The sequence below is a fragment of the Ideonella benzenivorans genome (assembly GCF_020387415.1).
GTDB lineage: Bacteria > Pseudomonadota > Gammaproteobacteria > Burkholderiales > Burkholderiaceae_C > Ideonella > Ideonella benzenivorans.
The window spans coordinates 275,896-387,870 of record NZ_JAGWCB010000010.1 but is presented as its reverse complement, the minus strand read 5'-3'; the positions used below and the strand labels follow the sequence as shown (position 1 = coordinate 387,870).

Genomic DNA, 111,975 nt, shown 5'->3' with positions numbered 1-111,975 from the left:
GGTTGTTCGAGTGGTGGTTCTTCTTTGACGCCTACGCGCCCCGTGTTTTCGACATCGGCGGTGCGATTGCTGGCGGCAGCGGCCTTGTCGCCGTGCTGGTCGCCATCGGCATGTCGATCTGGCGTTCGCGCCAATCACGCCTCGTCACCACCTACGGCTCGGCACGCTGGGCCAACGCGGAGGACATTCGCAAAGCGGGCCTCACGCAGCCGGCCGGCGTGTTCCTCGGCCAGCACGACCGCCAGTACCTGCGCCACGAAGGCCCGGAACACGTTTTGACCTTCGCGCCCACGCGCTCGGGCAAGGGCGTTGGCCTCGTAGTACCGACGCTTCTTTCATGGCCTGCGTCAGCGGTCATCCATGACATCAAGGGCGAGAACTGGCAAATCACCGCAGGCTGGCGCTCGCGCTTCTCGCATTGCCTGCTGTTCAACCCGACGGATGCGAAGTCGGCGGCCTACAACCCGCTGCTGGAGGTGCGGCGCGGAGCGCATGAAGTGCGCGACGTACAGAACATCGCGGACATCCTGGTCGATCCCGAAGGCGCGCTGGAGCGACGCAACCACTGGGAGAAGACTTCGCACGCGCTGCTGGTCGGCGCCATCCTGCATGTGCTCTATGCGGGCGAGGACAAGACGCTGCGCGGCGTCGCCAACTTCCTCTCCGACCCTGCCTGCCCGTTCGAGCTGACCCTGCACCGGATGATGACCACGCCGCACCTCGTGAACGTGGAAGGTAGTGGCCCGCATCCGGTAGTCGCCTCGGCGGCGCGCGAAGTGCTCAACAAGTCGGACAACGAGCGTTCCGGCGTGTTGAGCACCGCCATGAGCTTCCTCGGCCTGTACCGCGATCCCACGGTGGCCGAAGTCACCTCGCGCTGCGACTGGCGCATAGCAGACCTCATTTCCGCCGAGCACCCCGTATCGCTGTACCTGGTGGTGCCGCCTTCGGACATTTCGCGCACCAAACCGCTCATCCGCCTGATCCTGAACCAGATCGGACGGCGGCTCACCGAATCGCTGGATGGAAGCGATGGCATCGAACGCCGCCACAAGCTGCTGCTGATGCTCGACGAGTTCCCGGCCCTAGGCCGGCTCGACTTCTTCGAGACGGCGCTGGCCTTCATGGCGGGCTACGGCATCCGCAGCTTCCTCATCGCGCAGTCGCTCAACCAGATCGACAAAGCCTACGGCCAGAACCATTCGATCCTCGACAACTGCCATGTGCGCGTGACGTTCGCCACGAACGACGAGCGCACGGCCAAGCGCATTTCCGAGACGCTGGGCACCGCCACCGAGCTGCGCGCGCAGCGTAACTATGCGGGCCACCGGCTCGCGCCGTGGCTGGGCCACCTCATGGTGTCGCGCCAGGAAACCGCGCGCCCGCTGCTGACGCCGGGCGAAGTCATGCAGCTTCCACCGGACGAGGCCGTGGTGATGGTGTCCAGCGTGGCACCGATCAAGGCCACGAAGCTGCGCTACTACGCCGACGCCAATTTCAAGCGGCGGGTGTTGCCGCCGCCTGTGCTGGCGGACGGCCAGTACGCCGACACACCGCCGCTGCGCCCCGACGATTGGAGCGGGCTGGCGATTCCTTCCGCGCCCGCCGCACCGGCCACGGCATCCACCGATGGCCTGGAACACCTGGGCACAACCGACGACGGCGGCCCACGCCGTCAGCCCGAACTCTCCGAAACCGTCGCCTACGACCCCGAACTGGCCGCGAGCACGGCCGACCTCGGCCTGCTCGATGACGACGACCTGCCGCTTCCCCTTCCTCGCCAGCTTGATCCGGCCATGCAGCGCACGGCTCGACTGGCTTCCCTCGACCCCAACGACGGAATCGAGCTATGAGCCACTACCGCCTGAACCTCTTTATCCAGCCCGAGCACGCCCAGCGGCTTGATGAACTGGCCGCCAAGAAAGGCGTGTCCAAGTCCTCCATCGTCGCGGCGGCGCTCGCATCGTGGCTGTCGCCCGATGCCGCTGACCAACGCGAGGCGGCCATCGCCAAGCGCCTTGATCGCCTGTCGCGCCAGGCCGAACGAATGGAACGCGACCAAAACATCCAGATCGAGACGCTGGCGCTGTTCATTCGCTACTACCTGACCGTCAGCACGCCGATTCCCGAGGCGCACCAAGAGGCGGCGCGCGCCCAGGGCAAGGCACGCTTCGAGCAGTTCACCGAGCAGCTTGGCCGCCACCTGCTGCGCGGGCGCAGCCTCGTGCGCGACGTGGTGGAGGAACTGCATCCCGACCCGATGCGGATGGAGGAAGCGGCGGCGGCAGCCCAGGCGCGGGAGCGTGCGTCATGAGCGCCATTCCCCAATCCATGAGCGCCACGTCGCTCGACCGGCGCATCCAGATGCTGCGCACGGCAATGGGGCCGCTGATCGCCACCGCGCTCGAAGACCCCGACGTGGTGGAAATCATGCTCAACCCGGATCGCACCCTTTGGGTGGATAGGTTGTCATCGGGCCGCGCGCCGATGGGCGTAGAGATGCCCGAAGCGGATGGCGAGCGAATCATCCGCTTGGTCGCGGCCCACGTTGGCGCGGAGGTGCATCGCGGCCAGCCGATGCTATCGGCCGAGCTGCCCGAAACCGGCGAACGCTTCGAGGGCATCTTGCCGCCCGCCGCGCCGGGGCCGGCCTTCGCGCTGCGCAAGCGCGCCATCGGCGTGATCCCGCTGGAGCGGTATGTCGTGGACGGAATGATGACCGCCGCCCAGGCGGGCTTTCTGGTGCGCGCTGTACGTGAGCGCCAGAACGTCCTGATCGCCGGGGCCACCAGCAGCGGCAAGACCACGCTCGCCAATGCCTTGCTCGCCGAAATCGCCGCCACCGGCGACCGCGTGCTGGTGCTCGAAGACACGGTGGAGCTGCAATGCGCGGCCCGCGACCACGTACCGCTGCGCACGCGCTCCGGCGTGGTGTCCATGACCGAGCTGGTGCGTTCGTCCATGCGCCTGCGGCCGGATCGCGTCGTCGTCGGCGAGGTGCGCGGGGCCGAGGCGCTGGATCTCATCAAGGTGTGGGGCACTGGCCACCCCGGCGGCATCGCCACGATCCACGCGGGTTCCGCGCTGGGCGCGCTGCTGCGCATGGAGCAACTGATTCTCGAAGTGGCGGTGAACCCGCCGCGTGCGCTGATCGCCGAGGCGGTCAACGTGGTGATCCACATCGCCGGACGCGGGCGCAAGCGCCGCATCGAGAGCATCGCCCGCGTCGTCGGCTTCGACGGCGTGGGCTACCGATTGGCGGATGCACTGGACGCGCCGTTTCCCGAGCTGCCATCGCAGTCCGCCCTTTCTTCCCCGTCCCTCAACCACCCTGGAGAACTGCCATGACGCAGATGATCGTTCCTGCTTTCCGTTTTTCTGCAAATCCGGCTTTGCGCCTTCCTGCGCGGTCACGGCTGCACAGCCTGGCCCGTCCTGCGGGGCAAGGACTGATGCTGGCCGCGCTGCTGCTGTTCCTGGCCGGAACCGCGCAGGCCGCCGGTTCCTCGATGCCCTGGGAAGGCCCCTTGCAGTCGATCTTGGAGTCGATCCAAGGGCCGGTGGCGCGCATCGTGGCCGTCATCATCATCATCGCCACGGGCCTCGCGCTGGCCTTCGGCGACACGTCGGGCGGCTTCCGAAAGCTGATTCAGATCGTGTTCGGCCTGTCCATCGCCTTCGCCGCATCCTCGTTCTTCCTGTCGTTCTTCAGCTTCTCCGGCGGGGCTGTCGTATGAGCGGCCCGGATAGCTTCGCGGCCGGGTTCGAGGTGCCTTTGCATCGCTCGCTCACCGAGCCGATCTTGCTGGGCGGCGCACCGCGCACCGTGGCGATTGCCAACGGCACGCTGGCTGCCGCCGTCGGGCTGGGCCTGCAACTGTGGATTCCGGGCGTCGTGCTTTGGATCGTCGGCCATTCGCTGGCGGTCTGGGGTGCGCGCGTCGATCCGCAGTTCATGGCCGTGTTCGCCCGGCACATCAAGCACCGCCCGCTGCTGGACGTGTGAGGGGATGCCGCCATGCTGAACCTCGCCGAATACCGTCAGCGCCCGGCCTTGCTCGCCGACTGGCTGCCCTGGGCCGGGCTGGTCGCGCCGGGTGTCGTCTTGAACAAGGACGGCAGTTTCCAGCGCACGGCCCGGTTTCGCGGGCCTGACCTCGACAGCGCCACGCAAGGCGAGCTGATCGCCACCAGCGCACGGCTGAACAACGCGCTGCGCCGAATGGGCTCGGGCTGGGCGCTGTTTATCGAGGCCGAGCGCCGCGCTGCCGCCGACTATCCGCACTCGGAGTTTCCCGAACCGCTGTCGTGGCTGGTGGACGAGGAACGGCGCGCGGCCTTCGAGGAATCGGGTAACCACTTTGAGAGCGGTTATCACCTGACGCTGGTGTACCTACCTCCCGAGGAATCCCGCGCCCGCGCGGCGGGCATGTTGTACGAGAACCGCCCTACCGAAGGCGTGGACTGGCGCGAGCGCCTGACTGCCTTCATCGCGGAATCGGATCGCGTCTTTGACTTGCTTGATGGCGTGATGCCGGAGATTGCCTGGCTGGACGACAGCCAGACGCTGACCTACCTGCACGCGGCCATCTCGACGCGACGCTATCGCGTGGGCGTGCCCGAGGTGCCATTCCACATCGACGCGCTGCTGACCGACTCCGCGCTGATCGGCGGCCTGGCGCCCATGCTGGGCGACCAGCACCTCCGGGTGGCGACGGTGCGGGGCTTCCCGACCTCGACCTGGCCGGGGATTCTGGACGACCTCAACCGCCTCGGATTTGCGTATCGCTGGAGTACGCGCTTTCTGTGCCTCGACAAATCCGAGGCGGAACGGGAGTTGGGGCGCTTGCGCCGCCAGTGGTTCGCCAAGCGCAAGAACGTCATCGCACTGCTACGCGAAACGATCTTTCAGCAGGAGTCGCCGCTGGTGGACACGGATGCCGCGAACAAGGCCACGGATGCCGATGCCGCCTTGCAGGAGCTGGGCTGCGATCAAGTCGCCTTCGGCTACCTCACCGCCACGGTGACGGTGCTCGATGCCGACCCGGCCGCGGCCGACGAGAAGCTGCGCATGGTGGAGCGCGCCATCCAGAGCCGGGGCTTCGTCACCATTCCCGAAACGCTCAACGCCGTGGATGCGTGGCTGTCCTCGCTCCCCGGCAACGCCTACGCCAATGTGCGCCAGCCCATCGTTTCGACGCTGAACCTGGCGCACCTGATGCCGGTGTCGGCGGTATGGGCCGGGCCAGAGAAGAACGACCACCTGGGCGGCCCGCCGCTGATCGTCACGCGGACGGACGGCGCCACGCCGTTCCGGCTGGTGACGCACATCGGGGACGTGGGCCACACGCTGGTGGCCGGGCCGACAGGCATGGGCAAGTCGGTGTTGCTTGCCGCTTTGGCGATGCAGTTCCGTCGCTATCGCGGCTCGCGCATCTTTGCCTTCGACATGGGCCGTTCGATGCGCGCCACCATCCTCGGGCTGGGCGGCGAGCACTACGACCTGGGCACGGATGGAGAAATCGCCTTCCAGCCCTTGGCCCGCATCGACCACGAAGGCTACCGCACCTGGGCGGCCGAATGGATCGAAGGTCGCTTGCGGCACGAGGGCGTGGCGGTCGGCCCGGACGAGAAGGCCGCCATCTGGTCGGCACTCGGCAGCCTCGCCGGTGTGCCCGTCGAGCAGCGCACGATGACCGGCCTGTCGGTGCTGCTGCAATCGAACGCGCTGCGCCAGGCGCTCGCGCCCTATGTGCTGGGCGGCGCCCACGGCAAGCTGTTGGACGCCGATCACGACCGGCTGGGCATGGCCGACGTGCAGTGCTTCGAGATGGAGGAGCTGATGCACAGCAAGGCCGCCGTCATGGCCGTGCTGCATTACCTCTTTGCGCGTTTCGATGAACGCTTTGACGGTGCGTCCACGCTGCTGATCCTCGATGAAGCGTGGCTGTTCTTGGATGACCCGGTGTTTGCCGCGCGCATACGGCAGTGGCTCAAGACGCTGCGCAAGAAGAACGTCAGCGTCATCTTCGCCACGCAGTCGCTGGCCGACATCAAGGATTCGAGCATCGCGCCGGCCATCATTGAAAGCTGCGCAAGCCGCATCTTCCTGCCGAACCCGCAGGCGACCGAGCCGCAGATTCGCACGATCTACGAAGGCTTCGGCCTGAACTCGCGGCAGATCGAGATCGTTGCCACCGCGCAGCCCAAGCGCGACTACTACTACCAATCCCGTCTCGGCAATCGCCTGTTTGACCTTGACCTGGGGCCGGCGGTGCTCGCCTTCGCGGGCGCTTCCACGCCGCAAGACCAGCGCGACATCGACGCGGTGCTCACCGCGGCTTCCACCGCTTCTTCCCCGTTCGCAGCCGCATGGCTGCGCCACCGCAGCCTCGATTGGGCGGCCGAGCTGCTGCGTGACTTCCCCGGCACGCCGCTCGTCCCCACCCATCCGCAGGAGAACCAACCATGAAACTGCATACCCCCAAGCTCGCCGCGTTAACCGCCACCTTCGTGCTCGCTTTCGGCATCGCGCAGCCCGCGCACGCGCTGTTCGGCGTCGGCGACATCGTGCTCGACCCGACCAATCTGGTGCAGAACACGCTCACCGCCGTTCGCACGCTGGAGCAGATCAACAACCAGATCCGCCAGCTCCAGAACGAAGCGCAGATGCTCATCAACCAGGCCCGCAACCTGGCCAGCCTGCCGTCCAGCGTGGTGGGCCAGTTGCGCGCGAACCTGGCGACCACCCAGCGCCTCATCGCGCAGGCCAAGGGCCTGGCCTACGACGTGACGAACATCGACCGCGAGTTCGCGCGCCTGTACCCCGAGCAGTACGCCGCCACCGTCAGCGGCAATCAGATGTACCGCGACACGCAGGAGCGTTGGAAGAACACGCTCAACGGCTTGCAGACCACCATGCAGATGCAGGCCCAGGCGTCGCAGAACCTGAGCGACGACGAAGGCGTGCTGGCCGACCTCGTGGGCAAGAGCCAGTCGGCAGAAGGCGCGTTGCAGGCGATGCAGGCCATGAACCAGTTGCTGGCCCTGCAGGCCAAGCAGTCGATCCAGACGCAGCGGCTGCAGATCACCCAGGATCGCGCGGCCTCGCTGGAGCTGGCGCGGCAGGCTGCCGCCGTAGAGCGCGGGCGCGAGGTGAACCGGCGGTTCCTGGGCTCGGGCACGCCGTACACGCCGCAGCCCGTTGACTTCTACAACCGCTGACAGGTGATGCCATGAACCGCGCGCCTGTCCTGTTCGCCTGTTTGCTGGTCGGTTGCGGCCAGCAGCAGGCGCCTTCGGTCGATGCACTTTCGGCCAATCCAGTGCGGCTGCACGCGCTGAAAGAGCGGTGCCGCGCGGGCGGGCGCGACGGCGCGTTTTGCGCGCAGGTGGCCCAGGCCGACCTGCGCCGCTTTCTCTCTGGCAAGGCCGGCCCCGGCGAGTACCAGACGTTCGCCGACCTGCCGCCGATTCCGCCCAGCTTCGATGAGCCCGCCGATGACAACGGGCCTGGGCAGGAGAACTCGCCATGAATGACGTAACCATCATCGACCGCTTCCTCGATACGTTCTCGCGCTACATCGACTCGGGCTTTGGCCTGCTGCATGGCGAGGTGGCATTTCTCACGGCCACGCTGATCGTCATCGACATGACGATCGCCGGGCTGTTCTGGGCGATGGGCCATGCCACCGGCCAGGGCGAGGACGTGATCGCCAAGCTGATCCGCAAGGTGCTCTATGTCGGCGCCTTCGCCTACATCATCGGCAACTTCAACTGGCTGGCCGGCATCGTGTTCCGTTCGTTCGCGGGCCTGGGCCTGACGGCAAGCGGCTCGACCTTGAGCATGGAGAACTTCCTGCAACCGGGCAGGCTGGCCAAGGTCGGCATCGACGCCGGGGCGCCGATCCTCAAACAGATCGGCGACATGGCGGGATTCCCCGAGGTGTTCGTGAACATCACGCCCATCGTCGTGATGTTCCTCGCCTGGCTGATCGTCCTGCTGTGCTTCTTCGTGCTGGCGATCCAGCTTTTCATCACGCTGATCGAGTTCAAGCTGACGACGCTTGCAGGCTTCGTGCTGGTGCCGTTCGCGTTGTGGAACAAGACCGCGTTCCTCGCTGAAAAGGTCTTGGGCAACGTGGTGTCGTCGGGCATCAAGGTGCTGGTGCTGGCCGTCATCGTGGGCATTGGCTCGGGCCTGTTCGCCGAGTTCCAGGTGCAGCCGGCCGAACCGTCCATCGACCATTCGGTCGTCGTCATGCTGGCCTCGCTGACCCTGCTGGCGCTGGGCATCTTCGGGCCGGGCATTGCGACCGGGCTGGTGTCTGGCGGCCCGCAACTCGGCGCGGGCGCGATGGCTGGTGCCACGCTGGGCGCGGCCGGCGCTGCGGTTGCTGTGGGCGCAGCAGCCACGGGCGTTGGTGGCGCAGTTGCAGCCGGTGCGCGCATGGCGCCCGGCGCTGCACGTATGGCGGCCAGTGGTGCACGTTCGATGGCATCGACCGCCAGCAGCGCGAAGTCGGCGTTCCAGGCCGGCTCCGCTTCTGCTGGCGGCGGCCTCAAGGGCGCTGCCGCCGGCGTGGGCAATGTCGCCAAGACCGGCGCGCAGGCGGCTGGACAGAAGGTGGCGCAAGGCGCGCGCTCTATCCGCGAACGCGCTGCCGCAGCGTTCAGTGCCGACGCGCCCGCATCTACACCTGCAACCAATGGCGATGCACCGCCGTCCGCACCGCAGGAGCAACCGGCCTGGGCCAAGCGCCTGCATCGCAGGCAGCAAATCACCCATGCCGCGACAACCGCCGCCCACACGCTGCGCGGTGGCGATGGCGGTAGCTCCAGCCAAGGGCCGAGCTTGCGCGATTCCGATTCCTGATCCTCAAGGAGAACACCCATGCGATTCAAACGCCCGCAGGTGCGCTATGCCGACACGCCGCAGCCTGCTACCCCTTACCAATCCGCCGCACAGGTGTGGGACGAGCGCATCGGCTCGTCCCGCGTGCAGGCGAAGAACTGGCGCTGGATGGCCTTCGGCTGCCTCGCGCTCGCGCTGCTGATGGCCGGGGGCCTGGTCTGGCGCTCGGCGCAGTCCATCGTCACGCCCTACGTGGTGGAGGTGGACAACACGGGCCAGGTGCGCGCGGTCGGCGAAGCCGCCACGCCGTACCGGCCCAACGATGCCCAGGTGGCCTACCACCTGGGTCGTTTCATTGGGCTGGTGCGCTCGCTGTCCATCGACCCCATCGTGGTGCGGCAGAACTGGCTCGATGCCTACAACTACACCACCGACAAGGGCGCCGTGGTGCTCAACGACTACGCCCGCGTGAACGATCCGTTCGCGCGCATCGGCAAGGAGTCGGTGACGGTGCAGATCACCAGCGTGACCCGCGCCAGCGACACGTCTTTCAACGTGCGCTGGACGGAGACCCGCTACGTCAACGGTGCACTGGATCGCACCGAACGCTGGAACGCGGTGATTTCCATCGTGCAGCAGACCCCGCGCACCGAGCAGCGCCTGCGCAAGAACCCCTTGGGCATCTACGTCAACGGGCTGTCGTGGAGCCGCGAACTCGATTCATCCGAAGGAGCCAAGCCATGAATCCGTATTTCCGTAAATCCGTCTTGCCACTGATCCTGCTTGGGCTTGCGGGCTGCGCCACGCAGGGCAAGCCGCCGCCGGCCATCTCGCTTGACGAGCCCGTGCAGGCCCAGCCGCTGCCCGAGGCGCCGAAGCCGGTGGAGGTTGTGACCGTGCCCGAGGTGTTGCCGATGCCGGCGCAGATGAAGCCTGTACCAGATGGCAAGCCTCTGGCGGAGCCCGCTGACGAAACCGTGCGCGTGGCCCGCGCCAATGCCGAGGCGCGCATCGCGCCCACGCGCGAGGGCTACGTCAACGCGATCCAGGTCTGGCCTTTCACCGATGGCGCGCTGTACCAGGTTTATGCGGCGGTGGGCCGCGTGACCGTGATCGCGCTCCAACCGGGCGAGGAACTGGTGACGGTCGCCGCCGGCGACACGGTGCGTTGGATCGTGGGCGACACATCGAGCGGCGGCGGCGAGGCGCTGCGCGTCAACGTGATGGTGAAGCCCATCCGCTCAGGCCTGAAGACTAATTTGGTCATCACCACAAGCCGGCGCACGTACCTGCTGGAGCTGACCTCGACTGAGAAGACGTGGATGGCCTCGGTGTCCTGGGAGTACCCCAAGGACAAGATGCTGGCCTTGCAGCGCCAAGCGCAGGCGGCCAGCGCTGCCGCGCCGGTCGATGCGGGCCTGTCGCTGGAGAAGATCCGTTTCCGCTACGCGGTCAGCGGCAGCAATCCGCCGTGGAAGCCGCTGCGCGCCTTCGATGACGGCGAGAAGGTCTACATCCAGTTTCCGCCGGGCATTGCCCAGGGCGAGCTGCCGCCGCTGTTCGTCATCGGCGCGCAGGGTGACGGCCAGCTCGTCAACTACCGATTCCGCTCGCCGTACTACATCGTGGATCGGCTGTTCGGCGCGGCCGAACTGCGCCTCGGTAGTGACAAGGGCGACGTGGTGCGGATCGAGCGCACAGATGGCGTTTCCGGTGGCACGCGGAGGAACTGACCATGAGCCAGGATGAGATTTCCGACCATGCCGCGCCGCAGGCCGGCAAGGTGGCGCCCGAGGCGGTGGCGCTGCGCGCGCAGCCGCGCCCGGTCACGCGCCTGAACCGGCGCACGCTGGCCATCCTCACCGGCGGCCTGTCGGTCGCCGTACTCGGGGCCACGATCTGGTCGTTGCAGCCGCACCGGCGCAGCGCAGGCGAGCAGACCGAGCTTTACAACGTGGATCGCGTCTCGAAGTCCGAAGGGCTGGATGGCCTGCCTTCGGACTACTCCAAGCTGCCGGCGAAGGTGCCGGAGCTGGGGCCTCCGCTGCCGGGTGATCTTGGGCCAGCCATCGTGCAGTCGCAGCAGCCGGTGACGCCGACCTATGCGCCACCGGGCCACGACCCGGAGGATGCACGGCGCAAGGAAGCCGACGCAGCGGCGGCCTCGACGGTGTTCTTCCGCTCGGGCAATCCAGGCAAGGCCGGTGCGCCGACCGCAACACAAGTCGCCGCAGCAGGCCCGGCATCGGCCTTGGCGGGCTTCGATCCGCTCGCCGCCGGGCCAGCCTCGACGGCGGCCCAGCCTGCCGATCCCACCGCCGTGCAGAACCGGCAAGACCAGAAAGAGGCTTTCCTGAAAGGCGGTTCTACGGAAACACGCAATTCCGGCAATCTCCAAATGCCCGCCTCGCCGTACCAGGTCATGGCCGGAACGGTGATCGCTGGCGCGCTGGTGACGGGCATCAAGTCCGACCTGCCAGGCGACGTGATCGGCACGGTGACGGAGCCGGTCTATGACACGGCCACGGGCAAGTTCCTGCTGATCCCGCAAGGCTCGCGCATCCTGGGCAAGTACAACAGCCAGGTGAGCTACGGGCAGAGCCGCGTGCAGGTGGTGTGGAACCGAATCATCCTGCCGGACACGTCTTCACTGACGCTCGACAACCTGGCGGGCACCGACCCGGCCGGCTATTCCGGCCTCGAAGACGGCGTGGACTACCACTGGAGCCGCATCGTGGCCGGTGCGGCGTTGACGACATTGCTGGGTGTGGGTGCCGAGCTGGCCGCGCCGCAGAACCGGCAGAACGGCAACCGCATCGTGATCGCCGGGCAAGGCAGCCTGCAGGACAGCGTGAACCAGGTCGGTCAGGAGATGACCCGGCGCAACATGAACATCCAGCCGACGTTGACCGAACGGCCCGGCCTGCCGGTACGGATCATCGTCAACCGTGATTTGGTGCTGCGGCCATACCAGCCGCTGTTCTTCAACAGGGGGGCGATGCGATGAACACGACCAAGAAACTGCGGCTGGGGCCACTGCCCAAGACCGAGAGCGTCAAGCTGACCTTTGCTTGTCCGGCCAGCTTGAAGGCCGACCTCGACCGCTACGCCGCGCTGCACGCGCAGGCGTACGGCGAGGTTGTCGATGCCGAGAAGTTGATCCCGCACATGCTGGAGGCGTTCATGGCCGGCGATCGGGGATTCAGGAAGGGCGCAAACACTAAGACCATGCCGCTGAAGCAGTCCTGACCATATTGGCATCTTCACCATCGACCAGGAATGAAAGCGCAGCCCAAGGGCTGCGCTTTCGCATTTGGAGGTGGAGTGCGATGGCCTGGAGGCTAGGATGGCGATGCGACTCAGCCCGCCACGATGCCCCTGCGTTTCCCACCGCAAAGCGCCTATGTGGCACCTGGCTCAAAAAACGGCCGGGACACGCAACGACGAGAATTGGGCCTAACCTATTGCCCCGTAAGCCCTTTCGCACTGCTACTCGTCCGCATCAAAGACTTGACAGCGGACATTTTTCATGGGCCGTGCGCGGGCCAGGGTGTCGCTCAGGCAGGGGACACGGGCGGATGTGGGCGCTCTACACTCGCCGCATGAGGCCGATCTCCGTGCTCATCGTCGAGGACGACGAACGTGTGCGCAACGCGTTCACCGCCATCCTGCAGGGCGCGGCGGACATGTGTCTGCTGGGCTGGGCCGGGGATGTGGCCGATGGCCTGGCCCTGCTGGATGCCCGCCGGCCGGATGTGCTGCTGGTGGACCTGGGTCTGCCCAGCGGCAGCGGCATCCAGCTGATCCGCCATGCCCAGGCCCACCTGCCCGACACCGACGTGATGGTGGTCACCGTGTTCGGCGACGAGCCCCATGTGATGGCCTCGCTGGAGGCGGGGGCGACCGGCTACCTGCTCAAGGATGCGAATGCCGGTGACCTGATCGAGCAGATCCGGGCGTTGCGGGCCGGCGGCAGTCCCATCAGCCCGGTGATCGCCCGCCAGTTGTTGCTGCGCCTGGCGCCGCCCGGCCTGCCGAGCGCGGCCGACGAGGCCCTGCTGTCGCCGCAGGAACGCCAGGTGCTGACCTTCAGCGCCAAGGGCTTCAGTTTCGACGAGATCGCCGGCATGATGGGCCTGTCCCGCCACACGGTGATGACCTACGTGAAGCGCAGCTACCGCAAGTTGCAGGTGCACTCCAAGACCGAGGCCATCTATGAGGCCCGCAAGCTGGGCCTGGTGCGCGACTGAGGTCGGGCACGCCCCGCGGCGCGGCTGGCGAGGGTGGGCCGGGCGGGCCAGGGGGTTGGGGCTGGTGGGGTGTCTGGGCCTCGCGCTGGCCCAGTCGGCCCTGGCCGTGCAGATGGTGGCGCAGGCCGAACTGCATGTGCAGACGCTGGCGCCGGGGGGGCCCGAGGCCGATCTCCCGGCCTTGCTGGCCCGCCTGCCGGCCCCGGCCGATACCGCCGCGTGGTCCCCCGTCGCACTGCCGCAGACCCGACAGCCTGCGCCCCTGTCCGGAATCGGCTCGGACGGGGCGGCGATGCAGATCTGGTGGTACCGGGTGTGGGCCACGCCGAGCGTGGCGGCCGGCCCGGTCCGGCGCTGCGCGCTGTACCTGCCCCGGGTCTCGGGCGGCGTGGTGGTCGTGGCGGCCTGGAACGGTGGCGGGTGGAGGCTGTTGTCGGATGGCAGCGACCTCTGGCGCGAACAGTGGAACCGACCGGTCTGGGTCGAGCGCGCGGCCTGCGCGGGGCCACAGCCCACCGAGTGGGCGGTCGGGGTGATCCGGCGGGCGGACGGTCAGCACCGGATCAGCCAGGCCCAGATCGGGCCGGTGCCGGCGCTGCGGCCGGCCTACGACCTGCGGCTGCAGCTGCAGCTGGCGGGCCCGCAGGTGGGCAGCCTGGCCTTTCTCGCCCTCGGCGTGCTGGCGCTGGTGTACTGGGTCGGCCATCCACGGCAGACCGCCTTCTTGCTGTTCGCCCTGACCGCGGCGGCCTGGACGCTGCGCAACCTGCACTACTACGCCACCCTGCCGCGGGGGCCCGAGGCGCTGGCCTGGTTCTGGTGGATGACCAACGCCTCGCTGGCCTGGGTGATGGCCCTGATGTACCTGTTCGGCCTGCAGTTCGACGCGCGCCCCTCGCCGCGCTTCACCTGGGCCTTGGCGGCGTTCGTGCTGGGTGTGTCGCTGCTGTCCGTGCCGGTGGCGGGGGCGCCGTTGCATTCGCTGCTGGCGATCCATCTGGTGAACGCCGGGGTGGCCACGCTGGTGGGGGTGCTGCTGACCCTGCGGGCCTGGCGTTCGGGGGGCGAGGCGTTGAAGTTCATCACGCTGGCGTTCTGGCTCACCGAGGCCTTCGGCCTGCATGACCTGCTGCTGGTCACGGGGGGGATCGGGCCGGCGTCGATCTATTTGCTGCCCTATGCCAGCCTGGTCGTGCTGCTGGCCTTCCTCGGGGCGGCGCAGCGCCGCTACGTCCAGGCCACCGAGCAGGCCGTCCAGGCGAACAGCCAGCTGGAGGCCCAACTGGCCCGACGGGAGGAGGAACTGCGCCAGAACCACGAACGGCTGCGCCGGGTGGAGCGCGAGCAGGCCCTGCTGCTGGAGCGCCAGCGCCTGGTGCGCGAGATGCACGATGGGTTGGGCTCCAACCTGATGTCGGCGCTGGTGCTGGCCGAGCAGGGCCGCCTGTCACGGGATTCGGTGGCCGGCCTGCTGCGCGAGTGTCTGGACGACCTGCGGCTGGTGATTGATTCGCTGGAGCCCATCGGCAACGACCTGGTCACACTGCTGGCCATGTTGCGCCACCGCCTGGCCCGCCGGCTGGAGGCGGCCGGCCTCACGCTGGTGTGGGAGGTGGACGACCTGCCACCGCTGGACTGGCTGACCCCGCCCGAGGCGCTGCAGGTGCTGCGCATCGTGCAGGAGGTGCTCAACAACGTGCTGCGTCACGCGCATGCGCGCCGGGTGCGGATCGCGATCACCCAGCAGGCCCCGGTGGTGCGGGTGCTGATCGAGGATGATGGCGTGGGCTTTGACCTCAGCCAGGTGCCGGCCGGCCGCGGCCTGCGCCACCTGCGCGAGCGGGCGGCCCGCCTGGGCGGCACCCTGCGTGTGGACAGCCAGCCCGGGCAGGGCACCCGGGTCCAGCTCGATCTGGCCCTGCAGCGCGCAGCGTTGGCATGAAGGACAATCGCCGCTGTCGCGAAGACCGTCCCGAACCACCATGCTCCAGCAACGCACCCTCAAGTCCCTGACCCGTGCCGTCGGCGTGGGCCTGCACAGCGGCCAGAAGGTGGAGCTGACGCTGCGGCCGGCGGCGCCCGACACCGGCATCGTGTTCCGCCGGATCGACCTGCCGCAACCGGTGGACATCCCGGTGCGCTTCGATGCCGTCTGCGACACCCGCATGGCCTCCACCATCTCGCCGGGGGGCGATCCGGGTGCACCCAAGGTGCAGACCATCGAACACCTGATGTCGGCCTGCGCCGGCCTGGGCATCGACAACCTCTACGTGGACATCACCGCCGACGAGGTGCCCATCCTCGACGGCTCCTCGGCTTCGTTCGTGTTCCTGCTGCAGAGCGCGGGCATCACGCTGCAGAACGCGCCCAAGCGCTTCCTGCGGGTGAAGAAAGCGGTGGAGATCCGCGAGGGCGAGGGTCGGCGCCTGATCTGGGCCCGCCTGGAACCTTTCCACGGCTACAAGCTGACCTTCCAGATCGACTTCAACCACCCGGCCGTGGACGCCACGCCGCAGGAGGTGAGCTTCGACATGGGCTCGGGCCAGTACAAGCAGGAGATCGCCCGTGCCCGCACCTTCGGCTTCACGAAGGATGTCGAGGCCATGCGCTCGCGCGGGCTGACGCTGGGCGGCAGCATGGACAACGCGATCGTCATCGACGACTACCGGGTGCTCAACAGCGATGGCCTGCGCTACGACGACGAAATCGTCAAGCACAAGATCCTCGACGCGATCGGGGACCTCTACATCAGCGGCCACCCGCTGCTGGCGGCCTACACCTCGTACAAGGGCGGCCATGCGCTCAACAACAAGCTGCTGCGCAAGCTGCTGGCCGACGAGACGGCCTACGAGATCGTGACCTTCGAGGACGAGAAGAAGGCCCCGGCCGGCTTTGCCGAGCTGGCCCCGGCCTGGTGATGCGGCGGCCCGCCCGATGATGATCTTCCGTCTGGTCTTCGGTCTGCTGCTGGTGGCCGGGCTGCTGTGCTTCGCGGCCTACATCGGCACTGGCAATCCGCTCTGGCGCCGGCGCGGCGTGGTGCTGGTCAAGTGGACGGTGCTGGCCGGCCTGGGGGCCGTGGCGGTGCTGCTGCTGGAACGGCTACCGGCCTTTCTCTGACGCGCCGCCTCAGGCGGCCGGCCGGGGCAGGCCGCGCAAAAAGGTGTCCACCCCGGTCCGGGCCACGGCCATCAGGTCGAAGGCGCTGGGCATGCGGGTCCAGTTGTGCATCAGGCCATCCACCAGCGCGAACAGCGCGGTGGCCTGGGTGTGGTCGTCCATTTGGGGGCTGAGCAGACCTTGGCGCATCGCCTGCCGCAGCAGCCGAGCCATTTCGTCGACATAGCCGGCAATGCCCTCCTGGCAGCGGTGCTGCACTGCCGACATCTCGTCGGTGTACTCGGTGAAGTGCATCGCGATGGTGAACACGCGGCGCAGGCGGGCATCTCCGCTCAACTGCTCCAGCGGCGCCAGGGCCAGGGCCGCCACGGCGGACAAGGGGTCGGGGTGCTCGTCCTCGATGTGGTCGGCATCATCCACGGCCCATTCGCAGGGCAGCAGCACCCGGTCCATCATCGCGGAGAACAGCTCAGCCTTGTCCTTGAAATGCCAGTAGATGGCGCCCCGGGTCACCCCGGCAGTGGCCGCCACCTGCTGCAGCGAGGTCCGGGCCACGCCCTGGGCCTCGAACACCTGCTCAGCGGCATCCAGGATGCGGTGGCGTGTCACCTGGGCATCCTCTTTGGTGCGTCGCGCCATGGTTTCTCCGTGTGGCCCTGTCATCGAACATACATTCAAGATTGTATGTAAACTCTTCGCCTCAACCCCAACATGCCCACCTCCGGCCCGGTCGATCCTGTGACCGGAGGTCTGATGCGAGTCAGCAAAGGATGACCATGGCTTTCAAGCCCCCGATCGCGCTGGATCCGGCGCCCTTGTCCTCTTCGTCCACCTCCCGTGCGGTGGTGGCCTCTTCCGTGCGCCGGGCGTGGCCGCTGGCCGGTGTGGCGGCCGCCATGCTGGTGCTGGCGGGCTGCGGTCAGGGGGCGGGTGGGGCCGGCGGCGGACAGATGCCGCCTGCGCCGGTGGGGGTGATCACGGCCAAGACCGCTGCCGTGGACGTCACGACCGAGCTGCCCGGCCGCCTGGAGGCCATCCGCACGGCCCAGGTGCGCGCCCGTGTGACCGGTGTGGTCAAGCGCCGGCTGTTCACCGAAGGCAGCCTGGTCAAGGCCGGGCAGAGCCTGTTCGAGATCGACCCGGTGCCCTACCGCGCAGCGCTGGACAGCGCCCAGGCCAGCCAGGCCAAGGCCGAGGCCGTGCTGATGCAGGCCCAGGCCACGCTGGAGCGCAACCGCCCGCTGGCCCAGGCCAAGGCCATCAGTGACCAGGACTGGGTGAGCACCCAGGCCAGCTACAAGCAGGCCCAGGCCGATGTGGCCGCGGCCAAGGCGGCCGTGGTGCAGGCCAAGCTCAACGTGGACTATACCGCCGTGCTGTCGCCGATCAGCGGCCGCATCGGCCGGGCCGAGGTGACCGAGGGCGCGCTGGTCAGCGCGGGCGAGGCCACGCTGCTGGCCACGGTGCAGCAGATCGACAGCCTCTACGTCAACTTCACCCAGTCGGCCGCCGACGCGATGAAGCTCAAGCGGGCCGTCGAGGCCGGCAAGTTCCAGAAGGCCGGCTCGGCCGAGGTGCATGTGGTGCTGGACGACGGCACGGTGTACCCGCTGGCGGGCAAGCTGCTGTTCTCCGACATCACGGTGGACAGCACCTCCGGCCAGGTGACACTGCGCGCCGAACTGCCCAACCCCAAGGGCGAACTGCTGCCGGGCCTGTATGTGAAGGTGCGCATTGCCACGGCCAAGGCCACGGACGCCATCCTGGTGCCGCAGCAGGCCGTCTCCCGCGGCACCACCGGCGACACGGTGATGGTCGTCACGCCGGACAAGCAGGTCAGCGTGCGCCCGGTGCAGCTGGGCGGCACCCAGGGCAGCCAGTGGGTGGTGCTGGGTGGTCTGCAGCCGGGCGACCAGGTGGTGGTCGATGGCTTCCAGAAGATCCGTCCCAAGACCCCGGTGAACCCGGTGCCGTGGACGCCGGATGGCGTGGCCTCGGGCCCGGCGGCTGCGTCAGCCCCGGCCTCGGCGGCCAGCCACTGAGTCAGGAGCGCATCGCATGCGATCCCGTTTCTTCATCGACCGACCCATCTTCGCGTGGGTCATCGCGCTGTTCATCGTCGTACTCGGGGCGGCCGCCATCACACGGTTGCCGGTGGCCCAGTACCCGACGGTGGCACCGCCGTCCATCGTCATCACCACGGCCTACCCGGGCGCCTCTGCCCAGGTGCTGGAGGACAGCGTGCTGTCCGTCATCGAGCAGGAGCTCAATGGCGCACCGGGCCTGATTTACATGGAGTCCAGCGCCGACGCCAACGGCTCGGGCAACATCACCGTCACCTTCGAGCCGGGCACCGATGTCTCCATCGCCCAGATCGAGGTGCAGAACCGGTTGAGCCGCGCGACCCCGCGTCTGCCCAGCGCGGTGACGCAGCAGGGCGTGCGCATCGACAAGGCGCGCTCGAACTTCCTGCTGTTCGTGATGATGACGTCCAAGAACCCGGCCTACGACCCCGTGGCGCTGGGCGACTATGCGGCGCGCAACATCCAGCCGGAACTGCTGCGCATCCCGGGCGTGGGCCAGGCCCAGCTGTTCGGCACCGAGCGCTCGATGCGCATTTGGGTCGACCCGGCCAAGCTGGTGGGCTACGGCCTGTCCACGGCCGACGTCAACGCTGCCATCGCCGCGCAGAACCTGCAGGTCTCGGCCGGCAGCATCGGTGCGCTGCCCGCGGACAAGGGCCAGACGATCTACGCCACGATCAACGTCAACGGCCAGCTGCACACCGTCGAGGACTTCGGCAAGATCATCGTGCGGGCCAACACCGACGGCTCCACCGTGCGCCTGAAGGATGTGGCGCGCATTGAAGTCGGCGGCCAGGCCTACACCAGTTCTTCTCGTCTGAATGGCGTGACGGCTTCGGGCATCGGCATCCAGCAGTCGCCGGGTGGCAATGCGCTGGCGACAGCCGAGGCCATCAAGCAGCGCATGGCCGAGCTGCAGAAGTACATGCCCGAAGGCGTGAGCTACGACATCCCCTACGACAGCTCGAATTTCGTCAAGATCTCGATCGAGGAAGTCGTCAAGACGTTGGCCGAAGCCATTGCGCTGGTCTTCATCGTGATGCTGGTGTTCCTGCAGAACATCCGCTACACGCTGATCCCGACCATCGTGGTGCCGGTGGCGCTGACGGGCACCTTCGCGGTGATGCTGGCGCTGGGCTTCTCGATCAACGTGTTGACGTTGTTCGGCATGGTGCTGGCCATCGGCATCCTGGTGGACGATGCCATCGTGGTGGTGGAGAACGTCGAGCGCATCATGGCCGAGGAGGGCCTGTCGCCGCACGACGCGACCATCAAGGCGATGGGCCAGATCACCGGCGCCATCATCGGCATCACCGTGGTGCTGGTCTCGGTGTTCCTGCCCATGGCCTTCTTCAGCGGCTCGGTGGGCAACATCTACCGCCAGTTCTCGCTGTCGATGGCGGTGTCCATCCTGTTCTCGGCCTTCCTGGCCCTGACGCTGACCCCCGCGCTGTGTGCCACGCTGCTCAAGCCGGTGGCCGAGGATCACCATGAGAAGGGCGGCTTCTTCGGCTGGTTCAACCGCCGCTTCAAGCGTACCGCCAAGGGTTACGAAGGCCTGGTCGCCCGGGTGCTGCCGCGCGCCGGACGCTACCTGGTGATCTACGCCGCCATCGTCGGCGCGGTGGGTTTCCTCTACACCAAGCTGCCGACCTCCTTCTTGCCCAACGAGGACCAGGGCTACCTGATCGTCAACATCCAGCTGCCGCCAGGCGCCTCGCAGGCCCGCACCTCGGCCGTGGTGGGGCAGGTGGAGCAGTTCTTCCTGCACCAGCCTGAAGTGGACAAGGTGGTGGGCGTGCTGGGCTTCTCCTTCGCCGGCTCCGGTCAGAACGCGGCCCTGGCCTTCGTGCCACTCAAGCCCTGGGAAGAGCGCAAGGGGGCGCAGCATTCGGCGCAGGCCCTGGCGGGGCGGGCTTTCGGGGCGCTGATGGGCATCCGTGATGCCTTCATCTTCCCGCTCAGCCCGCCGCCCATCCCCGAGCTGGGCACGGCCACGGGCTTCAGCTTTCGCCTGCAGGACCGCTCCGGCCAGGGCCACACCGCCCTGCTGGCCGCGCGCAACCAGCTGCTGGGCATGGCCATGCAGAGCAAGGTGCTGACGGGCATCCGCCCCGACGGCCTGGAAGACGCGCCGCAGTTGCAGCTCGACATCGACCGTGAGCGGGCCGCCGCGCAAGGCGTGTCGTTCAGCACCATCGGTTCGGTGCTGTCCACCGCGCTGGGCTCCACCTATGTGAACGACTTCCCCAATGCGGGCCGTCTGCAGCGGGTGGTGGTGCAGGCCGAGGCCGCGGCCCGCATGACGCCGGAGGACATCCTCAAGCTCTATGTGCCCAACAGCAAGGGCCAGCAGGTGCCGCTGTCGGCCTTCGCCTCGACCCGCTGGGTCAACGGCCCGATCCAGACCATCCGCTACAACGGCTATCCGGCGATGAAGATCGCCGGTGACGCCGCGCCGGGCTACTCGACCGGTGACGCGATGGCCGAGATGGAGAAGCTGGCCAGCCAGCTGCCGCCGGGCTTCGGCTTTGAGTGGACGGGCCAGTCGCGTGAGGAGAAGCTCTCCGGCTCGCAGGCGATCTACCTGATGGCCTTCTCGATGCTGGCGGTGTTCCTGTGCCTGGCCGCGCTCTACGAGAGCTGGAGCATCCCGGTGGCGGTGCTGCTGGTGGTGCCGCTGGGGGTACTGGGCTCGCTGTGCGGCGTCTGGCTGCGCGGCATGCCCAATGACGTGTACTTCAAGGTGGGCCTGATCACCATCATCGGCCTGTCCGCGAAGAACGCCATCCTGATCATCGAGTTCGCCAAGGACCTGCAGGCCGAAGGCAAGAGCCTGCTCAAGGCCACGCTGGAGGCCTGCCACCTGCGTTTCCGCCCGATCATCATGACCTCGTTTGCCTTCATCCTGGGCGTGCTGCCGCTGGCGATTTCGTCAGGCGCCGGCTCGGCCAGCCAGCGGGCGATCGGCACGGGCGTGATGGGCGGCATGATCACCGCGACGGTGTTGGCCGTGTTCCTGGTGCCGGTGTTCTATGTCGTGATCCGCCGCCTGTTCAAGGGTGGCCACGTCAGTGGGCACAACACGATGATCTCCTCGGAGAAGACTGAAAGCGCCGTGGGCGGCATGCTCAACGGTGGGGAGGAGCACTGATGTTCCGGCGTCTCACGATGACCCTGACGCCGCTGGCCCTGAGCCTGGGCCTGGCGGGCTGTCTCAACCTGGCCCCCGACTATCAGCGTCCGGCGCTGCCGGTGCCGGCCCAGTTGCCGGCCACCGAGGTGGCCGGTCCGGCCGCCCTGCCGGGCTGGCATGAGCTGGTGCGCGACGAACGCCTGCGCCAGGTGATCCAGCGCGCACTGCGCCAGAACCGCGACCTGCGGGTGGCGGTGCTGGGGGTGGAGCGCAGCCGAGCCCAGCTGCGCATCACCGATGCCGACCGCTGGCCCTCGCTGGGCCTGGGCCTGGCCGGCGAGCGGGCGCCCAACAGCAGCGGCAAGGAGGTCAACACCTTCACCGCCGGGCTGCAGCTGTCGTCCTATGAGGTGGACCTGTTCGGCCGCCTGCGCAATGCCAGCGATGCGGCCGGCGCCACGCTGCTGGGCAATGTGGCGGCGGCCCGTTCGGCCCGGCTGTCGCTGGTCACCGGCACGGCCGCGGCCTGGCTGACGCTGGCCGCCGACGAGGAGCAGCTGGCGCTGGCGCAGCGCACCCTGGCCACGCGCGACGAGACGTTGCGCCTGACCCGGCTGCGGGCCGATGTCGGGGCGGCCTCCGAGCTGGATCTGCGCGGCGTGCAGACCCTGTCGGCCCAGGCCCGGGCGACCGTGGCCCAGCTGCAGCGCCAGCGCGATGCCGACCTGAACGCGCTCAACCTGCTGGTGGGTGAAAGCCTGCCGGCCGAGTTGCTGCCGGGCGCGATGGCCGCCGCCGACGCCCACTGGCTGGCGGATGTGCCCGCCCAGGCCCAGTCCGAGTTGCTGCTGGGGCGGCCCGACGTGATGCAGGCGGAACAAAGCCTGCTGGCCGCCAACGCCAACATTGGCGCGGCCCGTGCCGCGTTGTTCCCGGCCATCACGCTCAGCGGCAGCTACGGTGTGGCCAGTGACAGCCTCGCGGCCCTGATCCATGACGGCGTCAGTGCCTCGACCATCACCGGCTCGGTACTGCTCAGCATCTTCGACGCCGGTCGCCGGCAGGCCAACGTCGAGGTGGCCAAGGTCAACCGCGACATCGCCGTGGCCCAGTACGAGAAGGCGGTGCAGACGGCCTTCAGCGAGACGGCCACCGCCTTGCAGGGACAGGACCAGTGGCGTCAGCAGGTGCAGGCTCAGAGGGGGCTGCTGGAGGCCGAGCGCGAGCGCTACCGCCTGACCAAGCTGAAGTACGACGTCGGGGCGGCCAGCCAGCTGGACTACCTGGACGTGGAACGCTCGCTGGCCAGCGCGCAGCAGGGCCTGGTGCAGGTGCGCCTGGGTGAACTGCTCAACCGCCTGAGCCTGTACAAGGCGCTGGGCGGGGAAGAGCGGGGGGCTGCTCTCTCGGCCCAGACCCCGGCCAGCGCATCTGAGCCGTCCTGACCCGCGCTGCGCTCAGGACCGCCCGCCCGGCCACGGTATTCCGTCGCCGGGCTTTTTCGTGCCTGAGGGGCAGGGCTCGGCATAAATCGAAGATTTGCGAAACTACGAAAATGGACAAAGTCTTCAAAGCCCTGAGCGACCCGACACGGCGGCGCATCCTGCAGTTGCTGCGCGAGCGGGACATGACGGCCGGCGAGCTGGCCGACCATTTCACCCTCGGCAAGTCCACGCTGTCGGCCCACTTCCAGGCGCTGCGTGAGGCGGAGCTGGTCACTTCCACCAAGTCTGGCACCAGCATCACTTACCGGCTCAACCTGTCGGTGCTGGAGGAAGCCCTGCTGGGCTTTGCCGGCCTGTTCGGTCTGGGGGATCGGCGCGGCGTGACCGCGCAGCCGGGGGGCGCCGACGGGGCTGCTTCCCATGACTGAGCCGTTGGCCCGTCACGCCCAGCAGGGCCTGTTGCTGGCCAACCTGTGGCCGCTGGCCGGTCTGATCCCCGTGCTGCAGTCCTGGCGGCTGTGGCGGGCCCTGGGGCGCTCTCAGTAGCTTAGTAGGTCCGCCCGCCCTTGAACTGGGCGTGGGTGCGGCGGTGCAACGTGGTGACCTGGGCCATCGCGGCGAAGGAGCCGCCCGCGTGCACATGGGTGATGGCCAGGCCCAGCGCATCAGCCGCGTCCTTGCTGGGCAGGCCGGGCAGGTTCAGCAGGCGCTTGACCATCTCCTGGATCTGGTCCTTGCGCGCATGGCCATGGCCCACCACCGACTTCTTCATCTGCAGCGCCGTGTACTCCGCCACCGGCAGGCCGGAGGTGGCCAGGGCCGTGACGGCCGCGCCCCGGGCCTGACCCAGCAGCAGCGTGCTCTGCGGGTTCACGTTGACGAAGACGATTTCGCAGGAGGCCTGGTCGGGCTCGTAGCGCCGCACCACCTCCTGCACGCCTTCGAAGATCATCTTGAGGCGCCCCGGCAGGTCGCCCAGTTCGATGCCGCTGGTGGTGCGGATGGTGCCGCTGGCCACGTAGTGCAGCTGGCTGCCTTCCTTCTGGACGACGCCGAAGCCGGTGCACTGCAGGCCAGGGTCGATGCCGATCACACGGGTCATGGCGGGCATGTTAATCGGAGCCGGCAAGGACCGGGGGCATGAAAAAGCCCGGCACGGAGGCCGGGCTGCAGGCCGGGGCCTGGCCCCAGGGATCAGTGGCGGAAGTGGCGGGTGCCGGTCAGCACCATCGCGATGCCGCGCTCGTCGGCGGCGGCGATCACTTCTTCGTCGCGCACCGAGCCACCCGGGTGGATGACGCAGGTGGCGCCGGCGTCCACGACCACGTCCAGGCCGTCACGGAACGGGAAGAATGCGTCGCTGGCCACCGCGGTGCCCGACAGGCTCAGGCCGGCGGCCTGGGCCTTGATGCTGGCGATGCGGGCCGAATCCAGGCGGCTCATCTGGCCGGCACCAACGCCGAAGGTCATGCCGTCCTTGCAGAAGACGATGGCGTTGGACTTCACGAAGCGCGCCACGGTCCAGGCGAACTTCAGGTCGGCCAGCTGCTGGGCGGTGGGCTGCAGCTTGGAGACCACCTTCAGCTCACCGACCACGTCGATGTGGTCCGACGACTGCAGCAGCATGCCGCCGCCCACGCGCTTCATGTCCAGCGCGTTGACGGCCTTGCTGATCGGCACTTCCAGCAGGCGCACGTTGGTCTTGGCGGCGTAGGCGCTGCGGGCGGCCGGGGTGATCTGCGGCGCGATGGCCACTTCGACGAAGTGCTTGTTGGCGTGGATCTTCTCGACCACGTCGGCGTCCAGCGGGCGGTTGAAGGCGATGATGCCGCCGAAGGCCGAGGTCGGGTCGGTCTTCAGGGCCTTCTCGTAGGCTTCCAGCAGCGTGGCGCCCACGGCCACGCCGCAGGGGTTGGCATGCTTGACGATCACGCAGGCCGGCACGTCGAAGGCCTTGACGCATTCCCAGGCGGCGTCGGCGTCGGCGATGTTGTTGAAGGACAGCTCCTTGCCCTGGATCTGGGTCCAGCCCGACAGCAGGCCGGCGGCCGGGGCAGCCTCCTTGTAGAAAGCGGCGCTCTGGTGCGGGTTCTCGCCGTAGCGCATGCCCTGCACCTTGTGCAGCTGCAGGTTGAAGACGGCGGGGTATTCCTCGCGCTTGGGCACCTCGGCGGTCTTCTCTTCCGAGCCGGCTTCCAGCGAGGTCAGGTAGTTGCTGATCATGCCGTCGTAGGCGGCGGTGTGCGAGAACACCTTCTTGGCCAGCATGAACTTGGTCTTGCGGGTCAGGGCCGTGCCCTTGGAGTCGGCCAGCTCGGCCAGCACCTGCGGGTAGTCGGTCGGGTCGATCACCACGCCCACGTCCTGCCAGTTCTTGGCCGCGGCCCGCAGCATGGCCGGGCCGCCGATGTCGATGTTCTCGATCGCGTCCTCGAAGGTGCAATCGGCCTTGGCCGTGGCCTGGGCGAAGGGGTACAGGTTGATGATCAGCAGGTCGATCGTGTCGATGCCGTGTTCCTTCAGCGCGGCCATGTGCGCGGGCACATCGCGGCGGGCCAGCAGGCCACCGTGCACGCGCGGGTGCAGGGTCTTGACGCGGCCGTCGAGCATTTCCGGGAAGCCGGTGATCTCGCTGACCTCGGTCACCGGCAGACCGGCGCCGGCCAGCAGCTTGGCGGTGCCGCCAGTGGACAGCAGGCGGATGCCGTGGCCGTGCAGGGCCTGGGCCAATTCGACGATGCCGGTCTTGTCAGAGACCGAGAGCAGGGCGGTGAGTGCCATGGTGGTGTGCGGGTTGAGAGTGGAGATGGGGGAGGGCCGGGCGTTCACTTGATCAGCTTGTGCTCGACCAGCTTGCGGCGCAGCGTGTTGCGGTTGATGCCCAGCCATTCGGCGGCCTTGCTCTGGTTGCCGTCGGCCTGCTGCATCACGACCTCCAGCAACGGCTTCTCGACCGTGCGGAGGACCATGTCGTGCAGCGAATGCGGCTCGGCACCGTGCAGATCCTGGAAATACTGGTCCAGCGTCTCGCGGACGCAGGTTTCGAGACTGTTGTCGTTCTTGTGGCTCATGGGGTGGGGCAGAGGGCGGCCAGCCAGAGGGGCGGCGCGGGCGGGGCCGCGCGCGGCGTCAGGCCTGTCGTGCAAGCGTGTCCTGGTTGGCGGCCGGGGGAAGCGAGGGCAGCAGCCGGTGGGTGTCGGCCAGGGCCTCGAAGAAAGTGGTGACGGCGCGCAGCTGGGCTTCGCAGTCGTCCAGGGTGTTCATGGCGGCGCGGAAGGCTTCGCCGCCAGGCAGCGAACGCACGGCCCAGCCGATGTGCTTGCGCGCACTGCGCACGCCGGCCTCTTCGCCGTAGAGGGCGTAGTGGTCGCGCAGGTGCTCGGTCAGCCAACCCTGCACGTCGCGGGTGGCCGGTGGTGCCAGGTGGGTGCCGGTGGCCAGGAAATGGGCGATCTCGCGGAAGATCCAGGGCCGGCCCTGGGCCGCGCGGCCGATCATCAGCGCATCGGCGCCGGTGGCCTGCAGCACGGCCCGCGCCTTCTCGGGCGAGTCGATGTCGCCATTGGCCACCACCGGGATGCGCAGCGCGGCCTTGACGGCGGCGATCGTGTCGTACTCGGCGCTGCCCTTGTAGCCCTGCTCGCGGGTGCGGCCATGCACCGTCACCATCGCCACGCCGGCCGCCTCGGCGCCGCGCGCCAGGGCCAGCGCATTGCGCTCGGTGTCGCACCAGCCGGTGCGCATCTTCAGGGTCACCGGCACGCCCTGGGGCGCGCAGGCGGCCACCACGGCCTCGACGATGGCCAGCGCCAGGGGCTCCTCGCGCATCAGCGCGGAACCGGCCCACTTGTTGCAGACCTTCTTGGCCGGGCAGCCCATGTTGATGTCGATGATCTGGGCGCCGCGGTCGATGTTGTAGCGCGCGGCCTCGGCCATCATGGCCGGCTCGGTGCCCGCGATCTGCACGGCGATCGGCGCCGTCTCCCCGGTGTGGTCGGCCCGGCGCGAGGTCTTCAGCGAGTTCCACAGGTCCTTGCGCGAGGTGACCATCTCGCTGACCGCATAGCCCGCCCCCAGGCGCTTGCACAAGGTGCGAAACGGCCGGTCCGTCACCCCGGCCATCGGGGCGACGAACAAGGCGTTCGGCAGCACATGAGGGCCGATCTGCATGGCGGGCGGTGGGTGGAATTGCTTAAAAAGGAGGCAGGATTATAGGCCCGCGCCGCTGCCGTGTCGGCTTGCCGTCACGCCACAATGCGGCCATGGACTCCTGGATGCATGCCCTGATGGGCTGGATGGCGCTGCCCGAATACGGGCTGACCACCTTGTTCCTGGTGGCGGTGGTGTCGGCCACCTTGTTGCCGGTCGGTTCCGAGGCCGCGCTGTTCGGCCTGGTCAAGCTGCGACCGGATCTGCTGTGGCCGGCGATCCTGGTGGCGACGCTGGGCAACACCCTGGGCGGGGCGATCAGCTGGTGGACCGGCTACGGGGCCGAACGCGCCTATGAGCACCTGCGCCACCGGCCGCCCCAGGAGGCGCGGCTGTTGCGCTGGCTGGAACGTTTCGGTCCCAAGGCCTGCCTGGGTAGCTGGCTGCCGGTGGTGGGCGACCCCTTGTGCGCACTGGCCGGCTGGCTGCGTCTGCCGTTCTGGCCCTGCGTGGCCTACATGGGGGTGGGCAAGCTGTTGCGCTATGTCGTGATGACGCTGGTCCTGCTGGGCTGGTTCCCGGGGGCCTGGGTGGTCTGAACCCTGTGTCCCCCACCTGGGGGGGCTTTCGCTGGGTCGGGCCGGTTGCCCTTGGGGAAGGGCGGACGCCACAATCGTGACATGCCACAAGCCACCCCCAGTTATGACGCGCTGGCCGAACGCCATGCCCGTCTGCACCGTCTGTCCCACCTGCAGGCCCTGGCCCATTGGGATCAGGCGGCCTTCATGCCCCCCGCCGGCAACGAGGCCCGCACTGCGGCCTTGACCGAACTGGCCGGTCTGATGCACCGCCAGCGCACCGACCCGGCGATGGCCGACGAACTGGCCCGGGCGGCCCAGGAGCCGCTGGACGACTGGCAGCGCGCCAACCTGCGCGAGATGCAGCGCGACTGGCGCCAGGCCACCGCGCTGCCCGAGGCTCTGGTCGCGCAGCGGTCGCGGGTCACCTCCCGCTGCGGCCAGGCCTGGCGCACCCAGCGGCCGGCCAACGACTGGGCCGGCTTCCTGGAGAACTTTCGCCCGGTGCTGGCCACGGTACGCGAGGAGGCCCGGCTGCTGGCCGAGCGCAGCGGCCTGCTGCCCTATGACGCCCTGCTGGACCAGTATGAACCCGGCATGACCAGCGCCCAGGTGAAGACCGTGTTCGACCAGGTGCGCACCTGGTTGCCCGGCCTGATCCAGACCGTGGCGGCACGCCAGGCGGCCGAGCCGCCGGTGCAGGGAGCCCAGGGGCCGTTCCCGGTCGAGGCCCAGCGGCAGCTGAGCGAACAGGTCATGCGGCTGCTGGGGTTTGATTTCCAGGCCGGTCGGCTGGATGTGAGCGCCCACCCGTTCACCGGCGGCGTGCCCGAGGACGTGCGCCTGACCACCCGTTTCAGCGAGGACGACTTCCTGCTGGCGCTGATGGGCACGGTGCATGAGACGGGCCACGGCCGCTACGAGCAGAACCTGCCGCGTGCCTGGCTGGGCCAGCCGGTGGGGTTGGCCCGTTCCATGGCGCTGCATGAGAGCCAGAGCCTCTTTTTCGAGATGCAGCTGGGTTCGCACCCCGGCTTTGCCCGACAGCTGGCGCCCCTGCTGGCGCAGGCCTTCGGCGCGCAACCTGCGTTCGCGCCGGACAATCTGCAGCGCCTGTTGACCCGGGTGAAGCCCGGCCTGATCCGGGTCGAGTCGGACGAGGTGACCTATCCCGCCCACATCCTGCTGCGCTTCGACATCGAGCAGGCCTTGATCGACGGGCGGGCCGAGGCCGAGGACATTCCCGCGCTGTGGGACGCGGGCATGCGGGATCTGCTGGGGCTGGACACGCGCGGCAACTTCCGGGATGGCCCGATGCAGGACGTGCACTGGCCGGAGGGCCTGTTCGGCTACTTCCCCTGCTATTCGCTGGGGGCCATGTACGCCGCCCAGTGGTTCGCGGCGCTGCGCCGCGACCTGCCCGACGTGGATGCCGGCATCGCCCGGGGCGAACTGGCCCCGGTGTTCGACTGGCTGCGCGAGCGCATTTGGCAGCAGGGCAGCCGCTGGACGACGCCGGAACTGACGCAGTGGGTCAGCGGTGAGCCGCTCAACCCGGCCTACTTCAAGGCGCACCTGGAGGCGCGCTACCTGGGTTGAAGCCGGCAGGGCTCAGAGCGGGGGGCGCTCCGGGCCGTCGGCGGCCTCGGCCGCGGGGGTGACCGACTTGGCCTTGGCGCGGGCCCGTTTGCGGGCCACGCGCTTGCGGGCCGGCGGGGCCGGCGGCTGCAGTGCCCGCACCTGTTCGGCCAGCGCGGCCACCTGGGCCCGCAGATCGGCCACTTCCTGGGCCGTGGGCAGCCCCATGCGTTGCATCACCTGGCTGGAACGGGCCTCGAAGACCGATTCCAGCTTGTCCCAGGGGGCACCGGCCTTGCCGGCCAATTCGTCGGCCTTGCTGGCCAGCGCCTCGAAGGGCATCTGGGCCTTGTCCTTGAGCTGGCTGCCTTCCTTGACCAGGGCTTCGAACACCTTGCCCCCCTCCTGCTGGGTCTTGGCGAAGGCGCCCAGCCCGGCCAGCCAGATCTGGTGGGCGGAGGCCCGGATGGTGTGGGCCAGGGACTCCGCCGCGGCGCTGTCCGCCGGGCTGTCGGGGTGTTCTTCCGGGGTCGGATCGGTCATGTCTGCTTCTCCTGTGTGACGCAACCGGATGGTGAACCCAATCCGGTCACGGGATCAAGGGAGCTTGCGGATGGACGTCACCACATATTGACCATTCACCTGGGCGGCCTCGAAGGACACCTTGTCCCCCTCGGCCAGCCCTTGCAGCAGGCTGGGCGGGGTGGCCTTGAAGACCATGGTCATCGGGGGCATGTCCAGGTTCGGGATCGGCCCGGCCTTGATCGTCACCTTGGCCTGGGCGCTGTTGATCTTGCGGATCTCGCCCTCAGCGGCGTGGGCGCTCACGGCCAAACCGGCCAGCACGGCGGCAAGCCAGAGGGCGGGGCGGGTCGTCAGGGACATGGCGGTTTCCTTTCTCTTCCTTTAACGCGCGGCCGGGGGCGGAGGCTGACGCGGCCATGCCCCAGCGTAACAGCAACGGCGGCGGCGGCCTGTGCCTACAATGCCGCAGCCCGGTCTGGCATCCGGCCCCGTGGGCTGTCTGAACGGCCGGTTTTTTCACCCGTTCCACGCCGCCACCATGAGCACCGACGCGCCCGTGCCTTCCTCCCTGGACGCCATCCAGCCCCGCGACAAGGCCGAGATCCTGGCCCAGGCCCTGCCCTACATCCGCAAGTTCCACGGCAAGACGCTGGTGATCAAGTACGGCGGCAACGCCATGACCGACCCGGCCCTGCAACAGGACTTCGCCGAGGACATCGTGCTGCTCAAGCTGGTCGGCATGAACCCCATCGTGGTGCATGGCGGGGGGCCGCAGATCGACGCCGCGCTGGCCAAGATCGGCAAGAAGGGCACCTTCGTGCAGGGCATGCGCGTGACCGACCCGGAGACCATGGACGTGGTCGAGTGGGTGCTGGCCGGCGAGGTGCAGCAGGACATCGTCGGCCTGATCAATGCCGTGGGCGGCAAGGCCGTGGGCCTGACCGGCCGCGATGGCGCGATGATCCGCGCTCGCCAGATGCGCCTGGCCGACAAGGACGACCCGAGCAAGACCCACGACGTGGGCCAGGTCGGCGAGATCGTCTCGATCGACCCGAGCGTGGTGAAGGCGCTGCAGGACGACGCTTTCATTCCCGTCATCAGCCCGATCGGCTTTGGCGAGAAGAACGAGAGCTACAACATCAACGCCGATCTGGTGGCCTCCAAGCTGGCCGAGGTGCTCAAGGCCGAGAAGCTGCTGCTGCTGACCAACATCCGCGGGGTGCTGGACAAGCAGGGCCAGCTGCTGACCGACCTGACCGCGCGCCAGATCGACGAGCTGGTGGCCGACGGCACGATCAGCGGTGGCATGCTGCCCAAGATCGCCGGCGCGCTGGATGCCGCCAAGAGTGGGGTCAACACGGTGCACATCGTCGATGGCCGCGTGCCGCATGCCATGCTGCTGGAGATCCTGACCGACCAGGCCTACGGCACGATGATCCGCTCGCACTGAGATGGCGCGCCGCGCGCAGCCGGACCCGGTCTGGCTGTTCGACCTGGACAACACCCTGCACAACGCGGGCGTGTCAGCCTTCCATCACTTCGATGCAGCAATGAACCGCTACATCGAGGACACGCTGCAGGTCAGCCACGAAGAGGCCGACCATCTTCGGGCCCACTACTGGGCCCACTATGGCAACACGCTGGTGGGCCTGGTGCGCCACCACGGCGTGCGGGTCGAGCACTTCGTGCGTGCCACCCACCGGCTGCCGGACCTGGAGCGTGCGCTGATGGGCCACCCGCACGATGTCGCGGCCCTGCGGCGTCTGCCGGGGCGCAAGATCGTGCTGACCAACGCCGGGCGGGATTACGCCGTGCAGGTGCTGCGCCACCTGGGCCTGCTGGCCTGCTTCGACGAGGTGGTGGGCGTGGAGCAGATGCACTGCTTTGGCGATCTGCGGCCCAAACCCGATGCGCGCATGCTGCGGCTGCTGGCCGCCCGACTGAAGGTGTCGCCCAGCCGGTGCGTGCTGGTGGAAGACAGCCTGATGAACCAGAAGTCGGCCCACCGGGTGGGCATGCGCGCGGTGTGGATGCAGCGCTGGTCGCGGCGCCACGCGCATGGGCCGGAGCAGGGCGCGCGGCTGGCCCGTCGGCCTGCGTATGTGTATGCCAGAATCGGCTCGCTTCAACAGCTGCACCGCCTGCCGTGATGTCTGACCAGCCCGAAACCCTGGAACCGGTCGAAACCGAGACATCCGCTGCGTCTGCGCTGGAGGTGCCCCCGGCGCCGGCCGCCCGCAAGCGGCCCAAGCCGGGCGAGCGTCGGGTGCAGATCCTGCAGGCCCTGGCGGCGATGCTGGAGCAGCCCGGGGCCGAGCGCATCACCACCGCGGCCCTGGCGGCGCGGCTGGCGGTCAGCGAGGCGGCCCTCTACCGCCATTTCGCCAGCAAGGCCCAGATGTTCGAAGGCCTGCTGGAGTTCATCGAGTCCAGTGTCTTCACGCTGCTCAACCAGGTGGCCGAACGCGAAACCCAGGGCCTGGACCAGGCCCGTCGCATGGTTCAGGTGCTGCTGCAGTTCGGTGAGCGCAACCCGGGCATGAGCCGCGTGATGGTCGGTGATGCGCTGGTCTTCGAGCATGAGCGCCTGGGCGTGCGGATGAACCAGTTCTTCGACCGCATCGAGTCCATGCTGCGCCAGAGCCTGCGCCTGGCCGCCGAATCGGCCGGTTCGGCCACCCCCACGGTGGATGCCAATGGGCAGGCCTCGGCGCTGACCTGCTTTGCCATCGGCCGCCTGCAGCGCTTTGCCCGCTCGGGCTTTCGCCGGCTGCCCACCGAGCAGTTGGACATCGCCCTGCGCATGCTGGCCTGAGCGACCTGGCGCGGCCCCCCCAGACTGTGGGGGGTGGGCGATCACGTCAAGCGGGTGTCATCGCCTCCCCGCTCCAATCCGGGCTCCAACCATGTTTTCAGGGAGCCCGTATGTTCATCCAGACCCGCCTGATGTGGGCACTGACGGCCATGATGGCTGTGGGTGCGGCCCACGCTGCCGCCGGCGCCAAGACCACCCTCGTCCGCACGGCCGCCGCCAAGGACACCGGCAACCCGGTGATCAAGGTGCTGGCCCTCAACGACTTCCACGGCGCGCTGGAGTCGCCGGGCACCTACAAGGCCAGTGGCGATGCGGCGGCGGTGCCCGCCGGTGGGGTGGACGAGATCGCCGGCTACATTGCCGCGGCCCGGGCGGCCAACCCGAACACCGTGGTCGTCTCGGCCGGTGACCTCATCGGTGCCAGCCCGTTGGTGTCGGCCCTGTTCCATGATGAGCCGACCATCGAGACGATGAACCGCGCCGGGCTGGACTTCAATGCCGTGGGCAACCACGAGTTCGACGACGGCAAGGCCGAGCTCAAGCGCATGGCCCAGGGCGGCTGTCACCCCAGCGACGCGGTCAACAGCTGCCGCGGCGCCCAGGTGGGCACGCCGGTGCCGTTTGAGGGCGCGCAGTTCAAGTTCCTGGCGGCCAACGTGGTCAACGCCAAGAGCGGCGACACGATGTTCAAGCCCTATGGCATCAAGGCCTTTCAGGTGGGCGGCAAGAAGGTCAAGGTGGCCTTCATCGGCCTGACCCTCAAGGAAACGCCGCAGATCGTCACCCCCTCGGGCGTGAAGGGCCTGAAGTTCAACGACGAGGCCGCCACCGTCAACCAGCTGGTGCCTGCGCTGCGCGCCCAGGGTGTGGAGGCCATCGTGGTGCTGATCCACCAGGGCGGGGTGCAGACCGGCTCCACGGTGGACATCAACGCCTGCGCCGGCAACCTGGACGGCTCGCCGATCAAGACCATCGTCAGCCAGCTCGACGATGCGGTGGACCTGGTGATCAGCGGCCACACCCACGCGGCCTACAACTGCCAGCTGCCGGTAACCTCGGGTCGCCTGATCCCGGTCACCAGCGCCAACACCCAGGGCAGGGTGCTGACCGAGATCGACATGACCCTGGACCGCACGACCGGCCATGTGGCTGCGATCACCGCGCTGAACAAGGTGGTGGACCGCGGCAACGCCGCCATCGTGCCGAACGCGCAGATCGCCGGCATCGTCTCGGCCTACAAGGCGCTGGCCGCGCCGGTGGCCAACCAGGTGATCGGTTCGATCACCACCGACCTGCCCAACACCAAGGACGCCGCCTGCAACATGCCGGCGGGCGACTTGATCGCCGATTCGCAGTGGGCCGCCACCAGTGCGTCCAACGTGGGTGGTGCGCAGTTCGCGCTGATGAACCCGGGCGGGGTGCGCAGCCCTGGCTTCGTCTATGTCGGCAGCACCGCTGGCGAGGGCGACGGCAACGTCACCTACGGCGAGGCCTTCACCGTCCAGCCCTTCGGCAACAGCCTGGTCACGCTCACGCTGACCACCCAGCAGGTGCGCGACACGCTGGAGCAGCAGTTCCCCGGCTGTGTCGGCCAGACCAGCACCTATGCCAAGGTGCTGCTGCCCTCCAAGGGCATCCGCTACGAGTGGGACAACACCCAGGCCTGCGGGGCCAAGGTGCGCAACCTGACGCTGACCACGGGCGCCGGGGTGCAAACCCTGGTGGACGGCGGCGGGCAGCTGGTGGATGCCGGCAAGACCTGGCGCGTCACGGTGAACAACTTCCTGGCCGATGGCGGGGACGGCTTCAGCGTGCTGAAGGGGGGCACCAACCGCCTGGGCGGCGCGCAGGACATCGATGCGCTGTCGGCGTATCTGGCGGCCTACAAGGCGCCGGCACCGGCCTATGACCCTGCGGCCGCCCACCTGGGCAAGCCGCGCATCGTCCGGCTGGATGCCGGCACCGCCTGCCCCTGAGGGCGCCGGTGGCGACGGGCGGCCACTGGCCGCCCGTCGGAGCGTCCCTCGTACACTGGGCGCATGAACCTGGAAGATCTGGAGCCCCTGCTGCTGCGTGCCGAGCGGGTGCTGGAACGGCTGGAGGCTTGGCTGCCCCGGCCGCTGGGCGCGCCCGATTGGGAACTGTCGACGGCCTACCGCTACCGCCGCCGCAACGGCATGGGGCAGCTGGAGCCGGTGCGGCATGTGTCGACCATTGCGCTGGCCGACCTGCACGAGATCGATGCTCAGAAGGAGCGCCTGTGGCGCAACACGGCGCAGTTCGTGGCCGGCCAGCCGGCCAACAATGTGCTGTTGACTGGCGCCCGCGGCACCGGCAAGAGCTCACTGATCAAGGCCTGCCTGAACACCTTTGCCGACCAGGGCCTGCGCCTGATCGAGATCGACAAGGCCGATCTGGTGGACCTGCCGGACGTGGTGGAGCTGGTCTCGCGCCGGCCTGAGCACTTCATCGTCTTCTGCGACGACCTGAGCTTCGAGGAAGGCGAATCCGGCTACAAGGCGCTCAAGTCCATCCTGGATGGTTCGGTGGCCGCGTCCAGCGACAACGTGCTGATCTACGCCACCAGCAACCGGCGCCACCTCTTGCCCGAGACGATGAAGGACAACCTCAGCTACCAGCACACCGACGATGGCGAGCTCCATCCCGGCGAGGTGGTCGAGGAGAAGATCTCGCTGTCCGAACGCTTCGGCCTGTGGATCAGCTTCTACCCCTTCAGCCAGGCCGAGTACCTGGCCATCGTCGCGCAGTGGCTCTCGCACTTCGGGCTGGACGTTGCCGCCATCGAGGCGGCCCGGCCCGAGGCCCTGGTGTTCGCGCTGGAGCGCGGCTCGCGCTCCGGCCGGGTGGCCTACCAGTTCGCGCGCGACCTGGCGGGCCGTCGGGCGCTGGGTGCGCAAGGCGGTGTGGCATGAGCGCGTCGGGCACGGAGCGCACGCCGGTCCAGGTGGCCGTGGGCGTGCTGGTGGAACGCGATGCCCAGGGGCGCGAAGGCCGGTTCCTGCTCACCTCGCGCCCCGAAGGCAAGGTCTACGCCGGCTACTGGGAGTTCCCCGGCGGCAAGCTGGAAGCCGGTGAGACGGTGCACGAGGCCCTGGCGCGCGAGCTGTGGGAGGAGCTGGGCATCCGCATCGGCGCGAGTCACCCCTGGCGGGAGCTGGTGATGGACTATCCCCACGCCCGGGTGCACCTGCATTTCCACAAGGTCTACGACTGGACCGGTGCGTTTGAGATGCGCGAACAGCAGGCCATGGCCTGGGAAAACCTGCCGGTGGCCAGTCACCCGGTGCTGCCGGGCACCATCCCGGTGCTGCAGTGGTTTGCCGCCGAACGTGGCTTCGCCGGCGCCACCCATCGCGACTGAGCGGCTTCGCTACACTGCCCACCATGGATTGGTTGGATCACATCAAGTGGGACCGTGACGGCCTGGTGCCGGTCATCGCCCAGGAAGCCGCGACCGGCGACGTGCTGATGTTCGCCTGGATGAACCGCGAGGCCCTGGCCCGCACCGCCGCGCTGAAGCAGGCCGTCTATTTCAGCCGCTCGCGCCAGAAGCTCTGGCACAAGGGCGAGGAGTCGGGCCATTTCCAGCAGGTGCATGAGATCCGGGTCGACTGCGACCAGGACGTGGTGCTGCTGAAGATCACCCAGCTGGGCCATGAGCCCGGCATCGCCTGCCACACCGGCCGCCACAGCTGCTTCTTCGAGCGGCTGGAAGGCGACCAATGGCAGGCCGTGGACCCGGTCCTGAAGGACCCGGCCACCATCTACAAGGCATGAGCATTCCCATGAGTTCGAACGACACGCTGCAACGCCTGCATGAGGTGATCGAGAGCCGGCGCGGTGGCGACCCCGACAAGAGCTACGTCGCCCGCCTGTTCCACAAGGGCACCGACACCATCCTGAAGAAGGTGGGGGAGGAGGCCGTCGAGACGGTGATGGCCGGCAAGGACGGCGACCGCGCCAAGATCATCTACGAGACGGCGGACCTGTGGTTCCACTCGATGGTCGCGCTGGCGCACTTCGGGCTGTCGCCGGCCGACGTGCTCAAGGAACTGGAGCGGCGCGAGGGGCTGTCTGGCCTGGAGGAGTTCGCCGCCCGCAAGGCGCAACAACGCGAACACCAGGAGGGTTCATGAACGATGTGATCGACACGGCACCGTCGGCAGAACGGCTGGCCAGCCTCAAGCAGCTCACGCTGATCACCTACATCCTGTATGCGCTCAGCGCGGTGATCGGGTTCACCGCCATCGTGGCGGTGATCATCAATTACGTGAAGCGCGAGGACACGGCCGGCACGATCTACGAGAGCCACTTCACCTGGCAGATCCGGACCTTCTGGTTCAGCCTGTTGTGGGCCGTGTTGGGCTTCGTCACGATCATCGTCGGCGTCGGCTTCATTGTGCTGTTCGCCGACTCGATCTGGGTCATCTACCGGATCGTCAAGGGCATCCTGAACTGGAACGACAACAAGCCCATGCCGGTCAAGGCCTGAGGCAGCGACACCATGCACACCGATCCCGACTGCATTTTCTGCAAGATCGTCGCCGGGCAGATCCCGGCCAAGAAGGTCTACGAAGACGACGACGTGCTGGCCTTCCACGACATCCACCCGTGGGCGCCGGTGCATTTCCTGATCATTCCCAAGACCCACATCGCCACGATGGCCGACATCACGCCGGCCGAGCAGGCGCTGCTGGGCAAGATGATGGTGCTGGCACCGCAGCTGATGGCCCAGTTGGGCGTCACCGGCGGCTTCCGCCAGATCATCAACACCGGCCGGGATGGCGGGCAGGAGGTCTACCACCTGCACATGCACGTCATCGGTGGCCCGCGCCCCTGGACCAAGGGCTGACCCTGGGGCCGGCAGGGCCTAGGGTCAGCTGACGGGCCCGTGACACGGGTTTGACGCAAAGTGTCACGAACCGCCCCGTAGAATCGTGGACATTGTTTTCTGGAGAATTCACATGGGATCGTTCAGCATCTGGCATTGGCTGATCGTGCTGGTGGTGGTTGTGCTGATCTTCGGCACCAAGAAGCTGAAGAACGTGGGCTCCGACCTGGGCTCCGCGGTCAAGGGCTTCAAGGACGGCATGAAGAACGGCGCCGAAAGCGAAGCTCCGGCCGAGCCCGCACCGCAGGTCACCGCGCAGAAGTCGGCCAACGACAGCAACACGGTTGACGTGGACGCCCGTCCGAAGTCCTGAGCGTGTCGCTGTCTGACACCTTCATGACCCAACCGGCGGCCGCATGATCGATTTCGGCTTCGACAAGCTGGCCCTCATTGGCGCCGTGGCGCTGATCGTGATCGGCCCTGAAAAGCTGCCGCGCGTGGCCCGCACGGTGGGCCATTTCCTCGGCAAGGCCCAGCGCTACGTGGCCGACGTCAAGGCGGAGGTCAACCGCTCGATCGAACTGGAAGAGCTTCAGAAAATGAAGACACAGTTCGAGACGGCGGCGCGCGACGTCAGCCAGAGTGTCCAGCAGGAGGTGCAGCAGGCGGCCAGCTCCGTCGAACAGGCCTGGAGCTCAGGCACCGAAGGGGACACGCCTGCACTGGCCTCGACCGAACCGGCATGGAACCCCGTGCCGGATTACCACCCGCCGCGCAAGCGCTGGCGCATGAAGCGCGGCGCCGTGCCCCGCTGGTACAAGCAGCGGCAGGGCGTGCGTCTGCACGTGCAATCCGGCGCGGCCCGCGTGGCCCGTTTCCGTCCGCCCCGTTCAGGGGCCTGATATGAGCCAAGAACCTCGCGACGAACTGGAGGGCACCGAGGCCCCGTTCGTCTCCCACCTGATCGAATTGCGCGATCGCCTGGTGCGTTCGCTGCTGGCCGTCGGCGTGGCCTTTGGCGTGCTGGCCATCTGGCCCGGTCCGGCGGGGCTGTACGACCTGCTGGCGGCCCCGCTGGTGACCACGCTGCCGCATGGCGCGACGATGATCGCCACCAACGTCATCTCGCCCTTCCTGGTGCCGCTCAAGATCACCCTGATGGCCGCCTTCATGCTGGCGTTGCCCGTGGTGCTCTACCAGATCTGGGCTTTCGTGGCGCCGGGTCTCTACAACCACGAAAAGAAGCTGGTGCTGCCGCTGGTCATCTCCAGCACCGTGCTGTTCCTCACGGGCGTGGCCTTCTGCTACTTCTTTGTCTTCGGCAAGGTCTTCAAGTTCATCCAGAGCTTTGCCCCGCACAGCATCACCGCGGCGCCGGACATTGAGGCCTACCTGAGCTTTGTGCTGACCATGTTCGTGGCCTTCGGGGCGGCCTTCGAGGTGCCGGTGGCCGTGGTCGTGCTGGTGCGCATCGGCATCGTCACGGTGGAAAAGCTGCGCGAATTCCGCGGCTACTTCATCGTGCTGGCCTTCATCATCGCGGCCATCCTGACCCCGCCAGACATCGTTTCGCAGCTCTCGCTGGCAATTCCGATGTGCGTTCTCTACGAGCTGGGCATCCTGGCCGCTGGCGTGTTCGTCAAGCACACCCAGTTCCCGGACGCAGACGCCGACAAGAGCGCCTGAGGTTCAGGCGCTCCGGCGGGCGGGCTCACTGCTGGGTCTGCTGCTTGGGCCGCTGCGCGATGTGGACCTTCAGGTCCAGTGCCTGCTGCCCCCGCTGCACCCCGATCACCGCATCGGTCTGCGGCTTCAGGGCGGCCACGACATTCAGCAGCTGCGAGGTGTTGTGGATGGGCTGGCCGGCGATGCGCACCACCACATCCCCGGGCTTCATGCCCGCCTGGCTGGCCGGGCCGTCCTGCAGCACGCCGGTGATCAGCACCCCCTCCGAGACCGGGATCTTGAAGTTCTGTGCGAACTCGGGGTCCAGATCGCGTGGTTGCACACCGATCCAGCCGCGGGTGACCTGACCGTCACGGACCAGCCCGTTCATCACCTGGCGGGCCAGGTCGATCGGGATCGCGAAGCCGATGCCCATGCTGCCGCCCGAGCGGGAGTAGATCGCGGTGTTGATGCCGATCAGGTTGCCATTCACGTCGATCAGCGCGCCGCCGGAGTTGCCGGGGTTGATCGCCGCGTCGGTCTGGATGAAGTTCTCGAAGGTGGACAGGCCCAGGCCGCTGCGGTCCAGGGCGCTGACGATGCCCGAGGTGACGGTCTGCCCGACGTTGAACGGGTTGCCGATGGCCAGCACCGCATCGCCGACCGCCACGTTCTCGATGCGGCCCAGGCTCACCACCGGCAGGTGTTCGAGGTCGATCTTGAGCACGGCGATGTCGCTTTCCGGGTCGGTGCCGACCAGCCGGGCCTTGGCCGTGCGGCCGTCGGACAGCTGCACCTGGATCGCGTCGGCGCCGTCGACGACGTGGTTGTTGGTCAGCAGGTAGCCATCGGTCGAGACGATCACGCCCGAACCCAGGCCGACCTGTGGCTGGGTGTCGGCCGTGTCACCCTCTTCGCCGCGCTGGCCGAAAAAATAGCGGTACCAGGGGTCCTCGGCATGCGGGTTGTCGACCCGGTTGGTCTTGCTGGCCGTCACACTGACCACGGCGGGCGCCGCCTTGCGGGCCGCCACGCTCAGCGGCTGTGTCGGCAGGGGGTCGTCGGCGATCTGCACCGGCACACCGGAGGCGGCCACCGTGGGCTCCTGTTGCGGCCAGGCCATGCGTGGCGCCTGTTGCAGCCAGCCGGGTTTGAAGGTCCCCAGCACGAAGACCACGGCCACGGCGACCGTGACCGATTGGGCGAAAATAAGCCAGATTCTGCGCATGACACGTCGAGGAAGGAGCCCATGGCGGCGAGGACGGAGATCGAGGGATGCCTCAACCAATGGTTGCAGCCTGAGCGGTTCAAGGATTATGGGCCGAACGGTCTGCAGGTCGAGGGGCGCCCGGAAATTCGGCGCCTGGTGTCCGGGGTGACTGCCAGCCTGGCGCTGATCGACGCTGCAGTGGACGAGGGGGCCGATGCCATCCTGGTCCATCATGGCCTGTTCTGGCGCGGGCACGATGGGCGGCTGACCGGTTGGCTCAAGACCCGGGTCGAACGTCTGCTGGCCCATGGCATCAACCTGCTGGCCTACCACCTGCCGCTGGATGCGCATGCCGAGCTGGGCAACAACGCCCAGTGGGCCGCGCGCATGGGCTGGCGAACGGACGGGCGCTTTGGCGAGCAGGAGCTTGGCTTCGTCGGCGCTCCTCCGGAGCCGCTGTCGGCCGAATCGTTGGCGGCCACGGTGGCCGACCGCCTGGGCCGCCTGCCGACGCTGCTGCCCGGGGATGGACGCCCCCTGCGCCGCCTGGCCTGGTGCAGTGGTGGCGCACAGGGCTACTTCGAGGCGGCGATCGCCGCCGGTGCCGACGCCTTCCTGACCGGCGAGATTTCTGAGCCGCAGGCCCACCTGGCCCGGGAGACCGGGGTGGCCTTCCTGGCCTGCGGCCACCATGCGACCGAGCGTTATGGCGCGCCGGCCGTGGCGGAGCGCTTGGCGGCCCAGTTCGGCCTGAGCCACCGCTTCATCGACCTGCCCAATCCCGCATGACGACCTCCACCGCACCGCGACTGGCGGTCACGATGGGCGATCCCGTGGGGATCGGCCCGGAAATCATCGCCAAGGCCTTTGCCGCGGGTGCGCTCGATGATGCTCTGGTGGTCGGCGACGTCCAGGTGCTGCGGCGGGGGGCACGGGCGGCCGGCCTGCGGCTGCCTGTGGCCTGGCTGGAGCGCCCCGAGGACGTTCTGCGCTGCCCTCCGGGCGCGCTGCCGGTCTGGCAGCCGCCAGGGTTGCCGGCCGGGTTGGCCCAACTGCCCTGGGGCCAGATCGATGCGCGCGCGGGGGCGGCGGCGGCCGCCTGCATCACCGCGGCGGCCGGCTTGGCCCGGGCAGGGCAGGTGGCCGCCTTGGTGACCGCCCCTTTGCACAAGGAGGCGCTGGGGGCGGCCGGTGTGCCGTTTCCGGGTCACACCGAGATGCTCCAGGCGCTCTGCGCCGAGGGGGGTACGCTGCCGCCGGTGCGGATGATGCTGGCCAATGAGCAGCTGCGGGTGGTGCTGGTCACCATCCACATGGCGCTGCGGGCGGCGATCGAGGCCCTGGACACGCCGGGCATCCTGCAAACCCTGCGCATCACCCATCGGGCGGGGCAGCGGTTTGGCATGCCGGCGCCGCGCATCGCGGTGGCGGGGCTGAACCCGCATGCCGGGGAGGGCGGGCGTTTTGGGGATGAGGAGATCCGCCTGATCACGCCGGCCATTGAGGCCGCCCGGGCCGAAGGCATTGACGCGCGTGGGCCGTTCGCGCCGGACACGGTCTTCATGCGGGCGCGTCACGCGCCGGATCATCCGGGCGAGTTCGACTTTGTCGTGGCCATGACGCACGACCATGGCCTGATCCCGGTGAAGTACCTGGGCGTGGAGGAGGGGGTCAACGTGACCCTGGGCCTGCCCCTGGTGCGGACCAGCCCTGACCACGGCACCGCGTTCGACGTGGCCGGGCAGGGCGTGGCCCGTGCCGACAGCCTGGTGGCGGCGGCCCGCATGGCCCGCCGCCTGATCGGCCTGCGCTGAGCCTCAGCGCTTGAGCGAATCCCGGATCTCGCGCAGCAGCAGCACGTCTTCCGGCGTGACGGGCTCCGACGCCGGTGCCGGGGCGGGTTCACTCGCTTTGCGCAGCCGGTTGATCTGGCGGACCATCACGAAGATGATGAAGGCCAGGATGACAAAGTTGAGCAGCACGGTCAGGAAGTTGCCGTAGGCGAAGACGGCCCCAGCCTTCTTGGCTTCGGCCAGGGTGGCGGCCGGGGTTCCCGACAACTGGACGAAGTGGTTCGAGAAATCGAGCCCACCGAGCGCCAGGCCAACCAAGGGCATGATCAGGTCGGTGACCACCGAATCGACGATTTTGCCGAACGCCCCACCGATGATGACACCGACGGCCAGATCGACGACATTGCCCTTGACGGCAAACTCCTTGAACTCGGTCATGAACCCCATGGAAACTCCTTGCTGTGTTGTGGGTGAGGGCGGCCGCTCGGGGTGAGGTGCCCGCCGGATGAGGTCTTATCAAACCTGATCTTCGGTCCGCAGTATTGCCGGGATGCAATCAGTGTCAATTCCAGGCCTTGAGCAAGTTGCGACAGATTGCGCTAGGTCGAATTGGATGTGTTGCGCCCTTCGCTAAAATGCCAGATTGCCCGTGAGCAGACAGTGAGAAGTCTGCCCGTCTTTCCCAAGCTCCTAGAAGGACCCCCATGAGTGATAACGCGGTGGACCAAGGCAAGCGCACCTGGCTGATCGCCACGAGTTGCGCTGGCGCCGTCGGTGGCGTGGCGACGGCCGTGCCCTTCGTCAGCACGTTTGCGCCCTCGGAGCGCGCCAAGGCGGCGGGTGCCGCGGTCGAGGTCGACATCAGTGCGCTCAAGCCGGGCGAGAAGATGACCGTCGAATGGCGTGGCAAACCGGTCTGGATCGTCCGTCGCACGCCGGACCAGGTCGAGGCCCTGAGCAAGCACGACGGCGAACTGGCCGACCCGAATTCCGAACGCAAGGCCTACCCGATCCCCGAGTACGCGAAGAACGAGTGGCGCTCGATCAAGAAGGAATACCTGGTCGTGATCGGCGTGTGCACCCACCTGGGCTGTTCGCCGTCCGACAAGTTCGCCGCGGGGGCGCAACCGTCGCTGCCGGACGACTGGCCGGGTGGCTTCCTGTGCCCGTGCCACGGCTCCACCTTCGACATGGCTGCCCGCGTCTTCAAGAACAAGCCCGCTCCGGACAACCTGGAAGTGCCTCCCCACATGTACCTGGCCGACACCAAGCTGTTGATCGGCGAGGACAAGAAGGCCTGATCTGGCGCCCCAACGACAAGACGAAAGGCAACCATGGCTGAATTCAAAGTCGCGCCGGCGGACGCGCCGCTGGGCGTGAAGCTGATGACCTGGGTGGACAACCGCTTCCCGGCCACCAAGATGTACAAGGAGCACCTGTCCGAGTACTACGCCCCCAAGAACTTCAACTTCTGGTATTTCTTCGGCTCGCTGGCCCTGCTGGTGCTGGTGATCCAGATCGTCACCGGCATCTTCCTGGTGATGCACTACAAGCCCGACGCCTCGCTGAATGCGGCGGGCGTGCCGGTGGCCTTCGCCTCGGTCGAGTACATCATGCGCGATGTGCCCTGGGGCTGGTTGATCCGCTACATGCACTCGACCGGCGCCTCCTCGTTCTTCGTGGTGGTGTACCTGCACATGTTCCGGGGCCTGCTGTACGGGTCCTACCGCAAGCCGCGCGAACTGGTCTGGATCTTCGGCTGCGCGATCTTCCTGGCCCTGATGGCCGAGGCCTTCATGGGCTATCTGCTGCCCTGGGGGCAGATGTCCTTCTGGGGCGCCCAGGTGATCGTGAACCTGTTCTCGGCCATCCCCTTCGTCGGCCCGGACCTGTCGCTGCTGATCCGTGGCGACTACGTGGTGGGCGATGCGACCCTGAACCGCTTCTTCAGCTTCCACGTCATCGCGGTGCCGCTGGTGCTGCTCGGCTTGGTGGTCGCGCACATCATCGCGCTGCACGAAGTGGGTTCGAACAACCCGGACGGCATCGAGATCAAGGCCAAGAAGGACGCGCAAGGCCGCCCGCTGGACGGCATCCCCTTCCACCCGTATTACACGGTGCATGACATCCTGGGCGTGTCGGGCTTCCTGATGGTCTTCTGCGCCATCATCTTCTTCGGCCCGGAACTGGGTGGCTATTTCCTGGAGTACAACAACTTCATCCCGGCCGACCCGCTGAAGACCCCGCTGCACATCGCACCGGTCTGGTATTTCACGCCGTTCTACTCGATGCTGCGCGCCACGACCGACGTGATGGTCAATGTGCTGTGTGGCGTGATCGGGCTGGCGGCGGTGGCGGCCCTGCTGAAGGGGCGTTTCTCCGGCGTGGCCAAGGTGGGTGTGATCGTGGCGGCCCTGGTGGCGATCTTCCTGCTCAAGACCTTCGACGCCAAGTTCTGGGGCGTGGTGGTGATGGGCGGTGCCGTGATCATCCTGTTCTTCCTGCCCTGGCTGGACCACAGCCTGGTCAAGTCGATCCGCTACCGTCCGAGCTGGCACAAGGCGCTGTACGGCGTGTTCGTGGTGTTCTTCGTGGTGCTGGGCTACCTGGGCATCCAGCCGCCCTCCGACACCGGCACCCTGATCGCCCAGGTCGGCACCCTGTTCTATTTCGGCTTCTTCCTGCTGATGCCGTGGTGGAGCCAGATCGGCCCCTTCAAGCCGGTGCCCGATCGCGTGAACTTTCACCCGCACTGAACCGACGGCAGGAGCAACAACATGATGAAGAAACTCATTGCCAGCTGCTTTGCGGCGCTTTGTCTGGTCGGTGGCGCTTCGGCCAACACGGGCGGGCCGGCCTGGGACAAGTTCCCGGCCGAGAAGGTGAAGGACGTCGCGGCGCTGCAGCACGGTGCCAAGCTGTTCGTCAACTACTGCCTGAACTGCCACGGTGCCTCGTTCATGCGCTACAACCGGCTGCACGACATCGGGCTGACGGATGCGCAGATCAAGGGCAATCTGATGTTCGCCAGCGAGAAGGTGGGCGACCTGATGAAGGTGGCCATCGACCCGAAGGACGCCAAGGCCTGGTTCGGCGCCAACCCGCCGGACCTGAGCGTGATCGCCCGTTCGCGGGCCGGTGCCCAGGGCAGCGGTGCGGATTACCTCTACACCTATCTGCGCAGCTTCTACCGCGATGACACCCGCCCGACCGGCTGGAACAACGTGGTGTTCCCCAGCGTGGGCATGCCCCATGTGCTGTGGGAACTGCAGGGCGAGCAGACGGCCCACATCGCACAGGGTGAGAACGGCGTTCAGCATGTGACGCTGGTGGCGCCGGCCACGCCTGGCACGATGAGCGCCCAGGAATATGACGACGCTGTCGCCGATCTGGTGGCCTATCTGCAGTGGATGGGCGAGCCCGCTCAGCTCCAGCGCAAGCAGCTGGGCATCTGGGTTCTGGGCTTCCTGGCCGTGCTGATGTTCCTGGCTTGGCGCCTGAACTCGGCCTACTGGAAGGACGTCAAGTAAAATCCAGATCAGCCGCGAGGCTTGGTCTCGCACGCAGCGTGTCGTCAGGCACGCTGCGTTTTTCCGTTTTCGGCGTCTGTCGATTCTGTTTTGCTGTTGAGGGAGCCCACCACCATGATGGTGCTGTATTCCGGAACCACCTGCCCCTACTCGCACCGCTGCCGCTTTGTGCTGTTCGAGAAGGGCATGGATTTCGAGATTCGCGATGTCGATCTGTTTGCCAAGCCTGAAGACATCGCGCTGATGAATCCTTACAACGAGGTGCCCATCCTCGTGGAGCGCGACCTCATCCTGTACGAGTCGCACATCATCAACGAGTACATTGACGAGCGTTTCCCGCATCCGCAGCTGATGCCCGGGGATCCGGTCGCCCGTGCCCGTGTGCGCCTGTTCCTGTTCAACTTCGAGAAGGAACTCTTCGCGAACGTGAACATCCTGGAAGGCCGCGGCATCAAGGCCACGGACAAGCAGATGGAGAAGGCCCGCGCCCAGATCCGCGACCGCCTGACCCAACTGGCCCCGATCTTCCTGAAGAACAAGTACATGCTGGGCGATGACTTCTCGATGCTGGACGTCGCCATCGCGCCGCTGCTGTGGCGCCTGGACTACTACGGCATCGACCTGTCGAAGAATGCGGCGCCGCTGCTGAAGTACGCCGAGCGCATCTTCTCGCGCCCGGCCTACATCGAGGCGCTGACCCCGTCCGAAAAGGTCATGCGCAAGTAAGTCGCCACGGGCCCACTGATGAGCAACGTTCCCCCTTCGCCGCCTGCCGATTCCCAAGGCAGTTCGACCCGTCCGTACCTGGTCCGGGCGCTGCATGACTGGTGCACCGACAACGGCTTCACGCCGTATCTGGCGGTGTACGTCGATCGCAGCGTCCAGGTGCCGATGGAGTACGTGAAGAACAACGAGATCGTGCTCAACGTGGGCTTCGAGGCGACCAGCGGGCTCAAGCTCGGCAATGACTTTGTCGAGTTCAAGGCCCGGTTCGGTGGCGTGGCCCGGGAGATCGTCGTCCCCGTCGACCATGTGGTGGCCATTTATGCCCGTGAAAACGGGCAGGGCATGGCCTTCCCGATGCCGGTGGCGCCTGCGGATGGCGAGTCCGAGGCCGCTGCCGAGCCGGTGACGGACCGGGCCGCCGAGCGGCCGACCGGCCTGCGCCTGGCGGCCGTCGAGCCTGAGCCGTCCGCCGGTGCCGAGGTGCCGGCGCCCAACGGGGATGACGAGCCGCCGCCCAGCGCGCCGTCGCCCCGGCCGGCGCTCAAGCGCGTCAAATAAAGGCCGCTGGCGCCGCGGGACCTGTCCCGGCGTGCCACTAGAATGCCGACCGCACCCGCCGGCTTAGCTCAGTTGGTAGAGCAACGGTCTTGTAAACCGTAGGTCGTCCGTTCGATTCGGACAGCCGGCACCAAAGCCTTCTCAGGCCTGCACGGGCTGCACCTTGACCCGCAGCGTCACGCGGGGCCAGCCTGCTTCGACCAGCACCTGGTCGATCAGCGGCAGGCATTGGCGCAACTTCGCGGCCACTGCGTTGTTGGGCACCAGCAGGTTCCAACCCTCTTCATCCAGCACCCCGCTGCGCACATGCGCCCGCATCGCCGGTGGCAGCACCTGCCGCACGGCCTGCAGGCGCTGTTCCGACTCGTGCAGACGCTCCATCAGCCGCCCCAGTGTGGCGTTGGTGCCCAGGGTTTCGGCGAGGGGGCGTGTATAGGGCTGCTGCGCCCGCGGAGCGTTCATGGCCCCAGTGTAGCGGCACCCCATTCATGGTCCCGGGCCCGTCAACCCCCGGTGCTAAACTCAGTCGTTTGTTCAGTCCTTTGGACGCCGCATGTTGCCCAAGCTACTTACCCAGATTTTCGGCAGTCGCAATGACCGTCTGCTCAAGCAGTACCGGCGCGTTGTCGAGCGCATCAACGCCCTGGAGCCGACGTTTGCGGCCCTGGACGAGGCAGCGCTGAAGGGCAAGACAGCCGAATTCCGTGAACGGCTGGCCAAGGGCGAGACCCTGGACGATCTGCTGCCCGAGGCGTTTGCCACGGTGCGCGAGGCCGGCAAGCGCGTTTTCAAGATGCGCCACTTCGATGTGCAGCTGATCGGCGGGATGACCCTGCACGGCGGCAAGGTCGCCGAGATGCGCACCGGCGAAGGCAAGACCTTGATGGCCACGCTGCCGGTGTACCTGAACGCCCTGTCGGGCCAGGGCGTGCATGTGGTGACCGTCAACGATTACCTGGCCACGCGCGATGCCGAGTGGATGGGGCGGCTCTACGGCTACCTGGGCCTGCGCACTGGCATCAACGTGCCGGGCATGGACCGCGAGGCCAAGCAGGCCGCCTATGCGGCGGACATCACCTACGGCACCAACAACGAGTTCGGCTTCGACTATCTGCGCGACAACATGGTCTACGACCCGGCCGACCGGGTGCAGCGTGGCCTGAACTTCGCGATCGTCGACGAGGTGGACTCGATCCTGATCGACGAGGCTCGCACGCCGCTGATCATTTCCGGCCAGGCCGATGACCAGACCGAGCTCTATGTGCGCATCAACGCGATCGCGCCGATGCTCAAGCAGCAGGTCGGCGAGGCCGACCCGCGCACCGGTGAAGGCGTGATCGAGCCGGGCGACTACACCCTGGACGAGAAGGGCCGCCAGGTCTACCTGACCGAGCAGGGTCATGAGAACGCCGAGCGGCTGCTGACCGAAGCTGGCCTGCTGGTGGAAGGTGCCAGTCTGTATGACCCGGCCAACATCACGCTGATGCACCATGTGTACGCGGCGCTGCGGGCCCACTACCTGTACCACCGTGACCAGCACTACGTGGTGCAGAACGGCGAGGTGATCATCGTCGACGAGTTCACCGGTCGCCTGATGAGCGGGCGCCGCTGGTCCGATGGCCTGCACCAGGCCGTCGAGGCCAAGGAAGGTGTGCAGATCCAGAGCGAGAACCAGACGCTGGCCTCGATCACCTTCCAGAACTACTTCCGCATGTACGGCAAGCTCGGCGGCATGACCGGCACGGCCGACACCGAGGCCTATGAGTTCCAGGAGATCTATGGCCTGGAGACGGTGGTCATTCCGCCGAACAAGCCGGTGATTCGCCAGGATGAGAACGATCTCGTCTACAAGACGGCCAAGGAGAAGTACGACGCCGTGATCGCCGACATCCGCGTCTGCCACGAGAAGGGGCAGCCGGTGCTGGTGGGCACGACCTCGATCGAGAATTCCGAACTGCTGGCCCAGCTGCTGACCCAGGCCAAGCTGCCGCACCAGGTGCTCAACGCCAAGCAGCACGCCAAGGAAGCCGAGATCATCGCCCAGGCCGGTCGGCCGGGGGTGATCACCATCGCCACCAACATGGCCGGGCGCGGCACCGACATCGTGCTGGGTGGCAATGTCGAGAAACAGGTCCAGTTCCTGGAGGCCGACGAGACCGTCCCCGAGGAGGAGAAGGCCCGTCGTATCCAGCAGCTCAAGGACGAATGGGCGGGCCTGAATGCCCAGGTGAAGGCCGCAGGCGGCCTGCGCATCATCGCCACCGAGCGCCATGAGTCCCGCCGCATCGACAACCAGCTGCGCGGCCGCGCCGGCCGTCAGGGCGATCCGGGCGCTTCGCGCTTCTACCTGTCGCTGGACGATCCGCTGATGCGCATCTTCGCGGGTGACCGCGTGCGCGCCATCATGGACCGCCTGAAGATGCCCGAGGGCGAGGCCATCGAGGCCGGCATCGTCAACCGCTCGATCGAATCCGCCCAGCGCAAGGTCGAGGCCCGCAACTTCGACATCCGCAAGCAGCTGCTGGAGTACGACGACGTCAGCAACGATCAGCGCAAGGTCATCTACCAGCAGCGCAACGAGATCCTGGTCGCTGACAGCCTGCGCGAGCAGATCACCAACCTGCGTCACGCCACGATGACCGAGGTGGTGCGCACCTACGTGCCGGCCGACAGCCTGGAAGAGCAGTGGGACCTGCCGGGGCTGGAGAAGACGCTGCGCGAGGAATGGCAACTGGAGGTGCCGCTGGTGACCCTGGTCGAGGCCAGCGACAGCATCACCGACGAGGAGGTGCTGGAGAAGGTGCTGGCCGCGGCCGATGCCGCCTTCCAGGCCAAGCTCGACCTGGTGGGCGAAGAGCAGTTCAAGCCCTTCGTGCGCATGGTGCTGCTGCAGTCGATCGACACCCACTGGCGCGAGCACCTGGCCGCACTGGACTACCTGCGCCAGGGCATCCACCTGCGCGGTTACGCCCAGAAGAACCCGAAGCAGGAATACAAGCGCGAGGCCTTCGAGCTGTTCGCCCAGCTGCTGGACGTGGTCAAGATGGAAGTCACCCGCGTGCTGATGACCGTGCGCGTGCAGACCCAGGAACAGGTCAGCGAGGCGGCCGAGGCCCTGGAAGACCAGGTCGAACGGCTCAGCAACGTCAGCTACACCCATCCGACCGAGGATGGCGGTGTCAGCGCCGACCCCGAGACCCCCGAGCTCCCGCCGGCCGGCGATGTGCCGCGCGTGGGCCGCAACGACCCCTGCCCCTGCGGCAGCGGCAAGAAGTACAAGTCCTGCCACGGCCGTCTGGCCTGACCGGCTGGCCCCCGGGCCGTTTCCGTTCCACCGGCCCCGCCGCGCCCCAGGCCCGGCGGGGTTCTTCTTTCAGGGATAGAGCGACGTGTTCAAGAACCTCATCGTCTACCGCATCGGCCCCGAGTGGGTGCCGGATCTGGTCGCGGCCGAGCAGGCCCTGGCCAAGGAGCCCTTCGTGCCCTGCGCACCTTCGCAGCCGCTGTCGCTGGGCTGGGTGCCGCCCCGCGGCATCGAGCATGCGCCCTTCATCGAATCGGTCGGCGGCCAGTGGCTGGTCAAGCTGAAGATCGAGCAGAAGATGCTGCCGTCCTCGGTGATCAAGCGCCGCACCGACGAGATCGCGGCCCAGATCGAGCAGACCACCGGCCGCAAGCCGGGCAAGAAGCAGAGCAAGGAGCTGAAGGAACAGGCCATGCACGAGCTGCTGCCGATGGCCTTCACCAAGCAGGGCCATCTGCAGGCCTGGATCGACCCGCAACGCCGTCTGATGATGGTGGATGCCGGCAGCACCAAGCGGGCCGAGGCCGTGGTCACGCCGCTGGTCAAGGCCTGGGAGCATTTCGCCCTGCGGCCCCTGCAGACCCGGCTCTCGCCCGCGGTGGCGATGGCCGCCTGGCTGACCCAGGGCGAAGCGCCGGCGGGTTTCAGCATCGACCGCGAGTGCGAGCTGAAGTCGCAGGACGAGATGAAGTCGGTGGTGCGCTATGCCCGCCATGCGCTGGACATCGACGAGGTGCGCGAGCACATCGCCCAGGGCAAGGCGCCGACCCGGTTGGCGCTGACCTGGGCCGGCCGGGTCGGCTTCACACTGACCGAACAGGGTGTGATCCGCAAACTGGCCTTCGAGGATGTGGTGTTCGAGGGGCGCCAAGGCTCGGCTGACCGGCCTGAAGAGGCCTTCGACACCGATGTGGCGATCGCCACCGGCGAGCTGTGCCAGCTGATCCCGGATCTGGTGGAGGCCCTGGACGGCGAACTGCAGCCGGGCGAGCTGCCGGCCGATCTGGCGCCGGCAACGCCCGCCCCGGCGGCCGCCCCTGCACCGGCCCCTGCCACCGCCCCGGCCGACGACACCCCGCCCTGGGCCTGAGCGGGCACGCTTCTTGTGAGGGGCGTGGGATGATCCGGCCCTGAGATGAACGCCCCGCTGCCCCCCGCCGCCACGCCGTCCTCGCCCCCTGCGTCCCAGCAGGTGGTCAAGATCCGGCGCGACTACAACCTGTGGGTGGTCAGCGAGACCATGGAGGACTACGCGCTGCGTTTCACGCCGCGTTCCTTCCGCAAATGGTCCGACTGGCGGGTGGCCAACACGGCGTTCGGCGCGGCGTCCTTCCTGGTGCTGGAGGCGGTGGGCGCCACGCTGCTGGTGCGCTACGGCTTCGTCAACGCCTTCTGGGCCATCCTGGCCACCGGGCTGATCATCTTCCTGGCCGGCTGGCCGATCAGCGTCTATGCGGCCCGCCATGGCGTGGACATGGACCTGCTGACCCGCGGCGCGGGCTTCGGCTACCTGGGCTCGACGATCACCTCGCTGATCTACGCCAGCTTCACCTTCATCTTCTTCGCCCTGGAGGCGGCGGTGATGGCCTATGCGCTGGAGCTGGCCTTCGACATCCCGCCGGCCTGGGGTTACCTGGTCTGCGCCTTGGTGGTGATTCCTCTGGTCACCTATGGCGTCACCAACATCAGCCGTCTGCAGGTCTGGACCCAGCCACTGTGGTTGGCCATGCTGGTGCTGCCTTATCTGTACGTGTTCCATGAGAACCCGGGGCTGATCGACGGCCTGGCGCATTACCCGGGCGAGGGCGGTCAGTTCGGTCAGTTCAACCTGCAGGCCTTCGGCGCCGCGATGACGGTCGGCGTGGCCCTGATCACCCAGATGGGCGAACAGGTGGATTACCTGCGCTTCATGCCCGAATGCCGGCCCGGCCACCGCCTGCGCTGGTGGACCGCGGTGCTGGTGGGCGGGCCGGGCTGGGTGCTGCCGGGGGTGCTGAAGATGCTGGGCGGCGCGTTGCTGGCCTACCTGGCCATTGGCCACATGGTGCCGGTGGAGCGGGCGGTGGACCCGAGCCAGATGTACCTGGCCGCCTACGAGTTCGTCTTTCCCCACTACGGGGTGGCGGTGGCGGCCACGGCGCTGTTCGTGGTCGTCTCGCAGCTCAAGATCAACGTCACCAATGCCTATGCCGGCTCGCTGGCCTGGTCGAACTTCTTTTCCCGCGTCACCCACAGCCACCCGGGCCGGGTGGTGTGGATGGTCTTCAACACCCTGATCGCGCTGATGCTGATGGAGCTGGACGTGTTCCAGGCCCTGGGCGGCGTGCTGGGGTTGTTCTCCAACATCGCGATCAGCTGGATCATGGCGGTGGTGGCTGACCTGGTCATCAACAAGCCCCTGGGCTGGAGCCCGCCGGGCATCGAGTTCCGCCGCGCTTATCTGCATGATGTGAACCCGGTCGGCGTTGGTGCCATGGCGCTTGCTTCCACCCTGTCGATCGCCGCCCACCTGGGGGCGTTCGGGCCGACGGCGCAGGCGTTCTCGGCCCTGATCGCCCTGGTGACGGCGCTGGTGGCCTCACCGTTGATCGCCTGGGCCACGCAGGGGCGCTACTACCTGGCCCGCCAGCCCGAGCCGGTGCCCGCGGCTGCGCCGGGCCTGGCCGATGGAGGCGGCAGTTACCGCCGCCTGCAGCGCTGCGTGGTCTGCGAGCGCGACTACGAAACCGAGGACATGGCGCGCTGCCCCGCCTATGGGGGCTTCATCTGCTCGCTGTGCTGCACGCTGGAGGCCCGCTGTGCCGACCAGTGCAAGCCCCAGCCCCGGTTGGTGGACCGCATCTGGGCCGGCTGGAAGCAGCTCCTGCAGCGCCTGCTGCCGCCGCGGCTGGCGCCCCAGGTGGACACCGGCCTGGGCCAGTACCTGCTGCTGATGGGCTGCATCGTGCCGGCGCTGGCGGCTTTGTTCGGTCTGCTCTACCACCAGGAGGTGAAGGTGCTGACCGAGCGCGGGGCCCAGTTCGTGCCGATGCTGGAGCCCTCGCTGCGGGCTGGCTTCATCAAGGCCTACGCCGCCTTGCTGCTGGTGGCCGGCGTGGTGGCCTGGTGGGTGGTGCTGGCGCACAAGAGCCGGCAGGTGGCCCAGGAGGAGACCCAGCGCCAGACCGAGGCGCTGATGCGCGAGATCGACTCCCACCGCCAGACCGACCTGGCGCTGCAGGCCGCCAAGCGCGCGGCCGAGGCGGCCAACCAGGCCAAGACGCGCTACATCACCTCCATCAGCCACGAACTGCGCACGCCGCTCAACAGCATCCTGGGCTACGCCCAGCTGCTTGAAGAGGACGCGGCGATGCCGGCCCATCGGCGCCATGCGGTGTCGGTGATCCGCCGTGGCGGCGACCACCTGCTGGGCCTGATCGAGGGCACGCTGGACCTGGCGCGCATCGAGGGCGGCAAGCTGACGCTGGACCGCAAGCCGATGCGCTTTCGCGACTGCATGACCGAGATTGCCGGCCTGTTCGAGCTGCAGGCGGCGGCCAAGGGCATCGGCTTTCGGGCCGAGCTGGCGGTGGACCTGCCCGAGGTGGTGCGGGCGGACGAGCGCCGTCTGCGCCAGATCCTGATCAATCTGCTGGGCAATGCGGTGAAGTTCACCAGCCACGGCGAGGTGGTCTTTTGCGTCCACTACGCGCGCGAGATGGCCCGCATCGAGATCATCGACTCCGGCCCCGGCATGCAGCCGGCCGAGCTGGAGCGCGTCTTCGAGCCCTTCGCGCGGGGCTCCTCGGCCAGCACGGCCGCGGCCGGGGGCACTGGTCTGGGCCTGACCATCAGCAAGATGTTGACCGACCTGATGGGCGGCGAGATGACCGTGCGCAGCACGCCCGGGCAGGGCAGCACCTTTGGGCTGCGTCTGTTCCTGCCCGCGCTGCCGGCGGACACGCCCAGCGCCAGCGGGGCGCCCGTCTCCGCGCGCAGCGGCTACGCCGGGCCGCGCCGCACCATCCTGGTGGTGGACAACGAGGAGGCCGACCGCACGCTGCTGGTGGACCTGCTGCAACCGCTGGGCTTCGTCATCGAGCAGGCGGCCTCCGGCGAGGAATGTCTGCAACGCCTGGCCACGCTGCGGCCCGACGCGATCTTCCTTGACCTGGCCATGCCGGGCATTGACGGCTGGGAGACCTTGCGCCGAATCCGCGCCCAGGGGCTCAGCCAGGCCGAGGTGGCCATCATCTCGGCCAATGCCTTCGACAAGGGGCTGGACAACGACCTGGGGCTGCCAGCCAGCGACTTCCTGGTCAAGCCGGTGCGCCTGGTGGAGTTGCTGGACTGGCTGGGCAGCCACCTGGGCCTGAGCTGGCTGCCGGCCGACGGCGTGGCGTCGCAGTCCCGGCCGCCGGCCGCGGCGGGGGGGCGGGCCATCGGCCCGCTGCCATCGGTTGGACAATTGGAGGCCCTGCGCGAGGTGGTGGCCCTGGGCTACCCGCGTGGCATCACGCGGCAGCTGGAGGCGATGGCCGCGGCCCATCCGGAGGCGGCCGCGTTCACCGACCGGGCCCGGACGCTGACCCGCCAGTTCCAGCTGGACGCGCTGCTGGACTGGCTGAACCGAGTGCTGGATGAACCCCGACCTGATTGATGCCGCCCGCGACAGCGACCTGGTGCTGATCGTCGATGACGTGCCGGACAACCTGGCCGTGCTGCACGATGCGCTGGACGAATCGGGCTACACCGTGCTGGTGGCCACCCATGGCGAGGCCGCGTTGCAGCGGGCCGCCCAGGCCCAGCCCGACATCATCCTGCTGGACGCGGTCATGCCAGGCATGGACGGCTTCGAGGTGGCGCGCCGGCTCAAGGCCGACCCGGTCACCGCCGGCATCCCGATCATCTTCATGACCGGCCTGACCGAGACCGAGGCAGTGGTCGAAGCCTTTGCCGCCGGTGGCGCCGATTACGTGACCAAGCCCCTGCGCCCGCGCGAGGTCCTGGCCCGGCTGGCGGCGCACCTGCGCAGCGCCCGCGACCAACGCCAGGCCCGCAATGCGCTGGATGCCTTCGGCCATGCCACGCTGGTGGTGCGCGAGCGGGATGGGCGCCGTCTCTGGCAGACGGTGCTGGCCCGGCGGCTGATGGGCGAGATCTTCCCCGCGGTGCCCGAGCAGGCCCTGCCGGCCGAGGTGGCGGCCTGGCTGGCCCGGGAAGGGCTGCGCCGTCGCGCCGGGGCCGAGGCCGCGCCGCTGAACATTTCGCAGGGCAGCCGCCGCGTCAGCTTCGACCTGCACCCGATGCCGGGTGACCAGGGCAGCGAGGGCGAGTGGCTGCTGGTGCTGCGCGAGACCTCCGAGGCCGCGCTGACCCAGGCCCTGATGCAGGCGCTGCCGCTGACCGCGCGCGAGGCCGAGGTGCTGCACTGGGTCATCCAGGGCAAGACCAACCGCGACATCGGCGAGATCCTGGGCACCAGCCCCCGCACGGTGCACAAGCACCTCGAACACGTGTTCGAAAAGCTCGGCGTGGAGACCCGCACCGCGGCCGCGGCACTGGCCCTGGGCCGGCTGCGCCGCAACGGCGAGGCCGGCTGACACCGGCCGCCCGCTGCGCCGGGTACGCCAACCTGCGTATTGGTGCGCCCCCGCTGCGCTCCTAACCTAGCGTCAGCCCGTCAGGCACGGGACAACGCCTCGGCAAGAGGCTCGACAACCCCTCGGTTTGGAGCACCCACCCCATGAAGATTTCCCGCCGTTCCGTCACCGCCCTGGCCGCCGCGGCCTGTGCGCTCGGCTTCTCCTCCCTGGCCCAGGCGGCCGACACCATCAAGGTCGGCGTTCTGCACTCGTTGTCGGGCACGATGGCGATCTCCGAGACCGTGCTGAAGGACGTGGCCCTGATGACGATCGACGAGATCAACGCCAAGGGCGGCGTGCTGGGCAAGAAGCTGGAACCGGTGGTCGTGGACCCGGCCTCCAACTGGCCGCTGTTCGCCGAAAAGGCCAAGCAGCTGATCGACAAGGACAAGGTGGCCGTCACCTTCGGCTGCTGGACCTCGGTGAGCCGCAAGTCGGTGCTGCCGGTGTTCGAAGAGAAGAACTCGCTGCTGTTCTACCCGGTGCAGTACGAGGGTGAAGAGCTGAGCAAGAACGTGTTCTACACCGGCGCCGCGCCCAACCAGCAGGCCATTCCTGCGGTGGAATACCTGATGAGCAAGGACGGCGGTTCGGCCAAGCGCTTCGTGCTGTTGGGCACCGACTATGTCTACCCCCGCACCACCAACAAGATCCTGCGCGCCTTCCTGCACAGCAAGGGGGTGAAGGACGCCGACATCCTGGAGGAGTACACCCCCTTCGGCCACTCCGACTACCAGTCCATCATCGCCAAGATCAAGAAGTTCGCGGCCGAAGGCAAGAAGACGGCTGTGGTCTCGACCATCAACGGCGACTCCAACGTGCCCTTCTACAAGGAGCTGGGCAACCAGGGCCTGAAGGCGACCGACGTGCCGGTGGTGGCCTTCTCGGTGGGTGAGGAAGAGCTGCGCGGTGTGGACACCAAACCGCTGGTGGGCCACCTGGCCGCCTGGAACTACTTCATGTCCATCAAGAACCCGACCAACGCCGCGTTCATCAAGGAATGGACGGCCTACGCCAAGGCCAAGAAGATCCCGGGCCAGATGGACAAGCCGCTGACCAATGACCCGATGGAAGCCACCTACATCGGCATCCACATGTGGGCCCAGGCCGTCGAGAAGGCCAAGTCCACCGACACCGACAAGGTGATCGCGGCGATGGCCGGCCAGACCTTCAAGGCCCCGGACGGCTTCACCGTCGAGATGGACAAGAAGAACCACCACCTGCACAAGCCGGTGTTCATCGGTGAGGTGAAGGCCGACGGCCAGTTCAACGTGGTGTGGAAGACCCCGGGCCCGATCAAGGCCCAGCCGTGGAGCCCCTACATCCCCGAGAACAAGGGCAAGAAGGACGAACCCGAGAAGAAGTAAGCAGCCGGCCGGCCTGTTCCTCTCCGAGGGAACGGGCCCCCGCTGACACGGGCCGGCCGGTGACGGACCGGCCCGTTTTCTTGCCCCCAGCCTTCGAAAAGAGTCTTCCATGCGCTTGTGCAGAACGCTGCTGCTGGCGGGCCTGACCGCCCTGGCCGCCACCGCCCATGCCCTCACGCCCGAACAGGCCCGGGCCATCGCCAGCGGCGAGACCGATGACCGCATCACGGCCCTGGACGCCGCGGTGGCGCGTGCCGATGCGGGCCTGCCCCCGCTGGTCAACGCCCTGCTGGACGATGCCGTCAAGCTCACGCCCCGGCAGGTGCTGATCGTGCAGGGCGAGTCGGTGGTCGACGCCGCCACCGGAGCCGCCGCGACGCTGCCCGACGATGCGGAGGACGTGGTCAACAACAACCGCATGCGGGGCGCCTTGGAGGCCGCGCAAGCCGGCCTGCAGCTGTTGTCGCCCGAGCTGTCCACCCGCCGTGATGCGGTGGCCGCGCTGGGCAAGCAGTCGCTGGAGATGGCCCAGCTGCCGTTGATCGAGAAGGCCCTGGCCGCCGAAAAGGACGGCGCGCTCCAGGAGACGCTGGGCCGCATGCGGGCCTCCATCCTGGTCACCGCGCCGGACCCGGCGCAGCGGCTGGATGCTGCGCGCCTGTTGGGTGAAAGCGGCCGGATGCAGGTCAAGAGCCTGCTGCAGGAGCGTCTGGCCGCCGGCGGTGAGACCGACCCCGCGGTGCGGGGCGCGCTGCTGGCCTCGCTGGACAAGGTGTCTGCGCGCCTGGCCTGGGGCGACCGCCTGGGCGTGCTGTTCACCGGCCTCAGCCTGGGCAGCATTCTGCTGCTGGTGGCGCTGGGCCTGGCCATCACCTACGGCCTGATGGGCGTGATCAACATGGCCCACGGCGAGCTGATGATGATCGGCGCCTATGCCACCTATGTGGTGCAGAACCTGTTCAAGGCCTATGCGCCCGGCGCGTGGGACTACTACCTCTGGCTGGCGGTGCCGATGGCCTTCCTGGCCTCGGCGCTGGTGGGCGCGGTGCTGGAGCGGCTGGTGATCCGCTGGCTCTATGGCCGTCCGCTGGAGACCCTGCTGGCCACCTGGGGCATCTCGCTGGTGCTGATGCAGGGCGTGCGAACCCTTTTTGGCGCGCAGAACGTGCCGGTCGAGAACCCGGCCTGGCTGTCGGGCGGCATCGACGTGATGAGCAACCTGACGCTGCCCTACAACCGCATCGCGATCATCGCCTTCGCCTTCCTGGTGCTGGGGGGCGTCTCGCTGCTGATCGCCAAGACCCGGCTGGGCCTGTTCGTGCGCGGCGTGACCCAGAACCGCCGCATGGCCGCCTGCATGGGCGTCAACACCGCCCGCATCGACACCTATGCCTTCAGCCTGGGCGCCGGGATCGCCGGTCTGGCCGGCTGCGCGCTGAGCCAGGTGGGCAACGTCGGCCCCGACCTGGGGCAGAACTACATCGTCGACTCCTTCATGGTCGTGGTGCTGGGGGGCGTCGGCCAGTTGGCCGGCACCGTCTACGCCGCGCTGGGCCTGGGGGTGCTGAACAAGTTCCTGGAAGGCTGGGCCGGCGCCGTGCTGGCCAAGATCATGGTGCTGGTCGTCATCGTCGTCTTCATCCAGAAGCGGCCGCAAGGGCTGTTCGCGATGAAGGGCCGCAGTGCCGAGGCTTGAGAGAAACGCATGAGCTCCCTACCCACTTCCTCTCTTCCCACGCCGCGCCGCAGCCTGCTGCTGGGCGTGACCGGCTGGACCACGGTGGCGGTGGTTACTGCCGTGGTGGCCGTGCTGGTGCCGGTGCTGAACCTGCTGGTGCCTGCCGGCAGCCCGTTGCACCTGAGCGACTATGCCGTCGCCCTGATCGGCAAGATCATGTGCTACGCCATCTGCGCGCTGGCCATGGACCTGATCTGGGGCTACACCGGCATCTTGTCGTTGGGCCACGGCGTGTTCTTCGCGCTCGGCGGCTATGCCATGGGCATGTACCTGATGCGCCAGATCGGCCGCGACGGCAACTACCAGAGCGACCTGCCGGACTTCATGGTCTTCCTGGACTGGAAAACCTTGCCCTGGCACTGGGCCGTGTCCGACAGCTTCGTGGCCCAGTGGCTGCTGGTGCTGCTGGTGCCGGGCGTGCTGGCCTTCGTGTTCGGCTTCTTCGCCTTCCGCTCGCGCATCAAGGGGGTGTACTTCTCCATCATCACCCAGGCCATGACCTTCGCGGCCATGCTGCTGTTCTTCCGCAATGAGACGGGCTTTGGCGGCAACAACGGCTTCACCGACTTCAAGCGCATTCTGGGCATCCCGCTCGCGCAGCCGTCCACCCGCATGGCGCTGTTCGTGCTGACCGGCCTGACGCTGATCGGCTTCTACCTGATGGCCCGCTACATCGTGAACAGCAAGTTCGGCCGCGTGCTGCAGGCCATCCGTGACGCCGAGAGCCGGGTGATGTTCACCGGCTACAACCCGCTGGCCTACAAGCTGGCCATCTGGACGCTGTCGGCGGTGATGTGTGGCGTGGCCGGAGCGCTCTACGTGCCGCAGGTCGGCATCATCAACCCCAGCGAGATGAGCCCCGCGGCCTCGATCGAGATCGCGATCTGGACCGCGGTGGGTGGCCGGGCCAGCCTGATCGGCCCGATCGTCGGCGCCTTCTTCGTCAATGGCGCCAAGAGCTGGTTCACCCAGGTCTTCCCCGAGTTCTGGCTGTACTTCCTGGGGGCTTTGTTCATCGCGGTCACGCTGTTCCTGCCGCAAGGCCTGGCCGGGCTGGCGGGCCAACTGCTGCGCAAGAAAAAGGAGGAGCGCGCATGACGCCCGAACTGATGGAGGCCGGCGCCCAGCGCCTGGCCGCGCACGAGGCCCACGCCAAGACCACCTCCTCGGGCGACCGCGAGGCCAGCTTCGGTCGGGTTCTGCACGGGGCGCAGCCGGACTTTGCCCATGGCGTGGCGCTCTACCTGGACGGCATCACGGTCAGTTTCGACGGCTTCAAGGCGCTGAACAACCTCAGCCTGGCGATCAATGTCGGCGAGCTGCGCTGCATCATCGGCCCCAACGGCGCGGGCAAGACGACGATGATGGATGTCATCACCGGCAAGACGCGGCCCGACCTGGGCACGGCGTCCTTCGGCTCCAACATCGACCTGCTGCGCCTGCGTGAGAACGAGATCGCCCAGATCGGCATTGGCCGCAAGTTCCAGAAACCGACGGTGTTCGAGGAGCTGTCGGTGTTTGAGAACCTGGAGCTGGCGCTCAAGGCCGACCGCCGCGCCCGTGCGGGGCTGTTCGCCCGGCTGAGTGGCGCGCAGCTGGACCGCATCGGCGAGACGCTGCAGCTGATCCACCTGCTGCCGCAGGCCCAGCGCACCGCGGGCCTGCTGAGCCACGGCCAGAAGCAGTGGCTGGAAATCGGCATGCTGCTGATGCAGGAGCCCAAGCTGCTGCTGCTGGACGAGCCGGTGGCCGGCATGACCGACGAGGAGACCGAGCGCACGGCCGAGCTGTTCCTCCGCCTGGAGGGCAAGCACTCGCTGGTGGTGGTTGAACACGACATGAAGTTCGTCGATCAGCTCACCGAAGGCCGCAAGACCGTGACCGTGCTGCATGAAGGCCATGTGCTGGCCGAGGGCCTGCTGTCCGAGGTGCAGGCCAATGACAAGGTCGTCGAGGTCTACCTGGGCCGCTGAGCGCTTCACAAGGAATCCAAAGATGCTGAAGGTCGAGGGACTCAACCAGTACTACGGCGGCTCGCACATCCTGCGCAACCTCGGCTTCGAGGCGAAGCTGGGCGAGGTGACAGTGGTGCTGGGCCGCAACGGCGTGGGCAAGACCACGCTGCTCAAGAGCCTGATGGGTGTGGTGCCGATCAAGACAGGGTCCATCACCCTGGACGGGCAGGACATCAGCCACGACGCGCCCTATGAGCGGGTGCGCAAGGGCGTGGGCTACGTGCCTCAGGGGCGGGAGATCTTCGGCCGCCTGACGGTGGAAGAGAACCTGCGCATGGGGCTGGCCTACAAGCCTGGCAGCACGCCGATCCCAGCCGAGCTGTTCGAACTGTTCCCGGTGCTCCAGCAGATGATCCACCGCCGGGGCGGGGACCTGTCGGGCGGGCAGCAGCAGCAGCTGGCCATCGCCCGGGCGCTGGCCGCCGGGCCCAAGCTGTTGATCCTGGACGAGCCGACCGAAGGCATCCAGCCCAGCATCATCAAGGACATCGGCCGGGTGATCCGCATGCTGGCGGACCGCAAGACGATGGCCATCGTGCTGGTTGAGCAGTTCTACGACTTCGCCGCCGAACTGGCCGACCAGTACCTGGTGATGGAGCGCGGCGAGATCATCCAGCGGGGCCGGGGCGCTGACATGGAAGCCGAGGGCGTCCGTCAGCGGATGTCCATCTGAGTCGCCCGCGGCGGCCTGCCCGGCGATCGGGGACGCAAGGCCCCGACCTCAGCGGGCGGGCGCTGACGAGGCCGCCTTGCCCGGCGCGGCCGGTGCCGTACGGCGGTCCATGCTGGCCATGATGGCGGCCACGACATCGGCATCCGGATCGGCCGCCGGGCGTGTGCGCGCCTTGCCGCTCTTGGCCGTCTTGCGGGGCGGGGCCGCGGGCTCGGGGCGCGCGGGCTTGGCATGTCCCGCCGTCTTCTTCTGGCCCTGGCTGCTGCTGCGGGCCGTCGGCTTGGTCGCCGCAGGCGTGTTCCGCGGGGCCTGAACACGGCTGACCGGTTCCCGATCGGCCAGGGATTCCGCAGCCAGGGACTGTGCGCTGAGCGCGGCCGAAGGTGCGGGGGCCATGGCCACGGTCATGGGCACGATCTGGGCGGCCTGGGATGGCGCTGTTGGCGCCGGAAGGGTGGCTGCGACCTGTCGGGCCGGCGGGGGCGTTGTCGTCGGGGTTGGTGCGGTCTGGGCCACCGGCGTCGCTTCGGGCGTGGCGCGCGTGGCCACCACCCAACCCGCGCCCACCGCGACCGTCATCACCGCCCCCAACACCAGGACACGGACCGGTCCCCGTTGACGGGGTGGGGCCGACTGGGTTGAGCCGCGGGCGTCCGGATGGATGGCGTCGAGCAGCGGGATGCCCGCCGTTTGGCGCGACGATGGGGTGGGGGGCAGCAGGCTGGGGCGGCCCCCCCTTTGGCTCACGCCGTGATCTTGTGGTGTCGAATCCATGGACTCGGATGGCTCCCTTCGGCCCGGCCGGGCCCAAGTTCGACCCAGGGATGGGCCAACGGCGAATTCTAGGGAGGCTCCGTCCTTTGGGGGAATCCACTTTGTAGGGAAGTGAAAGCAGAATGGGTGCGGGCGATGTCCTGTCGACATCGAACGGATCTGTGACCCCATGCTGTTGATCATGACGTTCCTGATGGTGGTGGCTGTGGGCTTGGCCGCACTGGCCTTCTTCCCTGTGCTGAGGGAGCAATGGGTGGCCCGCGCCCAGGCGGTGATGGCTCAGGCCCTGAACCTCGGTCGCGCTTCCAGCCAGTCCTGGGGGCGTGCCAGCGGCGAAGTGGGGCGGGCCACCGGTGTCGGCTTGCGCCGTTGGGGGGGGCAGGTCTGGCACCAGCGGCGAGTTTTGCTGGCATCGCTGTGCCTGTTGATCACCCTGCCGCTGGTGGCCATCTCCATCCGACTGTCGCATCGAATCTACAGCTTCGATCACACCATCGCTCAAGATGTGGATGAGCATGTAGCAATGTTGTTACAAGGGGAACAGCTTGTTCCGCCCCCGCCGCTGCCGCCGGCCTTGTTTTCAACGCCGGAAGTCACCGAGTGGCATCCACTGGCTCAGCAGGCGAGCCGGCAATGGGAACTGCTGGATGAGGCCTTTCGACAGAGGTTGCTCCAGGTGTTTCGCGTGATGGAGGAGCGTTACGGCTACCGCATGGTTCTGGTTGAGGGCTACCGGAGTCCGGAGCGGCAGGCGCAGCTCGCGGCCCTGGGTCCGGCGGTGACCTTGGCCGGGGCAGGGGCCAGCTACCATCAGTACGGTTTGGCGGCCGACTGCGCGTTCCTGCGCAACGGCAAGGTGGCCATCTCGGAGCGGGACCCTTGGGTCGCAGAAGGCTACACCCGCTACGGTGAGGTGGCGGCCTCTCTCGGATTGACCTGGGGAGGCGGTTGGCGCAGCCTGCGCGACCTGGGGCATGTGGAGTTGCGGCGCCCCGGGGTGTTGAGGACCCGCGGACAGGCGTCCGCGACGCAGCCTCGGCCGTCATGACTGTTTGTTGAATGAATCGATATGAGCGCCAGGACAAGGCGCCATCAGGAGAGGATCGATGTCCAGACCCTTCATCGTCGTGGGGGACAAGACCAGCCACGGCGGAACGGTGATCGAAGGGGCGCCTTCGACCACGACGGGCGGAAAGCCCATTGCCCGCGTGGGTGACAAGGTGAGTTGTCCCAAGCGCGGTCATGGGGGAACCACCGTGATTGCCACCGGGGATCCCAGCTGTCTGATTGACGGCCGGCCCGCGGCACGCCATGGCGACACCACAGCTTGTGGTGCCACGCTGATTTCCAGCCAGGCCGTCAGTACCGACTGAAGGCATGCTGCGCCCTGTGGGGCCGCAGTGTTGGGTGCGGTGACATGAAGTCCTGGATCAAGGGCCTCGCCCTGGGCGTGGCCGTGACCTGTGTGGTGTGGATCGGCGTGCTGTGGCACTGGCGTTCCCACCCGCAGGATGTGGGGGTGAGAGACCTCTGGCTCTACCTCGGCCTGTTGCCGTTGGTGGTCTGGGGCCTGTTGTTGGCGGGGCGCTGGGCCTTGACCCGTGCCTGGCAGAAGCAGGCCGGGGCCGCGCCGGCGGTTGAACCGGCGGCTGTTGCCGCCAGCGAGTCCGCGCCCGTGGCGGCACGCTGGTGGCTGCTGGGGCAGTGGCTGCAGCTGCCGGCCGCGCAGGATGCCGCCGGCCTGCTGGAGACGGTCGAGGCCGGCTCGCCGCGGCCCTCGCCCGATGCAGAGCTGCGTGACGACGACGGTTTGCCGGTGCTGGCGGCCCGCACGGCCACGCTGGACACCGAGGCGATCGCCGCCGAGTTGCCTCAAGCTGCCCACCTGGGACAGGCCGGCCTGCGTGCGCTGGCCAGCCTGCAACCCGTGGTGGAGAGCGCGCTCGGGACGCTCCAGCAGTGGAGCGATCGTTGGGCGGTACCGGACACCGCGCCGGGCGGGGCTTTGCCAGCCCATCGGGTGCGGGTGCTGGTCCACTGGCCAGCGCACTGGAGCGAGGCAGCCCAGACCCAGGCGCTGCAATGGCTGCGGGCGCAGCTGGACCGTCTGGGGGCGGCCGGGCTGCCGACCAAGCACTGGCCGGTTCAAGCGGTGCCGGGCGATGGGGTGAGTCTGCTGATGCAGGCCGACAAGTTGCTGGAGACGCTGACACGCCAGGCCTGCAATGACCTGGTGCTCACGCTGGCTTGTCACAGCGACCTGGACAGCGCCGCCATCGACCGCCTGCTGCGTGAGCGCGCCCTGTTCCAGAGCCAGCGGCAACCGCGTGGCGTGATGCCGGGCGAAGGCGCCGTTGGCCTGCTCTGGGCCACCCAGCCCTGGCCTCTGGCGGACGATGAGGCGATGACCCTGTGCTCGCGCCCGCAGGCCACCCATCGCGAGCAGCCGGTCGATGCGGCGGGACGCACCCGGGCTCGGGAGCTGACCCGGGCCGTGGACGAACTGCTGACCCGCCAACAGCAGACCGCGGAGCAGATCTGTGCCCTGGTGAGCGATTCCGACCAGCACACCGCACGCGCCACCGAGCTGTTCGCGGTGTCTCTGGGGCGCCTGCCCCAGCTGGATCCAGCCGAGGACATGCGCCTGCTCGGCCCCATCGTCGGCCACCTGGGCGGCGTCGCACCGCTGCTCACACTGGCGGTGGGGGCCGACTGGGTGACCCAGGGCCATGCACCTTTGTTGGCCGTGTCCGTGGGGGATCGCCAGGCCCGCCTCGTCGCCTGCCTGGACCGCCCCGAACCTGCCACTTCACCGGATGCCTCGGCCTGACCACCGCCAGGCTGACCGAGCCCCTCTTTCGTCATCGCATTCACCATGAACCGATTCCTACAACTTCTTCTGGACCCTCGTGTCCTGGGCGTGCTGGGGCTGGCGGCCCTGGCCGCCTTCCTGTTCCTGGGAGCCGATGCGCTGCAATGGGGGCTGACCGCGGCGGTTGCCTTGTTGGGGCTGGCTCTGCTGGGGCGGGCCCTGGTCTGGGGCGTGCGGCGCTGGCGGGCCCGGCGGGCGGCACGGCGCATGGAAGCGGAGCTGGAGAGCACGCTGGGTGAGGCCGACCGAGGCGGGCGCACCGGCAAGGAAGCCACTGAAACGGCGGTGATCCGGCAGCGGCTGGTCGAGGCCCTCAAGACCATCAAGACCTCCAAGCTGGGTGAGCGCACGGGCCAGGCCGCCCTGTACGAATTGCCCTGGTACATGGTGATCGGCAACCCCGCGGCCGGCAAGAGCACGGCCATCGTGCAATCGGGGCTGCACTTCCCGTTCAGCCGGGGCACCGACAACATCCTGCGCGGCATCGGCGGGACCCGCAACTGCGACTGGTTCTTCTCCAGCGAAGGCATCCTGATCGACACCGCCGGGCGCTACGCGGTGCACGAGGAGGACCGAGGCGAATGGTTGGGCTTCCTGGGCATGCTCAAGCGCAACCGGCCCAAGGCCCCGATCAACGGCATCCTGATCGCGGCCAGCCTGGCCGAGCTGGTCGACGCCAAGCCCGATGCCGTGATCCAGCTGGCCAAGAACCTGCGCCAGCGGGTGCAGGAACTGACCGAGTCGCTGGAGGTCTTCGCACCCGTCTACGTGCTGTTCACCAAGGCCGACCTGATTCCCGGCTTCGTCGACTTCTTCGAGGACATGGACGCCAAGGAGCGCGAACATGTCTGGGGGGCCACGCTGGCTTACCAGCCCGACACGCCGGTCGATGCGGTGGAGCAGTTTGACCATCACTTCGACGAGCTGCAGGATGGCCTGCGCGAACTGGCGATGGCCAGGATGTCGCTGCACCGCGGGCGCCCGCTGTCCCCGGCGGTGCTGGCCTTCCCGCTTGAGTTCGCCTCGATGCAGAACGTGCTGCGCAGCTTTGTGGCCACTTTGTTCGAGGAGAACCCCTACCAGTACCGGCCGGTCTTCCGGGGCTTCTACTTCACCAGCGCGGTGCAGCAGGGCGAGGTGGGCGACCGCTCGCGCAATGGCGTCGCGCAGCGCTTCGGCCTGGCCGCCTCGGCGGGGCCGGCGCCTGGGCCCGTGCAGACCGAAAACGGCTTCTTCCTGAAGGACCTGTTCTCCAAGGTCCTGTTTGCCGACCGCCAGCTGGTGCGCCAGCATGCCAGCCGCGGCAAGATCCGCCTGCGCATGGTCAGCTTCGGCGCCGGGGTGCTGGTACTGGCCCTGGCCCTGGCCGGCTGGAGCTGGTCCTACGTGGGCAACCGCCAGCTGGTGCAGGGCGTGCAGGCCGATCTGGACAAGGCGGTGAAGCTGCAAGAGGGGCAGACCGATCTGGGCTCGCGCCTGCAGGCCATGGAGCTGCTGCAGAACCGTGTGGAACAGCTGGATGCCTGGCGTGAGGACCACCCCTGGGCCGTCGGGCTGGGGCTCTACCAGGGCGAGACGCTCGAGCGCAAGCTGCGGACCGAGTACTTCCATGGCGTGCGCGAGCTGATGCTCAAGCCGGTGGCGCAGGCCATCGAGGGCTACCTGGGCGAGGTCAACCGGCACGCCGGGGACCTCAAGCCGGTGCAGGTGGTGGCCGGGGCCGTGGCGCCGGCCACCGCGGCCTCGGCCCCCGTGGCGGCGGCCAGTGCCGCTGAAGCGGCCAGCGCTGCTGGCACCGGGGCCACCGGGTCCCGCTATGTGCAGGCCTCGACCACCGATGTCGAGGATGCCTACAAGGCCCTCAAGACCTACCTGATGCTGTCGGAGCGCCAGCGCATGGACGCCGGGCACCTGACCGACCAGGTCACGCGGTTCTGGCGCACCTGGCTGGAGGACAACCGTGGCAACCTGCCGCGTGAGCAACTGATGCGCAGCGCCGAGCGCATGGTCAGCTTCTCGATGGCCCATCTGTCCGACCCGGCCTTCCCGGTGCTGGACAACAACTTTGCGCTGGTGGACCAGACCCGCGAGAACCTGCGGCGCGTGGTACAGGGCGCGCCCGCCATCGAGCGCGTCTATGCCGAGATCAAGGCCCGCGCCTCCACGCGCTTCCCGCCGGTGACGGTGGCGCGCATCGTGGGTGAGCAGGGCAAGGACACCCTGCAGGGCAGTCAGGTGGTGTCGGGTACCTTCACCCGCGAAGCCTGGCAGGGCTTTGTCAACGAGGCCTTCCAGCAGGCGGCCGAGCACGAACTGCAAAGTGTGGACTGGGTGCTCAAGACCGACACCCGGGATGATCTGTCGCTGCAGGGCAGCCCGGAGGACATCCGTCGCAAGCTGACCGACCGCTACAAGAACGAGTACGTGGCCGAGTGGCAGCACTTTCTGCAGGGCGTGACGGTGGCCGATTTCGGCAGTTTCGAGGCGGCCGTCGCGCACATGAACCGCCTGGGCGACAGCGCCGACTCGCCGCTGCGCAAGCTGCTGACGGTGGTCTACGACCAGACCTCTTGGGACAACCCTTCGGTGCTCAACGAGCGGCTGGCCAAGACACGGCAGGGCTTCGTCGAGTGGTTCAAGCAGACGGTGCTGCGCATGTCGCCGTCGGCCGTCGAGCTGAAGGTGAACGTGGCCGGGGGCGAGCAAGGCATCCCGATGGGCCCTGTCGGGCGCGAGTTCGCCGTGCTGGCGCGCTGGATGTCGCCGCGTGACGGCGCGCCGGCGCAGATCGATGGCTATCTGCAGGCGCTGGGCAAGCTGCGCACCCGCTTCAACCAGATGAAGAGCCAGGGCGACCCGGGGCCGGCTTCGCGCGACCTGATGGCCGCGACGCTGGCGGGCAGTGGCTCCGAACTGGCTGATGCGTTGAAGTTCGTCGAAGACCAGATGTTCACCGGGGCCACAGATGCTGCCAAGGCGACGCTCAAGCCAATGCTGGTACGGCCGCTGATGCAGTCGTTTGCCGTGTTGGTGCCGCCGACCGAGACCGAGCTGAACCGGCTCTGGACCGCCCAGGTGCTGCAGCCCTTCCAGCAGACGCTGGCCGGCAAGTACCCGTTCGACACCGCGTCGCGTATCGAGGCCAGTGGTCCGGAGGTGGCCCGCGTCTTTGGCCCGTCCGGGGCGGTCGCGAAGTTCGCCAACGAGGCCCTGGGACCGCTGGTCACCCGGCGCGGGGATGCGATCACGCCGCGTCAGTGGGCGGAGCAGGGGGTGCGGCTGCGGGCCGACTTCCTGAACGGCTTCCCGGCCTGGGTGGCGGCCTTGGACGGCGCCGAAGGCAGCGCAGGTGCTGCGCCCGCCGCAGGAGCCGCGGGGCCGGCCCAGTCGGCCTTCCAGCTGTTGCCGATGGGGGCGCCGGGGTATCTGGAATACACCATCGAGATCGATGGCCAGACGCTGCGCTACCGCAATGGCGCCGCGCAGTGGACCAACTTCGTCTGGCCCAACCCCAGCGGCACTCCGGGGGTGCGGCTGACGGGGGTCACCCTGGACAACCGCACCGTCGAGGTCTTCAGTGCGCCGGGGGCTTACGGGTTCGAACGGCTGATCTCGGCCGCGCAGGTCAGCAAGCTGGCGGACGGTGTGCGCGAGCTGCGTTGGGGCGACGGGCGGGCCGCGATCGCGCTGCACTACCGTGCGGTCACCATGCCGGGGGCGGCCGCGACGCCCACGGCCGGCACGGCGAACCGGGGCGGCGGCAAGGGCTTGCGAGGTCTGGTGCTGCCGACCCTGGTGGCGGGGGCCCCGGAGGCTGCACCGTGAGCGGCCACCCGGTGACCGTCACCGTGGCCTGGTTCGGCAAGCTGCCTGCGCGGGGCGATTTCCTGCGCAGCACGCAGCAAGGTCTGCTGACCCAGCGCTTGGACCAGTGGCTTTCCCAGGGGCTGGACCTGATGGCCGTCGACCCACGCTGGAAGGAGGTCTACGACCAGGCCGGGCCGGCGCCCTTTGTGCTGTTCAATGTGCGGGGGCGGGCCATGCTGGTGGGGTATCTGCAGCCCAGCGCCGATGTCTCCGGCCGGCGCTATCCCTTTGTGCTGACCGGCTCGCTCGAACTGGAAGGGCGGCCCGGCCTCTGGGTGCTGGCGCCGCTGTTCCTGGAGTCGCTCTGGCGGGACCTGGCGCAGGCCGGCCGGCAGGCCCTTCAGGCGGAGGAGCCCGCGCGACAGCTGGAGGAGCTGGCGGTGCGTGCCTGGAGCCTGGAGATCGACGGCTCCGGCCAGCAGGTCGCCTTGCAGGACTTTCTCGAGGACCAGAATCTCGGCACCTTGCAGACCCTGCTGCGCCAGGGGGGGCATCCCACGATGGACCTGCACAAGGCGATGGTGGCCCTGGGGCTGCTGCTGCAGCCGGTGCCGGCCAGCGGCGTGTCCAGCCTGGATCGTGGACTGAGCCTGCCCCTGCCGGACGACCCCTTGTACAGCGGCCTGGTGTCGAGCTTCTGGTTGACGCTGGTGGCGCCCTTCGTGGCGCGGGCCGACTTCGAGCTCTCCCTGCACCTCGACCGGACCGAGGGGGCGGGGCAGTGTCTGTCGGTGGGTTTTGCCGGAGCATCACCGTCGGCCCTGCAGGCCATGCTCGACCGCCGCCAGGCGGAGACCCTGCGTGTGAGCCTGGTGGCGCCGGACTGGGTGGAAGCTCACCTGGAGGACAGTTTCGCGATGAAGAAGCTTTCGAGCTACCTGCGCCAGCCTCAGCTGTCGCTGGCCCAGGCGGTGGCCACCTTCAAGGAATGCTTTCTAGGGGAATGAGGATGAGGATGCAGACAGGGGCGCGTGTGGTGGCAGGCTTGGTGGCCAGTGGCGCCTTGATGGGGGGGGCCTGGATGGGGCCGCTGTGGGCGGCCGAGCCGGCGGCAACGCCGGTGGTGCTGTCGGGGGTGGTGCCGGATGAGGCCACGAAGGCGGCGCTGTTGGCCAAGGCCCGTGAACTCTACGGTGCCGACCGCGTGGTGGACCAGTTGGGCGTGGACCGCCTGGTGGCGCCGCCGCAATGGCTGGCGCATGTGCAGCGCGTGCTGACCCCGGAGCTCAAGAAGATCCGCCACGGCCAGCTCAAGGTGAGCGGCAACACCGTGGAACTGACCGGCGAGGTGGACAGCGAGGCCACGCATCAGCAGTTGGTCAGCCTGCTGGCCACCCAGCTGAACAACCCGACCTATGCGGTGCGGGACGGCCTGACGGTGGGGCAACCCGGTCAGGCCGCGCTCGACGAGGTCCTGGCGCGGCGCACCATCGAGTTCGAGGCGGGCAATGCCAAGATCACGCCGGCGGGCGTGGCCGTGCTGGAGGAGCTGCTGCCCTTGTTGCAGAAGATGCGGGGCCGGCGCTTCGAGATCGTTGGTCACACCGACGACATGGGTGCGCACGATGCCAACCTGGCCTTGTCCGAGGCCCGGGCCCAGGCGGTCAGAGACTACCTGGTGGGCAAAGGCGTGGCGGCGGGGGACATCGTCACCTCCGGGGCCGGGCCGGACCGCCCCGTGGCGGACAACAAGACCCCCGAGGGGCGGGCGCGCAACCGCCGCATTGAGTTCCGCGTCCTGGCTTGACCAGGACGCCTGGGCGTCAGTTCAGGCCATCCTCGGGTCGCTCGATGCCCAGCAGCTCCTCCACATGGGACAGGGCACCGGGTTCCTTGACCACGGAGCGCAGCCAGTCGTGCAGCGGCATGGTGCCCCAGCGGGCGGCCTTGTCGGCCAGATAGGCCACCGGGCTGTGAGGTTCGGCCTGCCGGAAGTACTCGGCCACCTGGCGCAATTGCTCCAGGGCCTGGGCCCGGGACTGGATCGGGCCGCTCAGCAGACGCACTCCCGGGGCGGGGGCCTCGTGGGAGGCCGCGTCGTCGGGGCGGGTGGGTGGTTCGGCCGCCTGGCCGGCGCCCAGATGGGCTTCCTGCCCCAAGCGGGCCAGTTCGTCCCGGGCTGATTCCAGGGCGCGGCGTGCCCCGGTGAAGACCGGCGCATCGTTGCCCAGTTCGCGCTCGGCCACGGCCGTCAGGCGGCTCCAGGCCGCCAGGGCCGCTTGTACGCGGCTGCCCTGTGTTTCGTAGGCGTTCAGACCGGCCTGGGCGAGCATCCGTGCCAGGCTCTCCACTGTGGGCAGGTTGCCGGCACCACCGCCTTGTGCCTCACCGGCCAGCCGGCGGGTGCGGGCGGCTTCGGCGTCCAGCAGGCTGTAGCCCTTGGTGGGCGCGTCGGAGCGAGGAACGAGGACGATCTGCCGGGCGAGTTCTTCCACCTTGGTGGACAGCCAGCGAAGATGGCCGATGCGGCCATCGTATTCACCATCCTCTGGCTGGGGATGCACTGTGGGCCAGTGCTGTTCCAGCAGGCCTGCGCACAGGTCCAGACCGTGAGCCAGTCCTTCGAATCCACGCAGATGCGCCTGGGCTTCGGTGAACCATCCCGCCAGCCGCAGATCCTTGCTGCGCTGGTGGAGCATCTCGGTGCAGGCCCGGCTCACCCCGGGCCAGTCGGCCACCTTCAGGCTGGCCACCCATTCGCCCTGGTCCAGCGTGGGGTCGTCTTCGCGGCGCATCTCCTGGATGGCGTCGAAATCGGACGAAAGGGACAGGTCCGTCCCGCATGGTTCGGCCGCCGAAATCGGGGCCAGCAGATCTTCCAGATCCATGAGGTGTTGTACTCCCTGGGACAGCCCCGGAATTCTGCCAGCGGCCCAGTTCGGCCGGGCAGGGTCGATACGCTCCGAAACACACGCGGGGCGCACGGCACCGCGGGGTCGGGATCACTTCCAGAGGCGGAATTCGGTCAGGGCCGACCGGCTCAGCCAGTCCCGCCAGGCTCGGGGCAAGGGGGCGCTGCTGTGGGCGCCGCAAGGTTCCCGGTGCCAGTGGCCGCCAGCCAAGGTGCGGTACGCGCGCCAGCCACAGGGCAGGTCGGCCAGCACCGACAGGCTGGGGTCGGCATGCACGGCCCGACCGAGACGGATGGTCCGGCACTGGTCGTTGGCCGCCACGACGCCATGCAGGAACTGCCAGTCGCCGTCTTCCTCGTGCACGACCAGCAGCACCGGATGGTCATGGCTGAGCACTTGCGAAGAGGTATAGGCCAGCGTGTGCGGCGGATCGCCAAACGCCCAGGCCTCCGGGTTGGAAGTGGGCGGCGGAAGCAGGCGGGTGGCTGAGGCAGAGAAGGGCATGGCATTCATCGGTTGAACCGAGAAGGTGCATGCCTTGAAGCGTGGCAGTAGCAAGGCGTGAACGGTGCCGCTGCGCTCTGCCGTTCTCCCAGGCTGGGATCTTGGCCGATGCAGGACACCTCGCTGGTGGACATGCGGTCAGCAGGGTAGCACCCACCCCGGCCGCCACACAGCCCCCGTTCGGGGGGGAGGATCCCCAGTTTGCAGGGTGTCTCGCAGGGGCCGCGCGGCCCGTCCGGGTTCAAGACCGGAGAGGGGGCGCCGCTGGCAGGCACAGGCGCAGTCGAGCGCCGCCCAGCGGCGAGACCAGCGTCTGCACGCTGCCACCGTAGGACTGCACGAGCGCACGCACGATGTCCAGACCCAGGCCAGAACCGGGACGCTGTTCGTCCAATTGCACGCCGCGCTCGAACACGCGCCCGCGCAGCGCTTCGGGGATGCCGGGACCGTCGTCATCCACAGTGAAGCAAAGCCGGTTGCCTTCGCGCTGCACATCCACCACCACTCGGGAGCGCGCCCATTTGCCCGCGTTGTCGATCAGGTTGCCCAGCAGCTCGTACAGGTCCTGCTCTTCACCGCGGAAGGCCTCGTCCTGGGCCTGCGGCGCGAGCTCGAACACCAGGGGCCGGTCGGCATGCAGGCGCTGCATGGTGCGCAGCAGGGCCCGCGTCGGGGCCAGCACCGGCGTGCGCAGCCCCGTGGCCCGCACGGCCGCGGCGGCACGGGCGCGCGCCAGATGGTAGTCCACCTGGCGGCGCGCGCTGGCCACCTGCTCGGTGACCAGTCGGGCCAGCGGGGTGTCCTCTTGTTCAGCCGCGTTGGCGAGGATGGACAAGGGGGTGTGCACCGCATGCGCCAGGTTGCCGGCCTGGACCCGCGCGCGCTGCACCATGTCGGCATTCTCGGTCAGCACATGGTTGAACTCGTCGACCAGGGGTTGCAGCTCCAGCGGGAAGGGTCCGTCCAATCGGGCGGCCTGGCCGCTGTGCACGCTGGCGAGCTGCCTGCGCAGCAGTTGCAGCGGGCGCATGGCCAGCTGCAGCTGTGCCGCCACGGCCACGGCCAGACCCAGTGCCAACAGACTCAGCGCGATCAGCAGCAGGTGGGTGAAGCGCTGCAGCGGTTCGGCCAGCAACGCCGTGTCGCCGGCCACCAGCAGACGCAGGGGCGGGGCGTCGTCCTCGGGCAGTTGCAGCGTCCGGACCACGGTCAGCAGCGCGTGGCCCTGGGCATCGCGCAGCAGCAGGACACGGTCATCGCGCCCCGAGGGGGTGGCAGGGGCCGCAGGCGGCAGCGTCAGGATCTGATCCCACAGCGAACGCGAGCGTGCCACGGCGGCCCGGGGGGCGGGTCCCAGCCGGTCCACCTGCCAGTACAGGCCTGACAAGGGTTGGTCCAGACGCGGGTCCGCGGCCATGGGGGGCACGGTGGCGCCTCCCTGGGATGTCCATTCCACGGCGGCGCTGAGCTGGTCGAGCTGCACCACCAGCTGGGTCTGCAGCTGCTGTCGGATGTGGTCCTGGAACAGCGTGCGCAGCGCCCAGCCTGCCAGGGCGATGCTGAGCAGCATCCAGGCCAGCGTGCCTGCCAGCAGGCGCAGGCGCAACGATCCTCCCGACGGGGCCTGCGGGGCGCCGTTCATGCGGCAGCGTGGGTCTCGGCCAGTCGATAGCCCAGGCCGCGCACGGTCTCGATGCTGCCCGGCGGCAGCTTCTTGCGCAGACGGCCCACGAAGACCTCGATGGTGTTGGAGTCGCGGTCGCTGTCGTGCGGGTAGAGGTGCTCGGACAGTTCGGTGCGCGACAGCACCTGCCCTTTGCGCTGCATCAGCAGGGACAGAAGCTTGAATTCATGGCTGGTCAGCGTGAGCGGATGCCCATCCACGAGCACGCGGGCCTGGCGCGTGTCCAGCCAGATAGGGCCGCATTGCCACTGTGCGCTGGCGTGTTCGCCCAGGCGGCGCAGCAGGGCCCGCAGGCGCGCCAGCAGCTCTTCCATGTGGAATGGCTTGGCCAGATAGTCGTCTGCCCCGGCATCCATGCCGGCCACTTTCTCATGCCAGGCACCGCGCGCGGTGAGGATCAGCACCGGCATCTTGCGCCCGGCCGCGCGCCAGTGGCGCAGCACCGACAGGCCGTCGAACACCGGCAGGCCCAGGTCCAGCACCACCGCGTCAAAGTCCTCCACCTCCCCCAGATACTGCGCCTGGGCCCCATCGCTGGCGGACTCCACGGTGTGGCCCGCCGCTGCAATCGCCTGCACCAGCTGGGCGCAGAGGGTGGGTTCGTCTTCGACCACCAGGATGTGCATCAGTGCTCCTTGCGTTTGACCTGCAGCACCCGGCCATCGACGGCGTCGACCTTCAGCTTGACCATGCGGTCGTCCCGCTGCAGCAGGCGGATCTCGTAGATGAAGTGTCCGTCATCGTGCTCGAACTCGACCTTCAGCACCTGGCCCTGGTACTCGCGTTCGACCCGTTCCAGCACGGTGCGCAGGGGCAGCACCTGGCCTCGCTCCAAGGCCTGGCGCGCCAGCTCATGGTCGTCGTGGCCGGGCTCCCGGGCGTGCAGCATGGCGCCGGGGATGGCAACAGCGCTCGCCACCGACAGCAGTGCGAGAAGGCGACGGGATGGGCTCATGGGCGCTTTATACGGGGGCCGGGATGAATGGCGGATGAACGCGGTCTTCAGCCTGAGTTCAGGGTGGTGTCCTCAGAATGACGCTCAAACCCTGAAAGGAGCTTGCCATGAAGCCCATCCCCCTGCCACTGGCCCTGTGCCTGGCCCTCACGACCGCCCCTGCGTTGGCAGACGACGATTGCGAGGTCCCCGTGTCGCACTGGCAGTCGCGTGAGGCCGTGATGCGCTATGCCGCCCAACAGGGCTGGCAGGTGCAGAGCCTCAAGATCGACGACGGCTGCTACGAAGTTCGTGGCCGCGATGCCCAGGGCCGCGCCTTCAAGGCCAAGCTGGCGCCGCAGACGCTGCGTGTGGTGAAGATGAAGCTGCGCGAGCATGGCCATGACGCCGACGCGGGGCGTCACCACGACCGTGGCGTGCCAGGCCGCGATGCGGCGCCCGCCCAGGAGGCCGCATCCGCCAGCGTGAAGCCGCCCGCCGACCACCCCGTGCTGAAGCCCGGGACCGCCCCGCGTGGGCAGATCGAATGACCCCCTTGAACTGGAGAAACCGCATGTCCACCCCCCGTCCCCTGTTGTCCGCCGTGGCCGCCGCTTGCACGCTGCTCCTGCCCGCGCTGGCGCACAGCCGCGAGGTCGTGCTCTCGACGACGCTCAAGAACTACGGCGGCGATGGCGCCTATCTCGCCGTCTACCTCACCGATGCCAAAGGGGCTTACGCCGGCACGCTGTGGGTGGCGGGCGGCAAGGCCAAGTACTACAAGCACCTGGCGGACTGGAACCGCCTGTCTGCCAAGGATGGCAAGCGCCTGCAGGGCGTGACCGGCGCCAGCGTGGGCATGGGCCGCACGCTCAAGGTGACCGCCGACCTGGCGGACGCCCTGCTGGACGCCGGCTACGAGATCCGCATCGATGCGGCGGCGGAGGACATGTCCGACAGTCCTTCGGAAATCCGTGTGCCGCTGTCCACCGCGCAGGCGGGCAAACCCCGCGCCGGCAAGCAGTACATCCAGTCGTTCACCTACCAACTGAAGTAAGCGAAGGGAGCCCTCATGGCATGGCGGCAGATCCACCGCTGGTTGGGCCTGGTGGCCGGTGCGCTCGCGCTGGTGCTGGGGGTCACCGGGGCCTTGCTGGCGCTCGACCCGGTGCGCAACGCTTGGCAGGCGGCGCCGGCGGCGCCCGACGTGTCCGTGGCCACCTTGGCGCAGCGTGTGCAGGCCCAGGTGCCCGGGGCCGAGGAAATCCGTCGCCTGCCCTCGGGCGTCATCGTGGTCCATGCGTTTCAAGACGGTCAGGCCCGGGCTGTGCGCGTGGACCCTGCGGACGGCCAGGTGCTGGGCGACTACCAGCCCTCCCTGCTGCCGCGGTGGGTGAAGAACCTGCACCGTGCCTTGCTGCTGGGCGACACGGGACGGCTGGTCGCCGCCCTGGGGGCCTTGTCGCTGTGCGTGTTGTCGGTGTCAGGCCTGGTGCTGCTGAAGCGCCGCATGGGCGGCTGGCGCCACCTGATGGGCCCGGTGCGCGGCACGCCGGTGCAGCGCCTGCATGTGCAGGCGGGGCGGGTGGTCTTGCTGGTGCTGGGGGTCTCGACCGCCGCGGCGCTGTTCATGAGCGCGGTCACCTGGGGGCTGGTGTCGGTCGAGGCCGGTGCGGAACCCGAGGTGGTGTCCACGCCGGGCGGCCAGGCCGAACGGCCGGTGGTGCAGCTGCCCCTGTTGCGCGACCTGCGCGTCCAGGACCTGCGCAAGCTCAACCTGCCTGCCGCCGAGGATCCGCAGGACACCTGGCGCGTGACCACGGTCCGGGGTCAGGGTTGGGTGGACCGCTACAGCGGCCAGACCCTGGCGTGGCAAGACGCGACGGCCGCGCAGCGCGTGCACGACTGGGCGCTGCTGCTGCACACCGGCGAAGGCGCCTGGTTGTGGGCGCTGGTGCTGGGCGCCATGGGGGCCAGCCTGCCCTTGTTCTGCGTCACGGGCTGGCTGCTGTGGTGGCAGGCGCGCCGCAACGCGCCGCGCATCGCTGACAACAGCCCCTGGGCGCAGGCCGACAGCCTGATCTTTGTCGCCAGCGAGGGCGGCAGCACCTGGGGCTTTGCCCAGGCCCTGCATGCTGCCTTGGTCGCGGCGGGGCACCGGGTGCACACCACGGCCTTGGAACACTGGCGGGTGCCGCCGGCGGCGCGCCAGGTGTATGTGCTGGCCGCCACCTACGGCGATGGCCAGCCGCCGGCCCATGCCGCACGCGCGCTGGAGACCCTGGCCCGGGTCCCCGCAACCCAGGCCCAGGTCGCCGTGCTGGGGTTTGGGGACCGGCAGTTCCCGGCCTTCTGCGCCTTTGCCCAGGCGCTGGAGACGGCGCTGCGCCGCCAGGGCTGGCCGGCCCTGCTGCCGCTGGAGTGCATCCATCAGCAGTCTGCCCAGGCCTTCGTGCGCTGGGGGCATGCACTGGCCCAGGCGCTGGGCCAGCCGCTGTCGCTCGCCTACCAGCCGCGGCTGCCGCGCACTTGCGCCCTCACGCTGACGGCCCGGCAGGACTTCGAGGGCGGCGCCGGGGATCCGACGGCCATCTTGCGTTTCAGCGGGGCGGGCCAGGGGCTGCCTCGCTTCGCGGCGGGCGATCTGCTGGGCATTGTGGTGCCGGGCCAGGCCGTCCCCCGTTACTACTCCCTGGCCTCTGGCGCGCAGGACGGGTTTGTGGAAATCTGCCTGCGCCGCATGCCCGGCGGCGTCTGCTCCAGCCACCTGTACGCCTTGCAGATCGGTGACAGCGTGCAGGCCTTCATCCGTCCCAATCCGGGCTTCGTGCTGTCCCCCGGCCGGCAGCCGGTGCTGCTGATCGGTGCGGGCACGGGCGTGGCGCCGTTGGCGGGCTTCATCCGCGACAACGTGCACCACCGGCCCATGCACCTGTACTACGGCGCGCGCCACCGGGAGCGGGATTTCTACTTCGGCACGGAACTCGAGACCTGGCGGGCCGAGGGGCGTCTGGCCGGTCTGCAGACCACGTTCTCGCGCCAGCCCGGCGGCGGCCATGTGCAGGAGCTCTTGCGCCGCGACGCTGCGCCGCTGCGCGCGCTGTTGGCGCGAGGGGCCATCGTGCGAGTGTGCGGCAGCCGCCCCATGGCCCAGGGCGTGGGCGAGGTGCTGGAATCACTGCTCGCCCCGCTGGGGCAGAGCCTGGCCCAACTCAAGACCCAAGGACGCTATGCCGAAGACCTCTTCTGAGCTGCGGCGCCTGACGCTGCATGGCCCGACCATGGCCACGCGCTGGTCCGTGAGCTGTGAGGCCGCGCCCGACATCGACAGACCGGCCCTGCAAGCCGGGCTGGCGCACGCCACGCAGCAGGTCGATGCCCAGATGTCGCCCTGGCTGCCCGGCAGCGACCTCAACCGGCTCAATCAGGCCCCCTTGGGGACCTGGGTGCCGCTGCCCCCTGAGATCCTGGAGGTGTTGGTCTGTGCGCTGGACATCTGCCGGCTGAGCCAGGGGGCTTTCGATCCCGCCGTGGAGGCACTGGTGAACGCCTGGGGCTTCGGCGCGATGCGCGATGCGCCCGATGCCGCGGCAATCCGGGCCGCCGTCGGCGAGACGAGCGCCGCGCGCTCACCCACGCACGAGCTGCTGGAACTGGATCGCGCCGCCGGGCGCGCCCGCAAGCACGCGCCGCTAGCGTTGGACCTGTGCGGCATCGCCAAGGGCTATGCCGTCGACCGCATGGTCGCGGTGCAGCAGCAGCAGGGCGTGACGCAGGCCCTGGTGGCCCTGGATGGCGAGTTGCGGGCCACGGGCAGCCAGGCCAGCGGCCAGCCCTGGGCGGTGGCCGTGGAGCGCCCCGAGGAGGGGCGCCGGTCCGTGCACAGCGTGCTGGAACTGCAGGACCTGGCGGTGGCGACCTCGGGCGACTACCGGCACTTTCTGCAGCTGGGCGAGACGCGTCTGGCCCACACCATGGATGCGCGGCGTGCCGCCCCGGTGCGCAACGACGTGGCCTCGGTCACGGTGCTGGCCCGCCAGTGCATGCACGCCGATGCCTGGGCCACCGCGCTGCTGGTGGCGGGTCCGGGCGATGGGCTGGCGCTGGCACAGCGCATGGGGCTGGAGGCCCTGTGGCTGCTGCGCCGCGCCGGTGGGCTGGTGGCGGTGGGATCGGGGCGTTTCAGCCAGGCCGCCGGCTGAGGTCCGGGCTCAGACGTTGAACAGGAAGTTCATCACGTCGCCATCCTTGACGACGTATTCCTTGCCTTCGGCGCGCATCTTGCCGGCGTCCTTGGCCCCTTGCTCGCCCTTGAAACTGATGAAGTCCTCGTAGGCGATGGTCTGGGCGCGGATGAAACCCCGCTCGAAATCGGTGTGGATCACGCCGGCCGCCTGCGGGGCGGTGTCACCGACGTGGATGGTCCAGGCCCGCACCTCCTTCACGCCGGCGGTGAAGTAGGTCTGCAGACCCAGCAGCTTGAAGGCAGCGCGGATCAGGCGGTTCAGCCCGGGCTCGTCCTGGCCCATCTCGGCCAGGAACAGGGCGCGGTCCTCGTCGCTCATCTCGGCCAGCTCGGCCTCGGTCTTGGCGCAGATGGCCACCACCGGGGCGTTCTGCTTGGCGGCGAATTCCTTCAGGTGGTCCAGGAAGGGGTTGTTCTCGAAGCCGTCTTCCGAGACGTTGCCGACGAACATCGCCGGCTTGGCGGTGATCAGGCACATCGGCTTGATCAGGGCACGCTCATCCTTGCTGAAGTCGATCGCCCGCACCGGCTGGCCCTGGTCCAGCGCGGCCTGGCACTTCTCCAGTACCTTGACCAGCGCTGCGGCCTCCTTGTCGTTGCCCGACTTGGCGGCCTTGATGTAGCGTTGCAGGCTCTTCTCGACGGTGCCCAGGTCGGCCAGGCACAGCTCGGTCTGGATGACCTCGATGTCGGCGATCGGGTCGACCTTGCCGGCCACGTGGATCACGTTCGGGTCCTCGAAGCAGCGCACCACGTTGACGATGGCGTCGGTCTCGCGGATGTGGCTGAGGAACTGGTTGCCCAGGCCTTCACCCTTGGACGCCCCGGCCACCAGGCCGGCAATGTCGACGAACTCGACGATGGCCGGCAGGATGCGCTCGGGCTTGACGATCTCGGCCAGGGCGGCCAGGCGCGGGTCCGGCACTTCCACCACCCCGACGTTGGGCTCGATGGTGCAGAAGGGGTAGTTCTCGGCGGCGATGCCGGCCTTGGTCAAGGCATTGAACAGGGTGGACTTGCCGACGTTGGGCAGGCCGACGATGCCGCACTTGAGGCTCATGGGAGGGCTTTCGGACAGAAGGTGGAAGAACAGCGCAGCCCAGGCGGCAGGTGTGGCGCAGGTGACCGCCGGTGCCCGCCTGGGGGCGGAACCCCCGATTTTAGGTCCGTCCCTACAATGCCGGCCATGACCACCTTTGACGTGCGCATCCTGGGCACCGGCATCGTCAGCCGGGTGGCCGCGCTGAGCCTGGCCCGCATCGGGCTGAATGTGGCGCTGCAGGCGCGGCCGGTGGATGCGGCGCCCAGTGCGGATGTGCGCACCTATGCGCTCAATCCGACCTCGGTGCAGTGGCTCGAAGGACTCAAGGTCTGGTCGGCTCTGCCCGAGGCGGCGCGCACGGCGGTGCTGGACATGCGGGTGCAGGGTGACGCCCATGCCTCGCAGATCGAATTCTCGGCCTGGCAGCAGGCGGTGCCGGCCCTGGCCTGGATCGTGGACGCCGGGGCGCTGGAGAACGTCCTGGACGCCGCGGCGGGCTTCACGCCGCAGGTGGCCCTGCAGGCCGAGCCCGCGCCCGCCCCGCTGACCCTGGTGGCCGAGGGCAGGGCCTCGGCCACCCGGGCGCTGTTTGGCGCCCGCTTCGTGCGGCATGCCTATGGCCACACCGCGGTGGCGGCGCGCCTGGTGTCGGACCGGCCCCATGCCGGCTGCGCCCGGCAGTGGTTCCGCGCGCCGGACATCCTGGGCCTGCTGCCCTTCGACAGCCCGGAGGCCGGTCGCAGCTATGGCCTGGTCTGGTCCCTGCCGCAGGCCCAGGCCCAGCACTGGTTGAGCGCCTCGGCCGAGGCCTTCGAGGCCGGTCTGATGGACGCCACCGGGGGCGCGGTGGGCACGCTGCGACTGTCGGGTGAGCGGGCCGCCTGGCCGCTGGCGCTGGGCCATGCCGAGCCGGTGACCGGCACGGGCTGGGCCCTGCTGGGCGATGCCGCCCACCAGGTGCATCCGCTGGCCGGGCAGGGCCTGAACCTGGGGCTGGCCGATGTGGTGGCCCTGGCCGACACGCTGGCCGAGCGCGAGGTCTGGCGCGGCCTGGGGGACCCGGTGCTGCTGCGGCGCTACGCCCGTCGCCGCCTGGTGCCCAACTGGGCCATGGCGCAGCTCACCGACGGCCTGTGGCATCTGTTCGCCCGCGAAAACCCGGGCTGGCGGGAACTCCGCAACCGGGGAATGAGTCTGGTGAATCACCTGCCGCCGCTCAAGCGCTGGCTGGCCACCCAGGCCCTGGATGTCTGACTCTTGTCCCAAGGATCCCCGATGAATGTGTTCGCTTTCGCTCCCGTGTCGGTCGCCCGTGGTGCTGCGGCGCTGACCTTGACCGGGTTGGCGCTGTCGGCCGCGCTGGCCGACGAAGCCGCCATCCGCAAGAACCTGGCCGAACGCATGCCGGGCCTGCCGAAGATCGACGAGATCAGCAAGGGCCCGATCCCGGGGCTGTACGAGGTCCGTCTGGGCACCGACATCCTCTACACCGACGAGCAGGGCAACCACGTCATCGAAGGCTCGATCTACGACACCCGCACCCACACCGACCTGACCAAGGCCCGGGTGGACAAGCTGACCGCCATCGATTTCGCCCAGCTGCCGCTGAAGGACGCGCTGGTGATGAAGCAGGGCAATGGCAGCCGCAAGCTCGCCGTGTTCGCCGACCCCAACTGCGGCTACTGCAAGCGCCTCGAGAAGGATCTGGTTGCGCTGAAGGACGTCACGATCTACACCTTCGTGATCCCCATCCTGGGGCCGGATTCCAGTGTCAAGGCGCGCGACATCTGGTGCGCCAAAGACAGCGCCCAGGTCTGGCGCAACTGGATGGTGTCCGGGCGCACGCCGCCAAAGGCGATGGGTGGCAAGTGTGACACCGCGGCCATTGAGCGCAACCTGGCCCTGAGCCGCAAGTACAAGGTGACCGGCACGCCGGCCCTGGTCTTCGAGGACGGCACCCGGGTGCCCGGGGCCATCAGCGCGGGCCAGATCGAGAAGCAGCTGGCCAGCGCGCGCAAGTCCTGACGGCGCCCGCCCGGGCCGTCTGCGGATGGCGAAATGCCACAGGCAGGGTGGCGGCGATGTCACAGTGCCGCCAAAGTCTTGCGCTAGCCGCCACAATGACGGCCCATGAACGCCTCCAACCCCTTCGGCGTGGTGCACCACGCCGCTCCCCCCATGCCGGCCGAGCCCCCGTTGCGGGCGCGGCAGTGGGGCCACGCGGGTCTTGTTCCCTTCATCGTCGGCACGTTGCTGCTGTGGCTGGTCTACCCTGACCTGCAACCCTGGGTCGCCCAGGGGCTCGCCGGCTACGGCGCCCTGATCGTCGCCTTCCTGGGCGGCATCCACTGGGGCCTGGCCATGAACGCTGGCGCACCCGGTCAACGCGCCTTCGGCTGGGCCCTGGTGCCGCCGGGCGTGGCCTGGCTGGCCCTGGTGATGCCGCCGCACGCCGGTCTGGTGGTGCTGGGCGTCATGCTGGTGGTCTGCTACCTGGTGGACCGACGGCTGTACCTGGAAAAGAACATGGGCGCCTGGCTGACCTTGCGGTTCCGCCTGAGCGTGATCTCTGCGCTGTGCTGCTTCCTCGGCGCGGCGGGCATCTGAGTCTGTCCGGGGCCAGCACATGATCCAGTTCCGCATTGACGTGGCCGACGTGGCCACCCATCGCTTCAGTGTGACGCTGACCGTGCCCGCGCCAGCGGCCGAGACCACCGTCAGCCTGCCGGTCTGGATTCCGGGCAGCTACCTGGTGCGCGAGTTCGGCCGCCACCTGAGCCTGTTGCAGGCGCGGCAGGGCCGCCAGTCGCGCCCCTTGACGCAACAGGACAAGAGCACCTGGACGGTGTCCTGCCAGGGCCACGCCGCGCTGGTGATCCAGTACGAGGTCTATGCCTTCGATGCCTCGGTGCGCACGGCCTTCTTGGACGACCGCCGGGGCTTCTTCAACACCACCAGCCTGTGCCTGCGGGTGCACGGCCGGGAAGAGGTGCCGCAGCAGGTCCAGATCGGCCAGTTGCCCAAGGGCTGGGAGGTGGCCACGGCCATGCCGGCCGACGCGGGTGAGCACACCTATGTCAGCGCCGACTACGACGAGCTGGCCGACCACCCGTTCGAGCTGGGCCGCTTCTGGCGGGGCCAGTTCGAGGCCGGCGGCGTGCCGCACGAGTTCGTGGTGGCCGGTGCCTGGCCGGGCTTTGACGGCGAGCGTCTGCTGGCCGACGCGAAGCGCATCTGTGCCACCCAGATTGCCTTCTGGCACGGCCGGCGCAAGCCGCCTTTTGCGCGCTATGTGTTCCTGCTGAACGCGGTGGAAGACGGCTACGGCGGCCTGGAGCACCGGGCCAGCACCGCGCTGATCGCCAAGCGGGCCGATCTGCCGCGCGCGGGCATGGCCAGCCCGGTGCCCGAGGGTTACATGACCCTGCTGGGCCTGATCAGCCACGAGTACTTCCACACCTGGAACGTCAAGCGCCTGAAACCGGTCGAGTTCCTGCGCTACGACTACACCCGCGAGAACTACACCGAGCTGCTCTGGTTCTTCGAGGGCTTCACCTCCTACTACGACGACCTGCTGCTGGTGCGGGCGGGTCTGCTGGACGTGCCGCGCTACCTCAAGCTGCTGGCCCGCACGGTCAACGGCGTGCTGGCCACGCCGGGGCGTCAGGTGCAGAGCGTGGCCGAGGCCAGCTTCGACGCCTGGGTGAAGTACTACCGCAGCGACGAGAACACGCCCAACAGCACGGTGAGCTACTACACCAAGGGCTCGCTGGTGGCCCTGCTGCTGGACCTGCGGCTGCGTCAGGCGGGGTCGTCGCTGGATGTGCTGATGCGGGCGCTGTGGGCCCGCTGCCTGCGCACCGGCCTGACCGAGGCCGACGTGCTGGCCGAGGTCGAGCGTCTGGCTGGCGCCGCGCTGGCCGGCGAACTCCAGACCTGGGTGCACGGCCGCGACGAACTGCCGTTGGCCGAGGCACTGACGGCGCTGGGCGTGCAGGTCGGGCACGAATCCCCGGCCTGGGTGGCCGCGCTGGGCTTGCGCCTGAGCGAAGGGCCAATCACCGGCGTGCAGGTCAAGTCGGTGCTGAGGGGCAGTGCAGCGGCCCGGGCCGGTGTCTCCGCCGGCGACGAGCTCTTGGCCGTTGATGGCTGGCGCATCCGCCGGCTCGACGACGCCCGCCAGTGGCTGCCGCCCGAACCGGTGCCCTTCGAGCTGACGCTGGTGCGCCAGCAGCGGCTGCGCACCCTCACGCTGCGTCCGGAACCCCATCCCGCCGAATCCTGGACGCTGACCCTGGCCGAGAGCCCGGCGGCGCAGGCGCAGGCGCTGGCCCTGCGCAAGGCTTGGCTGGGCCGCTGACGCCGTGGCACCCCGGTCTGTGGCAGCGTGGCCGATGGGGTGCGTCCCGGGCGGGTGCTGACAGGCCATGACACCGACGTGGCGTTGGCCGGGCCGGCGGGTGCTGGCGCTGGCGGTGCTGGTGGCCGGCGTGCTCGCACTCCATCTGTGGGTGGTCGACACCGCCTGGCGCAACCGCCTGGGTGACCGACCGACGGATCGGCCGCCGCCACCGATCGAGGTGGCTTTCGTCAAGGCCCTGGCGCCCGCCACCCCGCCGGTGGCTGCCGCGGCCGCCCCGGTGGCGCCACGGCGTCGGCCGCGCCGGGTGGCCGTGGCCGCCTCGGCCTCGCCCGCTTCTGCGCCCGCTGAGGAGGTGGCTTCTGCTGGGGTGGCAGCCGCGTCCGCACCCCAGGAGGCCGCGTCGGCCCCGCCCGCGGACACGGCGGATTCCGCGCCCGCCGCAGCCGATGCCGGGGTGGCGGCGGCCAGTGCGCCCGCCTCCAGCGCCGAGGTGGCCACCGCCGCGTCGGCCGCCGCCAGTGACGCGCAGGCCTTCGACTGGCCGCCCTCGACCCGGCTCAGCTACACGGTGCAGGGCAACTACCGGGGGCCGCTCAGCGGGGCCGCGCAGGTGGAATGGCGCCGCCAGGACAGCCATTACCAGGTCCGGGTCACGGTGCAGCTGGCCGCGGCCTTCGAGCGGCGCATGCTCAGCGACGGCGAACTGACCGCCGACGGGCTCAAGCCGCGGCGCTATGACCAGGTCACCCGGATCGTGCTGCGCGACCCCCGGCAGGAGACCGTCCATTTCAACGACGACACCATCGCGCTGGCCACCGGCAAGACCGTGCCGACGATGCCGGGGGTGCAGGACGCGGCCAGCCAGTTCGTGCAGCTGACCTGGCTGTTCCTGACCCATCCCGAGCGGCTGCGGCCCGGGCAGGAGGTGGAGTTTCCGTTGGCCCTGCCGCGGCGCGCCGGTCGCTGGCGCTACCGCGTGCTGCCGGCCGAGCCGCTGGCGCTGCCCTTCGGGGCCTTGTACGCCTACCCGTTGAAGCCGGTGGCGGGCACGCTGAGACCCAACGAGGTGGCGGTGGAGATGTGGATCGCGCCGACGCTGCAGTACCTGCCGGTGCGCATCGGCATGAACTGGAAGGACGAGGCCACGCTGGACATGGTGCTCGACAGTGCGCCCTTGCAGGCAGCCCCCTGAAAGCGGGCGGGTGACGGCATATAGTGTGGCCATCCCCCTGGAGACATCAAGGAACCACCGATGAGCTATGAATGCATCCTGACCGACGTGCGTGGTGAAGGCGCCCGCAAGACCGGCCTGATCACGCTGAACCGTCCCAAGCAGCTCAACGCCCTGAACGGCCAGTTGATGGACGAGCTGGGGGCGGCGCTGCTGGCCTTCGACGCCGACGACGGCATCGGCTGCATCATCATCACCGGCAGCGAGAAGGCCTTCGCGGCCGGTGCCGACATCGCCGCGATGGCCACGCTGGGTTACATGGACGCCTACAAGGGCGGCTTCATCACCCGCAACTGGGAGACCATCCGCCAGGTGCGCAAGCCGGTGATCGGCGCGGTGGCGGGCTTTGCGCTGGGCGGCGGCAACGAGCTGGCGATGATGTGCGACATCCTGCTGGCGGCCGACAACGCCAAGTTCGGTCAGCCCGAGATCAAGCTGGGCATCATCCCGGGCGCGGGCGGCACCCAGCGCCTGCCGCGTGCGGTGGGCAAGGCCAAGGCCATGGAACTGCTGCTGACCGGCCGCATGATGGGCGCCGAAGAGGCCGAACGGGCCGGCTTGGTGTCGCGCGTGGTGCCGGCCGCCAGCCTGCTGGACGAGGCGCTGGCGGTGGCCGCGCAGATCAACGAGCTGTCGGCGCCCAGCCTGATGATGGTCAAGGACTGTGTCAACGAGGCCTACGAGAGTGGCCTGTCCACCGGCGTGCGCGCTGAGCGCCACATGTTCCAGTCCCTGTTCGGCACGGAAGACCAGCGCGAGGGCATGTCCGCCTTCCTGGCCAAGCGCAAAGCGGAATTCCATCACCGTTGAGCCGGCGAGGCCCGGCGGGCGGCACATTCGCCCTCAACTTGGCCGGCTGCCGGTCGATATCTGACCTCAACCAGTGACCGAGATCCGGAAACCGACCATGCCGGCCGAGCAACACCCCACCGCCCCCTCCTGCATTTCTCCGGCCAGCGTGCCCGAGGGGGGGCAGCGCCCCCGGGTGGCGGCCGAGCTGCGCCAGGTCAGCCTGGAGATGCCGGATGCCTGTGAGCGGCTGGAGTACATCGGCAAGATGACCGAGCGCGCCGCCAACCGGGTGCTGGAAGTCATCGACGAGGCCAAGCCGCTGTGCGAGCGGCTGGTCAGCCGGGGCGATGAGCTGGTGGACGTGATGCGCCGCCAGGCCGAATCCCCCGAGATGGATGTGGCCCGGGCCCGGGCGCTGATGCGTCTGTGCGCCGACTACGTGGCCAGCACCACCGACTTCGCCCGCCAGCAGAACGACCACCTGACCGACATCCTGATGGCCCAGGACTTCCAGGACCTCTCGGGCCAAGTGATCAAGAAGGTGACCGACATCCTGCTGCGGGCCGAGGCCGAACTGCGCCATGTGGTCGAGGACGAGCTGCCCCAGGTGGGGGTGGACGGCGCGTCGGCCAACGACGACGGGCACCAGCTCGAAGGCGTGCAGGTGCCCGACCGCGCGATGCAGCAGGAGGACGTGGACGACCTCCTGGCCTCGCTGGGGTTCTGAACCCCGGGGCCGCAGGCCCCGTCGGGATCAGAGCTCGCGGCGCAGCGCGGGGAACAGGATCACGTCGCGGATGCTGGGCGAGTCGGTCAGCAGCATCATCAGGCGGTCGATGCCGATGCCGCAGCCGCCGGTCGGGGGCATGCCGTATTCCAGCGCGCGGATGAAGTCGGCGTCGTAGTACATCGCCTCGTCGTCACCGGCTTCCTTGTTGGCCACCTGGGCCTGGAAGCGGGCGGCCTGGTCCTCGGCGTCGTTCAGCTCGGAGAAGCCGTTGCCGAACTCGCGACCGGTGATGAACAGCTCGAAGCGCTCGGTCAGCGCCGGGTTGCTGTCGGAGGCGCGGGCCAGCGGGCTCACCTCGACCGGGTAGTCGATGATGAAGGTCGGCTGCCAGAGCTTTTCCTCCACCGCGGCCTCGAACAGGCCGAACTGCAGCTGGGCCAGACCCCAGTGCTTGGGTGGCTCCTCGCCCAGGGCGCGCAGCTTGGCGTGCACCGCTTCGGCCGAATCGGCCTCGGCCTCGGTCAGGCCGGCGTACTGCACCAGCGAGTCCCGCACCGAGACACGGGCGAAGGGCTCGTCCAGCCGCACTTCCTGGCCGGCGTAGCTCAGGCGGGCCGTGCCGGTGGCCGCGCGGGCCGCGTGGCGCAGCAGCGCCTCGGTGAAGTCCATCAGGTCGCGGTGGTTCCAGTAGGCCGCGTAGAACTCCATCATCGTGAATTCCGGGTTGTGCCGGACGCTGATGCCTTCGTTGCGGAAGTTGCGGTTGATCTCGAACACCCGCTCGAAGCCACCCACCACCAGGCGCTTGAGGTAGAGCTCCGGTGCGATGCGCAGGTACATGTCCTGGTCCAGCGCGTTGTGGTGGGTGATGAAGGGCTTGGCATTGGCGCCGCCGGGAATGGGGTGGAGCATCGGCGTCTCCACCTCCAGGAAGCTGTGCTCGACCATGAAGCTGCGGATCGAGGCGACGGCCTTGCTGCGGGCGACGAAGCGCTGCTTGGCCTCGTCATCGGTGATCAGGTCGACATAGCGCTGGCGGTACTTCTGTTCCTGGTCGGCCATGCCGTGGAACTTGTCGGGCAGCGGGCGCAGGCTCTTGGTCAAGAGGCGCACCGTGTGGGCCTTGACCGACAGCTCGCCGGTCTTGGTCTTGAACAGCGTGCCCTCGCAGGCCAGGATGTCGCCCAGGTCCCAGCGCTTGAAGGCGGCCAGGGTTTCCGGGCCGACCATGTCCTGGGTGATGTAGAGCTGGATGCGGCCGGTGGCGTCTTGCAGTGTGGCGAAGCAGGCCTTGCCCATCACGCGCTTCAACATCATGCGGCCGGCCACGCTGACGGGCACGGCCTGGGCTTCCAGGGCCTCGGCTTCGGCGCCGTCGTGCTGGTGGTGCAGCGGGCCGGCGCGGTGCTGGGGCTTGAAGTCGTTGGGGAACACCGCCTGACCGGCTGCCTTGGCCGCTGCGCGCAGTTCGGCCAGTTTCTCGCGGCGCTCCGCGATCAGCTGGTTGTCTTCGGGCGAGGGCAGTTGGATGTCGGTGCTCATGGTCGCAAGCGGTTGCGGTGAAGAAAGGGGCCGTTTTCAGACGGCGAGCCTGCCATTTTAGGGCGCGGCCGCGTGCCGGCGGCCTAAAATTGCCGGTTTTGATCGCTGCCGCGGCCGGCCGCAAGGTCCGCGCGCCGGGGCGCACACCCATGCATCGTCACATTGCCGTTGTCGGTCTTGGCTACGTCGGGCTGCCCATGGCGGTCGCCTTTGGCCGTCACCACCGCATCATCGGGTTCGACATCAACGCGGCCCGCATCGCCGAGCTCCAGGCCGGCCATGACCGCACCGGCGAGGTCGCCAGCGCCGATCTGGCCGCGGCCAACATCCTCTACACCGCCCAGATCGCCGAGCTGAAGCAGGCCGATTTCTACATCGTCGCCGTGCCCACGCCGGTCGACCAGGCCAACAAGCCGGACCTGACCCCGCTGATCTCCGCCTCGCGCAGCGTCGGCCAGGCGCTCAAGAAGGGCGACATCGTCGTCTACGAATCCACCGTCTACCCCGGCGCCACCGAGGAAGACTGCGTGCCGGTGCTGGAGCAGGTCTCCGGCCTGAAGCACGGCGTGGACTTCTTCTGCGGCTACAGCCCTGAGCGCATCAACCCGGGCGACCGCGAGCACACCTTCACCACCATTCGCAAGATCGTCTCGGGCTGCGACGCCGCCACGCTGGAGACGGTGGCCGAGGTCTATGCCTCGGTGGTGACCGCCGGCGTGCACCGCGCCAGCAGCATCAAGGTGGCCGAAGCCGCCAAGGTGATCGAGAACACCCAGCGCGACCTCAACATCGCGCTGATGAACGAGCTCTCGGTGCTGTTCGCCCGCATGGGCATCGACACCGCCGAGGTGCTGTCCGCGGCCGGCAGCAAGTGGAACTTCCTGCCCTTCCGACCCGGCCTGGTGGGCGGCCACTGCATCGGCGTGGACCCGTACTACCTGACCTTCAAGGCCGAGCAGCTGGGCTACATCCCGCAGGTCATCCTGGCGGGCCGGCGCATCAACGACAACATGGGTCGCTATGTGGCGCGCAACACCGTCAAGCTGATGCTGAAGAACGGGCTGGACGTGCCGCGCTGCCGCATCGGCGTGCTGGGCCTGACCTTCAAGGAAAACTGCCCGGACATCCGCAACTCCAAGGTGGTGGACCTGGTGCGCGAGCTGCAGGACCACGGCACCACCGTGGTGGTGATGGACCCCTGGGCCGACGCCGCCGAGGTGCAGCACGAATGCGGCATCACGCTGGCCCGGCTGGAGGACGAGGCGCCGTTCGACGCGCTGGTGGTGGCCGTGGCCCACCGCGAGTACCGCGCACTGACGCCCGAACAGCTGCGTGCGTTGGTGAAGGGCGACCGGCCCGTGATCGCCGACGTCAAGTCGCTCTATGACCGCGAGGCGCTGGTCGCCAGCGGCCTCACCGTCTTCCGCCTCTGAGCTTTCCATGACCGCCAAGAATTTCGCCCTGATCGGCGCCGCCGGCTACATTGCCCCGCGCCACATGCGGGCCATCAAGGACCTGGGCCACACCCTGGCCGTGGCCTACGACATCAACGACTCGGTGGGCATCATCGACAGCCTGCACCCGCAGGCCGAGTTCTTCACCCAGTTCGAACGTTTCTATGAGCACGCCCAGGTGCTGCGCCGCGACCCGGCACGCGCGCTGGACATTGTCTCGGTCTGCACGCCCAACCATCTGCACCACCCGCACATCGCCGCCGGCCTGCGCCTGGGCGCCGACGTGATCTGCGAGAAGCCGCTGGTGCCCACGCCCGCGCTGCTGGACGAGCTGGCCCGGGTGGAGCAGGAGACCGGCCACCGGGTCTACAACATCCTGCAGCTGCGCCACCACGACGCCATCCTGAAGCTGCGCGAGAAGGTGGCCGCGGCCCCGGCCGACCACAAGTTCGATGTCACGCTGACCTACATCACCTCGCGCGGCAAGTGGTATGCCGAGAGCTGGAAGGGCGACCCGCGCAAGAGCTTTGGCGTGGCCACCAACATCGGCGTGCACTTCTTCGACATGCTGCACTTCATCTTCGGGAAGCTGCAGGCCAATGTGGTGCACCACAACGGCGAGGCCAAGGCCGCGGGCTACCTGGAGTACGAACGGGCTCGGGTGCGCTGGTTCCTGTCCATCGACGCCAACGACCTGCCGGCCGAGGTGAAGGGCCAGAAGCCCACCTTCCGCAGCATCGACATCTCGGGCGAGCAGCTGGAGTTCTCCGAAGGCTTCACCGACCTGCACACGGTGAGCTACCGCGAGATCCTGGCTGGCCGCGGCTACGGCCTGGCCGATGCGCGCCACTGCGTCGAGACGGTCAACGTGATCCGCTCGGCCGCGGCCCAACCGGCCGGCGCACTGGGCCACCCCTTCCTGCAGCACCTGGCCTGAGGTCGCCCATGAGTGTCACCATCCACCCCAGCGCCATCGTTGACGAGGGCGCCCAGCTGGGCGAGGGCACGGCCGTCTGGCACTTCAGCCATGTCTGCGCCGGGGCCCGCATCGGGCCGCGCTGCTCGCTCGGGCAGAACGTGTTCGTCGCCAACGACGTGGTGATCGGCGCGGGCGTGCGCATCCAGAACAACGTCTCGGTCTACGACGCGGTGACGCTGGAGGACGATGTCTTCGTCGGCCCCAGCGCGGTGTTCACCAATGTCTTCAACCCGCGCTCGGCCGTGCCGCGCAAGCACGCGTACCGCCGCACGCTGGTGAAGCGTGGCGCCACGTTGGGCGCCAACTGCACCCTCGTCTGCGGCGCCACGGTGGGCGAATACGCCTTCATCGGTGCCGGTGCGGTGGTCACCAAGGACGTGAAGCCTTATGCGCTGATGACCGGCGTGCCGGCCCGCCAGACCGGCTGGATGAGCCGCCACGGCGAGAAGCTGGCGCTGCCGGTGGACGAAGCCGCCGACATGGAGGCCAGCTGCCCGGCCACCGGCGAGCGCTACCGCCTGCAGGGCGGCCGCCTGGAACAACTCTGACCATGCAATTCATCGACCTGAAGGCGCAGTACGCCGCGCGCAAGACGGACATCGACGCCGCGATCCAGCGGGTGCTGGACCACGGCCAGTACATCATGGGGCCCGAGGTGGCCCAGCTGGAGGCGGCGCTGGCCGCCCGTGTGGGCGTGGGCCATTGCGTCACCGTCTCCAGCGGCACCGAGGCGCTGCTGATCGCACTGATGGCGCTGGACCTGCAGCCCGGCGACGAGGTCATCACCAGCCCCTTCACCTTCGCCGCCACCGCCGAGGTGATCGCCCTGCTGGGCGGGGTGCCGGTGTTCGTCGATGTGGAGCCCGACACCGGCCTGATCGACGCCGCGCGGATCGAGGCGGCCATCACGCCCCGGACCCGGGCGCTGATGCCGGTCAGCCTGTACGGCCAGGTGCCGGACATGGATGCGATCAACGCTGTGGCGGCGCGTCATGGCCTGCCGGTGATCGAGGACGCGGCCCAGAGCTTCGGGGCCATGTACCAAGAGCGGGCCAGCGGCGGTGTCTCCACCATTGGCTGCACCAGCTTCTTTCCCAGCAAGCCGCTGGGCTGCTATGGCGATGGCGGCGCGCTCTTCACCGATGACGACCGCCTGGCCCAGGCGGCGCGCGAAGTGCGCGTGCATGGCCAGAGCGCGCGCTACACCCACACCCGCGTGGGCGTGGGTGGGCGCATGGACACGATCCAGTGCGCGGTGCTGCTGGCCAAGCTGCCCCGGCTGGACTGGGAGCTGCAGCGCCGCCGCGACCTGGGCGCGCGCTACCACGCGCTGCTGGCCGGGGTGAACGTGGGTCTGCTGACGGTGCGCCCAGGGCGCGAGAGCGTCTGGGGCCAGTACACCGTGACGGTGCAGGACCGGCCGGCCGTGCAGGCTGCGCTGAAGGCCGCAGGCATCCCGACGGCCGTGCATTACCCGCGCCCGCTGCACCAGCAGGTGGCCTATGAACGCTTCGCGCCTGCAGGCGGCTGCCCGGTGGCCGAGCGGCTGGCCCAGCAGGTGATGAGCCTGCCGATGAGCCCCGACCTGGGCGAGGCCGACCAGGACCGTGTGGTGGCAGCGCTGGCCGCGGCCGTGGGTCGGCGCGGCTGAGGCGCCGTCCGCTCCTTCATGGTGCCTGCCCCCGACGACACCCGTTCACCGTTGCAGGGGCTGGTGCGTGCCAGCCTGACGCTGGTGGCCGGGGGCGCGCTGGCCCAGGCCCTGCCGCTGCTGCTGGGGCCCTTGCTGACGCGGCTGTTTTCGCCGGCCGACTTCGGTCACTACCACCTGTTCGCGGCCGTGGCCGCGAATCTGGCGGTGGTGGCCTGCGCGCGCTACGAATTCGCCTTGCCGCTGGCGGCCGACGAGGACGAGGCCCAGGCCCTGCGGGTGCTGGCGCTGCGCATCGCGGTGCTGGTGACGGTGGCCAGCGCGGTGGGCGCGGTCGGCTGGTGGGCCTGGAGCCGTGCGCACTGGGTGGCCTGGCTGCCGCTGGCGGTGGCCAGTGCCGGGCTGGTCTCGCTGGCCACGCTGTGGGCCACGCGCGAGCAGCGCTTCAGTGCCCTGGCCGCGTCCCGGGTGCTGCAGTACGGCGGCGCCGCGCTGGCCCAGGCGGCCGCCGGGGCGCTGGGCTGGGGCGTGACCGGCCTGGTGGTGGCGCCCATCGCGGCCACCTTGCTGGCCACGCTGGCGCTGCGGCTGCCACTTGGCGGGGCGGGGCTGCGCTGGGACGCGCTGGCCGCGGTGGCGCGCCGGCACCGGCAGTTCCCCTTGCTCAACACCCCACACGCCTTCCTGGGCGCGCTGCAGGACACGGCCAGCGTGGCCCTGATCGCCGCCAGCCTGGGGCCGGCCGCGGCCGGCTTCTGGGGCCTGTCGCTGCGCTACCTGAAGGCACCGGCCACGCTGGTGGGCAGCGCGGTCTCGCAGGCGCTCTATCCCAAGCTGGCGGCCGCGGGTGCCCAGCCCACGCCGGCGGCGCGCCAGGCCCTGCGCCGGGTGATGGCCGCGCTGGCCGCGCTGGCGCTGGCGCTGGTGGCCGGGCTGTGGGTGCTGGCGCCCTGGGCCTTCGCCGCGCTGTTCGGCGAGCCCTGGCGGGCCGCGGGCGAACTGGCCCGGGCCCTGGCGCTCTACATCGGCCTGCACTTCGTGGCGGCACCGCTGGCGGTGGTGACCATGGCCTGGCAGGCCCAGGCCTGGGCGCTGCGCCTGGCGGTGGTGGGGCAGGTGGCCTTTGTCGCCGCCCTGGCACTGGGGCTGCACTGGGGCGGGCTGCAGGGAGCGGGCTGGGCCGTCTCGGCGGCGATGGCCGGCTATTTCGGGTATTACTTCTGGGCCCTGGCCACCTGGCCAGTGTCGACCGCGGCCGATCCGGACGGCGCAGGGGACAATCGCACACCGTGAACTGGCTGAGATCCACCTTCAACCGATGGCGCCGCCGCTGGGTGCGTGCGCTGCTCTACCGCGTCGTGTTCGGCGAGCGTTCGCAGGGGCAGGACCTGCCGCACACCCGCATCTCGCCGGCCGCCTGCATCGAGCAGGAAGACAAGCTGACGCTGGCCGACCATGTCTACATCGGCCCCTTCAACTACCTGGAGTGCAGCGGCGGCATCACGCTGGGCGAGGGCGTGCAGATCACCAGCCACTGCAGCCTCGTCACCCACAGTTCGCACCGCGCGGCGCGGCTGCTGGGCGAGGGCTTTGTGCGCTGGCCGGCGACCGGCTTTGCCGAACGGCCGGGCTGGATCGCCGGGCCGGTGGAGATCGGCCCCTACAGCTTCATCGGCCCGCACTCGCTGATCGAGGCCAACACCAAGTTGGGCAAGGGCACGCTGGTGTGTGCCGGCAGCTTCGTGCGGGGGGACTACCCGGACTTCGTGATCCTGGAAGGGCGGCCCGCCCGCGTGGTGGGCGACAGCCGCCGCGCCGACCGCAAGCTGCTGCAGCGCTACCCCGAGTTGCTGCCACTGTACGAGGCCTGGGCCGGCCCGCTGGACGAGGACTGAGCGTGCGGTTGGTGCTGATCGGGGATGGCGAAAGCCCGCATCTGCTGAAGTGGGCGCGCGCCTTGGCGCCCCGGGTGGAGTTGTGGGCCTTGTCCAGCCGGGGTTTTGACGCCGGCTTCGACGCCCTGGTGCCACCCGAGCGTCGGCTGGCCCTGGGCACCACGCCGCGCTTCGAAGGCGGCAACGCCGGCCTGCTGCGGGCCCTGCCCACGGTGGTGCGCTGGCTCAAGGCCGTGCAGCCGGACTGGCTGGCGCCGCATTACCTGACCTCGCACGGCACGCTGGCCTGGCTGGCGGTACGCTTCGGCGGCGTGAAGGCGCGCATCGCCGGTTCGGCCTGGGGCTCGGACATCCTGCTGACGCCGCAGAAGAACGCTGGGATGCGCTGGCTGACCCGCCGCGTGCTGCGGGCCTGTGCGCTGACCACCAGCGATTCGCGCCACATGGCCGAGCGCATGCGGGCCCTGGGCGCGCGCGAGGTGATGACCTTTCCCTTCGGCCTGGAGACCCTGCCGCCCTGGCCGGAGCACAAGGACGATGCCCTGTTCTTCGCCAACCGTGCGCTGGAATCGCTCTACCGCCCCGGCCGGGTGCTGGACGCTTTTGCCGCCATTGCCCGCGACTGGCCGGAAGCCCGGTTGGTGGTGGCCCACGACGGCACGCTGCGCCCGGCGCTGGAGGCCCGCGCCGCCCAGCCCGACCTGGCGGGCAAGGTGCGCTTCGTCGGCCGGCTGGATGCGGCGACGCAAGCCGGCTGGTATGCCCAGGCTCGCTGGTACCTGAGCCTGCCCGCCAGCGATTCGGTCTCCGTCTCGGTGCTGGAGGCCATGGGCCACGGCTGCATTCCCATCCTGTCGGACCTGCCGGCCAACCGCGAGCTGGTGGACGATGGCCACAACGGCCTGATCCTGGCCGAAGGCGAGCTGCCTAGCCGCAGCCGGCTGGCCCCGCTGGCGGCCCACGCCGATGCGGTGGGGGCGGGCCTGCAGGAGTGGGTGGGGCTGCATGCCCTGTTCCCGGCCAGCGTGCAGGCCTATGTGCAGCGGCTCGAACAACTTGGCGGCGCCGGACGCGCATGAACATCCTCTACCTGAACCACTACGCCGGCACGCCCGCGCTGGGCATGGAGTACCGGCCCTACTACCTGGCACGCGAATGGGTGCGCGCCGGCCACCGCGTGACGATGGTGGCGGCCGATTTCTCGCATGTGCGGGCCCGCCAGCCCCAGGCCGGCACCGAGGGGGTGGACGGCATCACCTACCACTGGCTGCCCACGCCGCCTTACCAGGGCAATGGCCTGGGCCGGGTGAAGAACATCGGGGCCTTCCTGAAGCAGGTCTGGCAGCGCACGCCGGCGCTGATCGCCGAGGCCAAGCCGGACGTGGTGATCGCCTCCAGCACCTACCCGATGGACATCTGGGTGGCGCGGCGCATCGCCCGCCGGGCCGGCGCGGTGCTGGTGTTTGAGGTGCACGACCTCTGGCCGCTGTCGCCCATCGAGCTGTCCGGCATGTCGCCCCACCATCCCTTTGCGCTGCTGTGCGGCTGGGCCGAGAAGACGGCCTACCGCGATGCGGACGTGGTGGTGTCGATGTTGCCCAAGGTGCACGTCTACATGGCCTCGCGTGGGCTGGACCTGAAGAAGCTCAGCATCGTGCCCAATGGCATCTCGCCCGACGATTGGGCCGGTACACCCACGCCGCTGAAGCCCGAGGTGGCCCGGGTGATCGACGCGGCCCACGCCGCCGGCCGCACGGTGTTGGGCTATGCCGGCTCCATGGGCCTGCCCAATGCGCTGGACACGCTGCTGGACGCCGCGGCGCAGCTGCGCGAAGACGCGGTGGAGATCGTGCTGGTGGGCGACGGCCACGAGCGCGAGCGCCTGGTGCGCCGCCTGGCCGATGAGGGCCTGGACCGGGTGCACTGGTGCGGCCCCATCCCCAAGGCGCAGATCCCGTCCTTCCTGGCCGCCATCGACATCGCCTACATCGGCTGGCAGCGGGTGCCCATCTACCGCTTCGGCATCGCCCCCAACAAGCTGATGGACTACCTGATGGCCGGCTGCCCGGTGCTGCACGCGGTGGAGGCCGGCAACGACCCGGTGGCCGAGGCCGGCTGCGGCGTGACCGTGCCGCCCGAATCGCCCGCCGCGGTGGTGCAGGGCCTGCGCCAGCTGCTGGCCGTGCCGGCCGAGGAGCGCCGCGCCATGGGCCAGCGCGGCCGTGCCTTCGTGCAGGCCGAACACACCTACCCCGTGCTGGCGGCGCGCTTCCTGGCCGCCTGCCAGCGCGCCAGAGGACAATCCTGATTGCCATGACTGCTGACAACACACCGAATCTGCCGTTCTTGCCCTTTGCCCTGCCGGAGATCGGCGAGGAAGAGATTGCCGAGGTGGTGGACACCCTGCGCTCGGGCTGGATCACCACCGGCCCCAAGGCCAAGCGCTTCGAGGCGGCGTTCACCGAATTCCTGGGCGACCCGTCGTTGGAATCCATCGCCGTCAATTCCGCCACCGCTGGCCTGCACCTGGCACTGGAGGCGGTGGGCGTGGGTCCGGGCGACGAGGTCATCACCACCACCCACACCTTCACCGCCAGCGCCGAGGTGGCCCGCTACCTGGGCGCGGACGTGAAGCTGGTGGACATCGACCCGGCGACTTACTGCATCAGCCCCGCAGCGCTGGAGGTGGCCATCACCCCGCGCACCAAGTGTGTGGTGCCCGTGCACTACGGCGGCCTGGCGGCCGACATGACGGCCATCCTCGCCATCGCGAAGCGCCATGGCCTGAAGGTGGTGGAGGACGCGGCCCATGCGCTGCCCACCACCCACCGCGGCCAGCGCATCGGCACGCTGGACAGCGACGCCACCGTGTTCAGCTTCTACGCCAACAAGACCATGACCACGGGCGAGGGCGGCATGCTGGTGACGCGCCACCCCGAGGTGGCCGCGCGCGCCAAGGTGATGCGCCTGCATGGCATCAACCGCGACGCCTTCGACCGCTTCACCGCCAAGGTGCCCAGCTGGTACTACGAGATCGTCGCGCCCGGCTTCAAGTACAACCTGACCGACATCGCCGCCGCGCTGGGCCTGCACCAGTTGAAGCGCTTGCAGGCCTTCCAGGCCCGCCGTGCCGAGCTGGCCGCGGCCTATGCCCAGGCCCTGGCCGGCCTGCCGTTGCGCCTGCCGCCCCAGCCGCTGGCGGGGGACTTGCATGCCTGGCACCTGTACGTGGTCGAGTTGACCGACGCCGCGCCCATCACGCGCGAAGCCTTCATCGAGTCGCTTTACGCTGACGGCATTGGCTGCAGCGTGCACTACATCCCGCTGCACCAGCACCCGTACTGGAAGGAACACTACGGCCTGAAGGCCGAGGACTTCCCGCACAGCCAGCGGGCCTTCGAGCGCATCGTCAGCCTGCCGCTCTACACCCGCATGACCGACGCGGATGTGCAGCGCGTGGCGGCCGCCGCGCGCAAGGCGCTGCGCGCCTGAGCCCCCGGAGCCTGCCCGATCCCATGGCCAAGCGCCTGTTTGACCTGATTGCCGCCGGCCTGGGGCTGGCGCTGCTGGCGCTGCCGGGCCTGCTGGTGGCGTTGGCCATCAAGCTCGACTCACCGGGCCCGGTCTTCTTCCGCCAGGAGCGGGTGGGGCGGGGCGGCCGGCCGTTTCGCATCCACAAGTTCCGCACCATGCGGGTGGACGCCGAGCGGCACGGCCAGCTGACCGTGGGTGCCGATGCGCGCATCACCCGGGTGGGCGCCTTTCTGCGCGCGCACCGGCTGGACGAACTGCCCCAACTGCTCGACGTGGTGCAGGGCACGATGAGCCTGGTCGGCCCGCGGCCCGAGGTGCCGCGCTACGTGGCGCATTACCCGGTGGCGCTGAAGGATGTGGTGCTGTCGGTGCGGCCGGGCATCACCGACCCGGCCTCGCTGCGCTTTCGCAACGAATCGGCGCAACTGGCGGCCGCGGCCGACCCGGAGCGCGAATACATCGACGTCATCCTGCCGGCCAAGCTGGCCTGTGCGGCCGACTATGCGGCCCATGCCTCGCTGTGGACCGACCTGGGCGTGGTGCTGCGCAGCCTGCGTGTGCTGCTGACCCGCTGAGCCGGCGTCGGTTCTGAATCGTTTTCCAACATGAACACTCCGTCCTCCTCCGTCTGGCACCGACTGGACCGGTTCCTGGCCCGGCTGCGTCCGCACCGCGTGCCCTTGTCCCTGGCCATCGATGCCGGGATGGTGGTGGTGGCTTGGCACGCCACCTACCTGTTCCGCATGGGGTTTGAGCGCTGGCTGCACGAGCGCCCGCCTTATGACCTGTGGGTGCTGGTCGGCGTGGTGGTGGTGTATCTGTCGGCCTTTGTCGCGTTGCGGGTGCCGCAAGGCATGTGGCGCTTCTCCGGCTTTGGCGAGATCAAGCGCCTGACGCTGGCCTGCCTGGTGGCTGGGGTGGTCAGCGCAGCCGGCACGATGGGCCTGCAGCTCTACGGTGTGCCGCGGGCCGTGCTGGCTCTGCACCCCTTCGTGGTGCTGATGGCCGTCAGCGGCGTGCGCCTGCTCTACCGCGCGCTCTACGAGCATGCGCGGGCGCGCATCAGTGGCGAGGCCGGGCCGGAGAAGCGGGCGCTGGTGCTGGGCGCCGGCGAGGCCGCCAAGCGGCTGCTGGCTGGCATCCAGCACCAGGGCTGGGTGGTGCTGGGCCTGCTGGATGACGACCCTGCCAAGCAGGGCGCGCGCATTGCCGGTGTGCCGGTGCTGGGGCCGCTGACGGCGGTGAAGGACCCCGGCGTGCGGGGGGACGTGACGCACCTGATCATCGCCTTGCCGGCCGCCACCTCGGCGCAACGGCGGCGGGCCGTGGAGCTGGCCGGCGCCACCGGCCTGCCGGTGCTGACCGTGCCGTCGGCTGAGGAGCTACAGCGCGGCGATCAGGTCAACCGCGTGCGCGACATCGAGCCCGAGGACCTGCTGGGCCGCGAGCCGGTGCAGCTGGACGAGAACGGCATCGGCGAGGTGCTGCGTGGCAAGACGGTGCTGGTCACCGGCGGCGGCGGCAGCATTGGTAGCGAACTGTGCCGCCAGGTGGCCCGCTACCAGCCGGCCCGGCTGGTGGTGGTGGAGTTGTCCGAGTTCAACCTCTACACCATCGAGCAGGACTTGGCGCTGCGTTTCCCTCAGCTGGAGGTGCTCAAGCTGATCGGCGATGTGAAGGACCTGGAGGGACTGCGCGCCATCTTCCAGCGCACCAAGCCGCAGGTCGTCTTCCACGCCGCGGCCTACAAGCACGTGCCGCTGATGGAGGTGGACAACGCCTGGGCTGCGCTGCGCAACAACACCCTGGGCACCTACCACGCGGCCCTGGCCGCGGCCGAGGCGGGCGTCGAGCGCTTCGTGCTGATCAGCACCGACAAGGCGGTGAACCCCACCAACGTGATGGGCGCCACCAAGCGCGCCGCCGAACTGGTCATCTCCGCCATGGCCACCAAGCACCAAGGCACCCGTTTCATGGCGGTGCGCTTTGGCAATGTGCTGGGCAGCAGCGGCAGCGTGATTCCGAAGTTCAAGGAACAGATTGCGCGCGGCGGGCCAATCACCGTGACCCACCCGGAGATCATTCGCTACTTCATGACGATTCCGGAGGCTGCCCGGTTGGTTGTGCAGGCTGCAGCCATTGGAGAAAGCGGCCAGGTGCTGGTGCTGGACATGGGCGAGCCGGTGAAGATCGTGGATCTGGCCCGGGACATGATCCGGTTGGCAGGGCGGACGGAGCAGGATATACGTGTGGAGTACACGGGGCTTCGGCCAGGAGAGAAGCTGTATGAAGAGTTGCTTGCGTCAAGTGACACCACACTGCCCACGCGCATTGAGCGTCTGTTTGTCGCCAAACTCGACGATGGCGTGACCAGCATACGTGTCGGTCCATGGCTCATGAAGGCGGACTCACTGGGCAGGCATCCTTCCGACGATACGATCCGCCAATTATTAAGCGAACTGATTGTCGAATATCGGCAACCGAGCAGCGGGACCCGCCAATGAGACTGCAAAGCGGCAGAAGCAGGCACATCCGTTTTGCCTTTGCTGTGGCGGTCCTGTTTGTCATCGCCCTCGCTCTTCCCCCTGTCCGCACGAAGATCAAGGCATTGGCGCATGAGGCTGACGTCGCCTGGTTCGGCGAGCATCTGCAGGATGTCTGGGGACACTTCGCCCTTGGCGAGGATTGGGCGCGCGTCCACCCCTTGCGTCAGCCGCAGGACTATGCGTGGCTGGATGACGCTGGCCCGTCACCCGTACGCATTGCACATGCTTTGGGCGATTCAGGTGGCCCGGAGGCGAACAGCGTTGCCGCAATGCGGCGTGCGGTGGCAGCGGGCATGCGCCTGCTCGAGGTGGACCTTTCGTTGGAGGCCGGCGGCGAGTTGCGTTGCGCTCACGATCCTGGTACGCCAAGGGCAGCGCAGGCATGCACCTTTGAGTCATTGATGGCCGCGTTGCCGGCCGGGGCCTGGGTGGTTCTCGACATCAAGAGCGACTTCGCCGCGACAGGTGAGCGGGTGGTGCAGGCACTGCGTGCCGATGGGCGGGCCAGGCAGGTCGTGTTCCAGTTGTACCGGCCAGAGGACGTGGCCTTGTTCAAGCGTTGGCAAGCTCAGTTGGACCTGCCGGGGCCTATCGTCACCGCCTATCTGTCGCATCGCTCGGTCGACACGGTTGCCCGGGAGGGTGCCCGTTTAGGTGTGCGTGCCTTCACCCTGCCTATGTGGCGTCTGGCTGCTTTTTCCCATCGGCCAGACGGCTTGTCGATGTTTGTCCATCCTGTGCACGACTGCGAAGCTTGGCATGAGGCACAGGCGGCGCGTGTGCGCGGTATCTACACACGCACTGACGTGCGCTGCGGTCATGGCTGACGGCAACTTCCCATATGTCTTCGCATCTTCGCGTGCGACCGGCGTGCATCCGGTTCTGGGCTTCGCATGCCTGGCTGGCGCTGTTGTGCTCGTTCAAGCCCCGTTCTGGATCGCTGCGAGCCAGTATGCGATCGACCGGCCGCTGTTCAATGTCGACTTTCTGCTGGCATTGCTGATGGCGGTGGCGCTGCCTCGCGTCGGGCCAGCGGCGCTCGCAGCGGCCTGGGGGGTTGAGATCGCGCGCGATGTCGCGCGCTGCTATCACTTCGTTGACACAGGTGAGTTCATTGCATCTGCGCGTTATCTCGACACGATAGAAATCGGGCGTATCGTTTCATGGAAGGTACTGCCGGCGGTCGTGGCGTTGGTATTGTGCGGCCTGCTGGTGCTGCGCATGCTTGCACGGGCTCGGCCGACGCTGCCTATGTTCCTGGCACTGGTTGCCTTGACGGTGGGGATGCTTGGCGTGGACACGGCCAACGGTTCGAACCGTATCCTAGGAATGGGGGCGGACCGTTTTCATCTTCCTGTCAATATCGCTGGCAGTCCTGGGTGGAACATTTATGCAGAGCAGCGCGCCGCGTGGCGAGGTTCTACTGTCCCGATGAAGCGCTGGGCCAAGGCACCGGTCTACGAGCAGATGCGGGCCTGGAAGGCTGCGCATCCGAATGGCAGCGAGTTGCTGGTGCTCGTCGAGTCCATGGGCCTGCCGCGCGGTCCGGCCGTCCGTGACTGGCTGTACGCCCGTCTCGATACGCCCAAGGTTCAAGCACGTTGGAATGTGCAGCGTGCAAGCGATCCGTTCTACGGTTCAACCACTTACGGCGAGTTGCGCGTGCTGTGCGGACTGCGCGGGCACTACACGCGGCTCAAGCCAGCGGACGAGGGTAGTTGTCTGCCGCGCATCTTCGCGGCACAAGGGCAGCCGGCGGCAGGCTTGCATGGGTTCAATCTCTCAATGTTCGAGCGAGCGCGCTGGTGGCCCGAACTGGGCCTGCAGCCCCAACGTTTCGAGACGGGGCAGATCCCTTTGCGGATGGCATGCAATGACGCATTTCCGGGTGTGTGTGACGGGCAGGTGCTGGCACGTGCGGCGACGTTGACTGAGCGCCCTGGCAGCTTCACCTACGTGGTGACGCTGGATACGCACTTGCCGCTGCCGCAGCATGACGAACCTGTTGATGTCGAACTTGCACGTCGTTGTGCCTCCGAAGCCATGCCCAGCGTCGCATGCCAGATGGTGCAGCGGTTGGGCGACGTCCTTGATCAGATCGCAGAAACGCTGCCGAAACTGCAGGCCACGCCGATGGTGGCAGTTGTAGGTGACCATGCGCCACCGTTTGTCCAGCCGCTTGACCGTGACGCGTTCGATAGCGGGAATGTACCGGCGCTGATACTGACGCCGCACTGAGACTTCAGGGTGCCGCTGGGCGGCGGTACCCGGTAGCTTGGTCGATGCGCATGACCAATGGTGCGAGCTTTGCCTCCCATGAGTGATGGGATTCGACATAGGCTCGGGCTGCGATAGCCATGGCCTGAGCTGCCGTGCGGTTGGCAAGCAGGTCCAACACCGCTTGGGCGAGGCCAGCAGCATCATCAGCGACTTGCAGTTCCTGCCCGTCGCGTGCCTCGAACCCTTCGAGGCCGAGTGTGGTCGATACAGTGGGCAGGCCCAAGGCCATGTATTCCAGGACCTTGTTCTGTACACCTGCCCCCAGCCGTAGTGGACAGACGCCGATACCGCCACCACGTGCCGCTGCGGCCACGTTCGGCACTTCACCGGTGACGTCTACGCCATCCATGGCGGCGAATCTGCTGGCCTGATCGGGATGAATGCGTCCGATCAGTCGAAGCCTCGTTACTGGGTTGTGTGCGCGCACAAGCGGGAGAACCTCAGTGGCCATGAAGGTGGCAGCATCCAGGTTTTGCAGGCTGTGCATGTTGCCAATGAAGACGACATCTCGTCCGGAAGGATCAAACGCATAGGGGAGCGCGCGCAGGTCCACTCCATTGGAGCAAACGCTGACACGTGCCAAGCGCTCTGGATGGGTCTCGAAGAGGAATCGACGATCAATGTCTGAAACGAGGAAGCTGTGATCAAAATGTTCGACGATCGCTTCTTCATAGCGGCGCAGACGTCGTGATTCCAGTGCAAAGATGCGTGAGCGAAGGTCGTTACGTGCGTGGCGGGTTTCTCGGATGCGTTCGTAGTTCAGAGATATGGCATCCGTCATCTCGAGAAATTTAGGGCCGGGGAAGTCCTTGATGGCATCCCCCACGCGAATCAGGTGGGCGAGCGCGCCGTCATGCGATGCCATCAGAGCGGCGGCGCGTTCGCGGAATGCCCGGTGTCGATAGTAGGCCACTTGTAGTGGCAGTTCGCTTGGCAACGCCGAGAGGCAGTTCAGCCAAGAACGCCAGCGCGGAAGGTACACGCGCTCTATCGAGGTGAACACCTTGTCATCCGGTAGTGGCATGGCCATCTCTGCGGGGCTATCGCACAAGCTCAGCAGCGTCAGGCGATGGTGCGCGGACAGCGACTTGCAGAGCTGATAGATGCGCAGCCGGTCGCCGCCGACGACCGGGTACGGGTAACGTGGGGTGAGGATAAGCAGTGACTTCACGACGGGCGATGGCCGCGTGACGATGCGGCTTCGGAGATGAGCGACCACAGTTTGCTCGATGACAAACCGGGGTCGTTGACGATGTCGCTGCGCAGACGGCAGGCAAGGGCAAGCGTGCCTGCGGTCAGGGCATCCAGCACGTCTTCGATGCCCGCGACATTGGTGAGCGTCGTGACGCCCAGGCCGCCCGCGGCCTCACGCATCGATGCGTGTGGCCCGTGGATAACTGGTGCACCACACAGTTGTCCTTCCAAGAGCGGCATGCCGAAGCCTTCGTACAGCGATGGCATCAGGAAGGCGTCGCAACCAGCGTAAAGGGCCGGCAGGTCTGCGAGGTCGACGTAGCCAAGGCGTCGCACGAAGCCGAGGGCTTCGCCGCGCTCAAGGCGTGCAGCAATATCGCTGTCCAGCCAGCCCTTGCCTCCTGCGATGACGAGCAGCGGCAGTGCGGCGCCGGCCTCACGGCGGTTCAGGTAGGCGTCGACGAGCGCCACGATGTTCTTGCGGGGCTCTAGGGTGCCAAGCGTGAGCAGGTAGTGCTCCGGGAGCCCGAGGCGCTGACACATGGCCGTGACGGCCGAGGCCGCAGGCCGTTTGAAACTGTTGTCAGCCAGGGGGGGGATGATGGCATCAGCCGCTCGACCATACGCGGCGCGTGCATCGTCGGCGGTAGCCTGTGAGACGTAGACAAGCTTGTCTGCTGCTGCAACCGCCATGCGTTGGCCGATGCGGCGTCCCCAGAGGCTTACGAACGGGAGCGTCTCGGGCGCAAATTTGTAGACAAGGTCGTGCACAGTTACAACGCTGGCCATACATTGCGGTCGCCATACAGGTAGCAAGCCATTGGCCGCCCAGAAAACATTAGGGCGTTCCTCGGCCAGCATTGCGCGCAGATGGGTGTTTTGCCAGTACGGGCCACGTCGTTTCGGACTTGACGACCGGAATCGTACATTGGGCAGTGCCGGGAAACTAACCGCATCGTTGCTGAAAAGTACGAACTCGGCCTCGGGATGTGCCAGAACCATAGGTTCAAGCAGCCGGGCGATATAGTTACCGACCCCAGTCGGTCTCGCGACGAGGGCGGTGGCATCTACGCCGACACGCAAGCGAGGTGCACCGCTCATTCTAGTGCTCCTGCGGGCGTTGCCGACACGACTCGACGGGGGGCGTGACGTTCGGGAAAGGCCGCGTTGAGGGTTCGGTAGAAGCCGAAGAGGATCAGAATCCGTAGCAGTGACACAAACATGGTCGAGATGTCTCCCGCCCAAACGTACATGCCAATCAGAAAGAAGAGGTAAAAGGAAATAAACTCGTCACGGGTGCGACGGGCATAGGCGTAGAGACCGCCGATAACGAGCGTGTTTTCTACGCAAAACGCTATGAAGTGCAGCGGGCCCGCCTGCCAGTAGAACCAGAGCTTGGTCGGCAGACCCCAAATGAATTGAGTGAGATCAGGATTGCCGCCGACAAATTCCACGATTGCCTTTTCAAGCGTGATATTACCGGTCATCCCGAAGATGGACTTCGGTATGATCGCGAGTAATGGCTCAATGATGTAGTAGAGGTCCGAAAAATAGCTCTGATAGCTCGCAAGGAAATCGTTGGTCGCCCCCTGCAGGTAGACTAGTGCGGGATAGCCTGTCAGGCGTGACGCCAGATGTACGACTGTCAGTGGGTTGTAACCGAAGTCGTCGCCCTGACGAACGCCTAGCTTGATTGAGAAAATAGCTGGATAAGCCGCGATCCCGGCGAGCACGATACTGACCACAAGAAGCTTACGGCGCTGCAGCCAGTGCCGGAAGAGGTAGAGCGACATCACGAACAGAGTGAAGAACTGTCCGGTCCAGCCCAAAGACAGCGCGAAGGCCGTGAAGACCGCCATCAATGTAAAAACCCGTTTTGGCTGGTCGACATTGATGAACAGCAGCAGCACGAGGCTTACGTCTTTGGGCATCAGCGTGGAAAAGATCGATAGCGAGGTCGATGTCTCGGCGCCCGCACGGCCGAAGCCGAATGCGGCGTAGAAAAAAATGTCGACTGCGAAGCAGGCCAACCAGATCGTCGCGACGAGCTCTGCGCGGGGCATCAGACTGCTGGATTTCCATGGTGTCGCTAGCATTCGGCTGCCCATCCGGTAAAGGGCGGCATAGCACGCAGCGAAGATGGCGAGACCGAGATAGCGGTCAAGCGCATCACTCTGAATCGCGGCACCCAGGAAGTCGCCGATGTTGACATCGACGGTGTCGATGATGAGACAGCAGGCGATGGCAGGGACAAGGAAGAGCGCGCAGTAGGTTGCGAGAAAGAAAGACCGGGCGCGTCTCTCCGTCCGAGGGGTGGCCGTGGCAGTCGGACGGAAAGGCATGGGACGTGCTGCCACGATTAGTTGTCGATGAGGAAAGTCTGCTGCCGTAGCCCAGCAACAATTGTGAGGTAGCGCATTAGGCGTTCGTAGCGTGCAGTTCCCAGCAGGCGCAGGATGGTTCGGAAGCTGAAGCCAACGATGCGTTGCAAGCGGGACCGCTCTTTGCCAGAGGCCTGTGCCGATGCAGGTTTGGCAGCGCCGTTTGTTGCCCTGAGAATGCCAGCACGTGCAAGGACGGAATAGACCTCTCCGCTAGCCTCGAACGGGTCGGCTGCGTTCACAAATGCCGGGTGGTCGATGAGAACGCGTCGCGCGAGGCTGCTAATTGGCGTGCCGTCGGAAAACCGGGCGAAACCGTACGGCAGCTTCAGATATTGCTCGTGACCGTTTGCGGCCAGCGTGTCGCGGTAATGAACGAACATTGGTGCGACGTCTGGTCGGCCGCTCAACGTGAAGCGCGTCTGGTACTTGGAGATTCGATCGTCGCCGATGGGCGGCAGGCCACTGAAATGGAAGAAAACGAGCGGCGTCCCGTCAACAAAGGGTTTTCCGGCTTGAATCTGTACCTGCCGCTCATGGAGGTTCCAATAGGCGACGTTGAACGTCTTCTCACGCAGCACAAGCACGTTCGGGCAAAGCGATGGTGCGAAGTCCATCCATTTCTGGTCGACAAAGAGCCCGCTAGGTTGATCGTTGTAGGCCAGTTGCAGGCAGCGTCGTTCCCACCAGTCCAGTAGATTTTTGGCGTCAGAGGAATTGTTAAATGCGGCAAAGCCCAGGTTGTAGATTCCTGAGTTCAGAAACTCCAACTCGCCTGGCAATTTGTCATCTTCAATGGGGGTCGTCGTGTGCGGTGTTAGGACCACGGGATGGCGGTCGAGACGGTCAAAAATCGGTTGCAGGCTGTCATAGACAAAGATGTCTGGGTCGAGATAAATGACCTTGTCATGGTGTTGCAGCAGCCGCTTGGCAAATGTTGGTTTAACGTTCGTGTTGAGTTCGAGGATGTCGTACTTGAATGCAACATGCTCAAAGTCTGGGATGCTGAGATCTTCGACCCAGGTGATTCGCCAATTGGCGTTCTGGTTTTCGAAATCGATATCCTTGCGATCAACGATAAGAATGTTGAATTCGACGGTGGGATTCGATGCCATCAGGCTGTCACCGAGCGTTCGTGCATACGCGAAGTAGTTGCGTGAGACGATCGTAAAAACAGCGTGTGACATGGCAGAAGCGGGGGAAAGATGCAGAGGCACATTCATTCGAATGTACGGATGACTCGCGCGGGGGCGCCGACAGCGACACTCCGGGGAGGGATGTCGCGGGTGACGACGGAGTTGGCGCCAATGATAGAGGAGCGACCGATGCGCACACCGGGGAGGACACAGACACCCTCTCCTAGCCAGACCTCCGCCTCAATCACCACGGGGCCTTTCGAGACAATGGGGCGGTCGTTGGGAGGCAAGGCAAGGGCGGCACCCGTTGCATGACCGTGGGCATGGTCTGACACGTAGACGCGACTGGCCATGAGCACGTTGTCATGGATCTCTACACGATTGGCTGCAGCGACATGACAGTCATTTTCCATGGTGACGTTGTTGCCCAACACGAGCGTTGGATTGAAGCGTGCGTCGCCGTGAGATTCGATGGCAGCGATCAGGTTGCGTTCCATTGCGACGAACCGGCCGCGTATGTGGATGTGGTGATGACCCGTAACGCGCGTACCGCGGCCCAGGTAGACGTGCGAGCCTGCCTCCGCACAGCGGGCGGCGGTGAGCGCGCTCACCAAGCGGCGCCAGCGGTAGGAGAGAAGAGCGAGCAGCGACTCAAGGATGGCGGCGAGCGGGGCTAGCAGGCGCAGGATCGGGGGCAGCATGGGGGCTTTCGCGGTGTGCGGTGCTTCAGAGCGACGTTGTGCCGCCGTCCAGGCGCTCGGCGAGGCGGTCGTGCGCGCGCAGCGCGCGATGAACCTGGCGAGCCAACCACAGGGCGCGCCGGACACTTGCCGGGGAGGAGCCGTGGCCAATGGGTTCGAGTAGCCAGCGGAATGCAAGCGTGCTGCCGAACTGTGGCCGCAGTACCTCGGTTGCGTCCTCGCGCTCGAACCGGCCGAGGCGCGCCTCGCGCAGACCACACAGCAGATTTGGTAGGTAGGTTGCGGCCATGCGGCGCAGCATCGCGTGCGCCACGCGCGTTGGCAGCATCTCGCGCATGATGGCTGGGACGTGCTGACCAAACACCTTGAGCACCTTGTAGCCACCGGTGTTGCCCTCCGTCGCGAGGATGCAGGGCGTGGTGACGTGGATGAAGCGGCTGCCGTCGCTGAGGGCTTCCAGCACCCAGGCGAGCTGGGAGACCTGCGTACCGGCATAGCGGCGCAGACGCGTCGGCTCCCGGAGCAGCGGACTGGCGCGAACGACCATGCCTGAGAGATAGGTCGTCCACACGTGCACGCGGCGCGCGAATGCGAGTTGCCCGAGTCGCACGCCTTGGAGCATGGTCACTGGGTGCGTAGGGTCGCTGTCGGCGATCTCCGGCAACCAGCGGCTGTCCATGTAGACGAGGTCCGGCGATTCGCGTTCCAGCAATCCCAGGAGGGCGCACACGAGGCCGGTGCGCGGCAGGTCGTCGTCGCTCAGCAGCCAGAAGTGCGTTCCGTCCACGTGCTCTGCGCACGCGAGGAAGTTGCCGTCCATTCCGAGGTTCTCGGTGTTGCGCAGTGCGCGTACGCTCGGGAACCGCGCGGCGAACGCGGCGACGACCTCCTGGGTGCGGTCTGTTGAGGCGTTGTCGCTCACGACAACCGAGACGCGCGTCTCCAGCCCACGTAATTCGACGAGGAGCGTCTTCAGCAGGCGCTCCAGGCAGTCAGCCCGGTTGTAGGTCGGGATCGCGATGGTCAGTAGCGGGGAAGTCATCCGGAGGGCGTGTCGCGACTCATTGGGTCCGGCGCCAATAGCGCTGGAAGAGGAGGATCGTCCAGGGCAGCATGACGAACGCGGTGAGCGCGGCGTACATGGCGCTCATGGGCAGCATGCCAACCCGCGAGCCGAAGTATGCGACGAGCGTGGTGGCCACGGCGCCGGTCACGGATACCCCGTGCATTGGTTCCTCGCGGTGTGCGCGCATGTACGCGGCGAGCGAGAACACGACACAGTTGCACGAGCAGACGAGGGCCAGGCATGCCAGCACCCCCGGTGACGCAATGCGCGTCATTTGTGGGACGCCGGCCCAGTCCAGCAGGGACGCGCAGACGACGACGCCCGCTGCTGCGCTGACCGTGAAGATCAGCGAACGCTTGAATATGCCGAAGAATGTCTGGTTCAGTTCCTTGCGTTCGCCGCGCGCGATGTGCATGGCCATCGCCGGCGTCTTCGCGTAGACCCAGCTCGTTCCTACGGCTGAAAGGGCGTTGAAGATGGTCATCGCGATGCCGAAGCGGCCAGCCTCCACAGCTCCTCGGTTGGCGAAGATCAGTGGTGTGAATGCGTAGAAGAGGAAGTAGCCGCTCATGGCGCTGATCGCAATACGCGCCTGGAAGGGCAGGACGTCGCGCCGCCAAGCGATGCGGTTGGCCGGGTCCACGACGCGTCGCAGCAGCCAGTCGTAGAGGTGTGCGCGCCGCAGCCAGAGGCCGGTCGACACTGCACTCGCAAGCGGCACCATCACGGCTGACCACAGGCCGGCGCCGAGGATCAACCCGAGCCAGAGACCACAGTAGCCGATGATGGACTGCATCATGCGCAGCCGCGCGACCTGTCCGATACGGCCGCAGCCTTCGAGCATTGCGAGTGCCGGGACGTACATCAGGTTGACTGCGGTGCTGGCGACCATGATGATCCAGATGCCCAGCCACTGTGCGGGCGGCAGGTCGCCGCGCCGCGCGAGGAACACACAGCCCGCCACGCCCGCCGCGAGGCCGAACAGCAGTGCCGCGACCATGTACCAGCGCCGCAGCAGTTGCATCAGCGAGCTGAGCCGGTCGAGGCGGGTGGGATCGCCCGCGAACTTTGCTTCGTCTGCCCCTTCAAGGTGGGCAACCTCGTGGCCGACGAGCTGGATGATCACCTGCCCGAGGCCCAGCTCGAACAGGATCTGCAGTCCCAACAGGCTGGTGATGGTGTAGTAGTAGCCCTGCTGCGTGGAGTCGAGCCGTAGCGGCAGGACGATCACTGTCGTCGCGCCGGCGATCACGTTCCAGCTGCGCGACAGCAGTGTCACGAGCACGTGGAAGTCGAGGCCGGTCGCGCGCCGTAGGCGCGCGAGACGCGAGGCGCCGGTGGGGATCTGTTCGTGCATCAGGATCGTTCTGCCGCTTTTCGCTGCCCGCCGAGCCGTCTGCCGAGGTGACGGAAAAGGCGACGAGCGCTATCGATCAGTACAGCGAATTCGGTGGGATGGTCTGCGCCCTGCCGGGCTGCCTTCAACTGGCGCACGAAGCCGCGGTAATAGCCGATCGCGATCGGCAGCAGCTCAAGCAGGCCCACCTGACGCGTGGCGATGTGGTAATGGTCGCAGATGGCCTCGTTGGCCATGATCATCCGGTAGTCGATCGTGGCGAACGACAGCCCCTGCGCGAAGCGATCAAGCACCAGCTTCCGTTTGAGATCCGCTGCCAACGGCAAGCCAAGGATGTGCGACGAGAAACGGACGGCCGTGTTCAGTCGTCCCTTCGGCAGGAAGAAGGCGTCTTCTTTCATCCCGTTGATCGTGAAGGACTTGATCGCTCGGGCCGCCTCAAGCGCCTCGGGGATGAAGACAGGTTCCTGAAAGATCGCGGCGGGGCCACGCAAAGCCAATTCCGCTTGCATGAACTCGAACGGGAAGTTTCCGACGACCTCATGAGTGCTGAAGCGCTCGACGACGCGGATCTCCCGCAGATCCGCCTTGCGGAAGAAGTAGCCGCTAGGGTGATGACAGCTGTAGGCCATGCCACGCAGCGCTTCGCCCCCTTGCGGGAAGATGCGTGCGGGGGAGCCTGCCGGCAGGTGGTATTCGCAATACCCGGTAGCGGGCGACTCGCGGCGCAGGAAATCCAGGAACAAGGGAATGAACGCGGGGTCCACCGAGTCCTTGTC

At 68.0% G+C, this 111,975-nt stretch carries 109 protein-coding genes, 1 tRNA gene and 1 pseudogene (2 of these 111 cut by a window edge); 85 read left to right on the top strand and 26 right to left on the bottom strand.

The features are described 5' to 3' along the window. The 17 genes from KGA65_RS10475 to KGA65_RS10395 form a co-directional block, all read left to right on the top strand. Positions 1–1,853 carry the 3' portion of a conjugal transfer protein TraG gene (locus KGA65_RS10475; RefSeq protein ID WP_225863083.1) on the top strand. It extends 166 nt beyond the left edge of the window, so only the last 1,853 of its 2,019 coding nucleotides appear in the window; its start codon lies off the left edge, out of view; its stop codon occupies positions 1,851–1,853. Continuing rightward, on the top strand, positions 1,850–2,314 hold the full coding sequence (locus tag KGA65_RS10470) for a CopG family transcriptional regulator (RefSeq protein ID WP_046196305.1): 465 nt from the start codon (positions 1,850–1,852) through the stop codon (positions 2,312–2,314). Before KGA65_RS10475 ends, KGA65_RS10470 begins: the two co-directional genes overlap by 4 nt. Then, a complete protein-coding gene (trbB, locus tag KGA65_RS10465; protein WP_225863082.1) occupies positions 2,311–3,348 on the top strand; it encodes a P-type conjugative transfer ATPase TrbB in 1,038 nt (345 codons plus the stop codon). Before KGA65_RS10470 ends, trbB begins: the two co-directional genes overlap by 4 nt. Then, positions 3,345–3,737, top strand: coding sequence for a TrbC/VirB2 family type IV secretion system protein (locus tag KGA65_RS10460; protein WP_046196303.1), 393 nt, complete (start codon positions 3,345–3,347; stop codon positions 3,735–3,737). Before trbB ends, KGA65_RS10460 begins: the two co-directional genes overlap by 4 nt. Further along, positions 3,734–4,006, top strand: coding sequence for a VirB3 family type IV secretion system protein (locus KGA65_RS10455; RefSeq protein WP_008786754.1), 273 nt, complete (start codon positions 3,734–3,736; stop codon positions 4,004–4,006). Before KGA65_RS10460 ends, KGA65_RS10455 begins: the two co-directional genes overlap by 4 nt. 12 nt (positions 4,007–4,018) lie before the next feature. Next, the gene (gene trbE, locus KGA65_RS10450; protein WP_225863081.1) at positions 4,019–6,472 is read left to right on the top strand and encodes a conjugal transfer protein TrbE; all 2,454 of its coding nucleotides are present in this window, start codon (positions 4,019–4,021) and stop codon (positions 6,470–6,472) included. Next, positions 6,469–7,224, top strand: coding sequence for a P-type conjugative transfer protein TrbJ (trbJ, locus tag KGA65_RS10445; RefSeq protein ID WP_225863080.1), 756 nt, complete (start codon positions 6,469–6,471; stop codon positions 7,222–7,224). The genes trbE and trbJ overlap by 4 nt, the downstream gene beginning before the upstream one ends. 11 nt (positions 7,225–7,235) lie before the next feature. Next, positions 7,236–7,535 carry an EexN family lipoprotein gene (locus tag KGA65_RS10440; RefSeq protein WP_046196300.1) on the top strand — a complete coding sequence of 100 codons (300 nt, stop codon included), beginning with the start codon at positions 7,236–7,238 and terminating at the stop codon, positions 7,533–7,535. After that, complete coding sequence (gene trbL / locus KGA65_RS10435; protein WP_225863079.1) at positions 7,532–8,875, top strand: P-type conjugative transfer protein TrbL; 1,344 nt, start codon at positions 7,532–7,534, stop codon at positions 8,873–8,875. The genes KGA65_RS10440 and trbL overlap by 4 nt, the downstream gene beginning before the upstream one ends. A gap of 18 nt (positions 8,876–8,893) precedes the next feature. Continuing rightward, positions 8,894–9,598: a conjugal transfer protein TrbF gene (gene trbF / locus KGA65_RS10430; protein WP_225863078.1), complete on the top strand. Its 705-nt coding sequence runs from the start codon at positions 8,894–8,896 to the stop codon at positions 9,596–9,598. Beyond that, complete coding sequence (trbG, locus tag KGA65_RS10425; protein WP_225863077.1) at positions 9,595–10,587, top strand: P-type conjugative transfer protein TrbG; 993 nt, start codon at positions 9,595–9,597, stop codon at positions 10,585–10,587. The genes trbF and trbG overlap by 4 nt, the downstream gene beginning before the upstream one ends. 2 nt (positions 10,588–10,589) lie before the next feature. Next, on the top strand, positions 10,590–11,861 hold the full coding sequence (locus KGA65_RS10420) for a TraB/TrbI/VirB10 family type IV secretion system protein (protein ID WP_225863076.1): 1,272 nt from the start codon (positions 10,590–10,592) through the stop codon (positions 11,859–11,861). Beyond that, positions 11,858–12,103, top strand: coding sequence for a DUF2274 domain-containing protein (locus KGA65_RS10415; RefSeq protein WP_046196295.1), 246 nt, complete (start codon positions 11,858–11,860; stop codon positions 12,101–12,103). The genes KGA65_RS10420 and KGA65_RS10415 overlap by 4 nt, the downstream gene beginning before the upstream one ends. 353 nt (positions 12,104–12,456) lie before the next feature. Then, entirely contained in the window at positions 12,457–13,104 is a 648-nt protein-coding gene (locus KGA65_RS10410) for a response regulator (protein WP_225863075.1), read from the top strand. A gap of 64 nt (positions 13,105–13,168) precedes the next feature. Then, positions 13,169–15,046: a sensor histidine kinase gene (locus tag KGA65_RS10405; protein WP_225863074.1), complete on the top strand. Its 1,878-nt coding sequence runs from the start codon at positions 13,169–13,171 to the stop codon at positions 15,044–15,046. Positions 15,047–15,086: 40 nt separating this feature from the next. Next, the gene (gene lpxC, locus KGA65_RS10400) at positions 15,087–16,022 is read left to right on the top strand and encodes a UDP-3-O-acyl-N-acetylglucosamine deacetylase (RefSeq protein ID WP_225863073.1); all 936 of its coding nucleotides are present in this window, start codon (positions 15,087–15,089) and stop codon (positions 16,020–16,022) included. Positions 16,023–16,038: 16 nt separating this feature from the next. After that, positions 16,039–16,224, top strand: coding sequence for a hypothetical protein (locus tag KGA65_RS10395; protein WP_225863072.1), 186 nt, complete (start codon positions 16,039–16,041; stop codon positions 16,222–16,224). Between the two features lie 9 nt (positions 16,225–16,233). Here the strand turns inward: KGA65_RS10395 and KGA65_RS10390 are convergent, their stop codons facing one another. After that, entirely contained in the window at positions 16,234–16,863 is a 630-nt protein-coding gene (locus tag KGA65_RS10390) for a TetR family transcriptional regulator (protein WP_310740955.1), read from the bottom strand. Positions 16,864–17,000: 137 nt separating this feature from the next. Here KGA65_RS10390 and KGA65_RS10380 point away from each other — a divergent pair, with 137 nt between their 5' ends. From KGA65_RS10380 to KGA65_RS20930, 5 genes are all read left to right on the top strand, one after another. Then, a complete protein-coding gene (locus KGA65_RS10380) occupies positions 17,001–18,266 on the top strand; it encodes an efflux RND transporter periplasmic adaptor subunit (RefSeq protein WP_375142627.1) in 1,266 nt (421 codons plus the stop codon). A gap of 16 nt (positions 18,267–18,282) precedes the next feature. Beyond that, a complete protein-coding gene (locus KGA65_RS10375) occupies positions 18,283–21,462 on the top strand; it encodes an efflux RND transporter permease subunit (protein WP_225863071.1) in 3,180 nt (1,059 codons plus the stop codon). Then, a complete protein-coding gene (locus KGA65_RS10370; protein WP_225863070.1) occupies positions 21,462–22,889 on the top strand; it encodes an efflux transporter outer membrane subunit in 1,428 nt (475 codons plus the stop codon). The genes KGA65_RS10375 and KGA65_RS10370 overlap by 1 nt, the downstream gene beginning before the upstream one ends. A 110-nt stretch (positions 22,890–22,999) precedes the next feature. Then, the gene (locus tag KGA65_RS10365; protein ID WP_225863069.1) at positions 23,000–23,317 is read left to right on the top strand and encodes an autorepressor SdpR family transcription factor; all 318 of its coding nucleotides are present in this window, start codon (positions 23,000–23,002) and stop codon (positions 23,315–23,317) included. Then, positions 23,310–23,435, top strand: a complete 126-nt coding sequence (locus tag KGA65_RS20930; RefSeq protein WP_255650499.1) for a hypothetical protein — start codon at positions 23,310–23,312, stop codon at positions 23,433–23,435. The genes KGA65_RS10365 and KGA65_RS20930 overlap by 8 nt, the downstream gene beginning before the upstream one ends. 1 nt (position 23,436) lies before the next feature. On the opposite strand, the gene ruvC is transcribed toward KGA65_RS20930, so the two are convergent. From ruvC to dusB, 4 genes are all read right to left on the bottom strand, one after another. After that, positions 23,437–23,991 carry a crossover junction endodeoxyribonuclease RuvC gene (gene ruvC, locus KGA65_RS10360; protein ID WP_225863068.1) on the bottom strand — a complete coding sequence of 185 codons (555 nt, stop codon included), beginning with the start codon at positions 23,989–23,991 and terminating at the stop codon, positions 23,437–23,439. Between the two features lie 92 nt (positions 23,992–24,083). Next, positions 24,084–25,670 (bottom strand): bifunctional phosphoribosylaminoimidazolecarboxamide formyltransferase/IMP cyclohydrolase, encoded by a 1,587-nt coding sequence (gene purH, locus KGA65_RS10355; RefSeq protein ID WP_225863067.1) that lies wholly within the window; start codon positions 25,668–25,670, stop codon positions 24,084–24,086. A 44-nt stretch (positions 25,671–25,714) separates the two neighbouring features. After that, on the bottom strand, positions 25,715–25,960 hold the full coding sequence (locus KGA65_RS10350; RefSeq protein ID WP_225863066.1) for a Fis family transcriptional regulator: 246 nt from the start codon (positions 25,958–25,960) through the stop codon (positions 25,715–25,717). A gap of 58 nt (positions 25,961–26,018) precedes the next feature. Beyond that, the gene (gene dusB, locus KGA65_RS10345) at positions 26,019–27,059 is read right to left on the bottom strand and encodes a tRNA dihydrouridine synthase DusB (protein WP_225863065.1); all 1,041 of its coding nucleotides are present in this window, start codon (positions 27,057–27,059) and stop codon (positions 26,019–26,021) included. Positions 27,060–27,151: 92 nt separating this feature from the next. On the opposite strand from dusB, the gene KGA65_RS10340 reads away from it, so the two are divergent. After that, positions 27,152–27,637 (top strand): YqaA family protein, encoded by a 486-nt coding sequence (locus tag KGA65_RS10340; RefSeq protein WP_225863064.1) that lies wholly within the window; start codon positions 27,152–27,154, stop codon positions 27,635–27,637. A gap of 81 nt (positions 27,638–27,718) precedes the next feature. Next, positions 27,719–29,215, top strand: a complete 1,497-nt coding sequence (locus KGA65_RS10335) for a carboxypeptidase M32 (RefSeq protein ID WP_225863063.1) — start codon at positions 27,719–27,721, stop codon at positions 29,213–29,215. Positions 29,216–29,227: 12 nt separating this feature from the next. On the opposite strand, the gene KGA65_RS10330 is transcribed toward KGA65_RS10335, so the two are convergent. Together KGA65_RS10330 and KGA65_RS10325 are read right to left on the bottom strand one after the other, a co-directional pair. Next, complete coding sequence (locus KGA65_RS10330; RefSeq protein ID WP_225863062.1) at positions 29,228–29,737, bottom strand: phasin family protein; 510 nt, start codon at positions 29,735–29,737, stop codon at positions 29,228–29,230. A gap of 54 nt (positions 29,738–29,791) precedes the next feature. Continuing rightward, positions 29,792–30,079, bottom strand: coding sequence for a copper-binding protein (locus tag KGA65_RS10325; protein WP_225863061.1), 288 nt, complete (start codon positions 30,077–30,079; stop codon positions 29,792–29,794). A 178-nt stretch (positions 30,080–30,257) separates the two neighbouring features. On the opposite strand from KGA65_RS10325, the gene argB reads away from it, so the two are divergent. The 13 genes from argB (at position 30,258) to tatC (ending at position 39,072) form a co-directional block, all read left to right on the top strand. Beyond that, positions 30,258–31,169 carry an acetylglutamate kinase gene (argB, locus tag KGA65_RS10320; RefSeq protein WP_225863060.1) on the top strand — a complete coding sequence of 304 codons (912 nt, stop codon included), beginning with the start codon at positions 30,258–30,260 and terminating at the stop codon, positions 31,167–31,169. 1 nt (position 31,170) lies between these two features. Further along, the gene (locus KGA65_RS10315; protein WP_225863059.1) at positions 31,171–31,869 is read left to right on the top strand and encodes a pyrimidine 5'-nucleotidase; all 699 of its coding nucleotides are present in this window, start codon (positions 31,171–31,173) and stop codon (positions 31,867–31,869) included. Next, a complete protein-coding gene (gene slmA / locus KGA65_RS10310; RefSeq protein ID WP_225863058.1) occupies positions 31,869–32,534 on the top strand; it encodes a nucleoid occlusion factor SlmA in 666 nt (221 codons plus the stop codon). The genes KGA65_RS10315 and slmA overlap by 1 nt, the downstream gene beginning before the upstream one ends. Positions 32,535–32,644: 110 nt before the next feature. Then, entirely contained in the window at positions 32,645–34,510 is a 1,866-nt protein-coding gene (locus KGA65_RS10305) for a bifunctional metallophosphatase/5'-nucleotidase (protein WP_225863057.1), read from the top strand. Positions 34,511–34,573: 63 nt separating this feature from the next. After that, the gene (locus KGA65_RS10300) at positions 34,574–35,467 is read left to right on the top strand and encodes an ATP-binding protein (RefSeq protein ID WP_225863056.1); all 894 of its coding nucleotides are present in this window, start codon (positions 34,574–34,576) and stop codon (positions 35,465–35,467) included. After that, positions 35,464–35,916, top strand: a complete 453-nt coding sequence (locus tag KGA65_RS10295; protein WP_225863055.1) for an NUDIX domain-containing protein — start codon at positions 35,464–35,466, stop codon at positions 35,914–35,916. Before KGA65_RS10300 ends, KGA65_RS10295 begins: the two co-directional genes overlap by 4 nt. Positions 35,917–35,939: 23 nt before the next feature. Then, positions 35,940–36,332: a phosphoribosyl-AMP cyclohydrolase gene (hisI, locus tag KGA65_RS10290; protein WP_225863054.1), complete on the top strand. Its 393-nt coding sequence runs from the start codon at positions 35,940–35,942 to the stop codon at positions 36,330–36,332. Positions 36,333–36,340: 8 nt separating this feature from the next. After that, positions 36,341–36,691, top strand: a complete 351-nt coding sequence (locus KGA65_RS10285) for a phosphoribosyl-ATP diphosphatase (RefSeq protein ID WP_225863053.1) — start codon at positions 36,341–36,343, stop codon at positions 36,689–36,691. Beyond that, on the top strand, positions 36,688–37,047 hold the full coding sequence (locus KGA65_RS10280) for a DUF4870 family protein (RefSeq protein WP_225863052.1): 360 nt from the start codon (positions 36,688–36,690) through the stop codon (positions 37,045–37,047). The genes KGA65_RS10285 and KGA65_RS10280 overlap by 4 nt, the downstream gene beginning before the upstream one ends. 12 nt (positions 37,048–37,059) lie before the next feature. Then, on the top strand, positions 37,060–37,407 hold the full coding sequence (locus KGA65_RS10275) for a histidine triad nucleotide-binding protein (RefSeq protein ID WP_225863051.1): 348 nt from the start codon (positions 37,060–37,062) through the stop codon (positions 37,405–37,407). 112 nt (positions 37,408–37,519) lie between these two features. Next, complete coding sequence (tatA, locus tag KGA65_RS10270; RefSeq protein WP_225863050.1) at positions 37,520–37,759, top strand: Sec-independent protein translocase subunit TatA; 240 nt, start codon at positions 37,520–37,522, stop codon at positions 37,757–37,759. Positions 37,760–37,802: 43 nt separating this feature from the next. After that, positions 37,803–38,288 carry a Sec-independent protein translocase protein TatB gene (gene tatB, locus KGA65_RS10265; protein WP_225863049.1) on the top strand — a complete coding sequence of 162 codons (486 nt, stop codon included), beginning with the start codon at positions 37,803–37,805 and terminating at the stop codon, positions 38,286–38,288. Position 38,289: 1 nt separating this feature from the next. Further along, entirely contained in the window at positions 38,290–39,072 is a 783-nt protein-coding gene (gene tatC, locus KGA65_RS10260; RefSeq protein WP_225863048.1) for a twin-arginine translocase subunit TatC, read from the top strand. A gap of 25 nt (positions 39,073–39,097) precedes the next feature. Here tatC and KGA65_RS10255 read toward each other — a convergent pair whose 3' ends face one another. Continuing rightward, the gene (locus KGA65_RS10255) at positions 39,098–40,279 is read right to left on the bottom strand and encodes a trypsin-like peptidase domain-containing protein (RefSeq protein WP_225863047.1); all 1,182 of its coding nucleotides are present in this window, start codon (positions 40,277–40,279) and stop codon (positions 39,098–39,100) included. Between the two features lie 21 nt (positions 40,280–40,300). On the opposite strand from KGA65_RS10255, the gene KGA65_RS10250 reads away from it, so the two are divergent. After that, positions 40,301–41,050 (top strand): Nif3-like dinuclear metal center hexameric protein, encoded by a 750-nt coding sequence (locus KGA65_RS10250; protein ID WP_225863046.1) that lies wholly within the window; start codon positions 40,301–40,303, stop codon positions 41,048–41,050. Further along, positions 41,047–42,075 (top strand): 4-hydroxythreonine-4-phosphate dehydrogenase PdxA, encoded by a 1,029-nt coding sequence (gene pdxA / locus KGA65_RS10245; protein WP_225863045.1) that lies wholly within the window; start codon positions 41,047–41,049, stop codon positions 42,073–42,075. The genes KGA65_RS10250 and pdxA overlap by 4 nt, the downstream gene beginning before the upstream one ends. A gap of 3 nt (positions 42,076–42,078) precedes the next feature. Here pdxA and mscL read toward each other — a convergent pair whose 3' ends face one another. Further along, complete coding sequence (mscL, locus tag KGA65_RS10240; RefSeq protein WP_225863044.1) at positions 42,079–42,501, bottom strand: large conductance mechanosensitive channel protein MscL; 423 nt, start codon at positions 42,499–42,501, stop codon at positions 42,079–42,081. 257 nt (positions 42,502–42,758) lie between these two features. Here mscL and petA point away from each other — a divergent pair, with 257 nt between their 5' ends. From petA to KGA65_RS10210, 6 genes are all read left to right on the top strand, one after another. Next, a complete protein-coding gene (petA, locus tag KGA65_RS10235) occupies positions 42,759–43,355 on the top strand; it encodes a ubiquinol-cytochrome c reductase iron-sulfur subunit (RefSeq protein ID WP_225863043.1) in 597 nt (198 codons plus the stop codon). A gap of 33 nt (positions 43,356–43,388) precedes the next feature. After that, positions 43,389–44,810, top strand: a complete 1,422-nt coding sequence (locus KGA65_RS10230) for a cytochrome b (RefSeq protein ID WP_225863042.1) — start codon at positions 43,389–43,391, stop codon at positions 44,808–44,810. Positions 44,811–44,834: 24 nt separating this feature from the next. Beyond that, a complete protein-coding gene (locus KGA65_RS10225; RefSeq protein ID WP_225863454.1) occupies positions 44,835–45,584 on the top strand; it encodes a cytochrome c1 in 750 nt (249 codons plus the stop codon). A gap of 114 nt (positions 45,585–45,698) precedes the next feature. Further along, on the top strand, positions 45,699–46,310 hold the full coding sequence (locus KGA65_RS10220; RefSeq protein ID WP_225863041.1) for a glutathione S-transferase N-terminal domain-containing protein: 612 nt from the start codon (positions 45,699–45,701) through the stop codon (positions 46,308–46,310). Between the two features lie 18 nt (positions 46,311–46,328). Next, the gene (locus tag KGA65_RS10215) at positions 46,329–46,868 is read left to right on the top strand and encodes a ClpXP protease specificity-enhancing factor (protein WP_225863040.1); all 540 of its coding nucleotides are present in this window, start codon (positions 46,329–46,331) and stop codon (positions 46,866–46,868) included. A 57-nt stretch (positions 46,869–46,925) separates the two neighbouring features. Continuing rightward, positions 46,926–47,001: transfer RNA gene (locus KGA65_RS10210), tRNA-Thr, on the top strand. A gap of 8 nt (positions 47,002–47,009) precedes the next feature. On the opposite strand, the gene KGA65_RS10205 is transcribed toward KGA65_RS10210, so the two are convergent. Continuing rightward, entirely contained in the window at positions 47,010–47,330 is a 321-nt protein-coding gene (locus KGA65_RS10205; protein ID WP_225863039.1) for a hypothetical protein, read from the bottom strand. A 91-nt stretch (positions 47,331–47,421) separates the two neighbouring features. Between KGA65_RS10205 and secA the strand changes: the two genes are divergently transcribed. From secA to urtE, 9 genes are all read left to right on the top strand, one after another. Further along, entirely contained in the window at positions 47,422–50,172 is a 2,751-nt protein-coding gene (secA, locus tag KGA65_RS10200; RefSeq protein WP_225863038.1) for a preprotein translocase subunit SecA, read from the top strand. Positions 50,173–50,257: 85 nt separating this feature from the next. After that, positions 50,258–51,262, top strand: coding sequence for a recombination-associated protein RdgC (locus KGA65_RS10195; protein WP_225863037.1), 1,005 nt, complete (start codon positions 50,258–50,260; stop codon positions 51,260–51,262). 45 nt (positions 51,263–51,307) lie between these two features. Further along, positions 51,308–54,811, top strand: coding sequence for a hybrid sensor histidine kinase/response regulator (locus tag KGA65_RS10190; RefSeq protein ID WP_225863036.1), 3,504 nt, complete (start codon positions 51,308–51,310; stop codon positions 54,809–54,811). After that, positions 54,792–55,754 (top strand): response regulator transcription factor, encoded by a 963-nt coding sequence (locus KGA65_RS10185; RefSeq protein WP_225863035.1) that lies wholly within the window; start codon positions 54,792–54,794, stop codon positions 55,752–55,754. The genes KGA65_RS10190 and KGA65_RS10185 overlap by 20 nt, the downstream gene beginning before the upstream one ends. A gap of 143 nt (positions 55,755–55,897) precedes the next feature. Continuing rightward, positions 55,898–57,163 (top strand): urea ABC transporter substrate-binding protein, encoded by a 1,266-nt coding sequence (gene urtA, locus KGA65_RS10180; RefSeq protein WP_225863034.1) that lies wholly within the window; start codon positions 55,898–55,900, stop codon positions 57,161–57,163. Positions 57,164–57,272: 109 nt separating this feature from the next. Continuing rightward, a complete protein-coding gene (urtB, locus tag KGA65_RS10175) occupies positions 57,273–58,859 on the top strand; it encodes an urea ABC transporter permease subunit UrtB (RefSeq protein ID WP_225863033.1) in 1,587 nt (528 codons plus the stop codon). Between the two features lie 9 nt (positions 58,860–58,868). Further along, a complete protein-coding gene (urtC, locus tag KGA65_RS10170) occupies positions 58,869–59,999 on the top strand; it encodes an urea ABC transporter permease subunit UrtC (protein ID WP_225863032.1) in 1,131 nt (376 codons plus the stop codon). Next, a complete protein-coding gene (gene urtD / locus KGA65_RS10165; protein ID WP_225863031.1) occupies positions 59,996–60,874 on the top strand; it encodes an urea ABC transporter ATP-binding protein UrtD in 879 nt (292 codons plus the stop codon). The genes urtC and urtD overlap by 4 nt, the downstream gene beginning before the upstream one ends. Before the next feature lie 22 nt (positions 60,875–60,896). Further along, on the top strand, positions 60,897–61,589 hold the full coding sequence (gene urtE / locus KGA65_RS10160) for an urea ABC transporter ATP-binding subunit UrtE (RefSeq protein WP_225863030.1): 693 nt from the start codon (positions 60,897–60,899) through the stop codon (positions 61,587–61,589). A 48-nt stretch (positions 61,590–61,637) separates the two neighbouring features. Here urtE and KGA65_RS10155 read toward each other — a convergent pair whose 3' ends face one another. Further along, the gene (locus KGA65_RS10155; protein ID WP_225863029.1) at positions 61,638–62,336 is read right to left on the bottom strand and encodes a hypothetical protein; all 699 of its coding nucleotides are present in this window, start codon (positions 62,334–62,336) and stop codon (positions 61,638–61,640) included. 196 nt (positions 62,337–62,532) lie between these two features. Here KGA65_RS10155 and KGA65_RS10150 point away from each other — a divergent pair, with 196 nt between their 5' ends. From KGA65_RS10150 to KGA65_RS10125, 7 genes and pseudogenes are all read left to right on the top strand, one after another. Further along, entirely contained in the window at positions 62,533–63,411 is an 879-nt protein-coding gene (locus tag KGA65_RS10150; RefSeq protein ID WP_225863028.1) for a M15 family metallopeptidase, read from the top strand. A gap of 58 nt (positions 63,412–63,469) precedes the next feature. Beyond that, complete coding sequence (locus KGA65_RS10145; protein ID WP_225863027.1) at positions 63,470–63,736, top strand: PAAR domain-containing protein; 267 nt, start codon at positions 63,470–63,472, stop codon at positions 63,734–63,736. Positions 63,737–63,780: 44 nt separating this feature from the next. Then, on the top strand, positions 63,781–65,193 hold the full coding sequence (locus KGA65_RS10140; protein ID WP_225863026.1) for a hypothetical protein: 1,413 nt from the start codon (positions 63,781–63,783) through the stop codon (positions 65,191–65,193). Between the two features lie 45 nt (positions 65,194–65,238). Further along, the gene (gene tssM / locus KGA65_RS10135) at positions 65,239–69,060 is read left to right on the top strand and encodes a type VI secretion system membrane subunit TssM (protein ID WP_225863025.1); all 3,822 of its coding nucleotides are present in this window, start codon (positions 65,239–65,241) and stop codon (positions 69,058–69,060) included. After that, entirely contained in the window at positions 69,057–70,049 is a 993-nt protein-coding gene (gene tagF / locus KGA65_RS10130; RefSeq protein ID WP_225863024.1) for a type VI secretion system-associated protein TagF, read from the top strand. Before tssM ends, tagF begins: the two co-directional genes overlap by 4 nt. Before the next feature lie 22 nt (positions 70,050–70,071). After that, positions 70,072–70,188, top strand: a pseudogene (locus KGA65_RS21175) (TPM domain-containing protein); the annotation flags it as partial. Next, a complete protein-coding gene (locus KGA65_RS10125) occupies positions 70,133–70,849 on the top strand; it encodes an OmpA family protein (protein ID WP_375142635.1) in 717 nt (238 codons plus the stop codon). The pseudogene KGA65_RS21175 and the gene KGA65_RS10125, both read left to right, overlap by 56 nt. A gap of 16 nt (positions 70,850–70,865) precedes the next feature. On the opposite strand, the gene tssA is transcribed toward KGA65_RS10125, so the two are convergent. The 5 genes from tssA to KGA65_RS10100 all read right to left on the bottom strand — a co-directional run bounded on the left by tssA (position 70,866) and on the right by KGA65_RS10100 (position 75,097). After that, positions 70,866–71,930 carry a type VI secretion system protein TssA gene (gene tssA / locus KGA65_RS10120; RefSeq protein ID WP_225863022.1) on the bottom strand — a complete coding sequence of 355 codons (1,065 nt, stop codon included), beginning with the start codon at positions 71,928–71,930 and terminating at the stop codon, positions 70,866–70,868. Positions 71,931–72,044: 114 nt separating this feature from the next. Next, positions 72,045–72,458 (bottom strand): hypothetical protein, encoded by a 414-nt coding sequence (locus KGA65_RS10115; RefSeq protein WP_225863021.1) that lies wholly within the window; start codon positions 72,456–72,458, stop codon positions 72,045–72,047. Positions 72,459–72,699: 241 nt separating this feature from the next. Further along, the gene (locus KGA65_RS10110; RefSeq protein ID WP_225863020.1) at positions 72,700–74,100 is read right to left on the bottom strand and encodes a sensor histidine kinase; all 1,401 of its coding nucleotides are present in this window, start codon (positions 74,098–74,100) and stop codon (positions 72,700–72,702) included. After that, complete coding sequence (locus tag KGA65_RS10105) at positions 74,097–74,768, bottom strand: response regulator transcription factor (protein ID WP_225863019.1); 672 nt, start codon at positions 74,766–74,768, stop codon at positions 74,097–74,099. Before KGA65_RS10105 ends, KGA65_RS10110 begins: the two co-directional genes overlap by 4 nt. Beyond that, positions 74,768–75,097 (bottom strand): PepSY domain-containing protein, encoded by a 330-nt coding sequence (locus tag KGA65_RS10100; protein WP_225863018.1) that lies wholly within the window; start codon positions 75,095–75,097, stop codon positions 74,768–74,770. Before KGA65_RS10100 ends, KGA65_RS10105 begins: the two co-directional genes overlap by 1 nt. 107 nt (positions 75,098–75,204) lie before the next feature. Here KGA65_RS10100 and KGA65_RS10095 point away from each other — a divergent pair, with 107 nt between their 5' ends. From KGA65_RS10095 to KGA65_RS10080, 4 genes are read left to right on the top strand one after another with little or no spacing between them, the layout of a single operon-like run. Next, a complete protein-coding gene (locus KGA65_RS10095) occupies positions 75,205–75,627 on the top strand; it encodes a PepSY domain-containing protein (RefSeq protein WP_225863017.1) in 423 nt (140 codons plus the stop codon). A gap of 23 nt (positions 75,628–75,650) precedes the next feature. Then, positions 75,651–76,133 (top strand): DUF2271 domain-containing protein, encoded by a 483-nt coding sequence (locus tag KGA65_RS10090; protein WP_225863016.1) that lies wholly within the window; start codon positions 75,651–75,653, stop codon positions 76,131–76,133. A 15-nt stretch (positions 76,134–76,148) separates the two neighbouring features. Then, positions 76,149–78,326, top strand: coding sequence for a PepSY domain-containing protein (locus tag KGA65_RS10085; protein WP_225863015.1), 2,178 nt, complete (start codon positions 76,149–76,151; stop codon positions 78,324–78,326). Beyond that, positions 78,307–79,278 carry an FAD:protein FMN transferase gene (locus KGA65_RS10080; RefSeq protein WP_225863014.1) on the top strand — a complete coding sequence of 324 codons (972 nt, stop codon included), beginning with the start codon at positions 78,307–78,309 and terminating at the stop codon, positions 79,276–79,278. Before KGA65_RS10085 ends, KGA65_RS10080 begins: the two co-directional genes overlap by 20 nt. A gap of 9 nt (positions 79,279–79,287) precedes the next feature. Here the strand turns inward: KGA65_RS10080 and ychF are convergent, their stop codons facing one another. Beyond that, the gene (gene ychF, locus KGA65_RS10075) at positions 79,288–80,382 is read right to left on the bottom strand and encodes a redox-regulated ATPase YchF (protein ID WP_225863013.1); all 1,095 of its coding nucleotides are present in this window, start codon (positions 80,380–80,382) and stop codon (positions 79,288–79,290) included. A gap of 126 nt (positions 80,383–80,508) precedes the next feature. Between ychF and KGA65_RS10070 the strand changes: the two genes are divergently transcribed. The 7 genes from KGA65_RS10070 to KGA65_RS10040 all read left to right on the top strand — a co-directional run bounded on the left by KGA65_RS10070 (position 80,509) and on the right by KGA65_RS10040 (position 87,477). After that, positions 80,509–81,618, top strand: a complete 1,110-nt coding sequence (locus KGA65_RS10070) for an FAD-dependent monooxygenase (protein WP_225863012.1) — start codon at positions 80,509–80,511, stop codon at positions 81,616–81,618. 21 nt (positions 81,619–81,639) lie between these two features. Continuing rightward, positions 81,640–82,389 carry a DsbC family protein gene (locus KGA65_RS10065; protein ID WP_225863011.1) on the top strand — a complete coding sequence of 250 codons (750 nt, stop codon included), beginning with the start codon at positions 81,640–81,642 and terminating at the stop codon, positions 82,387–82,389. Positions 82,390–82,494: 105 nt separating this feature from the next. Continuing rightward, positions 82,495–82,971 (top strand): DUF3429 domain-containing protein, encoded by a 477-nt coding sequence (locus tag KGA65_RS10060; protein WP_225863010.1) that lies wholly within the window; start codon positions 82,495–82,497, stop codon positions 82,969–82,971. Positions 82,972–82,990: 19 nt separating this feature from the next. Then, positions 82,991–84,724: a M61 family metallopeptidase gene (locus KGA65_RS10055; RefSeq protein ID WP_225863009.1), complete on the top strand. Its 1,734-nt coding sequence runs from the start codon at positions 82,991–82,993 to the stop codon at positions 84,722–84,724. Positions 84,725–84,791: 67 nt separating this feature from the next. Next, a complete protein-coding gene (locus KGA65_RS21055; protein WP_310740954.1) occupies positions 84,792–85,919 on the top strand; it encodes a DUF3108 domain-containing protein in 1,128 nt (375 codons plus the stop codon). 60 nt (positions 85,920–85,979) lie between these two features. Next, on the top strand, positions 85,980–86,768 hold the full coding sequence (locus KGA65_RS10045; protein ID WP_225863008.1) for an enoyl-CoA hydratase: 789 nt from the start codon (positions 85,980–85,982) through the stop codon (positions 86,766–86,768). Between the two features lie 97 nt (positions 86,769–86,865). After that, a complete protein-coding gene (locus KGA65_RS10040; protein WP_225863007.1) occupies positions 86,866–87,477 on the top strand; it encodes a protein phosphatase CheZ in 612 nt (203 codons plus the stop codon). A gap of 27 nt (positions 87,478–87,504) precedes the next feature. Here the strand turns inward: KGA65_RS10040 and lysS are convergent, their stop codons facing one another. Beyond that, positions 87,505–89,022 carry a lysine--tRNA ligase gene (lysS, locus tag KGA65_RS10035; protein WP_225863006.1) on the bottom strand — a complete coding sequence of 506 codons (1,518 nt, stop codon included), beginning with the start codon at positions 89,020–89,022 and terminating at the stop codon, positions 87,505–87,507. 149 nt (positions 89,023–89,171) lie between these two features. On the opposite strand from lysS, the gene KGA65_RS10030 reads away from it, so the two are divergent. The 13 genes from KGA65_RS10030 to KGA65_RS09970 are packed head-to-tail and all read left to right on the top strand — an operon-like array spanning position 89,172 to position 103,319. Beyond that, a complete protein-coding gene (locus tag KGA65_RS10030) occupies positions 89,172–90,455 on the top strand; it encodes a nucleotide sugar dehydrogenase (protein ID WP_225863005.1) in 1,284 nt (427 codons plus the stop codon). A gap of 7 nt (positions 90,456–90,462) precedes the next feature. Beyond that, the gene (locus KGA65_RS10025; RefSeq protein ID WP_225863004.1) at positions 90,463–91,413 is read left to right on the top strand and encodes a Gfo/Idh/MocA family oxidoreductase; all 951 of its coding nucleotides are present in this window, start codon (positions 90,463–90,465) and stop codon (positions 91,411–91,413) included. 8 nt (positions 91,414–91,421) lie between these two features. Beyond that, positions 91,422–92,003: an acyltransferase gene (locus KGA65_RS10020; protein ID WP_225863003.1), complete on the top strand. Its 582-nt coding sequence runs from the start codon at positions 91,422–91,424 to the stop codon at positions 92,001–92,003. 2 nt (positions 92,004–92,005) lie between these two features. Continuing rightward, entirely contained in the window at positions 92,006–93,106 is a 1,101-nt protein-coding gene (locus tag KGA65_RS10015; protein ID WP_225863002.1) for a DegT/DnrJ/EryC1/StrS family aminotransferase, read from the top strand. 18 nt (positions 93,107–93,124) lie between these two features. Beyond that, a complete protein-coding gene (locus tag KGA65_RS10010; RefSeq protein ID WP_225863001.1) occupies positions 93,125–94,399 on the top strand; it encodes a lipopolysaccharide biosynthesis protein in 1,275 nt (424 codons plus the stop codon). Continuing rightward, positions 94,396–95,001 (top strand): acyltransferase, encoded by a 606-nt coding sequence (locus KGA65_RS10005; protein ID WP_310740953.1) that lies wholly within the window; start codon positions 94,396–94,398, stop codon positions 94,999–95,001. The genes KGA65_RS10010 and KGA65_RS10005 overlap by 4 nt, the downstream gene beginning before the upstream one ends. Before the next feature lie 2 nt (positions 95,002–95,003). Continuing rightward, a complete protein-coding gene (locus tag KGA65_RS10000; RefSeq protein ID WP_225863000.1) occupies positions 95,004–96,080 on the top strand; it encodes a glycosyltransferase in 1,077 nt (358 codons plus the stop codon). Next, positions 96,077–97,309, top strand: a complete 1,233-nt coding sequence (locus tag KGA65_RS09995; protein WP_225862999.1) for a glycosyltransferase family 4 protein — start codon at positions 96,077–96,079, stop codon at positions 97,307–97,309. Before KGA65_RS10000 ends, KGA65_RS09995 begins: the two co-directional genes overlap by 4 nt. 5 nt (positions 97,310–97,314) lie before the next feature. Continuing rightward, entirely contained in the window at positions 97,315–98,493 is a 1,179-nt protein-coding gene (locus KGA65_RS09990; RefSeq protein ID WP_225862998.1) for a DegT/DnrJ/EryC1/StrS family aminotransferase, read from the top strand. 23 nt (positions 98,494–98,516) lie between these two features. Continuing rightward, positions 98,517–99,110, top strand: a complete 594-nt coding sequence (locus tag KGA65_RS09985; RefSeq protein ID WP_225862997.1) for a sugar transferase — start codon at positions 98,517–98,519, stop codon at positions 99,108–99,110. A gap of 30 nt (positions 99,111–99,140) precedes the next feature. Next, positions 99,141–101,039 (top strand): polysaccharide biosynthesis protein, encoded by a 1,899-nt coding sequence (locus KGA65_RS09980; protein ID WP_225862996.1) that lies wholly within the window; start codon positions 99,141–99,143, stop codon positions 101,037–101,039. Continuing rightward, positions 101,036–101,908, top strand: a complete 873-nt coding sequence (locus KGA65_RS09975) for a PI-PLC domain-containing protein (RefSeq protein WP_225862995.1) — start codon at positions 101,036–101,038, stop codon at positions 101,906–101,908. The genes KGA65_RS09980 and KGA65_RS09975 overlap by 4 nt, the downstream gene beginning before the upstream one ends. Continuing rightward, on the top strand, positions 101,901–103,319 hold the full coding sequence (locus KGA65_RS09970; protein ID WP_225862994.1) for an LTA synthase family protein: 1,419 nt from the start codon (positions 101,901–101,903) through the stop codon (positions 103,317–103,319). The genes KGA65_RS09975 and KGA65_RS09970 overlap by 8 nt, the downstream gene beginning before the upstream one ends. A 4-nt stretch (positions 103,320–103,323) precedes the next feature. Here the strand turns inward: KGA65_RS09970 and KGA65_RS09965 are convergent, their stop codons facing one another. The 8 genes in view from KGA65_RS09965 to KGA65_RS09930 are tightly spaced (at most 32 nt apart) and all read right to left on the bottom strand, a layout consistent with a single transcriptional unit that may run on beyond the window. Further along, positions 103,324–104,532 (bottom strand): glycosyltransferase family 4 protein, encoded by a 1,209-nt coding sequence (locus tag KGA65_RS09965; RefSeq protein WP_225862993.1) that lies wholly within the window; start codon positions 104,530–104,532, stop codon positions 103,324–103,326. Further along, entirely contained in the window at positions 104,529–105,656 is a 1,128-nt protein-coding gene (locus tag KGA65_RS09960) for a glycosyltransferase family 4 protein (protein ID WP_225862992.1), read from the bottom strand. The genes KGA65_RS09965 and KGA65_RS09960 overlap by 4 nt, the downstream gene beginning before the upstream one ends. Then, the gene (gene wzy / locus KGA65_RS09955) at positions 105,653–106,897 is read right to left on the bottom strand and encodes an oligosaccharide repeat unit polymerase (protein WP_225862991.1); all 1,245 of its coding nucleotides are present in this window, start codon (positions 106,895–106,897) and stop codon (positions 105,653–105,655) included. Before wzy ends, KGA65_RS09960 begins: the two co-directional genes overlap by 4 nt. A 17-nt stretch (positions 106,898–106,914) precedes the next feature. Continuing rightward, complete coding sequence (locus tag KGA65_RS09950; protein WP_225862990.1) at positions 106,915–108,123, bottom strand: glycosyltransferase family protein; 1,209 nt, start codon at positions 108,121–108,123, stop codon at positions 106,915–106,917. 32 nt (positions 108,124–108,155) lie between these two features. Continuing rightward, entirely contained in the window at positions 108,156–108,773 is a 618-nt protein-coding gene (locus KGA65_RS09945) for an acyltransferase (RefSeq protein WP_225862989.1), read from the bottom strand. Between the two features lie 25 nt (positions 108,774–108,798). Then, on the bottom strand, positions 108,799–109,815 hold the full coding sequence (locus KGA65_RS09940) for a glycosyltransferase family 2 protein (RefSeq protein WP_225862988.1): 1,017 nt from the start codon (positions 109,813–109,815) through the stop codon (positions 108,799–108,801). A gap of 19 nt (positions 109,816–109,834) precedes the next feature. Further along, on the bottom strand, positions 109,835–111,196 hold the full coding sequence (locus KGA65_RS09935; RefSeq protein ID WP_225862987.1) for a lipopolysaccharide biosynthesis protein: 1,362 nt from the start codon (positions 111,194–111,196) through the stop codon (positions 109,835–109,837). After that, on the bottom strand, positions 111,196–111,975 hold the 3' portion of the coding sequence (locus tag KGA65_RS09930) for a glycosyltransferase family 2 protein (protein WP_225862986.1). It continues 288 nt past the right edge of the window; only the last 780 of its 1,068 coding nucleotides appear in the window; its start codon lies off the right edge, out of view — the gene reads right to left on this strand; the stop codon is at positions 111,196–111,198. The genes KGA65_RS09935 and KGA65_RS09930 overlap by 1 nt, the downstream gene beginning before the upstream one ends.

Bases quoted from the DNA above. Each gene is read 5' to 3' on its own strand.
- KGA65_RS10015 (WP_225863002.1), top strand. From the start codon at position 92,006: ATGCAATTCATCGACCTGAAGGCGCAGTACGCCGCGCGCAAGACGGAC.
- KGA65_RS09990 (WP_225862998.1), top strand. From the start codon at position 97,315: ATGACTGCTGACAACACACCGAATCTGCCGTTCTTGCCCTTTGCCCTG.
- petA (WP_225863043.1), top strand. From the start codon at position 42,759: ATGAGTGATAACGCGGTGGACCAAGGCAAGCGCACCTGGCTGATCGCC.
- KGA65_RS10145 (WP_225863027.1), top strand. From the start codon at position 63,470: ATGTCCAGACCCTTCATCGTCGTGGGGGACAAGACCAGCCACGGCGGA.
- KGA65_RS10440 (WP_046196300.1), top strand. From the start codon at position 7,236: ATGAACCGCGCGCCTGTCCTGTTCGCCTGTTTGCTGGTCGGTTGCGGC.
- urtB (WP_225863033.1), top strand. From the start codon at position 57,273: ATGCGCTTGTGCAGAACGCTGCTGCTGGCGGGCCTGACCGCCCTGGCC.
- purH (WP_225863067.1), bottom strand. From the start codon at position 25,670: ATGGCACTCACCGCCCTGCTCTCGGTCTCTGACAAGACCGGCATCGTC.
- KGA65_RS10045 (WP_225863008.1), top strand. From the start codon at position 85,980: ATGAGCTATGAATGCATCCTGACCGACGTGCGTGGTGAAGGCGCCCGC.
- slmA (WP_225863058.1), top strand. From the start codon at position 31,869: ATGTCTGACCAGCCCGAAACCCTGGAACCGGTCGAAACCGAGACATCC.
- KGA65_RS20930 (WP_255650499.1), top strand. From the start codon at position 23,310: ATGACTGAGCCGTTGGCCCGTCACGCCCAGCAGGGCCTGTTGCTGGCC.
- KGA65_RS10280 (WP_225863052.1), top strand. From the start codon at position 36,688: ATGAACGATGTGATCGACACGGCACCGTCGGCAGAACGGCTGGCCAGC.
- KGA65_RS10070 (WP_225863012.1), top strand. From the start codon at position 80,509: ATGACCACCTTTGACGTGCGCATCCTGGGCACCGGCATCGTCAGCCGG.
- argB (WP_225863060.1), top strand. From the start codon at position 30,258: ATGAGCACCGACGCGCCCGTGCCTTCCTCCCTGGACGCCATCCAGCCC.
- KGA65_RS09950 (WP_225862990.1), bottom strand. From the start codon at position 108,123: ATGTCACACGCTGTTTTTACGATCGTCTCACGCAACTACTTCGCGTAT.
- tssA (WP_225863022.1), bottom strand. From the start codon at position 71,930: ATGGATCTGGAAGATCTGCTGGCCCCGATTTCGGCGGCCGAACCATGC.
- tatB (WP_225863049.1), top strand. From the start codon at position 37,803: ATGATCGATTTCGGCTTCGACAAGCTGGCCCTCATTGGCGCCGTGGCG.
- mscL (WP_225863044.1), bottom strand. From the start codon at position 42,501: ATGGGGTTCATGACCGAGTTCAAGGAGTTTGCCGTCAAGGGCAATGTC.
- KGA65_RS10230 (WP_225863042.1), top strand. From the start codon at position 43,389: ATGGCTGAATTCAAAGTCGCGCCGGCGGACGCGCCGCTGGGCGTGAAG.
- secA (WP_225863038.1), top strand. From the start codon at position 47,422: ATGTTGCCCAAGCTACTTACCCAGATTTTCGGCAGTCGCAATGACCGT.
- hisI (WP_225863054.1), top strand. From the start codon at position 35,940: ATGGATTGGTTGGATCACATCAAGTGGGACCGTGACGGCCTGGTGCCG.
- KGA65_RS10380 (WP_375142627.1), top strand. From the start codon at position 17,001: ATGGCTTTCAAGCCCCCGATCGCGCTGGATCCGGCGCCCTTGTCCTCT.
- KGA65_RS09935 (WP_225862987.1), bottom strand. From the start codon at position 111,196: ATGCACGAACAGATCCCCACCGGCGCCTCGCGTCTCGCGCGCCTACGG.
- KGA65_RS10375 (WP_225863071.1), top strand. From the start codon at position 18,283: ATGCGATCCCGTTTCTTCATCGACCGACCCATCTTCGCGTGGGTCATC.
- KGA65_RS10040 (WP_225863007.1), top strand. From the start codon at position 86,866: ATGCCGGCCGAGCAACACCCCACCGCCCCCTCCTGCATTTCTCCGGCC.
- KGA65_RS10350 (WP_225863066.1), bottom strand. From the start codon at position 25,960: ATGAGCCACAAGAACGACAACAGTCTCGAAACCTGCGTCCGCGAGACG.
- urtA (WP_225863034.1), top strand. From the start codon at position 55,898: ATGAAGATTTCCCGCCGTTCCGTCACCGCCCTGGCCGCCGCGGCCTGT.
- trbL (WP_225863079.1), top strand. From the start codon at position 7,532: ATGAATGACGTAACCATCATCGACCGCTTCCTCGATACGTTCTCGCGC.
- KGA65_RS10225 (WP_225863454.1), top strand. From the start codon at position 44,835: ATGAAGAAACTCATTGCCAGCTGCTTTGCGGCGCTTTGTCTGGTCGGT.
- KGA65_RS10185 (WP_225863035.1), top strand. From the start codon at position 54,792: ATGAACCCCGACCTGATTGATGCCGCCCGCGACAGCGACCTGGTGCTG.
- KGA65_RS10100 (WP_225863018.1), bottom strand. From the start codon at position 75,097: ATGAGCCCATCCCGTCGCCTTCTCGCACTGCTGTCGGTGGCGAGCGCT.
- KGA65_RS10335 (WP_225863063.1), top strand. From the start codon at position 27,719: ATGCCACAAGCCACCCCCAGTTATGACGCGCTGGCCGAACGCCATGCC.
- KGA65_RS10220 (WP_225863041.1), top strand. From the start codon at position 45,699: ATGATGGTGCTGTATTCCGGAACCACCTGCCCCTACTCGCACCGCTGC.
- KGA65_RS10455 (WP_008786754.1), top strand. From the start codon at position 3,734: ATGAGCGGCCCGGATAGCTTCGCGGCCGGGTTCGAGGTGCCTTTGCAT.
- urtC (WP_225863032.1), top strand. From the start codon at position 58,869: ATGAGCTCCCTACCCACTTCCTCTCTTCCCACGCCGCGCCGCAGCCTG.
- urtE (WP_225863030.1), top strand. From the start codon at position 60,897: ATGCTGAAGGTCGAGGGACTCAACCAGTACTACGGCGGCTCGCACATC.
- tatA (WP_225863050.1), top strand. From the start codon at position 37,520: ATGGGATCGTTCAGCATCTGGCATTGGCTGATCGTGCTGGTGGTGGTT.
- ruvC (WP_225863068.1), bottom strand. From the start codon at position 23,991: ATGACCCGTGTGATCGGCATCGACCCTGGCCTGCAGTGCACCGGCTTC.
- KGA65_RS10065 (WP_225863011.1), top strand. From the start codon at position 81,640: ATGAATGTGTTCGCTTTCGCTCCCGTGTCGGTCGCCCGTGGTGCTGCG.
- KGA65_RS10150 (WP_225863028.1), top strand. From the start codon at position 62,533: ATGCTGTTGATCATGACGTTCCTGATGGTGGTGGCTGTGGGCTTGGCC.
- tatC (WP_225863048.1), top strand. From the start codon at position 38,290: ATGAGCCAAGAACCTCGCGACGAACTGGAGGGCACCGAGGCCCCGTTC.
- KGA65_RS10250 (WP_225863046.1), top strand. From the start codon at position 40,301: ATGGCGGCGAGGACGGAGATCGAGGGATGCCTCAACCAATGGTTGCAG.
- lysS (WP_225863006.1), bottom strand. From the start codon at position 89,022: ATGAGCACCGACATCCAACTGCCCTCGCCCGAAGACAACCAGCTGATC.
- KGA65_RS10325 (WP_225863061.1), bottom strand. From the start codon at position 30,079: ATGTCCCTGACGACCCGCCCCGCCCTCTGGCTTGCCGCCGTGCTGGCC.
- KGA65_RS10215 (WP_225863040.1), top strand. From the start codon at position 46,329: ATGAGCAACGTTCCCCCTTCGCCGCCTGCCGATTCCCAAGGCAGTTCG.
- KGA65_RS09975 (WP_225862995.1), top strand. From the start codon at position 101,036: ATGAGACTGCAAAGCGGCAGAAGCAGGCACATCCGTTTTGCCTTTGCT.
- wzy (WP_225862991.1), bottom strand. From the start codon at position 106,897: ATGCCTTTCCGTCCGACTGCCACGGCCACCCCTCGGACGGAGAGACGC.
- trbB (WP_225863082.1), top strand. From the start codon at position 2,311: ATGAGCGCCATTCCCCAATCCATGAGCGCCACGTCGCTCGACCGGCGC.
- KGA65_RS10365 (WP_225863069.1), top strand. From the start codon at position 23,000: ATGGACAAAGTCTTCAAAGCCCTGAGCGACCCGACACGGCGGCGCATC.
- KGA65_RS10105 (WP_225863019.1), bottom strand. From the start codon at position 74,768: ATGCACATCCTGGTGGTCGAAGACGAACCCACCCTCTGCGCCCAGCTG.
- ychF (WP_225863013.1), bottom strand. From the start codon at position 80,382: ATGAGCCTCAAGTGCGGCATCGTCGGCCTGCCCAACGTCGGCAAGTCC.
- KGA65_RS10115 (WP_225863021.1), bottom strand. From the start codon at position 72,458: ATGCCCTTCTCTGCCTCAGCCACCCGCCTGCTTCCGCCGCCCACTTCC.
- KGA65_RS10295 (WP_225863055.1), top strand. From the start codon at position 35,464: ATGAGCGCGTCGGGCACGGAGCGCACGCCGGTCCAGGTGGCCGTGGGC.
- KGA65_RS10370 (WP_225863070.1), top strand. From the start codon at position 21,462: ATGTTCCGGCGTCTCACGATGACCCTGACGCCGCTGGCCCTGAGCCTG.
- KGA65_RS10390 (WP_310740955.1), bottom strand. From the start codon at position 16,863: ATGGCGCGACGCACCAAAGAGGATGCCCAGGTGACACGCCACCGCATC.
- KGA65_RS10470 (WP_046196305.1), top strand. From the start codon at position 1,850: ATGAGCCACTACCGCCTGAACCTCTTTATCCAGCCCGAGCACGCCCAG.
- KGA65_RS10205 (WP_225863039.1), bottom strand. From the start codon at position 47,330: ATGAACGCTCCGCGGGCGCAGCAGCCCTATACACGCCCCCTCGCCGAA.
- KGA65_RS10025 (WP_225863004.1), top strand. From the start codon at position 90,463: ATGACCGCCAAGAATTTCGCCCTGATCGGCGCCGCCGGCTACATTGCC.
- KGA65_RS10090 (WP_225863016.1), top strand. From the start codon at position 75,651: ATGTCCACCCCCCGTCCCCTGTTGTCCGCCGTGGCCGCCGCTTGCACG.
- KGA65_RS10420 (WP_225863076.1), top strand. From the start codon at position 10,590: ATGAGCCAGGATGAGATTTCCGACCATGCCGCGCCGCAGGCCGGCAAG.
- KGA65_RS10095 (WP_225863017.1), top strand. From the start codon at position 75,205: ATGAAGCCCATCCCCCTGCCACTGGCCCTGTGCCTGGCCCTCACGACC.
- KGA65_RS10305 (WP_225863057.1), top strand. From the start codon at position 32,645: ATGTTCATCCAGACCCGCCTGATGTGGGCACTGACGGCCATGATGGCT.
- KGA65_RS10330 (WP_225863062.1), bottom strand. From the start codon at position 29,737: ATGACCGATCCGACCCCGGAAGAACACCCCGACAGCCCGGCGGACAGC.
- KGA65_RS09945 (WP_225862989.1), bottom strand. From the start codon at position 108,773: ATGCTGCCCCCGATCCTGCGCCTGCTAGCCCCGCTCGCCGCCATCCTT.
- trbF (WP_225863078.1), top strand. From the start codon at position 8,894: ATGCGATTCAAACGCCCGCAGGTGCGCTATGCCGACACGCCGCAGCCT.
- KGA65_RS09970 (WP_225862994.1), top strand. From the start codon at position 101,901: ATGGCTGACGGCAACTTCCCATATGTCTTCGCATCTTCGCGTGCGACC.
- trbE (WP_225863081.1), top strand. From the start codon at position 4,019: ATGCTGAACCTCGCCGAATACCGTCAGCGCCCGGCCTTGCTCGCCGAC.
- tssM (WP_225863025.1), top strand. From the start codon at position 65,239: ATGAACCGATTCCTACAACTTCTTCTGGACCCTCGTGTCCTGGGCGTG.
- KGA65_RS09995 (WP_225862999.1), top strand. From the start codon at position 96,077: ATGAACATCCTCTACCTGAACCACTACGCCGGCACGCCCGCGCTGGGC.
- KGA65_RS10060 (WP_225863010.1), top strand. From the start codon at position 82,495: ATGAACGCCTCCAACCCCTTCGGCGTGGTGCACCACGCCGCTCCCCCC.
- KGA65_RS10275 (WP_225863051.1), top strand. From the start codon at position 37,060: ATGCACACCGATCCCGACTGCATTTTCTGCAAGATCGTCGCCGGGCAG.
- KGA65_RS10055 (WP_225863009.1), top strand. From the start codon at position 82,991: ATGATCCAGTTCCGCATTGACGTGGCCGACGTGGCCACCCATCGCTTC.
- KGA65_RS09980 (WP_225862996.1), top strand. From the start codon at position 99,141: ATGAACACTCCGTCCTCCTCCGTCTGGCACCGACTGGACCGGTTCCTG.
- KGA65_RS10395 (WP_225863072.1), top strand. From the start codon at position 16,039: ATGATGATCTTCCGTCTGGTCTTCGGTCTGCTGCTGGTGGCCGGGCTG.
- KGA65_RS10010 (WP_225863001.1), top strand. From the start codon at position 93,125: ATGGTGCCTGCCCCCGACGACACCCGTTCACCGTTGCAGGGGCTGGTG.
- KGA65_RS10190 (WP_225863036.1), top strand. From the start codon at position 51,308: ATGAACGCCCCGCTGCCCCCCGCCGCCACGCCGTCCTCGCCCCCTGCG.
- trbJ (WP_225863080.1), top strand. From the start codon at position 6,469: ATGAAACTGCATACCCCCAAGCTCGCCGCGTTAACCGCCACCTTCGTG.
- KGA65_RS10410 (WP_225863075.1), top strand. From the start codon at position 12,457: ATGAGGCCGATCTCCGTGCTCATCGTCGAGGACGACGAACGTGTGCGC.
- KGA65_RS09985 (WP_225862997.1), top strand. From the start codon at position 98,517: ATGGCCAAGCGCCTGTTTGACCTGATTGCCGCCGGCCTGGGGCTGGCG.
- KGA65_RS10020 (WP_225863003.1), top strand. From the start codon at position 91,422: ATGAGTGTCACCATCCACCCCAGCGCCATCGTTGACGAGGGCGCCCAG.
- KGA65_RS10030 (WP_225863005.1), top strand. From the start codon at position 89,172: ATGCATCGTCACATTGCCGTTGTCGGTCTTGGCTACGTCGGGCTGCCC.
- KGA65_RS09960 (WP_225862992.1), bottom strand. From the start codon at position 105,656: ATGAGCGGTGCACCTCGCTTGCGTGTCGGCGTAGATGCCACCGCCCTC.
- KGA65_RS21055 (WP_310740954.1), top strand. From the start codon at position 84,792: ATGACACCGACGTGGCGTTGGCCGGGCCGGCGGGTGCTGGCGCTGGCG.
- KGA65_RS10285 (WP_225863053.1), top strand. From the start codon at position 36,341: ATGAGTTCGAACGACACGCTGCAACGCCTGCATGAGGTGATCGAGAGC.
- KGA65_RS10315 (WP_225863059.1), top strand. From the start codon at position 31,171: ATGGCGCGCCGCGCGCAGCCGGACCCGGTCTGGCTGTTCGACCTGGAC.
- KGA65_RS10300 (WP_225863056.1), top strand. From the start codon at position 34,574: ATGAACCTGGAAGATCTGGAGCCCCTGCTGCTGCGTGCCGAGCGGGTG.
- KGA65_RS10415 (WP_046196295.1), top strand. From the start codon at position 11,858: ATGAACACGACCAAGAAACTGCGGCTGGGGCCACTGCCCAAGACCGAG.
- KGA65_RS10255 (WP_225863047.1), bottom strand. From the start codon at position 40,279: ATGCGCAGAATCTGGCTTATTTTCGCCCAATCGGTCACGGTCGCCGTG.
- urtD (WP_225863031.1), top strand. From the start codon at position 59,996: ATGACGCCCGAACTGATGGAGGCCGGCGCCCAGCGCCTGGCCGCGCAC.
- KGA65_RS10340 (WP_225863064.1), top strand. From the start codon at position 27,152: ATGGACTCCTGGATGCATGCCCTGATGGGCTGGATGGCGCTGCCCGAA.
- KGA65_RS10140 (WP_225863026.1), top strand. From the start codon at position 63,781: ATGAAGTCCTGGATCAAGGGCCTCGCCCTGGGCGTGGCCGTGACCTGT.
- dusB (WP_225863065.1), bottom strand. From the start codon at position 27,059: ATGCAGATCGGCCCTCATGTGCTGCCGAACGCCTTGTTCGTCGCCCCG.
- trbG (WP_225863077.1), top strand. From the start codon at position 9,595: ATGAATCCGTATTTCCGTAAATCCGTCTTGCCACTGATCCTGCTTGGG.
- KGA65_RS09940 (WP_225862988.1), bottom strand. From the start codon at position 109,815: ATGACTTCCCCGCTACTGACCATCGCGATCCCGACCTACAACCGGGCT.
- lpxC (WP_225863073.1), top strand. From the start codon at position 15,087: ATGCTCCAGCAACGCACCCTCAAGTCCCTGACCCGTGCCGTCGGCGTG.
- KGA65_RS10080 (WP_225863014.1), top strand. From the start codon at position 78,307: ATGCCGAAGACCTCTTCTGAGCTGCGGCGCCTGACGCTGCATGGCCCG.
- KGA65_RS10085 (WP_225863015.1), top strand. From the start codon at position 76,149: ATGGCATGGCGGCAGATCCACCGCTGGTTGGGCCTGGTGGCCGGTGCG.
- KGA65_RS10460 (WP_046196303.1), top strand. From the start codon at position 3,345: ATGACGCAGATGATCGTTCCTGCTTTCCGTTTTTCTGCAAATCCGGCT.
- KGA65_RS10110 (WP_225863020.1), bottom strand. From the start codon at position 74,100: ATGAACGGCGCCCCGCAGGCCCCGTCGGGAGGATCGTTGCGCCTGCGC.
- pdxA (WP_225863045.1), top strand. From the start codon at position 41,047: ATGACGACCTCCACCGCACCGCGACTGGCGGTCACGATGGGCGATCCC.